A 113,532-nucleotide genomic window follows, 5' to 3' on the forward strand; every position below is an offset into this window, starting at 1 on the left:
CCGGGAGCCTCAGCCGCGATCTCCGTAACCTCGAACGTCTTCTCGCCACGATAATAGGCCGCCAAAATCGACATCGTTCTTTCCTTTCAGGCCGCAGGGTGCAGTTCTGCCCCTGCCATCTCTCATGCTCCGATTCACCGACGCCGACCACGATCCTCAGTGACGCAGTGGCTCGGAGCACCACACACTGCATCGATATCCAGTCTCCCGTGCGACCGTGTCGATCGCTCCGGGAATGACTACTCCGCCGACGGTTCGTGGAATTGGACCAGCAGGGAAGACAGCGACACTTCGGCCGCGCGGAGGTGTCTGGCCCTCACATCCAATGGTCCAACAGCCGCTTGCGGAAGTTTCGCTACAACACCTGCTCCTCGTCCGATCATCGTCTTTCGAGCACAGCAGAACTCATACCAAAAATTCATTTTTGGTCAAGTCAACTCGTATATGAAATGATTGCAACCCACGCTGTCTTGACTTGGCGGCTTGCGATCCACCGCAAACAGCTATTGCCCAAGATCGGCACAGCCTTGCGGGGAACCGCCGCCCAAAGAGAGGCGGCGATTTCCGTCATTCACGACCGGGTTCAGTTCACGGTCACCCAGCGCAGGATGAAGAAGTTGTCCGGCCGCTGGGTAAGCTCGATATTCGAGCGTACGCCCCAGACGAGAGGCTGGACGTAGAGCGGCACATAGGCGACCTCCTCTTGCAGGATCGTCGCGGCCTCATCCAGCATTGCCTGTCGCTTGGTGTCGTCGATCTCTGACTGGATCATCGGCAGCAACTCATCGATGCGGGCATTGGAATAGCCACCGAAGTTCCAGCTTCCGAGCTTCTTGTCGGGGTTCGGCGTCGAGGCGAGAAACCGCAGCGGATGCTCGGCATCGAACGTGCCTGGCGACCAGCCAAGCAAGTACATGTCGAAGTTGTCCGCGCGCAGTTCCGGCCAGTAGTTCTGCACCGGCATGGCATCGAGTTCGGCGGTGATGCCGACTTGTGCCAACAAGCTGACCACGGCCTGACAGACAGCCTCATCGTTGAGGTAGCGATTGTTGGGGCACTTCAGGCCAAAGGAGAACCCATCCGGGTAACCGGCCTCCGCCAGCAGGGCTTTCGCGGCGTCGACATCGAATGCCGGACGCTCCGAATGTGCCTCCGAGTACCCGCGCATTGCCGGGCTGACCAGTTGGCTGGCGGGTTCGGCATTGCCCCGCATGATGGTTTGAAGGATCGCCGGGACATTCACGGCCTGCGCAACCGCCTGCCGGACCTTGACGTCCTTGAACGGATTTGGCTTGCCGGCATCGGCGGTGAACTTCAGTTCATCGGCCTCGTGTCCGAAGCCAAGCATGATGACACGGGCTTCGATACCCTGAATGATCTTCACATCCGGATTCTCGGACAGTCGCGCGGCATCCTGGATCGGCACCGGGTTGATAAGATCGACCGCGCCGGAGAGCAGAGCGGCAACCGCGGTGGCCGGGTTCTGGATCGGTGTGAATTCGGCGCGAGTGATATTGTGTTCGACCTCGCCCCACCAATCGGCATGCGGTTCGAGGATCGTCTTCAACCCGGTCTCCCGCGAGGTCACCTTGAACGCGCCGGTTCCATTGGCGTTCAGCGTCGCGAAGTTGCCGTTTTCCTTGTCGGGTGCTGCGGACCCGTTCGCCTCGGCCCAACCCTTGTCCATGATCATCCAGTTGGCGATGGAGTCGGGAAAGATCGGGTTGGGCGCGGTGGTCAGGATGTCGATAGTGTAGGGGTCGACGACCTCGACGGATGAGACGGGGGCAAACCAGCTACGGGTATCGGCGGACTCGCCCGAGGCGCGCTCGTAGGAGAAGAGCACGTCTTCGGCATCAAAGGTGGCGCCATCGTGGAATGTGACCCCCTCGCGCAGCGTGAAGCGCCAACCTTCGCCGTCGCCGATCGGCTCCCAGCTTGTTGCGAGCGCTGGCTCGATCTTCATGTCCTTTCCACGACGGACAAGGCCTTCGTAGACGTTGTTGAGAAAGCCGAGAACCGGTGTCGAATTGACCGCGTGGGGATCCAACGTCTGGGGGTCGGTCGTCCCGGCCCACTTGAAGTCCTCGGCGACGGATTGCGTTCCGACCAGCGCAAGAAGCGCTGTCGCCAGGCCAAGATGTTTCATGGCGTTCCTTTCTGTCCTGTGCCGCGACATGGAGACCTGACACGCCAGAAATGGCAAGGTTCGCTGGAGCGATATCGCTCACGTCGCCGTGATCTGCCGACGACGCGAAGAGGTGTGCACGGTGCATTCGACCGCGGGCATGGCCACAGGTGCGCATGGAAAACCGGCGGGAGGTCGGCTTTGGCGACGGGCAGCCGGTGGCGAAGGGACACGCAGTTGGGGCCTTTGCATTCGCTTGGGTCGAACCTGTGCATGGCCGCAATCCGGCAATGGCAATCCCATGCGCGCCAGTATCGGGCGCCCGCAGGCTTTTGGGCACTGTCGGGCATCGCCCGGACATGGCGATGTGCCCTTGGCGTGGTCTTTTGGAGTTCCGTGATCGCTACGGTATGTGGGGCGTGAAACGGCCAGACATCGTGTCGGGTCACCGAGGGCGGCGCGGACCTTTTGCAAGCCTGTTCAACAGGTCAGAAAAAGGACGCTGGCCTGCGCCGTTCGCAGGCAATCCGGGCATCATCGGGCATTCCGGCATCCCGTAGGGCGTCCGATATCCTTGTTGACAGATCGAAGGCGATAATTGTCTGCTTCAATCTTGGTGTTTCCCATTCACTCGTGATGGCAGGCATGACACGTCGCCCGGAGCCCAGATGGCACAGACAGCAGACAACGCGCACAGCCGGGTCGGACCAATCGGACTGGTTCTGAGCGGCACACTTGTGGGGCTGACCTCGGTTGTCTTCGCGATCTCGTTTGCCGCGATTATTTACAACGACAGGCTGGCGCCGTTCCTTGAGCGCGGTATTGCGCACACCCTGTTGGGCGCATCGATCATGGCCGCCATCGGCGCCTTTCTGTTTTCCTATCGCGGGACCATCGGGCAACCGCAGGATATCACTGCAATCCTGTTGGCCGGCGCTGCGGCGACGATTGCGGCGGGGCCGGTATCGGCTGATCCCGAGGTGCTCTACACGACCGTTTTCATGATGGTTGCCATTGCCGCGGTCGCAGCGGGTGCCGTGTGTGTCATCCTCGGGACGATCAAGGTCAGCTTCCTCGCTCGATTTACACCCTACCCGGTGCTGGGCGCCTTCCTTGCCTCAACCGGCTATTTCCTCACCATGGGAGCGATCGGCCTTGTCCTCGGCCGGAACGTGACAATCTGGGATATGGGCTTCATCCTTGCGCCACAGAACCTCGCAGCCTGGGCGCCGTGGGTGATCCTTGGTGGCGCCATGGATGTCGCAATACGAAAGGTACCGGGAAACCACACTTTGCCTGTCTGCATCCTCGGTGCCGCCGCGGCGTTCTTCGTTTATATATATGCAGCCGGAATTGGCCTGGAGGGCGCCGAGGCACGGGGCTGGCTACTGGGACCGTTTCCCGAAGCAGGGTTCCTGGGCGAGATCGGCAGGGTCAGCCCGTCCCTGACGGATTGGCCGGCAATTGCAACGCAGGTGCCGGTGTTGCTCGCGGTCATCGGGATGACGCTCCTTGGTGGCATGCTCAACCTGACGGGATTGGAGCTGACCATTGGGGAAGATCTCGAAATCGACCGGGACCTCCGCACCATCGGGGTCACCAATATCGCGACAGGTGGTGTCGGTGGGTTGGTGGGCTATCCCCTGCTCGGAGAGACCATCTTTGCCTGGCGCATCGGGTTGAAGGGAACGGCCGCAGGCGTCAGCGCCGCGCTGACCTGTCTTGTCACCTTTCTGTTTGGTGCCGACGTGCTTGCGCTGATGCCCAAGGGGTTGCTCGCCGCCGTCGTCGCCTTCCTTGGCCTCGATCTGCTGCGCACCTGGCTCTGGCATGAACGCCAGAAATTGCCATGGCAGGATTTTCTCGTGATTCTGCTGACCCTCGCCGTTGCGGCGACGATCGGCTTTCTGGAAGCGCTTGCCTTTGGTCTGTGCGCCTCGGTCGTCGTTTTCATCGTCTCCTATGCCCGGTTGAATATCGTGCGGTCTGTGTCCGATCTTCGCGAACGCCGGTCGACCGTCGAGCGGAGCGCGCCGCAGGCGACATGTTTGAGCGGGGCCGGAGATCGGGTTCTGGTGGTTGAACTGGCCGGGCATCTGTTCTTCGGGTCGGGTGCCGGGCTGCGAAAGGCCATCTGGCAGCGCATCAATACGCCGGTCGCTCTGGATATGCTCATTCTTGACTTCAACCATGTCTCGGGAATCGATTCTTCGACGATTCTGAACCTGAACCGGATGCGCTCGGATTGCGATGCACGTGGAATTGAACTCGCGCTTTCCGGGTGTTCGGCCTTTGTTGCCGACAGGATCGCGCGCTTCAATATCCACCACAGCGAAAGACGGCTGGTCCACTACCCGACCTTGAATGATGCCTTGGAGGTTGCCGAGGAACGCATTCTTGCCCAGACCCCACCAGCCGCCGATGTCGACGGGCTGCCCTTTCTGGACGAGCTGGCACGGCGCCACCCGGCGCTCGACCTCGCATCGATGTTCAAGACTCTGGACTGCTCCGATGGAGATATCGTGCTCCGGCAGAACGACTGCACCAACGGCATATTCGTCCTGTTGCAGGGGCAAGTGAGGGCGACGATCAGCATGAGCGGGCCCAATGACCTGGAAGTCGCCCGCTTTCTTCCGGGATCTCTGATCGGAGAGATCGCGTCCTATGGAGAGGTCGAGCGCACCGCGACGGTCTCCTCGATCGGATCGTCGCGGCTCATGCGCATTGATCTGGCCCATATCGACGAGGCTGATGCGCTGAGCCCGGGGTTCGCCGCGGATTTTCACCGGCTGGTGGCCCGGCGCCTCGCCCGTCGCCTGCGGCGAACAACCTTGGAGGTCAAACAGACCCTGGATCGCCAATCACCTGTTGGCCAATAGGTTGGCCACACATGCGGGGCATTCCCGGCGAACCCGTCCCTGCTGGCCGCTTTCGGGCCGCGAAGCTTGAAGCGACGTTTCTCAAGAGGGTTTCCCTTCGGCCCCCGATCCGGCTATTGCGCTCCCTGACCGTACCGCCGCCGAGGATCCAATGGCCCAGATAGAATCCCTCTTCGTCACCCGTCTCTACCGCGCCGAGTTGAAGGAACTCGGCAAGCCAATCGACCCGGTAGAGATGGAAAACTCCTGCCTTGTCGTCGCCGAGGACGACGAGGCCGGGCAGGAATGGTGTGAGCAGAACGGCTATCCGGGCTACACCAGCTATGCCTCGCTGACCGATCTGCCGTGGCGGTTCCCGATCTTTGCCGACCTGGTCGAAGTGCTCGACCAGCATGTGGCGAAGTTCGCCGAAGATCTTGAGTTCGACCTCGATGGGCGGACGTTGAAGCTGGAGGATCTCTGGATCAACATCCTGCCGGAGGGCGGCACACATTCGTCCCACCTCCACCCGCATTCCGTCATCAGCGGCACGACCTATGTTTCGATGCCCGAAGGCGCCAGCGCGCTGAAGCTGGAAGACCCGCGGTCGGGGCGGATGATGGCAGCGCCAGCACGGCTCAAAACCGCACGGCGCGAGCTACAGACTTTCATTTATGCGAAACCGAAGGTCGGTGACGTGCTGCTCTGGGAGAGCTGGCTGCGCCACGAGGTGCCGATGAACATGGCCGAGGAAGAGCGTATCAGTGTCAGCTTCAACTACGCCTGGGCCTAGACGCCGAGGTCGCGGTGCCTAGGCCGGTGGCAGCCGTCTTCGCGTTGCGGGATGACCGCGTTCGCACGGACCGGAGGCCAGTCCAGCACGCCTGCCGGCCACGTCGAAGGTGCAGTGTTGGGCGGCGTGGCAGCATTTCTTGCGCAGGCCCCCCTTTTTTGTTGCCCTCACCGATACTCACCCTTATAGAGCGGCATCCTGCGGATTCCCGATGACGGGATTCGTGCGACCAAGTCTAATCATCCGTCAGGTCCCGAGTGACCCTGTATCAATTCCAGGGGCTCACTGACGTTTTGAGAAAGGAAATGGCGATGAACGCCACCGAACTTCGTGATCAGACTCCGGACCAGCTCCGCGAGAAACTGACCGATCTGAAGAAAGAAGCCTTCAACCTGCGGTTTCAGCAGGCAACGGGCGCCATGGAAAACACCGCGCGCACCCGTCAGGTTCGTCGTGACATCGCGCGTGTGATGACTGTTCTGAACGAAAAGGCGGCGTCGGCCGCAGCGGAGGCTTAATCAATGCCCAAGCGTATCCTTACCGGCACCGTCACCAGCGACAAGAACGAGCAGACCGTAACCGTCCTTGTCGAGCGTCGCTACAAGCACCCGCTTCTGCACAAGACGATCCGTTCGTCGAAGAAGTATCGCGCCCATGACGCGAAAAACGAATTCAAGACCGGCGATCAAGTCCGCATCCAGGAATGCGCGCCGATCTCGAAGACCAAGCGCTGGGAGGTGATTTCGGCGTAAGCCGGTCTCACGCTCAGTTTGATCGAAACCCTGGGGGGAAGAGCAAGAACATCCCCCAAAGGTCGGGAGAAACCTAATGATCCAGATGCAGACCAATCTGGATGTCGCTGACAACTCCGGTGCTCGCCGGGTTCAGTGCATCAAGGTCCTCGGCGGCTCCAAGCGGAAATACGCATCCGTGGGCGACATCATCGTGGTGTCGGTCAAGGAAGCCATCCCGCGTGGCCGTGTGAAGAAGGGTGACGTGCGCAAAGCCGTCGTCGTCCGGACCGCAAAGGAAGTGCGTCGCGAAGACGGCACCGCCATCCGCTTCGACCGTAACGCTGCCGTCATCCTCGGCAACAACGGCGAGCCGATCGGTACCCGTATCTTCGGACCGGTCGTGCGCGAGCTGCGTGCGAAGAACTTCATGAAGATCATCTCGCTCGCCCCGGAGGTGCTGTAAGATGGCTGCCAAACTGAAAAAGGGCGACAAGGTCGTCGTGCTCGCTGGCAAGGACAAGGGCAAGACTGGTGAGATCCAGGCCGTGTCCCCGAAGACCGGCAAGGCTGTTGTCGAAGGCATCAACATTGCCGTTCGTCACACGCGCCAGACGCAGACGAGCCAGGGTGGCCGCGTGGCCAAGGCCGTGCCGATCGATCTGAGCAATCTTGCTCTGGTCGATGCCAACGGCAAGGCGACCCGCGTCGGTTTCCGTGAGGAAGACGGCAAGAAGGTCCGCTTCGCCAAGACCACGGGGGACGTGATCTGATGCTCGATACTGCCAACTACACCCCGCGTCTCAAGGCGTTCTACGCCGAAACGATCCGTGCCGCGATGAAGGAAGAATTCTCGTACAAGAACGAGATGATGATCCCGAAGCTGGAAAAGATCGTCCTGAACATCGGTGCGGGCACCGAGTCGGTGAAAGACTCCAAGAAAGCCAAGGGCGCTGCGGACGATCTGACCGCCATTGCGGGCCAGCAGGCCGTCGTGACCAAGGCCAAGAAGTCGATCGCGACCTTCCGCGTGCGTGAAGGCATGCCGCTCGGCGCCAAGGTGACCCTCCGCGGTGACCGGATGTACGAATTCCTCGATCGCCTGATCACCGTCGCGCTGCCGCGCGTCCGCGACTTCCGCGGCGTCTCCGGCAAGTCGTTCGACGGTCGTGGCAACTACGCCATGGGCCTCAAGGAACACATCGTCTTCCCCGAGATCGACTTCGACAAGGTCGACGAGGCCTGGGGTCTGGACATCGTTATCTGCACCTCCGCTCCGACGGATGCGGAAGCCAAGGCGCTGTTGAAGCATTTCAACATGCCGTTCAACAGCTGAGGGACCTGACCTATGGCTAAGAAAGCAATGCTCGAACGCGAGAAGAAGCGGCAGCAGCTGGTGGAGAAGTACGCCACCAAGCGCGCGGCGCTGAAAGAGATCGCGAATGACGAAGAGCGTCCGATGGAAGAGCGGTTCAAGGCCCGGCTGAAGCTGGCCAAACTGCCCCGCAATTCCTCGGCCACACGCCTGCACAACCGTTGCCAGGTCTCGGGCCGTCCGAAGGCTTACTACCGTAAGCTGAAGATGTCGCGGATCGCGCTGCGGGACCTCGCCTCCGAAGGCAAGATCCCCGGCATGGTCAAGTCCAGCTGGTAAGGAGGAGATAAAATGAACGATCCTCTTGGTGATATGCTGACCCGTATCCGCAACGCTCAGATGCGCGGCAAGTCCACGGTTCGCACCCCTGCGTCCAAGCTTCGTGCCTGGGTTCTGGATGTGCTGGCCGACGAGGGCTACATCCGTGGCTACGAGAAGGTTGAGGACTCTCAGCACCCCGAAATCGAAATCAGCCTCAAGTACTTCGACGGTACTCCGGTCATTCGCGAGCTCAAGCGCGTCTCGAAGCCCGGTCGTCGTGTGTACATGTCGGTTGGTGACATTCCCTCGGTCCGTCAGGGCCTGGGCGTCTCCATCGTCTCCACGTCCAAGGGCGTGATGTCGGATGCAGCGGCTCGCTCCAACAATGTTGGTGGCGAAGTTCTCTGCACCGTCTTCTAAGGAGGTCAGGAATGTCTCGTATTGGCAAGAAACCGGTCGAGCTGCCGTCGGGTGTCTCCGCGTCTCTCTCCGGTCAGACCATCGAGGTGAAGGGTCCGAAAGGCACCCTGAGCTTCAACGCCACCGATGATGTGACGCTCGCAGTCGAGGACAACCAGGTTGTCGTCGAGCCGCGTGGCAAGTCCAAGCGTGCCCGCCAGCAGTGGGGCATGTCCCGCACCATGGTCGGCAACCTCGTCACCGGCGTTACCGAAGGCTTCAAGAAAGAGCTCGAGATTCAGGGTGTCGGTTACCGTGCCCAGATGCAGGGCAACACGCTGAAGCTGAACCTCGGTCTGTCGCATGACGTTGAGTTCCCGGTTCCGACCGGCATCACCGTCACCTGTCCAAAGCCGACGCAGATCGTAGTTGAGGGCATCGACCCCCAGCAGGTCGGCCAGGTCGCGGCGAACATTCGCGAGTGGCGCAAGCCGGAGCCCTACAAGGGCAAGGGCATTCGCTACGCTGGCGAGTTCATCTTCCGCAAGGAAGGCAAGAAGAAGTAAGGACGAGAGAAATGGCAAACAGCAAACGGACCCTGTTCCTGAAGCGCCGCCTGCGCGTCCGGAACAAACTTCGCAAATCGAACCCCGGCAAGCTGCGCCTTTCGGTGCACCGCTCGGGCAAGAACATCAGCGCTCAGCTGATCGACGATGTCCAGGGCAAGACCCTGGCGTCCGCCTCCTCGCTGGAGAAGGATCTCGGCATCGTTGGCAAGAACAACGTGGAAGCCGCCGGCAAGGTGGGCACCGCGATTGCAGAGCGCGCCAAGAAGGCCGGTGTCGAAGAGTGCTACTTCGACCGCGGAGGCTTCCTCTTCCACGGAAAAGTGAAGGCTCTGGCCGACGCTGCCCGTGAAGGCGGACTGAAGTTCTGAACCCTGCGGAGGGCCCCCGGGCCCTCCCGATGATCCGGGAGCCGCGTTCGCCTGCGGGGGTGGCTCACCTGGATTGAGACAATCGTGGCCGTGAGCGGCCCATGAGAAAAGGAATGCCGAATGGCAAGAGAACCCAACCAACGCCGGGGCAACCGTCGCGACCGTGACGAGACCCCGGAATTCGCCGATCGCCTGGTTGCGATCAACCGCGTCTCCAAGACCGTCAAGGGTGGTAAGCGTTTCGGCTTTGCCGCGCTCGTGGTTGTTGGCGACCAGAAGGGCCGCGTCGGCTTCGGCAAGGGCAAGGCGAAGGAGGTCCCCGAGGCCATCCGCAAAGCCACAGAGCAAGCCAAGCGCCAGATGATCCGCGTGCCGCTGCGTGAGGGCCGTACCCTTCACCACGACATCGAGGGTCGCCACGGTGCCGGGCGCGTCGTCATGCGCACCGCCCCGCAGGGTACCGGTATCATTGCCGGTGGTCCCATGCGTGCCGTGTTCGAGATGCTGGGTGTTCACGACGTCGTTGCCAAGTCGATTGGCACGCAGAACCCCTACAACATGATCCGTGCCACCATCGACGGTCTCAAGAAGGAATCCAGCCCCCGCATGGTCGCGCAGCGTCGCGGCAAGAAGGTGGCTGATATTCTGAAGAAGCCCGAAGATGCCGCTCCTGCTGCCGAGGCACCCGCCGACGCCGCCGAAGCGCCGGCTGAAGCGTAAGGAGTAGCGACACATGGCCAAGACCATCGTTGTGAAGCAGATCGGTTCCCCGATCCGCCGCCCCGCCGTCCAGCGCCAGACGCTGATCGGCCTGGGCCTGAACAAGATGCACAAGACCCGCGAACTGGAAGATACCCCTTCCATCCGCGGAATGGTTGCCAAGATCCCGCACCTCGTAGAGATCATCGAAGAGCGCGGCTGACAGGCCCAGCCATTGGTACTTGAGAGCGCCCCGCGGGAAACCGAGGGGCGCTTTCCTTTGTCTGGAGCGTAGTTGCCGCTGTTCGTATCGGCGCAGGCCTTTATCGGAGTTGCCACGGATCCGGTCCGTACGTGCATCCGCAATCCAGTCCGACGTCCTTGCGCAGGTGCCCGGACAGCGACAGGCCACGCATTTGCTGATCGCGGCAGAGCGAGGCGATCTCTTCATCGAGTGCCCGGCGAAGCGGGTCGCGGCGGTGGGTGAAAATGCGTTTCAGCATGGTGGTCTCCTCTGTCCAAGATTTGATTCGAAGCGATCGTAATTCCTCAAGTGAACTTTAGATCAAGGGGGAATGCCGGGCCTTTCCGGAGGGAGGCGTGGCTTTCCCTTGGCGCAGTGGCTCGGGCCTTGGCCAGGCGCAATTTCCTCCCGCGCTCCGATGGACTCCGATCCCACATTGGCGGCAAGCCGGTGAACCAACGCCGCGCCGGTGCGCTGAACCGGCCACTAACGCCGCGGTGCTTTTTGACCGGCGCTGTGGCGGTTCTGGCGAAAATGCTGGCGGGTCGGGCTCGGGACGCCCATGGCAGTGGCATTGCGTCCGCGCAAGCCGAAGCACGCGGCCGACAGGGCCGATCTCGCTTGAACTCCAAAGCGTTTTGGCGCTTTCCTTTCGGGAAGGCGAGGTCGGACGTGATGCAGAGAACCAGTACCAAATTCCAGGCCCGGCTGGGCGCTCTTCTGGAGCAGATTTATCCCGGGGAAGATCGTGAGCGGTTGGCAGGGGAGATCGTCGAAGCCTTCTGGCCGGACGGACGCAAGGCCCGTTCGCGGGCCCGCAAGCCCAGCAACAACCTGTGGGACGAATCCGATACGCTGGTCATCACCTACGGCAACTCGATCGTCGATGGCGCGCACAAGCCGCTCGACCTGTTGCGCCACTTCCTTGAGGAAAACGTATCGGGAGTGATCAGCGGGGTGCATATCCTGCCTTTTTTCCCGTTCACCTCGGATGACGGCTTCGCGGTCACGGATTATCGCGCCGTAAACTCGAACCTGGGAAGCTGGTCCGACATCAACCGCATTGCCGACGAGTTCAGGCTGATGTCGGATCTGGTGCTTAACCATGTCTCCAGTTTCTCGACCTGGTTCCAGGAGTACCGCCAGGGACATGCGCCGTTCGACAGGTTCTTCTTCGAGGCGTCGCCGGACGACGACCTGAGCGACGTTGTTCGGCCGCGCACCTCACCGCTGCTGCGGGAGGTCGATACGGCAATGGGCACTCGCTATGTCTGGTGCACCTTCAGTCACGACCAGGTGGACCTCGATTTCACCAATCCTGAAGTCCTTCTGGAGTTCATTCGGATCATGCGGCTGCATGTCGACAACGGTGTCCGCATCCTGCGCCTCGATGCCGTGGCATTCATCTGGAAGGAGCTGGGCACAAGTTGCGTCCACCTGCCCCAGACACATGCCATCGTCCGCCTCATGCGATTGCTCTTCGACTATGCCTCCGAGCCCGTGGTACTGCTGACGGAGACCAACGTGCCCAACGCGGAGAACCTCTCCTACTTCGGGGCGATGAACGAGGCGCACTCGATCTACAACTTCTCACTGCCGCCGTTGATCCTGCACGCGATGATGAACGGCACGGCCCGGGAGCTGAACCGCTGGCAGATGGCAATGCCGCCAGCACAGCTCGGCTGTGCCTACCTGAATTTCACGGCCAGTCACGATGGCATCGGGATGCGCCCGGTCGAGGGATTGCTCAGCCAGGAGGAGACCGACGCCCTCGTGGATGCCGTCCGCGATTTTGGCGGGCTGGTGTCCATGCGATCCCTGCCCGGCGGGGGTGAGAAGCCCTACGAGTTGAACATCACATGGTTTGACGCCATGGCCGGCACCGTCTCCGGCCCCGACCAATGGCAACTGGAGCGTTTTCTTTGCTCCCAGACGATCGTCATGGCGCTGGAAGGGCTTCCGGCCTTCTATATCCACTCGTTGATCGGAACGCCGAATGATCACGAGGGTGTCGAGAAGACCGGCATCAACCGTGCCATCAATCGCCACCGCTGGGACTACGACACGTTGCGGGGATATCTGGCCGATCCGGAGAGCATCCACGCCCGGGTGCTGGCGGAGATGAAGCGGCGGATCTCCATTCGGATCCGACAGAAGGGGTTCCATCCGAACGCGACGCAGTTCACTCTGCATCTTGGGGACCAGTATTTCGGGTTCTGGCGTCAGAGCCTCGACCGGGCGCAATCGATCTTTGCCATTCACAACGTGACCAACGAGGAGGTCGTGCTGCCGGTGGGGGCGATCAACCTGATCGGTGGCGAGACCTGGGTGGATCTGCTGTCAGACGAACCCATCGATGCGGGGCGCGGGAAGATCACCTTCGCGCCCTACCAGTGCCGCTGGATCACGAATGTGACCTGAGCGGGCGGCTGCGCGCCCTATCGATGGGTGCCGAAACGGGAGGAGGAGCGGTCATGCAAGACGGTCCAATGCGTACGCTGAGCGACAGTTTCCACGGGGCATGGGTGCTTCGGTGGCCATTCCTGCTGTCCCATCTTGTGTTCTCGGTACTGGTCTACGCGATCCTGACGCCATTGCTGGCGCTCGGTTTGCGGGCGGCGCTGTTTTTCTCCGGGCAACCTGCATTGTCGGATTTCGACATTGCCGCCTACCTGCTCTCTCCGGTCGGTTTCGTCTGCGGCTTGCTTGTCGCGAGCCTGTTTCTGAGTGCCGCCGTTCTCGACCTGGCCTTCATGATGGCGATCTCGCAGGATGTGCGACAGACCGGGCAGCGGCGTTTCGAAACTAGTGTTTTGAAGATCCTGGCGCGGTTGCCGAAGGTCATCGACTTTATCTGCCGGTTCCTGCTGCGGCTTTTGGTAATCATGGCGCCGTTCGTTGTCGCGGTGTTGCTGGTGGCGCAGCAATGGCTCACGGAATACGATATCAACTACTACCTGACGGAGAAGCCTCCCGAGTTCTATCGCGTCCTGGTGGTCGGCGCGATCCTCCTTGCGATCATGGCAATCGTGCTGCTTCGCAAGCTCTCGGACTGGGCCGTTGCCTTGCCGCTGGTGCTCTTCGATCAAAGCTCGCCGCGAGAGAGCTTTGCGCGAAGCTACGACCAGATGCAGGGACAGCGTGTGCCGTTCCTACTGGCTGTCTGTGGCTGGGCACTGGTGTCTTCTGTGCTGATTGCCATGACGCTGGCAGCCGCTCATGGGATTGCCGGCTGGATGGCGGGTCGGATCGGGGCGGATCTCGGACGTCTGGCTATCGCCTTTGGCGGATTGCTGGCACTCTGGTCCGTTCTCAATCTGCTGGTCACGGCGGTGACGTCCGGCGCCCTGGCTCAGCTCATCATGTACACGGCTGGCTGGCCGGGCGCCGCGGAGGAAGCCACCCCGGCTCACAAACCGGCCTTGAGGGTAGCCTTGCTTGGAGGTCTTGCGCTTGGGGTCGTATTGGCCATTGGCGGCGGGTCCGATCTTCTCGGGCATTCCGCGGAAGACGAGATACAGGTGATCGCTCATCGTGGTGCAGCCGGTGCGCGGCCGGAGAACACCATGGCCTCCTTCGCCCTTGCCATCGAGGACAAGGCCGATTGGATCGAACTGGATGTTCAGGAAAGCGCCGATGACGAGGTGATCGTCATGCACGACAGCGACTTCATGAAGATTGCCGGTGTGGACCTGAAGACCTGGGACGCAACGGCCGACGGGCTGGCCGATATCGACATCGGCAGTTGGTACGAGGAAGATTATTCCGGCGAACGGACACCCACGCTGCGCGAGGTTCTGGAACTGGCGAAGGACAGTGGCACCAGGGTTCTGATCGAACTGAAGTACTATGGCCATGACCGGATGCTGGAGCAGCGCGTGGCAGACGTGGTCGAGGAGACCGGCATGCAGGATCAGGTCCGGGCCATGTCCCTGAAATACGGTGCCGTTCAGAAAATGAAGGCACTGCGCCCGGAGTGGAAGGTTGGTTTGCTGGCGACGGCGACGGTTGGCAACGTCACCGCGTTGGAGGCAGATTTCCTGGCGGTGAACATGGCGGCGGCGTCTCTCCGGCTAACACGGGCTGCGCACGAGGCGGGCAAGGAGATCTATGTCTGGACCGTCAATGACCCGCTGGGCATGTCGCAGATGGCCAGCCTTGGCGTCGATGGCCTGATCACCGACGAACCGGCGCTCGCCCGTGAAGTTCTGTCGCAGCGTGCAGGGCTCAGTTCCGTCGAACGGCTGGTTCTCGGGCTTGGCAGCCAGCTTGGCCTGAAAGTCTCTGACAAGGTGTATCGTGATGCCTCGCCGTAGATTGCTTGCGGCGGCGGCCGCACTCGCAGCGCTTCCGATGTCGGGGCTCTCTGCCGATGGCCTCACAACCGGTGTTCTCTCCCGCGCGGTGGAACTGCCTGCACACGAGTGGCTTTCGGCCGTCCGAACCACGCCGGATGCGGAGCCTGATGTCTTCGTGACGGACGGTTGCTCGGGCGGAATGTCCAGCCTCTGGACCTATACCGCGGAGCGATACCCGGCATTTGCGGAGGCTCACAACGGTGTGCCGCCCTGGGAATCCTGCTGTGTGACCCATGACCGAGCCTATCACACCGGAGGCGACGACCCCGACCCGGAAGCAAGCTACGCGGCGCGGGTCTCGGCTGATGAGGCATTGCGGGCTTGCGTGGCGGCAACGGCGGATGACCGGGATGCCATCTTGCGCGACCTGTATGGAATGACCGAACCGCAGGTGAGGCTTGCCTATGAGGCTATCGCGACCGCGATGTTCCAGGCCGTCAGGTTGGGCGGCGGTCCCTGCACCGGCCTGCCGTGGCGGTGGGGCTTCGGCTATCCTCATTGCTGGTCCCGCGCCAAAGAGTAGCCGCGCAGTAGATTTGGATGGCGATCCGCTGCCTGCGCGCGCGCCAAGGTGCTTGCGGGGCAAGAATGACCGTAACAGGTGTCTGGTGTTCGCCGGGTGTTGATCCCGGGGCCGAGATTGCCTATACGCCCCCGGTGGTCCTCCGTGACCCGACTCAATCAAGAAGAAACGCCGTGGTCGTCCCTCCAGTCGCTATGGGGGCGTATCCGGCTTAGGAGAAGCGACATGAAACTGAATGAACTGAGCCCCGCTGCGGGCTCCACCCCCTCGAAGAAGCGCGTTGGCCGTGGTCCGGGTTCCGGCAAGGGCAAGACCGCCGGTCGTGGTATCAAGGGTCAGAAGTCCCGCTCGGGTGTGGCTCTGAACGGCTACGAGGGTGGCCAGATGCCGCTCTACATGCGTCTTCCGAAGCGCGGCTTCAACAAGCCGAACCGGAAGTCCTGGGCGGTCGTCAACCTCGGCATCCTCCAGAAATTCATCGACAACGGCAAGATCGACGCCGGCGCGCCGATCACCGAAGACGTGCTCGTTGCATCCGGTCTCGTCCGCCGCAAGCTGGACGGCGTTCGGGTGCTCGCCAAGGGCGAGTTTTCCGCCAAGGTGGACCTTCAGGTCTCCGGCGCATCCAAGTCTGCCGTCGAGGCAGTGGAGAAAGCCGGTGGCTCGCTGGCGGTCACTTCCGCGAAGTCGGCCGAATAAGAGGTTGTGGGGGGAGGCAATGCCCCTTACTTAAACTCAAGTTTTCCAGCGCCGCCGACCGGAAGACGGTTCGGCGGCGCACGTACAAGAGAGACCGCGAATGGCATCTGCAGCAGAGCAAATGGCGGCCAACATGAGTTGGGCTGCGCTGGGCAAGGCCACTGAGCTTCGCCAGCGTATCTTCTTCACCATCGGCCTTCTGATCGTTTACCGCCTCGGCACCTACATTCCCGTCCCGGGAATCGACGGTGGCGCGCTGAGAGACTTCATGGAGCAGGCGGCGTCCGGACTTGGCGGCATCCTGACCATGTTTACTGGCGGTGCGCTCGGGCGGATGGGTATCTTTGCCCTCGGCATCATGCCCTATATCTCGGCATCGATCATTATTCAGCTGTTGACGGCCATGGTGCCGCAACTCGAGCAGTTGAAGAAAGAAGGCGAGCAGGGTCGCAAGAAGATCAACCAGTACACACGCTATGGCACTGTGTTCCTGGCCACCTTCCAGGCTTATGGCCTCGCGGTGAGCCTCGAAGCGGGTGGCCTGGTGCATGATCCGGGCTGGTTCTTCCGTGCGGCCACGGTCGTCACGCTTGTCGGTGGTACCATGTTCCTGATGTGGCTCGGTGAGCAGATCACCGCGCGCGGCGTCGGCAACGGCATCTCGCTCATCATCTTCGTCGGCATCATCGCCGAGGTTCCCGCCGCCATGGCGCAGTTCCTGGCCTCCGGCCGCTCGGGCGCCATCAGCCCGGCAGTGATCATCGGCATCATCCTGATGATGATCGGGCTCGTGATGTTCGTGGTGTTCATGGAGCGGGCGCTTCGCAAGATCCATATTCAGTACCCCCGCCGTCAGGTCGGCATGAAGGTCTACGACGGCGGCTCAAGCCACCTGCCGATCAAGGTGAACCCGGCGGGCGTCATCCCGGCCATCTTCGCGTCCTCGCTGCTGTTGCTGCCGACGACGATCTCGACCTTCTCTGGCGGGAACACCGGGCCGGTCATGTCGACGATCCTCGCCTATTTCGGTCCCGGGCAGCCGCTCTACCTGTTGTTCTTCTCGGGCATGATCGTCTTCTTCACCTATTTCTACACGCTCAACGTGTCGTTCAAGGTGGATGATGTGGCCGACAACCTGAAGAACCAGAACGGCTTCGTGCCGGGCATTCGTCCGGGTCAGAAAACCGCCGAATACCTCGAGTATGTGGTGGTCCGTGTCCTGGTTCTCGGCTCCGGCTACCTCGCTCTCGTGGCGCTTCTGCCGGAAATCCTGCGCAGCCAGCTGGCGATTCCGTTCTACTTTGGCGGCACCTCGGTGCTCATCGTGGTCTCGGTCACAATGGACACGATCCAGCAGGTCCAATCGCATCTTCTGGCGCACCAGTATGAGGGGCTGATCGAGAAGTCGAACCTGCGTGGCAAGAAACGTGGCCGGAAGAGCCCGGTCCGTCGCTGAGGCCTTTTCGAGAAAACCGTGAATGGGGCGCCTTCGGGCGCCCTTTCTTGTTTCTGGCTGTCCCATGGCATCCTGTCGCCGGAGCGAATGGCGCGGACCGAGGCGCCGAAGTTGCTGTGCGCCGGGCACAGTCAATGGAGGTGGCGCGCGGCTGCGCGCTCGTGTCGATGGACAGCCGGTGGGGCATCCTTTAGCAAATGTCTGGCTGCCGTTTTGGCGGCCAGCGAAGGACCGGCCTCGCTCACGGCCGACCGACAGCCAGAAAAGGACTTGCTCGTCGATGACCAACATCATTCTGCTCGGCCCGCCGGGTGCCGGCAAAGGAACCCAGGCCCGCAAACTCGTCGAGGAACGGGACATGGTTCAGCTTTCCACCGGCGACATGTTGCGCGAGGCCAAGGCCAGCGGATCGGAGATGGGCAAACGTGTCGCCGAAGTGATGGAGCGCGGCGAACTGGTGACCGACGAGATCGTCATCGGCCTGATCGAGGAAAAACTGACCTCCGGTGGTGGCGGCGGCGGGTTCATCTTTGACGGTTTCCCCCGAACGCTTCCGCAAGCAGATGCACTGCGTGAACTGCTCGACCGAGTGGGCCTGTCGCTCGACGCGGTTATCGAGATGCGCTGCAATGACGAGGCACTCGTTTCGCGGATCACCGGCCGCTATACCTGCGGCGATTGCGGTGAGGGCTATCATGAGACTGCCAAGCCGACGACCAGGGACGGCGTTTGCGATGTCTGTGGTTCCACCAACATGAAACGCCGGGCGGACGACAACGAAGAGACGCTGCGCTCGCGGCTGATGGAGTACTACAAGAACACGTCGCCACTGATCGGCTACTACTATGCCAAGGGTCAGCTTAAATCGATTGACGGGCTGGCGGAGATCGACGAGGTCGCCGCATCGATTGCCGAGGCGATGGGCTGATATTGGACGACGGCTGGCGGCACCCCGGCGTTGCCCGCCGCGTCGCACAGGACGGCCGGGCTGTTTCAGAACAAGAGGCCCCGTCCCTGCATCGATCTTCGGAGCGACCTTTTTCCGGACGGCGCCCGCTCGAACACGCAGCACGCCGTGGGCGCCGCTTCGGCCCGCATGTTGTTCTGTCTTTGCGGTCCGGTTCTTTCCGGGGCGATGGTGGCAGCGAAGGGGGTGCCGCCGCCGCTTGACGCCGGTCGCGCTCTCTGAGACCCTCGTTGCGCGACGACAGGTCCGGAGGGGGATATTTCGAAATCCCTTGACAGTCGATGAATGGGGGCCTTGACGGCCGCCATGTTAGCATTTACTTGACAGCTTCTCATTCGAGAATCGCTGACCTCACCCACGCATCCAGTGCACAGGTCCGATCAGCGAAGAATCGGCCCGGTGGCGTGCGTGCTGTCGGGCTTCTGTTGTGAAAAAAGGTTCTGGAGCTACGGAACCGCAACCATGAAGGAACATTCCTCTTGGCACGTATTGCTGGGGTCAACATCCCGACCGCCAAGCGCGTCCCGATCGCGCTGACCTATATCACCGGTATTGGCAACACCTCCGCCGAAGCCATCTGCGAAGCCGTCGGTATTGACCGGACCCGCCGCGTCAACGAGTTGTCCGACGCCGAAGTCCTCGCCATCCGCGAGCACATCGACGCCAACTACACGGTGGAAGGCGACCTGCGCCGCGAAACGCAGATGAACATCAAGCGTCTGATGGACCTGGGCTGCTATCGCGGTCTGCGCCACCGCCGCAACCTGCCCGTGCGCGGCCAGCGTACCCACACCAACGCCCGCACCCGCAAGGGCCCGGCGAAGCCGATTGCCGGCAAGAAGAAGTAAGGGAGGGCAGCACAGATGGCACGCGATCGTCGCGCAACAAAGCGCAAGGTTTCCAAGAACATCGCCTCCGGCGTTGCTCACGTAAACTCCTCGTTCAACAACACCAAGATCCTGATCTCCGACGTGCAAGGCAATGCGATCGCATGGTCGTCCGCCGGTACGATGGGCTTCAAGGGTTCCCGGAAGTCGACCCCCTATGCCGCTCAGATGGCCGCCGAAGACGCCGGCCGTAAGGCACAGGAACACGGCGTGAAGACGCTGGAAGTCGAAGTCCAGGGCCCGGGTTCCGGCCGTGAGAGCGCCCTGCGCGCTCTGGCTGCGATCGGCTTCAACATCACGTCCATCCGCGACGTGTCGCCGATTGCCCACAACGGCTGCCGGCCTCCGAAGCGCCGTCGCGTCTGAGGCACAGGACTGAAAGATTCCGGATCGCGCCGCGACAGGCGCGGTCCGACTGCGCATTTTGATCCTCGGGCGTTCACCTTCTCGGACATGGAAGGCGAACAGGTATGGAGGCACATACATGATCCACAAGAACTGGCAGGAACTGATCAAGCCCACCCAGCTGGACGTCAAGCCCGGCGCCGACGCAAGCCGCAAGGCGACCGTCGTGGCCGAGCCGCTGGAGCGTGGCTTTGGTCTGACGCTGGGCAATGCCCTGCGCCGGGTTCTGTTGTCCTCGCTTCAGGGGGCCGCGATCACCAGCGTCCAGATCGACAACGTTCTGCACGAGTTCTCGAGCGTTGCCGGCGTCCGCGAGGACGTGACCGACATCGTCCTGAACCTGAAGGGTGTGGCGATCCGCATGGAAGTGGACGGGCCGAAGCGCCTGTCGATCTCCGCCAAGGGGCCTGGCGCCGTAACGGCTGCCAATATCTCCGAATCGGCCGGGATCGAGGTCCTGAACAAGGATCACGTGATCTGCCACCTCGACGATGGCGCTGACCTCTACGTGGAGCTGACGGTCAATACCGGCAAGGGCTACGTGGCGGCGGACAAGAACCGCCCCGAGGACGCCCCGATCGGTCTGATCCCGATCGATGCGATCTACTCGCCGGTCAAGAAGGTCTCATACGACGTGCAGCCCACCCGCGAGGGCCAGGTTCTGGACTATGACAAGCTGACCATGAAGATCGAGACAGACGGGTCCGTCACCCCGGATGACGCGCTGGCATTCGCTGCGCGGATCCTGCAGGACCAGCTGTCGATCTTCGTCAACTTCGAGGAGCCGGAATCGGCTGGTCGCCAGGAAGAGGACGATGGCCTCGAGTTCAACCCGCTTCTGCTGAAGAAAGTGGACGAGTTGGAACTGTCGGTGCGTTCGGCAAACTGCCTGAAGAACGACAACATCGTCTACATTGGCGACCTGATCCAGAAGACCGAAGCCGAGATGCTCCGCACCCCGAACTTCGGCCGCAAGTCGCTGAACGAGATCAAGGAAGTACTTTCGGGCATGGGCCTGCACCTCGGCATGGATGTCGAGGAATGGCCGCCGGAGAACATCGAGGATCTCGCCAAGAAGTTCGAAGATCAGTTCTGATCTTCGACCCGGTCGCGCCTCTTGGGGCGCGACCCGCACGACCCGGGCATGAAGCCCCAAGGAGAGCGGCCCGCACGCATGGGCTGCCGGACAAAGCAAAACGCTAAGCAAGGAAAAACGAAATGCGTCACGCCCGCGGATACCGCCGCCTGAACCGTACTCATGAGCACCGTAAGGCGCTCTTCTCCAACATGGCCGGCTCGCTGATCGAGCATGAGCAGATCAAGACGACGCTGCCCAAGGCCAAGGAACTGAAGCCGATCGTCGAGAAGCTGATCACGCTCGGCAAGCGTGGCGACCTGCACGCCCGCCGTCTGGCCGCGTCCAAGCTCAAGCAGGACCAGCATGTCGCGAAGCTTTTCGAAGTCCTCGGCCCGCGCTACGCCGAGCGTCAGGGCGGCTATGTCCGCGTGCTGAAGGCCGGCTTCCGCTATGGCGACATGGCGCCGATGGCGATCATCGAACTGGTTGACCGCGATGTCGACGCCAAGGGTGCTGCCGATCGCGCCCGCGAAGAGGCCGCCGAGGAGTAGCCTCCGGCGCTTTACAGCTAATCAATTCGCTGAGGCCCTCGCATTGCGGGGGCCTTTTGCGTTCCGGGTGCTGACATGGCGATGCCGCATAGCCCGTCGCATGGTCCGGGTGTCCCCCAGCGTCAATCCGGCGCTTTCGGGTTGACCAAACCGTCCTGTGCTGGTCGAAACGCGCCATGCAGGACCGTAGGAAGATCGACCGGGAGCTCAAGGCCTTGGGGCTTCTTTCCCCAAGAGGCTACTTTGTGGCGCTGCACATTCGGTTCGCGGCCCCGTTGATGACGTTCCATTCCTACGATCGGGAGTGGGTCGACCGCTACACTGCGCAGGCCTACGCGATGCGAGACCCGATGACGGCCTGGGCGTTCTCGACCACGGGTGTCACGCGGTGGAGCGAGGCCGGCGTTCCGGATCCATTCGGGATCATGGTGGAGGCCGCAGACTACGGATTGCGCTTCGGAATCCAGGTGGCCTGCGGTCCGATTTCCTCCCGTACCATTGCCGGCAGCGCCCGTCATGATCGCGAGTTCACGGCGCGCGAGATGGCCGATATCGAAGGGATCGTTCAGACCTTGCATGGCCTGACCGAGCCGCCGGAAAGCCTCACGCAGGCCCAGGTCGAGGCGCTGCGGCTCGTCGCAGCGGGAGAGCGCCACGCGGCAGCCGCCGCGCGGCTCGGGATCTCGGAAAGTGCCCTGAAGGCTCGCCTGAGTTCCGCCCGTCGGCGGCTGATGGCGCGTACGACTGCCGAAGCGATCCAGCGTGCGCGGGATGCGCGCCTGCTCTGAAAGGGGCGGCTTTTCCTTTCGCGACGGCAGGCTTAGGGTGCGGCCATGGCCGATCTCTTTGACACTCCATCCGACCGCGAATCCGGTGCATCGGCGCCGCGCCCGCTTGCGGACAGGCTTCGACCAGCAGCATTGTCCGAAGTCATCGGTCAGGACCATCTGCTTGGCCCCGAGGCGCCGCTTGGTGCCATGCTAGCGTCAGGATCGCTATCCTCGCTGATCCTCTGGGGCCCTCCCGGTGTCGGCAAGACCACGATTGCGCGCCTGCTGGCGGACGAAACCGACCTCCACTTCGTACAGATCAGTGCGATATTCACCGGGGTGCCGGAGCTTCGGAAGGTCTTCGAGGCTGCGCGGATCCGGCGTCAGAACGGTCAGGGAACGTTGCTTTTCGTCGATGAGATCCATCGGTTCAACAAGGCCCAACAGGACGGTTTCCTGCCCCACATGGAAGACGGGACGATCGTGCTTGTCGGCGCGACAACCGAAAACCCGTCCTTTGAACTCAATGCCGCCGTCTTGAGCCGGTCGCAGGTATTGGTGTTGAACCGGCTCGACGAGGACGCGCTGGAGCGGATGCTGATCCGCGCGGAGGCGGAGATTGGCGCGAAACTGCCGTTGTCCCGGGGCGCCCGGGAGGCGCTTGTTTCCATGGCAGACGGCGATGGCCGGGCATTGCTGAACCTGGTGGAGCAGGTATCGGGTTGGCAGGTCTCAGAACCTTTGGATGCCGATGGTCTCACGCGGCGCCTGACCCGTCGTGCGGCACAATACGATAAATCTGGCGATGCGCATTACAACCTGATTTCAGCGCTGCACAAATCGGTGCGCGGGTCGGATCCGGATGCGGCCCTCTACTGGCTGGCGCGGATGCTGAAGGGCGGCGAAGACCCCCGCTACCTTGCGCGGCGAATCACGCGCATGGCGGTCGAGGATATCGGGCTCGCCGATCCGCAGGCGCAGGGCGTCTGCCTGCAATCCTGGGAAACCTACGAGCGTCTGGGCAGCCCGGAGGGGGAGCTGGCCCTAGCGCAGGCCGTGGTCTACCTGGCTCTGGCGCCAAAGTCGAATGCGGCCTACGCGGGGTACAAGGCGGCGATTTCGGCCGCGACCCGCACTGGGTCCGAGCCGCCACCCAAGCATATCCTGAATGCGCCGACCTCGCTTATGAAGGATCAGGGCTATGGCGATGGCTATCAGTACGATCACGATGCAGAGGACGGGTTTTCCGGTCAGAACTACTTTCCTGAAACGATGAAACGCGGGATCTACTACCTGCCGGTCGAGCGTGGCTTTGAACGGGAACTCAAGCGGCGCCTCGACTTCTTTGCGAAGCTGCGATCCCAGCGGGGGGGCGAAGAGCGCTGACAGGACGAGATCACGCGATTGTTTGATTCGGGGCCAAAAGCGTTTCTTCAAAAAATCACGGCAGCTGTGCAAAAATCACCGACAGCAATTCCGCCGCGCTTCGTATAACGAGGTAGCATCCCCAGCTTGCAAGCAAGGAGATTTCTATGCGCAAGTACGTTTTCGTCGCCATCGCCCTTTCCCTACCGAGCCTCGCCATTGCCGACGCGTTGACCGATGCGGTCAAGACCCGGCAGGAACATATGAAGACCTACGGCAAGAACATCGGCATGCTGGCCAAGATGGCCAAGGGCGAGTTGGACTACGACGCCGATGCTGCGCAGGCTGCGGCCGATACCATCGTCGAATACTCCACGAAGGATCAGTCCGGATACTGGCTGCCCGGAACCTCGTCCGAAGACATGCCCGGTGTCTCCTATGCGTTGCCGGCGCTTTGGACCGACGGTGCCAAGGCAGGTGAAATCGCAAAGGAATTTGTTGCCAACGCCGCTGCGTTGCAGGCAGTTGCCGGCGCGGGTCAGGGCGAGATGGCAAAAGCTCTCGGTGCTGCCGGCAAAAACTGCAACGATTGCCACAAGTCCTTCCAGGCCAAGAAAGACTGACGCCAATGACCGACAGGCCGCCGAAAACCGAGACTCTTCACCGGGTTCGCCTTTGGGACCCATTCGTGAGGATCTTTCACTGGTTGCTGGCGGTCTGCGTGATCGTGACGTGGTTGTGGGGACAGATCAATCCGACCGGTTTTCTGACCCTGCACTTCTATCTTGGCTACACCATCATCGGCCTGCTGGCGTTCCGCCTGATCTGGGGCCTGTTCGGTCCATGGCCGGCCCGGTTCCGGGATTTTGTCTATGCGCCGGGCACGGTGGTCGCCTATCTGCGCACCGCCAGTCTCCGGAGGCCAAGCCATTGGCCGGGCCACAACCCGGTTGGCGCATTCTCGGTGTTCCTGCTTCTGGGTGCGCTCGCGTTTCAGGCCTACACCGGGCTCTACACGGATCCCGATGATTTCATCAATGCGGGTCCGCTCGTGGCAGGGGCGGAGGGCGCGAGGGTCAGTTGGGCCACGTTCTGGCATCAGACCATGGCTCCCGTCATCCTGCTTCTGGTTGTGCTGCACCTGAGCGCCATTGCGTTCTACAGGTTTTGGAAGCGGGAAAACCTCGTTCCGTCGATGATCAACGGTGAAAAGGTCGTGAAGGGCTATGTGCCTGCCGACCGGATCATCGAAGACCTTGAAGAGGAAGCGGCAGCAACCGGAGATCGTCGCACGGCTTGACAACCGCGTCCGGGCGCAGGACAGAGCGCCCATGATCTGGTCCCTTCTCCACGTGGCCCTCGGTGGCGCAATCGGAGCATCGCTTCGCTACCTTACGGGTATCGGCACCCTGCGCCTGTTCGGGCCGGGTTTCCCGTATGGCACCCTGACGGTCAATATCGTCGGTTCCTTCATCATGGGATTCATCGTCGTTCTGCTGGAGCGAAAGGGTGGCAACCACCTCGCACCCTTTCTCATGACCGGCATCCTCGGCGGCTTCACGACTTTCTCGGCCTTCTCCCTCGACACGATCTTCCTGATCGAGAAGGGGCAGGCCGGAACGGCGCTGGTCTATGCCGGGGCGTCCTTTGCGTTGTCGTTGACGGCACTGGTCGCCGGGCTCTGGCTCGCCAGAACCATGGTGGTGTTGCCATGAGTGGTGTTCAGCAGATCGAGATTGCCGGCGATGAGGGCGACCAGCGCCTGGATCGCTGGTTCCGTCGCCGCTTTCCGCATATTGGCCAGGGCCGGATCGAGAAGATGTGCCGCAAGGGCGAAATCCGCGTAGACGGTGGGCGGGTGAAACCGGCGACCCGCGTCGAGGCAGGGCAGGTCGTGCGCGTGCCGCCGTTGCCCGAGCCCGGTGACGTGGCCGCACAGCCAGCACGCCCACAGGTTTCCGAGGCCGATGCAAAGGCGATCCGCGCGGCGGTCATCTATCGCGACGACCACATCATCGCGTTGAACAAGCCCCCCGGACTCGCGACCCAGGGGGGGAGCAAACAGACCCGCCACGTGGACGGATTGTCCGAAGCGCTTCGGTTCGGGTTGGACGAGAAACCGCGATTGGTGCACCGGCTCGACAAGGACACATCCGGTGTCCTGCTGCTGGCCCGCACCCGTGCGATGGCAGGTGCGCTGACAGAGGCCTTCCGTGCCCGTGATACGCGCAAGATCTACTGGGCGGCAGTGGCCGGAGCGCCAACGCCGACGATGGGAACGATCCGCTTCGGACTGGTAAAGGCGCCGGGACGCGGCGCTGGCGGCGAGGGCGAGAAGATGCGGTGCATCCACCCCCGCGATGTGGACAGCACACCGGGGGCCAAGCGCGCCACGACAGACTATGCCGTTCTGTCCGATCTCGGGGGCCGGGTGAGCTGGGCGGCACTGGTGCCGGTCACAGGCCGGACCCATCAGCTTCGCGCCCATATGGCCGAGATCGGACATCCGATCATCGGAGATGGCAAGTACGGTGGGTCCGGGCAGGAGAACCTCGGCGATGGCTGGGGGGCCGGGTTGGGCGGCGCGCTCTCAAGCAAGCTGCACCTGCACGCGCGCTCCCTGAGCCTGACGCACCCTGTAAACGGCGGTCGGCTGGTTCTGACTGCGCCCCTGCCTGAGCATATGGAGCGCACCTGGAAGATGCTGGACTGGCATGCCGGTGACGTACCGCTCGACCCCTTCGAGGAGTTGGAATGATCGCTGCCGATCCCCTCCGGCTCATCGTGTTTGACGTCGATGGCACCCTTGTGGACAGCCAGGCGCATATTCTCGCCTCCATGGCGCATGCCTATGCCTGCCTGGAGGTGGAGCCGCCTACCCGGGAGGATATTCTTGGTATCGTCGGGCTGTCGCTGCCGGTTGCCATGGCGCGCTTGTCCCCTGAGTTGACCGCAGAGCAACATGGCAAGCTCGTAGAGGGGTACAAGAACAGCTTTGCCGATATCCGGAAATCCGGTGCCCCCCTCGAGATGTCGCCACTCTATCCCGGTGCGCGGGACGTGCTTGACCACCTTCTGGGCCAAGACGAACCGCTTGTGGGGATCGCGACGGGCAAGTCGCGGCGCGGCCTGACGCATCTGCTCGATGCGCACGGGTTGACCGGGGTCTTTGCCACCGAACAGGTGGCCGACAATCACCCCTCCAAGCCGCACCCCTCGATGCTGCTGACGGCGTTGGAGGAAACCGGGGTCGAGGCCGCCAATGCCGTGATGATTGGCGACACCACGTTCGATATCGAGATGGGACGTGCGGCCGGTATGGCCACGATCGGCGTGAGTTGGGGATATCACCCGACCGAAGCGCTTGCGGCGGCGGGAGCCGAACGGGTCGTGGACCGATACGAAGATCTACCCGGCGCTATCGAACGAGTCTGGGAGGGCTGAATGGCCGAGTGGAAGGTAAAGCGGTTCTGGAAGCAGGCCTCGGCGGTCAAGGCCGAGGACGGCTGGGCGATCGCGTTGGACGGACGGCAGGTCCGGACGCCGGCAAAGGCGCTTCTCGTGGTTCCAAGTCTGCCACTGGCCGAAGCCATTGCCGCGGAATGGGATGCGCAGGAAGAGCAGATCGACCCGCTGTCGATGCCGCTGACCCGGTCGGCCAATGCCGCCATCGACAAGGTGGGCCCACAGTTCTCCGAGGTTGCGGAACTGATTGCAGCCTACGGGGATACCGACCTCTGTTGTTACCGTGCCGAGGGACCGGAGCGGCTGTGCGCCCGGCAGGCAGAAGCGTGGAATCCTTTGCTGGACTGGGCGCGAGTTGCGATCGGGGTGGAGCTGGTGGCAACGGTAGGGGTCATTCCCACGGCGCAGGCGACAGAGAGCCTGGAGCGACTGCGCAAGGAAGTGGCGGCGCAGGATGCCTTCACCGTCACCGCGCTGCACGATCTGGTGAGTCTGTCGGGCTCGCTCCTGATCGGGCTTGCTGCGCTGCAAGGGGCCTTCCCGGTCGAAGACCTGTGGTTCCGCTCAAGAATTGATGAAACCTTCCAGGAAGGCGAGTGGGGCGTGGACGACGAAGCTGCCGCGGATGCCACCCGCAAGCGGGACGCATTCCTGCATGCCGCAAGATTCCTTGAACTTTCCCGCGCGACTGCCTGAATCCCGCAATCGCCAGCAGATCCCTGCACAGGAATTCATCACAATGGTCGTGTGGCCTGATTTGCAAGGGAGTCGGTGAACCTCATCCCAGAGTGGCCTTGACGTTTTCCCGGGAATTTGCCCAAAGTTGATGCGTTGAGAGAGGGAGACCTCTCTTGCGTAGCAAATCTGGGCGAAAACGCTCGAAAAAACCACTCACCCACTCGCGGGTGTGGACCATCAGGAAGAGGTACACATGAAGAAGACCGTATTCGTAGGGGCCCTGGCTGTAGCCGGCCTGTCTGCCGGTATTGCGGCTGCCGATACGTTGGCCGACGTACAAGCACGGGGCAAGCTGAACTGCGGCGTGGCCACCGGCGTTCCCGGCTTCGCTTACACCGACGCCAATGGCGACTGGCAGGGCTTTGATGTCGCCGTCTGCCGCGCCGTTGCGGCCGCCGTGCTCAGCGACCCGACTGCTGTGGAGTTCGTGCCGACCACCGGCAAGACCCGCTTCACCGCCCTCGCTTCCGGCGAAATCGACATGCTGGCGCGGAACACCACCTGGACCTTCTCCCGTGACGTCGACCTCAAGTTCGATTTCATCGGCATCAACTACTATGACGGCCAAGGTTTCATGGTTTCCAAGGAACTGGGTGTTTCCTCTGCGAAGGAACTCGACGGCGCAACCGTCTGCATCCAGACCGGCACCACGACCGAACTCAACCTTGCGGACTTCTTCCGCATCAACAACCTGAGCTACGAGCCGGTCCCGATCGAGACCAACGCCGAGGCCCAGCAGCAGTACCTGGCCGGTGCTTGTGACGTCTACACGACCGACGCCTCCGGCCTTGCCGCCACGCGTGCGTCCTTCGAGGATGCTGCCAACCACGTGATCCTGCCGGAGATCATCTCCAAGGAGCCGCTCGGTCCGCTCGTGCGCCATGGCGACAATGAGTGGGGCGACGTGGTCCGCTGGACCCTGAACGCGCTGATCGCCGCCGAAGAGCTCGGTGTGACCTCCGCCAACGTTGCCGAACTGGCTTCCGCCGCCGGCAACAACCCGGAGATCAACCGTCTGCTTGGCACCGAGGGCACCCTCGGCGAGATGCTCGGCCTCGACGCCGACTGGGCCGTCAAGGCGCTGTCCGTCTCCGGCAACTACGGTGAGGTGTTCGAAAAGAACATCGGCGAGACCACCCCGATCGGTCTGGCCCGCGGCCTGAACGCTCAGTGGACTTCCGGCGGGCTTCTCTACTCCCCGCCGTTCCGCTAATCTGACTGGGGAAGGCGCGGCCATGGCCGCGCCTTTCTTCTTTGTTCCCCAGACAACGATAAACTCCGGATCGCGGAGCGTGGGGCAAACCCCGCCCGAGGAGAATCCGGAAAGCCGCAGGGATACACATGACCTCACTGACCGACCCGCCGAAGGAGTCGTTCAGGCTCGGCATGCTGATCTACGATACCCGGTATCGCTCGCTTACAATTCAGGTTGTTGCGCTCATCGGGTTCATGATCTTCGCCGCCTGGCTGATCAACAACACGCTCGTCAACCTCGCCGTACAGGGCAAATCCATTGGATTCGGGTTCCTGAGCGATCCCGCCGGATATGATATCAACCAGCGGTTGCTTGACTACAATTCGCAATCCACCCATTGGCGCGCTGCCTTCGTCGGCCTGTTGAATACGCTGCTTGTGGCCTTTCTCGGCTGCATCACGGCAACCGTCATCGGCGTTCTGGTAGGCATATTGCGGCTTTCCAACAACTGGCTCGTCGCCCGCCTGATGACGATCTACGTCGAGATGTTCCGCAATGTGCCGGTGCTGCTCTGGATCGTTTTCACGATGGCGATCCTGATCGAGACGCTGCCGGCACCGCGTGCTTTCCGCGGCGAGAATCCCGAGGCATCGATGGTGCTGTTCGATTCCGTCGCCTTCACCAACCGCGGTGTCTACCTTCCCGAGGCTCTGTTCAGCCGTGGGCTTGGCGATATGCCGATCTTCCCGGATCGCGACAGCCCGGCCTGCCAGCCGACCGAGGACGGCTCCGTCGAGGATGGATGCGGTGTCTTCCAGATCAGCCTGGACCTGATCCTGATCCTGGCGGTCTTCGGCGCTGGCCTCTATGGCTCCAGCGTCATCCGCAAGCGCGCCGACCGCATCCAGAACCAGACAGGCGACCGGCCCACGACGTGGTACCTCCGCCTCGGCGTGGTGTCCATTCCCACGCTTATCGTTCTGGCAGCACTTGGGTTCCACCTGGGCTATCCGGCCCTGAAGGGGTTCAATTTCCAAGGTGGCACCTATCTTCGAAACTCGCTGATCGCACTGTGGCTGGCGCTGTCGCTCTATACAGCCGCCTTCATCGCCGAGATCGTGCGCGCCGGTATCCTGGCCATCTCCAAGGGTCAGACAGAGGCCGCCTCGGCTCTTGGCCTGCGGTCAAACCGGATCATGAGCCTCGTCATCCTGCCACAGGCGTTGCGGGTCATCATCCCGCCGCTGATCTCCAACTATCTCAACCTGACCAAGAACTCGTCGCTGGCGATTGCGGTGGGATACATGGATATCACCGGAACGCTGGGCGGCATCACCATGAACCAGACGGGCCGTGAGCTCGAATGTGTTCTGCTGCTGATGCTCGTCTACCTCGCCATCTCGCTGACCATTTCGGCGGTGATGAACTGGTACAACGAAAGCGTAAAGCTGGTGGAGCGTTGACATGACAGATATCAAGTTCGTTCGCGACGCCATGGTCGAAGAGCAGGAACCGCCTGCCGCAACCGCCGGATTTGTCGGCTGGATCCGGGGGAACCTCTTCTCATCGACCTTGAACGCGATCCTCACGATCCTGTCGGGCGGGTTCATCCTCTTCGTCATCTCGGCGCTTCTGCCCTGGATCATCTCGCCCACCTGGAACGCAGGTTCTCTGCGGGAATGCCATGAGATCCTCGCTGGACACGAAGGTGCATGCTGGGGCGTCATCCGAGAGCGCTGGTTGCAGCTGCTGTTCGGGTTCTACCCGTCGGAGCTCTACTGGCGCGTGGTGCTCGACTTCGTTCTGCTGATTGTTGCCGTTGCGCCGGTGCTCTTTACCGGCCTCCCGCGCAAGATGCTGGCCTTCTCGGCGATCTACCCGTTCCTGATGCCCTGGCTGCTTTGGGGCGGGACGGTCTGGCTGCCGATTGCCGTCGCGTTTGGCTTCGTGCTTGGGTTCCTGGCGCACCGTTTCGCCAAGCCGATCATCGGTGGTCTGGGCGGCGCGATCCTCGCGTTTCTCGTGCCGGTCGTCTGGTGGCTGTTCCTTGCCGGACCCGTTTCCGGGGGATTGGCGTCGGTCCTGCCGCTGGCACTCGAAACGGTGGAGAGCCGGAACTTCGGTGGCTTCATGCTCTCGATCACAATCGGCGTCGTCGCCATTGCCATCTCGCTGCCCATCGGCATCGTGCTGGCGCTTGGACGGCAGTCGGACCTGTTGATCGTGCGATCGCTCTCGGTGGGCTTCATCGAGTTCATCCGGGGGGTTCCGCTGATCACCCTGCTCTTCGTGGCATCGACATTGTTGAATATCTTCATGCCGCCGGGCACTGATTTCGACATCATCATGCGCGTTATCATCATGGTGACGCTCTTCGCCTCAGCCTACATGGCCGAGGTGATACGGGGCGGCCTTGCGGCGCTTCCCAAGGGCCAGTACGAGGCGGCGGATGCGTTGGGGCTCAACTTCTGGATGTCTCAGCGGCTGATCATCATGCCGCAGGCGCTTAAGATCTCCATCCCCGGCATTGTCTCGACCTTCATCGGTGTCTTCAAGGACACCACGCTGGTGTCGATCATCGGCCTGCTGGACCCGATCGGGCTCTCGACGACGATCCGTGCCGACCAGAACTGGAACGGTATCGTCTGGGAGCTTTATGGCTTCATCGGCCTGTTGTTCTTCATCTTCTGCTTCTCCATGTCCCGCTACTCGATGTTCCTGGAGCGCAAGCTTCAGACGGGCCACCGCTAAGGAAACACCAATGTCAGAAATTGCTCTTGAACGCGAAGTCGATCGTTCGCACATGCAGGTCTCCGACAAGGTGGCCATCCAGATCTCCCACATGAACAAGTGGTACGGGACCTTCCACGTGCTGCGGGACATCAATCTCAGCGTCAATGAAGGCGAGCGGATCGTTATTGCCGGCCCCTCGGGCTCCGGCAAGTCGACGCTGATCCGCTGCATCAACCGCCTGGAAGAACATCAGGCGGGCGATATCGTCGTCGATGGAACCGAACTCAGCTCGGATCTGAAGAACATCGACAAGATCCGCTCCGAGGTCGGGATGGTGTTCCAGCACTTCAACCTGTTCCCGCACCTGACGATCCTGGAGAACTGTACGCTGGCGCCGATCTGGGTCCGCAAGATCCCCCGCAAGGAAGCGGAGGAGACGGCGATGCACTTCCTGGAAAAGGTCAAGATCCCGGAACAGGCCCACAAGTACCCGGGCCAGCTTTCGGGCGGACAGCAGCAACGCGTGGCCATCGCGCGCTCGCTGTGCATGATGCCGCGGATCATGCTCTTCGACGAGCCGACGTCGGCGCTCGACCCGGAAATGATCAAGGAAGTGCTGGAAACGATGATCCAGCTCGCCGAGGAAGGAATGACCATGCTATGCGTGACCCACGAGATGGGCTTCGCCAAGCAGGTCGCCAACCGGGTGATCTTCATGGACCAGGGCCAGATCGTTGAGCAGAACGAACCCAACGAGTTCTTCAACAATCCGCAGCACGAGCGGACGAAGCTGTTCCTGAGCCAGATCCTCGGGCACTGATTTCGCAGGATATGCCAATGGAAGCCGCGGTCCGGAGACGGGCCGCGGCTTTGCCTTTACGGGGCGAGGGCGACGTGCTCGGCGTCAGGCACCATCGCACGCAACCAGGCACCTATATCGGTTGCATCCGTGCCTTCCAGCGAGCCGCGCCATGTTGGGGTATAGCTGCCGTGCCGGTCGGGTTGGCGGGGGATGACGTCCCCACAGATCGCGCGGTCGGGCGTGCCCGAGCCCCACAGGACGCCAACCATGATCTCGCGCCCGGCCTGTTCCAGCAGCAGTGGGCTGCCGGAATCGCCCGGCAGGATGCGCCGGCCGTCACTACGATTCGGGGGCAGGCCGACGACATGGCAGTCATTGCGCCCCCAGTACGCCACCTGGCCGGTCTGTCGAACCGGGGCGGGCGCCAATTCAATGCGGGGCATCCCGAACCCTGCATATCGCAGGCGGTTGGCTGCAAGGATGCGGTCCGGGTTGAGCGGGGGGATGCTTGCCACGGGAAATGGTCGCGCAAGGTAGAGCGGCAGCGTGGTCCGGATGCGCAGGAGGGCCATGTCGGCGCAACGGGGTAAGGCATAGGCCGTGACCTTCCGCACAAGTCGGTTCTTCTTTCGGCGGTCACCAAAGGTCAGTCGGAGTGTCGGTGTCTGGCCACTGCCGGACGGGTACCATGTGAACGGATCCTCCCAACTGCCCTTCTGCAATCCGCTTTGCTGGGTCAGCCCCTTGCAGGCGGCGAGTTCGGCGTCGGGAGGTTTTTCGGCGCGGAACACTGGCGGCAGGCAATGGGCGGCCGTCAGGACAACGGTGTTGGAGATCAGTGTGCCCGTGCACCCACCCACCGTCGCCACGGCATTGCGCAGAGGATCGTGGCGGTCGTCGCGCACCTGTATGTCGACGCTGGTTTCTTGCGCGACGGCTGGAAGGGTGAGGAGCAACAGGGCAAAGAGAACACGCATGGGCTGCACGCTAGGCCGCAACCCACGCACTGTCGAGAACCGGCCCCGGATACAGCCGGCTCGTGCCGCCGCCCCGCCCTATGCGGCAACACGCGGTGACTGGCGCACCGGCATCGCGCAGCACGGTCGTTCGGGGGGGCGAATGTGGAGCCGCCCACCCGCAGAAGGCGCTGGACCGGTGCAGGCGAAGATTGACAGAGACGGCCAAGAGAAACATTACGGCGAGGATCCGGGGCACACCGCGAGGAAAGAGGCCGACGTGAGACACAATCTGCCCTATGCGGCACCGGACCAGGTGATCGGCCTGCTCGGTGGGTCCTTCGACCCGCCGCATGCCGGACATCAGCATATCTCGAGGGAGGCGTTGCGCCGTTTCGGGCTGGACCGGGTCTGGTGGCTGGTGTCACCGGGCAATCCCCTGAAGGCGCGCGGCCCCGCGCCGCTGGAGCGTCGGGTGGCGGCAGCGCGGGCTCTCGTTCGACACCCAAGGATCCAGATCACCGATATCGAGGCGCGAATTGGCACGCGCTACACTGCGGAGACACTTCAGGCGATGATGCGTCTGTATCCGCGTGTGCGGTTCGTCTGGCTCATGGGGGCGGACAACCTCGCGCAGTTCCATCGCTGGGATCAGTGGGAGTGGATCATGGACAATGTGCCGGTCGGCGTATTGGCCCGACCCGGCGACCGGCTTTCGGCGCGTCGGTCCCGTGCGGCCGCGCATTACGCCCGGTGGCGTATCCCGGGACGCTGGAGCCAGATGCTGGGCCATGCATCAACGCCTGCCTGGTGTTTCGTGAACGTGCCGATGCTGGATATTTCTTCAACCGAGATCCGCGCATCCGGCCGCTGGGGTTGACCGCTCATTTACGGAGCCGGAAGGAGGCGATGCCGGACAGGAAGATGATGGCAATGCCCGCCATTGCAATGCCGTCGGGCAGATCGCCGAAGAAGACGAGACCGAAGAAGGTCGCCGCGATCAGTTGGAAGTAGACGAACGGCGCGAGGCGGGATGCTGGCGTGTGGGCATAGGCCATGATCAGGAGCAGGTTTCCGAACATGGAGGCGAATGCGGACACCAGAGTCTGTCCGGCAAGAGGCCAGGTCGGCGTGGGCAGCAACGGGAGTGCGATCGGAGCGAGAACAAGCGACCCGATGACCATCTGGCTCAGCAGCAACTCGACCGGTGAGCCCAGCCCCGCGAGCCAGCGGCTTGAGGTCAGGTAGGAGCCGTAGCAGACCCCTGCGAACGCCGCGATGCCGATACCGGAACTCATGCCGAATCCCGGGCGCACGACCAGCAGAACCCCTGCGAAACCAACCAGCAGAATCACCGTGCGCGCCAGAGAGACCCGTTCACGCAGCAGCATGGCCGAAAGCGCATAGCTCAGGATCGGACCAATGAAGAAGGCACCGAAGACATCGGCAATGGGTTCGGTTCGCAAGGCCGTAGCCATGGAACTGATCGCGCCGACGATCAGCAATCCGCGCACCCAGATCCGCCAGTTCGCATAGAGTCGCAGGTGCGGGGTCTGCCCGTTGGCCGCCAAGATAGCAAGGGACGCCACCGCGCCGACAACGAAGCGCGTCCACGCGACGTAGAAGGGCGAGGTTCCATGCGCGGAGACAAGGACCTTGGCCGCGCTGTCCGCGAGTGGGATCAGCGCCATGGCAAAGAGCATGATGGCGACGGAACGCGAGGTGAGGCCGGTCATGCTGCCCTGCCTAGCGGTGCCCATTTCAAAGGGAAAGCCGTGAGCCGGGCAGGTGGAGTGGCTGTCGGGCATTGGCAACACTCCATCGCGGCGGTGAGCGTGACAGTGACCGGTGCTGGACAGGAGATTCCCGCAAGTCAGATAACGCTGGGCAGTGGGGCCCGTGTTGGTGACAATGCGGTGAATTGCCGGTGCGGGCGCTTGTGGCTTGCTCGGGGCTTTGATTGAGTTGTCTGCATGTCTCAACGACCGACCTCGTTTAATCGCCGATGGATTTTGGCCGGGCTCCTTGCCGGGGCGGCGGACGCAGCCCTTGCGGCCCCGCCTACACGGTCCCTGCGGCCGGCGCCGCGCCCCGGGGGGGCCGGTGCGCGCCTCTACCCTTCGGCGGAGTTGCTGGTGGAGCGGTCTCGGCTTGGTGACGCCAAGGTGGCTTTTGCGGTGGCGGATGCCGAAACCGGCGAATTCCTGGAGACGATGAACCCTTTCCTGCCTCAACCGCCGGCAAGCACGGCAAAGGCGATCACGGCGCTCTACGCGCTGGACAGCCTTGGTGCGGACCATCGGTTCAGCACTCGGGTCGTCGGCACCGGCCCCGTGGAAGACGGCCTGCTCAAGGGAGACCTCGTGCTGGTTGGTTCGGGTGATCCGACCCTCGACACCAACCGCCTTGCAACGCTGGCCGCAAACCTCAAGGCCGCGGGCGTCCACTCGGTCGAGGGGAAATTCCTGACCTGGGATGGTGCGTTGCCGATTGTCCATGCGATCGATGCCGATCAGCCGGTTCAGGTGGGCTACAACCCGGCGATCTCGGGACTGAACTTGAACTTTAATCGGGTGCATTTCGAATGGCGAAGGGCTGGATCCGGCTGGAACACGACGATGGACGCGCGGTCCGACAAGTATCGGCCCGATGTCACGGTTTCTCGCATGTCCATCGTGAAGCGCCGCTACCCGATCTACACCTATGAGGATGGCGGCGAGGTGGATCGCTGGACAGTCGCCAGCGGTGCCCTCGGCGGTGATGGTGCCCGGTGGCTGCCCGTGCGCAAACCCACCGCCTATACCGCGGAGGTGTTCCAGATCCTTGCGCGGTCGCATGGAATCGACCTCGATGCCGCGGGCTCCGCGCCGGAAAAACCGGATGGAACGGTTCTCGCCGAGGTTGAAAGCACGGAGTTGCGCAGCATGGTGAAAGCCATGTTGAAGTACTCCACGAATATCACTGCGGAGGCTGTTGGGCTTGCCAGTTCCGCCGCGCGCGCCGGGGGTGTGCCGGAACCGTTGCCAATCTCCGCGGGGAGGATGTCAGCATGGCTCGGTGCGCGCGTGGACAGCTCACGTGTTGCCTTGCTGGATCACTCCGGTCTGGGGGGCGCCAGCAGGATTACCGCTCCGGACATGACCCGCGCGATGGTCCGCCTCGGCCCGGCGGCCGGGTTGGAGCCGCTGCTGAAACCCTTCTACATCCGGGATTCGCAGGGACGGTCTGACAGGAACCACCCGGTCAAGGTAAACGCCAAGACCGGGACACTGAACTTCGTCAACGCGCTGACTGGCTATATCAACCCGCCGGGCGGCCGAAAGCTGGCCTTCGCGATCTTCATCTCCGATGTGCCGCGCCGCGATGCACTGACTGTGGCGCAGCGGGAACGGCCAGAGGGCGGGCGCACATTCGCCAATCGTGCGCGGCGGCTGCAATCCCGCCTGATCGAGCGCTGGAGCGAGGTGCACGCTGCCTGAGCCGCGCGCATTCGCATCCTCAGACGATCATGTGACGTGCCCGCGCACCGCGTTCAATCGCGGCGGCGTTCAGACGCGGGATGTTGAACTGGTGGCGGACCTCTTCGAGCATCCGAAGCTCCTCTTCCGACAACCGGCCGTCGGCGGCGGCCACGTCGCAGCACAATGCGTAGGAGGTCTCGAAAAGATGCTCGGGCAATGCCTTGCGCGCCAGTCCAAGCAACGCATCGACGCCGTCTTCGTCCTCAAAAAGATCGAAGACCAGATTGGCCATGGTGCGGATATGGTCCACGTCGTAGTTGGCAAAGACGGGCAGATGGTTCACCACCCGCTCGATCGTGACAAGTTCGGACGTGCGAATGTTCTCGTCGGACACAGAGGTGGCGATCATCACCGCGACGAGCGCGTCCTGCGGGGATAGGGGGTTCGGGTCCTGGGGCATCTTGGGCTCCTTCGCGGCTATGCTATGCCCTGATTTATTGACGCTGGCGCTGCCCCGCAATAGGGAGAGGGCCGTTCGGGCTCAGGGTCCGAACATTTTCGCGTGGCATGGGGCCACGCCATGACAGGAAAGACGTTTCAATGTCCGAGATGCGCGAAGCAGCGATGACCTCCAAGGCCTGGCCCTTCGAAGAGGCGCGGCGGGTGCTGAAACGCTACCAGAAGGCACCGCCCGAGAAGGGATACGTGCTGTTCCAGACGGGATATGGACCCAGCGGTCTGCCGCATATCGGTACTTTCGGAGAGGTGGCCCGCACCACGATGGTGCGCCGCGCCTTCGAGATGATGTCCGACATTCCGACCCGGCTGATCGCCTTTTCCGACGACATGGACGGGTTCCGGAAGGTGCCGGGCAACCTGCCCAATCAGGAAATGCTGGCGGAACACCTCGGCCTGCCGTTGACGGACGTGCCCGATCCCTTTGGCACCCACGAGGGCTTTGCCCAGCACAACAACGCACGGCTTTGTGCATTTCTCGACAGCTTTGGCTTCGAGTACGAGTTCGCCTCGGCGACCGAGTACTACCGCTCCGGGCGGTTCGACGAGATGCTGCTCGTGGCGCTTGAGCGATTCGACAAGATCATGGAGATCATGCTGCCGACGCTGGGTGAGGAGCGGCGGGCGACCTATTCGCCCTTCCTGCCTGTCAGTCCGAAGACGGGTCACGTTCTCCAGGTCCCGACGCTGGAACGCAATGTCGAAAAAGGCACGATCGTCTACGAGGAACCGGATGGCGAGCGTGTCGAGGTGCTGGTGACTGGTGGCCATGTAAAGATGCAGTGGAAGCCCGACTGGGCGCTGCGCTGGGCCGCGCTCGGCGTCGACTATGAGATGTCGGGAAAGGACCTGATCGATTCGGTCACCCAGTCGACAAAGATCTGTCGCGCGTTGGGCCAGAAGCCGCCGGAGACACTCTCCTACGAGCTGTTCAACGACGAGAATGGGCAGAAGATCTCCAAGTCGAAGGGCAATGGCCTGTCGATGGAGGAGTGGCTGACCTATGCGGCGCCGGAATCGCTGAGCTATTTCATGTACCTGAAGCCGAAGACGGCAAAGCGGCTGTATTTCGACGTCATCCCGAAGGCCGTGGACGAGTACCACCAGCAGCTCAATGCCTATCCCGGGCAAGATCTGAAGGCGCGGCTGAACAACCCCGTGTTCCATATCCACGGGCACAACGTTCCGTCCTCCGACATGGTGGTGAATTTCGCCATGCTGCTGAACCTTGCCTCCGTTGCGGGGGCCGAGGACAAGGATGCGTTGTGGGGCTTCATCAAGCGCTATGCGCCCGAGGCCAGCGCGGAGACCCATCCGCATCTCGACGAGGCGGCCGGGTTTGCCGTGCGGTTCTACAATGACTTCGTGAAGCCGGCGAAGACCTTCCGCGCGCCAGACGACAAGGAACGCGCCGCGCTTGAGGATCTCGCCGGGCGCCTGCGGGCGTGGGACGGCGGGCTCGACGCGGAGGAACTGCAGAGCGTCGTCTTCGCCGTCGGCAAGGCGCATGAGTTCGAGCCGCTGCGAGATTGGTTCAAGGCGATCTACGAGGTGCTGATGGGTGCCAGCCAGGGCCCGCGTTTCGGCGGCTTCATCGCACTCTACGGTGTGGAAGAGACCGTGGGGTTGATCGAGAAAGGTCTGGCCGGCGAGCTGCTTTCCGCCTGACCCGGCGTGGCGTGAAGTCAACGGCGGTGCCCACCCGGGTGCCGCCGTTTCCTGTTGAGCCTTTTGAGGGATTCGACGCCGGGTCGCCTTTGACCTTCCCCGGCGTCACGCTAGGTCCTCTCGCAACGGAGGATCAGCGATGTTCTACAGAGAAGCTCTTGGCGTGGTGATGTTGGCGGTTCTGGCGCAGATGGCCCCCGCGCAGCAAGCTTCCTCGGGCAGTGTCGAAGACGTGATCCGCGACCAGATGGCGGCCTTCCAGTCTGACGACTGGGAGCGCGCATTCGGGCACGCCTCCCCTTCGATACAGGGAATCTTCAGAACGCCGGAGACTTTCGGAGAAATGGTTCGGCGTGGCTATCCGATGGTCTGGCGCCCCGGCGAGATTCGCTTCGGGGCAATGTCGGAGAAATCGGATCGTCGTGTCCAGGTTGTGATCGTGACCGATGAGCGAGGCGTGCCGCACGCGCTGGAATACGAAATGGTCCCGGCGCCCGAAGGGTGGAAGATCAACGGTGTGCGCCTTCTGCAATCGGACGTCGGCGCCTGACAAGGGTCAGTAGTGCGGCGGACGCTCGTCCGAGAACACGGCTCCGCCGCCGCCCTCCGATTCCTGCTCTGCGGCACGCTTGAGCAGCATTTGCACCCGTCGATTAAGGACCTCGATTTCCTTGCCCTGGCGCGCGACAATATCGGAGAGATCCTCCGTCGCGGCGCGTAGGAAAGCCAGTTCTTCCTCGATTTTCTGGTCGCTCATGACTGCATGCTCCAATGCGACCTTTTCCCGGGCCGCCTTGCGGGGTTGGCTGCCTTGGGCTAGACGCTGCCGCGACAAGAGAACCCGAGGACCTTCCGATGGCTAAGGACAAGAAGCCCCGCCGCCCCAAGGCAGAGACGCCCAAGGGCTTCCGCGACTATTTTGGCGCGGAAGTGGCTGAGCGCAACCATATGCTTGGGCAGATTGCGGAGGTCTACCATCTTTACGGGTATGACCCGCTGGAAACTTCTGCCGTGGAGACCGTCGAAGCATTGGGCAAGTTCCTGCCCGATGTCGACCGCCCGAACGAAGGTGTCTTCGCGTGGGAAGAGGATGGCGACTGGCTGGCACTGCGATATGACCTGACGGCGCCGCTCGCGCGGGTGGCGGCCCAGTTTCGCAACGATCTGCCGAACCCCTACCGGCGCTACGCGATGGGGCCAGTCTGGCGCAACGAGAAACCGGGGCCCGGGCGCTACCGCCAGTTCTACCAATGCGATGCGGATACCGTCGGCGCGCCGAGCGTGGCCGCGGATGCGGAGATTTGCTCCATGCTCAGCGATACGCTGGAGCGTGTGGGCATTCCGCGCGGCGACTACCTGGTGCGGATCAACAATCGCAAGGTGCTGAATGGTGTGCTGGAGGCCGTGGGGCTTAACCCGGCCGAGGATCAGGCAACCGCCGACGCGGTTCTGCGCACCATCGACAAGTTCGACAAGGTTGGCGCGGACGGCGTGCGGCAACTGCTGACCACGGGACGCAAGGACCAGTCGGGTGCCTTCATCGACGGCGTCGGTCTCGGGGATGCGGTCGCGGACACCGTTCTGGCGTTCATGCAGGCCAAGGGTGCGGATGCCGCTGCAACGATTGCGTCCTTGCGTGAAGTGGTTGCCGGCTCGCCAACAGGGGCGACCGGTGTCGACGAACTGGAACAGATCGGCGCGTTGCTCGCCGCACAGGGATACGGACCCGACCGGACGGAGATAGACCCGTCGGTTGTGCGGGGCCTGGGCTACTACACCGGTCCGGTGTTCGAAGCCGAGCTGACCTTCGAAATCATGGACGCCAAGGGCAGGCCGCAGCAATTCGGCTCGGTCGCTGGTGGCGGCCGCTATGACGACCTCGTCAAACGCTTCACCGGGCAGGCGGTGCCCGCGACCGGGGTGTCCATTGGCGTCGACCGGCTGCTCGCCGCGTTGCGGGCAAAAGGGCGCATGGATGGCATAGCCCAGGGTCCGGTGATCGTTACCGTTATGGATCGCAACCGCATGGCCGATTACCAGGCGATGGTTGGCGAGCTGCGCAATGCCGGCATCCGGGCGGAGGTCTATCTCGGAAACCCGAAGAACTTCGGCAACCAGCTCAAATATGCAGACAAACGTCTGTCGCCCGTTGCGGTGATCGAGGGCGAGGATGAGGCGGCGCGGGGCGTCGTGCAGGTCAAGGACCTCGTGCTTGGCGCGAAGATCGCGGAAAGCGCGAGCCTCGAAGAGTGGAAGAGCCAGCCGGCGCAGCGCGAAATCCCGCGCGGCGATCTCGTTGCCGAAATCCGCAAGATGCTTCGGCAGGAAGGCTGAGATATGCCCAGCAAGGACCAGATCCGGGCAGAGGCTGCCCGGCTTCAGGCGGTATTCCAGGAGGCCGGGGCGACCCCTGTCGATCCCGATATCCTGCAACCCGCAACCGCGCTGCTGGACCTGTACGGAGAGGACATTCGCGCCCGCGCCTATGTCACGGCGGATCCGCTCAAGGGGGAGCAGATGCTTCGCCCGGATTTCACCGTTCCGGTCGTGCAGATGCACGTGGCCAACGGCCATTCCGGCGAGGCGCGCTACACCTATGCCGGTGAGGTCTTTCGCCGTCAGGAGATGATCGAGCCCGGCCGGGATAACGAGTATTTCCAGGCGGGTATGGAGATCATCGATGCAGCCGATCCGGCAGCGGCCGAGGCGGAGTTGTTCGTTCAGTTCTCCGCGCTGCTCTCGCCGCTGAAACTGCGAGCGGAGATGGGGGATATCGGCTTGCTGGCCGCGGCAGTCGAGGGGCTTGACGCCTCGGATGCGCGCAAGGCGGCCCTGCTGCGCCACATCTGGCGCCCGCGCCGGTTCCGGGCGCTGCTGGACCGCTTCGCCGGTCGCGCGAAGGTTCCCGCGAGCCGGACGGCACTGCTCAGGCGGCTGGAGTCCGAGGCACCGGAGGAGATCATCGCCGCAGAGGGGCTGTTCATCGGTCTCCGCGAGCCGGCTGAAGTCGTCCAGCGCATGCGGACATTGCAGGAAGATGCGGAAACCCCACCATTGTCGGCCAACCAGGTGGCACTGATCGACGACCTGCTGGAGATCCGCGAGACGCCGTGGAATGCGCTGGCGCGGCTTCGGGACATTGCCGTGGACCTGCCCGTGCTGGATGCCTCTCTGGACCGGCTGGAACGCCGCCTGGACGTGATGTGCGAACGCGGGGTGGACCTCGCGCGGCTGGAGTTCGACACCAGCCACGGCCGCTCGACAATGGAGTATTATGACGGTTTCGTCTTCAGTTTCTCGGTTCCCGGCCGTCCAGACCTGCCGCCGGTGGCGCTTGGTGGGCGCTATGACGCGCTCACGCGCGTGCTGGGGCAGGGGCGGGAGATCCCGGCGGTCGGCGGCATGGTCCGGCCCGGCCTGTTGCTGGAACTGGCCACGGAGGGCGCGAAATGAGCCTGAAACTCGGGGTGCCCTCCAAGGGCAGGCTGATGGAGAAGACCTTCGACTGGTTCGGTGCGCGCGGTCTGGATATCCGGCGCACGGGATCGGACCGCGAGTATGCGGGCGCCGTCGGCGGCATCGACGGTGTGGATCTGGTTTTGCTGTCAGCTGGCGAAATCCCGCGCGAGTTGAACGCGGGGCGCATTCACCTCGGCGTCACGGGCAGCGACCTCGTGCGAGAACGGATCCCGGGCTGGGAAAGCCGTGTTGAAGAGCTTTCGCGGATGGGCTTTGGGCAGGCCGATCTCATCATCGCGGTGCCGAAGTGTTGGGCCGATGTGGACACGGTGGAGGATCTGGATGCGGCAGCGTCCGCATTCCGCAAAGTGCACGGCCACAGGCTTCGGATTGCCACCAAGTATCACCGGCTGGTGCGTGAGTACCTTCGGGAAATGGGTGTCGCGGACTACAAGCTGGTCGACAGTCAGGGTGCAACCGAAGGCACGGTGAAGAACCTGACGGCGGAGGCCGTGGCGGACATCACCTCCACCGGGGAGACATTGCGGGCGAACCACCTGAAGATCCTCGCGGACGGGATGATCCATCGCAGCCAGGCGACCTTGTTCCGTTCCAAGACAGCTAGCTGGAGCATGGCCCAGAAGGCGGCTCTGAATGAACTGGCGGAGATGATCTCCGCCTGACGGCGTGCTATTCGGTGATCATGCCCTGGATGTGCTGGATATAGGCTTCGCGCAGGGGAGCCATCTGCGACAGCTGCTCATCGGTGAAGGTGCAGGGCCTGGCGAACCAGTTGTCGCTGAGTTCCTGCCGTTCGATCGCGCGCGCGACTTGCTTCCCCATTGACCCGTTCAACATGCCGGCCATGTCTGAACCAAGCATCTCGTCCAGTTCCGGTTTGAGGACGTCTGCGGGCCGAGACGCCCATTCAAGGATCTGGTCGCAATCCTTCCCGTCCAGAAACAGCTCGGGCGCCATGTTCTGGGACTGTGCGGGCAGGCTGGCGGCAGCGATCGACAGGAAGATCGATGGAAACAGGACGCGAAGGGACATGGGACAATTCCGTTGCTCAAAAAAACCGTCCCCGAAGGTGGGCACATCCCTGCCATCGGTCAAGGGGTCAGCGCACGCCGATTTCCGCCAGTGCGGCGGACAAGGCCGGGGGCAGGGGGTCCTCATGTTGCCGGGCCTTAGCAAGGTCGGCGGGGGCATCCTCGGGTTTGAGGTAGCGCCAGCCCTGGAACGGACGCTTGGGCACGGCTTCCGTCCGGTGCACGGTCGTGTCGAGCACAAGCGCACAGCGGGTGATCCCGTCGCCGCCCAGAACCTCATCCAGCCGGACAATGCGCTGTCGAGCGAGAATCAGTCCCTTGAATACCCAGTAGAGCGATCCGCCATTGAGGATCTCGGCCTCGCGCTTCGGCCACATGCGGGTGATGTGACGCGGTGCGCCGTCAGGGCCCCAGGCGCGTGGCGAGCCCTGCCACTCCAGCAGATCCTCCACGTTTTCGGCACCGACACAGAGTTTTACGAGGTTGACGACGTTATCCACAGATTCCCCCACAGGCGAGGCATATAATGTACCCCTTGCGTCGCGAAGATCAAACTGTGGTGGATTTCAGCGTCGCTTCATTCTAGTGTGGTTCTCCTTCCGCGAGCTTTCAGGAAACGCCCATGACCCGCTTTGCCGCCCCGATCGCCGAATCCATCTGGGATATGAAATACCGCCTGAAACAGGCGGATGGCGCGCCGCTGGACCTGTCCGTGGAGGACACCTGGCGCCGCATTGCGCGCGCACTTTCCGAGCAGGAAAGCGATCCGGGACACTGGGAGAACAAATTCTACGCCGCGCTGGAGGACTTCCAGTTTCTCCCGGCCGGTCGGATCACCGCGGGGGCCGGCACGGGCCGAGTCGTGACGCTGTTCAACTGTTTCGTCATGGGGACGATTCCCGATGACATGGGCGGGATCTTCGACATGTTGAAAGAGGCTGCGCTGACGATGCAGCAGGGAGGGGGAATCGGCTACGATTTCTCCACGATCCGCCCGCGCGGTGCGGATGTGAAGGGCGTTGCCGCCGACGCCTCCGGGCCTCTGTCCTTCATGGATGTGTGGGATGCGATGTGCCGGACAATCATGTCGGCGGGGTCGCGCCGCGGCGCGATGATGGCAACGATGCGCTGTGACCATCCCGATATCGAGGATTTCATCACGGCCAAATCCGATCCTGCACGGTTGCGGATGTTCAACATGTCGGTGCTGGTTACCGATGCCTTCATGGAGGCCGTGAAGGCCGACGGACCGTGGGAGCTGCAGTTCGACGGCAAGGTCTACCACACGGTCCAAGCGCGCGACCTCTGGAACCGGATCATGCAGTCGACCTACGACTATGCGGAGCCGGGCGTGATCTTCATCGACCGGATCAACGCAATGAACAACCTCGCCTATTGCGAGACGATTGCAGCCACCAATCCTTGCGGAGAACAGCCGCTGCCACCCTATGGCGCCTGCTTGCTGGGGTCGATCAACCTCGCGAGGCTGGTGTCCGCCCCGTTCGAGGACGCTGCGGAGATCGACGAAGGCGCGCTGGACGAGCTGGTCACCACCGCGGTGCGGATGATGGACAACGTCGTCGATGCGTCCCGCTTCCCGCTGGAGCAACAGGCACAGGAGGCGCAGGCAAAGCGACGGATCGGGCTCGGCGTGACCGGTCTCGCCGATGCGCTGCTCATGGTTGGGCTGCGCTACGGATCGGAGGAAGCGGCGCGTCAAACCTCTCGCTGGCTGCACCGTATCGCTCGCGCCGCGTATCTGGCGTCGGTGGATCTGGCACGGGAGAAGGGGGCCTTCCCGCTCTTCGATGCCGAGAAGTACCTTGAAAGCGGCGCGCTCCAAAACATGGATGAGGATGTCCGTGAGGCGGTCCGAACCCACGGCGTTCGCAACGCGCTGCTGACATCGATCGCGCCGACCGGAACGATCAGCCTCTATGCCGGCAATGTCTCTTCCGGGATCGAACCGGTCTTTGCCTATTCCTACACGCGGAAGGTCCTTCAGAAGGACGGGTCCCGAACCGAGGAAGAGGTGGTGGACTACGCCGTGCAGATGTGGCGGGACAAGTACGGCGACCGGGATCTGCCGTCGCACTTTGTCGACGCCCAGACGCTTGCGCCCAGCGATCACGTGCGGATGCAGGCGGCGGCGCAGAAATGGGTGGATTCGTCCATTTCAAAGACCATCAACTGCCCCGAAGACATCGACTTCGACGCCTTCAAGGACGTTTACATGCAAGCGTGGGATTCGGGTTGCAAGGGATGCACGACCTATCGACCCAACGATGTTACCGGTTCGGTCCTGTCGGTCAGCGAAACCACCGATGCGACGCCAGAGGCCGATCAGGGTGCGGATGTGATCTACCTCTCCGAGCCGCTGGACCGTCCGCAGGCACTTGAAGGCAACACCTACAAGGTCAAGTGGCCCGACAGCGAGCATGCGATCTACATCACGATCAACGACATCGTTCTGAACGGCACGCGACGACCTTTCGAGGTCTTCATCAACTCCAAGAACATGGAGCATTTCGCCTGGACGGTTGCGCTGACTCGGATGATCTCGGCGGTGTTCCGGCGTGGCGGTGACGTCTCGTTCGTCGTGGAGGAACTGAAGGCGGTGTTCGACCCGCGCGGCGGTGCCTGGATGCAGGGGAAATACGTGCCCTCCATTCTGGCTGCAATCGGCGGTGTCATCGAGCGACACCTGATCTCGATCGATTTTATCGAGGGAGAAGGACTTGGACTCAAGTCGGATCCAGAGGCAGAGCGCGTCGCCGTCGGGGATCGACCGAAGGGCCCGGCCTGTCCGTCCTGTGGCCAATATGACCTGAGAATGGTCGAGGGATGCATGACCTGCATGAACTGCGGGCATTCCAAGTGTAACTAGTGTTCGGGTACATCGACAGATCCTGCGCATGGACGGAATGCAATCCCGCCGATACGTTTCCATCCCGCACGGCTTTTTCCTTCACTTATGGCCTTGGTGCCGCTTGGCCATGGCCGACTGGGCACGATAACGCTGCGAGTGTCGGTGTGTCGGTCCGATGAGGGGCCGGGGCGGCTGCAACCGGCAAAAGTGAGGGCCCACCTGGATTCAGGTGGTTACAACCGTTCCTTTCATGCGCTCGAAAAAAGCGTCTTCACCCAACGGGTGGCGTCAAGGCATTGCTGCCTTTCGTGCGGGCGGGCGATGGTGCGCTCCCTTGAGCATATCCGCGATACCGGTTTCCAGCGGCATCGAGGCACGAAATCCAATATGCTCTTCCGCGAGGGTCGGGCAGCCCGACGAGTGGCGAATGTCGCCGAGACGGTCGGGGCCGAAAGAGATCGGTGTCTGCGACCCTGCCAGTCGGTTGACCATTCGCGCCAGTTCCAACACCGAGATCGTCTGCCCGGAGCAGATGTTCAGCGACAGGAACAGTCCGGGTTCCGCAGACACTGCGAGTTTCATGGCAGCGGCCAGTGCCGTGGCGACCTCATCGACGTGGATGAAATCCCGTGTCTGGCCCCCATCCCCGTTCACATGCAAGGCTGCGCCGTTTCTTGCACCCTCGACGAAGCGGGTCAGGACGCCGGAATAGGGCGAGTTAGGCGCTTGTCCGGGGCCGAAGATGTTGAACGGGCGAAGCGCAACACCACGTGCTCCGCGCAGTTCTGCGGCCGACTTCAAATGGCGTTCACCGCCAAGTTTGTCGATCGCGTAGGGCGACTTGGGTGCCGGAACCGCCTCCTCGCGAACGGGAAGCTCCTCCTGCTCGCCGTAGATGGCCGCCGATGAGGTGAAGACGACAGGCAATTCGCCGGTGGCCTCCAGCAGCGTCACCGTGCCTTGCAGGTTGGTACGGCTGGCCTCGGCGCGATGGCTGGAACACAATTCCACCGAGGAAATCGCGGCCAGGTGAAACACTCCATCCACATCGCGGAGTGCCGTGTCGATGGCGCGGCGGTCACAGATATCGCCTGTCACCAGTTCGATGTGCGGATCAAGGCGGGCAGGATCACCCGAGGACAGGTTGTCGAGCACGACGATCTCGTGCCCCGCGTTCAACAGTGTCTCGCAGAGAACTGACCCGACGAAACCGCAGCCGCCGGTGACCAGGTAACGTTCGGTCAAGTGCGGCTCCTCATTCGTCGTCCTCATCGGCTCGTGAGCTGTTCATGTTGTACTGGTGATGCGCGATCGCATCTTCGACGTTTTCGTAGTACACGAGCTGCCCGTTATCCAACACAGCTCCTGATGTGCAAATTTGGCGCACGAGCCGCAAACCGTGACTGACCACGATTGCACTGCCATTTGCAAGACGGTTCAGGAAATAATCCCGGCTCTTGGACTTGAAAGACGCATCTCCCGTGGCTGTGCTCTCGTCCACGAGGTAGGTGTCGAACTGGATACCCATGGACAGGCCGAAGGACAGACGACCGCGCATTCCCGAGGAATACGTGCGAACTGGCAGATGATAGTGCACCCCAAGCTCGGCGAACTCCTCGACGAATCGTACCAGCTCGTCAGTGTCCACGCCGTAGACACGGGCGATGAACCGCACATTCTGCGCGCCGGTCAATTCCTTGTGAAAGCTCCCGGCGAAGCCAACGGGCCAGGAAATCGTGCCGTCCGACGTGATGAATCCGCTGTCAGGTTCGAGAGTCCCGGCAATCATTTTCAGCAGGCTGGACTTCCCCGCACCGTTGCGTCCCAACAGCCCGACGCTTTCGCCGGTTGGAAAGACAGCATTTACCCCGTTCAGAATCGTCTTGGACTCCCCTGACAGGTGAAATGTCTTTCTGAGGTCATGCAGCTGGATCACGGGGTGTCTCGCCTACCTGCGATCCCGGATCGAATAGTAGATCAGCACACAAACCGACCATGCACCGAGTGCGAACAGGCCGATGAGGGCCAGTATGACTTCCCGTTGGGGATACTCTGCTTCCTCGGCAAGTGTAGGTTTCTCATGTGCGGCGAGATAGCGGGTCTGCCGTTGTGCTTCCGCCTGCGCCGCGTCGTAGTTGGCGAGTGCGGCGAGGTAGGTCTGCTCGGCAAACTCGCGGTCCACCGTCAGGATCTCATATTCGCCGACAAGAGAGGCGAAAGCCCTTGCCCCGGGACCGGTCTCTCCGATGCCGAACTTCTTGCGCTCCTCTGCGATGCGGTTCTCGATTACATCGATCCTCTGCTCGCCCTGTCGAATTCGGGGATCACCGGAGCGGGTGTTGTCGCGCAGCATGTCGAGCTCGATCAGGGCGTCCGCAAGCTGCGCCTGCAAGTTGTTGAGCAGGCCCATTTGCCCTTGGATGTCGGCGTTCGGATCCACGATCTGCGTCCGCGCCCGGAAGTCGGTCAACGCCTTTCGGGCTTCCTTCAAGCGTTGCTCGGCAAGCTTCAACTCATTGCGGGCGTACTGCGTGGAGTCTTCGCGTGCGACACGGCTTAACTCGTTGATGATGCGGGAGCTTTCTTCCAGGATTGCCTGCGAGATGGCCTGTGCGTCCTCCGGCCGGAAGGCCAGCACGCGCGTCTCCAGCAAACCGGAACCGCCGTCGTAATAGATGGTGACCATCCGTTTCCAGTAGCTCAGGAGATCCTCGATCGAGGCGTCTTTCTCGATGGTGAAAATGGGGTCGTTCTCGGGGACGGAGTAGATCTTTCGCAGGTCGAGCTGGTCGTCGATGAGTTTCACCAGACCGTGGCTTTGAATATACGCATAGAGGATGTCGGTATCGGAGGTGTCGCCCGAGCCGAAGTCAATCACGCCACCGATCACTTCGGCCGCGTTGGCCCCCTCCTCCCTGCGGACGGAGAAGCCCATGGTGGAGGCGTACTGGTCCGCAGCGTGGGTAAACAGATACCAGCTGGCTACCACCAACGGGGCCAAGACCATAAGCAGAAAGCTGATCAGGACGCCGTAGTGACGCTTCTTTCTTTGGGCAGGTGGCGCCGGGGGCATTACTGGAATGGTTGGGAGATCGAGCTTGGAAGCGATTGGCGACACGCCGGCTTCTTTCGCGGCCTCCCGGTCCAATGGAGTCATAGGCAAACCGACTCCCTTGCCTTTGCCCTTTCCTCCCTTCTTTCCGAGTTTTCCGCGCCGTCCGACGGGTTTGTTGCGGCCCTGTTGCTGGGCACGCATGCCGGCACGCAGCCTGGCGTTTGGGCCCTTGCCGCGTTTTCCGTTGCCGCGACCTGCACCCGCGCCGGCGGGCGCTGTGTCCACAGCGTCCTCGGCAGGTGGTTCTGGCGTGGCGTCTGCGCCTGCCGTCATGCCGGGCTCGGCATTGGCCGCTCGCCATGATTTGAAACCTGCCTGCTCGTTGTCCTGGGTCGTATCGGCCGGAGTGGTGTCACTCGGACCGCTTTTTTCGATTTTTCCCACGGTTCGTTCCTGCAAACCACAATAAAGCCATGGAAGACTTTTGCTCCTTCCTACATAGTCCCGCCTGCTTTATCCAGTGTGGCAGAAAGCACAGCATGGACGAACTACTCAAACCGGTCTCCCGCCCGCGGAGTTTCAAGACCAGCCGAACCATTGTCGCGTTGATCCTGCGTGAGATGCAGACGACCTACGGAAGGAACGCCGGTGGCTACCTCTGGGCGATCCTGAACCCGGTTGGTGCGCTGGCGATGTTCGTGCTCGTCATCGCCGTCGGTCTGCGCATCCGAACGCCCGGCTTGGGCACCAACTTCCCGTTGTTCTACGCGACCGGCTATCTGCCACTGCAGCTGACGCTGACAACGATCTCCAAGGTCGCTGGCTCGTTGAACTACTCCAAGCCACTGCTCAACTACCCTGGCGTGCAATACACGGACGCGATCATTGCGCGGTTCGTGCTGAACTTTATCACGCAATGTGTGGTCGGCGTAATCATCTTTGTGGGTATCCATGTTCTGTGGGACCTCAACACGATCCGGAACCTTCCGGCGATCGTCGCCTCTTTCGTACTGGCTGCATTTGTGGGGTTGGGGATCGGAGTGCTGAACTGCTTCCTGTTCTCCGTCTCGTCGATGTGGCAGTCGACCTGGGGCATCCTGACCCGACCGCTGTTTCTGCTGTCCTGCATCTTCTTCATCTTCGAGGACGTCCCGTCCCAATATCAGGACGGTTTGTGGTGGAACCCCCTGATCCACGTGGTCGGACTGATGCGACGCGGGTTCTATGCCACCTACGAGGCGCCCTACGTGTCAATCGTCTACCTTGTGTCGGTTTCCCTGATCTGCATGACGCTTGGGCTTCTGTTCCTCAACCGCTTCCACCTGAGCATCCTGAATCGCTAGCTGGCTCCCCACCCGAACGCACATGTCATGAGAATCCTCTTCTACAACTGGGTCGACTACTTCGATCACCAGAAGCGCGGCGGCGGGGTGACCCAGTACCAGCGCAATGTGCTCGATCACCTTGATCAGTGTTCGGGTGTGAGCTGTTTTTTCCTGTCGAGTGGCACTTCCTACGATCTGGGCGGCAAGGCTCCGCGATGGGCGAAGGTCGTGCACGGGCCGAAAGACGGGCGCGACCGCCGGTTCGAGATTGTGAACTCGGAGTGCCAGGCGCCGTCTCACATGTCCTTTGGCGACCCCGCGCAGGTGGAGGGAGCAGCCACGGTCGAGGTTTTCGCGGATTTCATTGCGCGACACGGACCCTTCGACGTCATCCACTTCAACAATCTCGAAGGCATACCGGTGGACGTCCTCGCGCTGAAGGCCAGGTTGCCGCAAACCCGGTTCGTGTTCGCGCTGCACAACTACTATCCCTTCTGTCCGCAGGTGAACTTCTGGCACCAGGAGCGTCAGCATTGCTCGGACTTCGAGGGCGGTGCCCGCTGTGCAAAGTGCCTTCCGTTCAAGCTGAACCCACGAATGGGCCGATTGGCCAACGCGGTGAATTTCACCCTGCACAAGGGTGGGTTGGGTCCCGGCACCACGTTTCACACCCATGCCGCCGGGCCGGCCATGGGCTACGGGATCAAGGCGGTTCGCAAGTTCGCAGCTGCCCGTCGCGCCGCCGCGACACGACAGGGGGAGAAGTTTGCTCGTTCCGCCGCACCACAACCTGCGGTGGACCCCTTGGTCGCGGGCGCATTTCGGCAGCGCCGAAGTGAATTCGTCGCGGCGATCAATGCGCACTGTGACGACGTGCTCTGCGTTTCCGATCGCGTCCGACTGATCGCCGAGACACACGGGATCTCCCCGTCGCTCCTGCACACCAGCTATATCGGTAGTGACCACGCCGATCGCTTCGCCGAAACCAATCCGCGCGCCAGGATCCTGCACGAGGATGGCACGGCAAAGATGGCGTTTCTCGGCTACATGCGCCGGGACAAGGGGTTCTTCTTCCTGCTTGACGCGCTGGAGGCCATGCCCGCCCACCTTCTGGAACGGTTGCATGTGCTTTTTGCGGCCGCAGGTCGGGACGACGATATCGCGAGGAGGTTCGCGGCGCTTGAACGGAGACTTGCCTCACTCACTTGGGTCAACGGCTATTCCAGGGACAGCATGGACGAGATGTTGAGCGATGTGGATTTCGGGATTATCCCGGTTCTGTGGGAAGACAACTTGCCCCAGGTCGCCATCGAAATGCACGCTCGCCACATCCCGCTGCTGACCAGCGACAGGGGCGGCGCGCAAGAGCTTGGCCGCTTTCCAAACATGGTGTTCCGCTCCGAGGATGCTCAGAGCCTTCACGAAAGGATCGAGGCGATTCTTGGTGGTGAGATCGACCTCAACGCCTATTGGGCCGGGGCGATGCGCCCCGTGTCGATGGAGCAGCACGTGGCAGAGCTTCTGGCGATATACGGCCGAAAGACTCTCCCCGCGACTTGACCTCGTACCCGCGACCAAGCATGTCGCATTGCAGTGCAGCACCGAGCCCGTACACCAGTGAATAGCCTTGCGGACCAACGCGACAGCAGGAACGAGCGCTGATTGATGAAAATTCTCTATTACAACTGGGTCGACTACCTCGACGCTGAAAAGCGCGGCGGGGGCGTCACTGTCTACCAGAAGAACCTGATCACACATCTTGGTCAGAAGTCGGATGTGGATGTGTATTCTATATCCTCGGGCATTTCATACGACATGTTCTCCAACGCGCCCCGCTGGGAGCCGGTCCGGCACGGGTCAAAGGAGAATCGCGCCCGACGGTTCGAGATCATCAACTCGGCGGTGATGTCTCCCGGGCACCACGCATTCGGCCACCGGAGCCAATTGAACGATGAAGCGACGGTTCAGGTGTTCTTTGACTTCATCGAAACGCATGGTCCGTTCGATGTTGTGCATTTCAACAACCTCGAAGGGATACCGGCGGCCGCGATGACGCTCAAGGAGCGGTTTCCGGACACCAAGGTCATATTCAGCCTCCACAACTATTTCCCGGTCTGCCCGCAGGTGAACCTGTGGCAGAGAGAGCGGCGCAACTGCCTCGATTTTGAGGGAGGGCGGAAATGCACCGATTGCTTGCTGGAGATGCCCAAGGCCAACCAGATTCGGCAGGCCAACGCGCTCGCCTATGTTCTGAAGAAGAACGGGATTGCTCCGGGAACCGGACTGTTTCGGACCTTGTTCGGCCCGGCCTACAGGTTGGCCAACAAGGCGCTGCGCGTCTCCCGAAAATGGTCGAGCGGCAGCAGGGAGGTGCTCGACTTCGCGAATGCGGTCGGCCCCGATGCCGACGTCGGCGAGTTCGCCGGCAAGCCGCTGTACCAAAGGATCAGCCTGGCCGACTACTACAGCGCAAGGCGGGAGAAGATCGTCGCGATCATGAACGAGAACTGCGACCGGATCCTGTGCGTGTCCAACCGCGTAGGCGAGGTGGCGGCGAAGTTCGGACTCGACCCGGCGTTGCTGGAGACCAGCTACATCGGCACGCAACAGGCAGACCTTTTCGAGAAAACCGAGGCGAAACCTTCACTGGTGAAGGAGGACGGGACGGTCACACTGGGCTTCCTGGGCTACATGCGGCGCGACAAGGGGTTCTATTTCCTGATGCGGGCACTGAAATCGCTGCCCGAAGACCTCGCCAACCGCATCAATCTCGTTGTATGCGCCAAGACCGGTGAAGAGGACGCTATGGCGCGGTTGAACCAGGTGGGCAATCATCTGAATGATGTGCTTCATGCGGACGGCTATTCCCACAACCAACTCGACGCCTTGCTGGAGCGGGTAGACGTCGGCGTCGTGCCGGTCCAATGGGAAGACAACCTCCCGCAGGTCGCCATCGAGATGCACGCCCGTCACATACCGTTGCTGACAAGCGATCTGGGCGGGGCGCAGGAGCTGGGCAATACCCCGTCGATGGTCTTTGAGGCCAACAGTATCAAGAGTTTCGAGAGTCGGATTCGCGATATTCTCGATGGAAAGGTCGACCTTGAGGCGTATTGGGCCAATGCGATGCCGCCCGTGTCGATGCAGGATCACGAGGCGCAGCTGCTCGACCTGTATCGCAGGCTTGTATCCGGGGTCGCGGCTGCGGCATAGCAGGCTGAGCGCCCCGTGCGGGCGGGACTGAAGACAGGACAGGATGGATTCCATGAAACTTCTGATGGTCGGAGCCGGCCTTTCCGGCGCGGTGATCGGGCGCATGTTGGCGAAGGCTGGTCATACCGTGACCGTGGTCGACACACGCGACCATGTTGCCGGCAACTGCCATACGGAACGCGATGCCGAGACCGGCGTGAACCTCCATGTCTATGGTCCGCATATTTTTCACACCGATGACGAGGAAGTGTGGAACTACGTCAACGATTTCATGACGTTTCTGCCATTCAAGAACCGCGTAAAGACGACGAGCCAGGGCCAGGTGTTCTCGCTTCCGATCAATCTGCACACGATCAACCAGTACTACGGCAAGACGATGCGGCCCGAGGAAGCTCGCGCCTTCATCGAGCAGATTGCCGACAGGTCGATCGAGGATCCGCAGACCTTCGAGGAACAGGCCCTGCGTTTCGTGGGCCCCGACCTCTACGAGGCCTTTTTCAAGGGGTACACCATCAAGCAATGGGGTTGTTCGCCCACGGAGCTGCCGGCCTCCATCCTCAAGCGCCTTCCGGTGCGCTTCAACTACGATGACAACTACTTCTTCCACAAGTTCCAGGGCATGCCGGAGAATGGCTACACCGAAATGGTGGCGAAGATCCTCGATCACGAGAACATCACTGTCCACTTGAACACCAGCTTCAGCCGGGAGCAGGCGGCCGACTTTGACCATGTTTTCTATTCCGGACCGCTCGACGGCTATTTCGGCTACGATTTGGGTCGGCTGGGCTACCGCACGCTGGACTTCGAGAAATTCACCGCCGAAGGAGATTATCAGGGCACGGCCGTGATGAACTATGGCGATGTCGACGTGCCGTATACGCGCATCACCGAACACAAGCATTTCTCCCCCTGGGAAAGCCACGAGAACACGGTGTGTTACAAGGAATTCTCCCGCGCCTGTGAGCCGGAGGACATCCCGTATTACCCGATCCGTATGGTCGACGAGAAGAAGATGCTGGCCGACTATGTCGCCCTTGCCGAAAAGACTGAAAGCGTCACATTCGTCGGCCGTCTCGGCACCTATCGCTATCTCGATATGGATGTGACTATCCGCGAGGCGCTCGACACCGGACGCGCTTTCCTTGAGCATGCGGCAGCCGGCACAAGCATGCCAGCCTTTGTGAAATCGCCGCTCTAGAGCGGTCGGACGGGATTGGAAGAGCAGGTGCCGCCGCAAGGTGTTTCGACAGAAACAAACGGAGACCCGCGGATCTCGGTGATCCTTCCGGTCTACAATGTCGCCCCGTATGTCGGTGCCTGTATCGAAAGCCTGAAGGCGCAGACCTTCACCGATTTCGAAGTTATCATCGTTGACGATGGCTCCACAGACGGTAGCGATGCGGTTGCCTGGAGCGCAGTCGCCAACGACCTCCGGTTTCGTCTGCTGTCGCGACCGAACGGCGGTTTGTCAGCGGCCCGGAACCACGCGCTACCCCATGCACGCGGCACGTTCATCAGCTTCGTCGACAGCGACGACCGGCTGTCGCCGCACTACCTTGCAACGTTATACGATGCGTTGGTGAGCACCGGGGCGGACTGGTGCGCCTGCGCGGTTCGGTTTTGCGATGCCGATGGCACACATGTGGACCACTCGGCGATCCACGGCGTGCCGTTTCCGGCCGCTGAGGGGGCTGGACCGGTTGTGTACCAGTTTGACGATTGGCGGGATGTCATCCGGCATTTCCCGTCGGCCTGGAACAAGCTCTACCGGCGTGAGTTTATCGGCGATATCCGCTATATCGAGGGCACCTACTACGAGGACCACCCATTCTTCAACGCCTTGGCCACGCAGACCGATCGCATGGCCTATGTCCCACAGCCGCTTTACTGGCAAACCCAGGGCCGGCCTGGGCAGATCACCCGTGTCGGCTCCACTCGGGTTTTTGAACAGTTCCGCATCCTCGACGAGATGAAGGCTATCATGGAGGCAACATCGCGGCCGGGTAAGGCGGAAGCCTTTGAGCAAATCACCACCCGCCTGCTGTTCGAACGCAGCACGGCCGTGGGAGATACGGACTTGCGGACGGATCTGGCGCTGCGTGGGCAACGATACCTTGCCGAGAACGGGATTGCCTATCGGCCGGAGTGGGATCCCTTCATCGGTCGCGCCTGGGGGCACATGGTGAATGGACACCTGCCGCTGTCGGTGGTTCTGCCGGTGGAGGAGGTCGATGACGCCCTGGCCGCGACGCTGTCATGCCTGAAACTTCAGTGGGGCTCAGATTTCGAGACCGTCCTGGTTCGAACCCGCTCTAGCGAAGCGTCCAGGGTTAAGCTACTTGAGATTGCGGCCAAGCTGCCAAGGTGCACTGTCCTCGCGGCCGGGCTGGAGTCGCGCGAAGGCGCAATCGCACACGGGATCAACTGCGCGCGCGGCGCCTACGTCATGTTGCTGAATCCGGGTGATGTCGTGCCGCACTATTCCCTCGGCAACCGCTCCGAGCGGGTGGTGCGCGCTGGTGCGGGGATTGGCCTGCCCATAGCGGCGGCGGGGCTTCCCGATCAGCACGGCCCGCGAAACCCGTACGACCCGCTGGGAAAGCTGGAGAGCCCTGACGAGCGTATTCGCCATCTTTGTTCCGGGGAGGTGTCGACAGAATGGCCTCTTGCAGACACGCTGTTCCAAAAACAGCTGTTCGACCCGCGTGCCCTTGCCACCTTGCCGGCACTGCTTACAGCAACGAGACTCTGGGAAGCAGTCGGTGACTCGTCCCATGTGATCGTGGGATTCGATAGCGCCGATGTCAGTATGGAGTCTGCCGCAAAACCTTCGGTTTTTTTGCCGCAGGAGCCGAAGCCATGGTGATCGGTACAGCCAGATTGCGAAGCCAGACCCTTTGTGGTCAACAGGACCCAAGATTGCCGACGAGGAATTTATCATGCTGTTGAGCTGTCAGATTGCCGGAGAAACGACTTGGGAATGCCTTCTGCGGAAGGATCGGTTCGATCATGCGAATGTCTCTTTCTTCGATGCCGAGGGGGAGGATATCCTCTTCCATCTCTCCTTTCGGTTTCCGGTCGGGGCGATGGTTTTCAACTCGCGGTTCGACGGCACCTGGGGTGGCGAGGTCGTCAAGAAATGCCCGGTCGTAGCCGACGAGACCCCGCTCCGCATTTCCTTCACAAGCTCCCATATCAGGGTCGAGGTCGCCGGTCGGGAGATTCTCCGTCATCGCCGACGCTCCGGTGCCGCCCCGATCCACTGGTTTGACCTCCATGGCGGGTTTTCCGATCTGCGAATCGATGGGGCTGATGGGGGCCCTGCCACTGTCATGGGAGAGCTCGCCTTCACAGAGCCTTTTGCCCTTGAAGGGTGGGCAATCGACGTCGGTGCAGAGAAACAGGACATTCGGATCAAGTGTTCCGGTGGGGTTGGCGACTTGCCGCTGGCACGGCTGACGCGTCCGGGACTTGCCGAGGCCGCGGCCTGTTCGCAGATCAAGCTCGGCGTGAGTGCAATCCTCCCGGGCCGGTTCTGGCACAATGTACCCGAGGGCGAGGACCTTACCCTCCAGCTCGTGTGCAATGGCAAGCCCTGCGCAGCGCCGCTCCGGATCAGCCGACGGGAAATCGTCGAGATCGTTGAAGCCGCACTCGACGTGGGTTCCGACAAGAAGAAGATCGTCGATATCGGGAAGGCCGCCGCCAGTTCGAAGCCGGACAAGAGCAAGGATGCCTTTCTTCTGGTTTCGGCGGTCGAACACGCAGCCTTCGCCGATATCATTGACGACTTGAGCGCGGGCGCCCGGAAGAACCTCCTAGACACGGTCACAGCATACAAGCTGCAGGATCTACTTCCGTCCAGCCGCCTGATTGGTGATGTCGAAACAGAAGAGTTCGCCGAGATTGACAGGGAAACGGCCTTCACCGCGCCCGTGAATGCCGTCCAGAAGGATCTCGCCCGCTTTTTGGCGAAGCAGGAGACCCCGGACCCGGCGGCCTTTCTTGCGTCCGAAGGCGATCGATTGATCGAGACGATGGAGCCGGAGCAGGCCCGGCTACTGGCGCTACGCCTGACGGAAGTGTTCTGCACTCACGGCGCGATTGACGCGCTGAATGGGTTTGCGATGGCCGCGCGGCTTGGTCGCGCAGATCCGAAGCCGCCATCCTGGCAACGATCGCTGAGGCTGCCTCTCGATGTGCACAATGGGGAACGCGAGCCGGTCGTGGGCTTCTTTCAGTGGCTGGCAGAACGACCGAAGGCCTGGATATCCACGGCGAACCTCGGCTGGAGCATGCGCCAGATCGTGGAGAACTGCCCACCATTTCTTACCGACACCGACCGCGAAACTGCGGCGCGTGCATTCGTGGACTACGTCGGAACGCAAGCAGACGATTATTGGGGAACAAGCCCGTGCCGCCATCTGGTCGACACGATGGTATCCCTGCTTGAGAACCGGCACCTGTTCTCTTCCCATTTCAATGACTGGTTGGTTTATCGTGCCATTCGAATCTACTGGATGTCTCCCGGTTTCTGGACAGCATTGCAGGCCCGCCCCACGGCGGAAGCCGTGTTGGCCGAGCCGGCATTGGGGCGGGCCTATGCAGCTTGGGAACGGCTCGAAAGCGCGGTTCTGGAGCCCGATCAACCGGTCCAACGGGGTGCACCGCTACCGCCATATTCCGAGGCAACGTCCCAGGCTGTTCGAGAACTGGCGCTTGCGGGACGGCAGGTCCAAAACCTTGCCGCGATAGATCCCTTTCTCGAGCGGGATCTTGCACTTCGTCGTCTGGCCATGCCCAATGGCCGACATCTGGATGGGGCGACGCCCGATTTCATCGCGCAGTCCGTCCGTGAGTTCTCCAAGGAAGTGCCGGCGAATGAGTACGTTGCGCTTCAGGAACGTGCGAGCCGGCATGCCGTGGAGTGGATCGCCGACCTGGGCACGGATCCCGAAGCCAGCGAGGCGCAGTTGCAGGGTATCGCGCCGCTTCTGCGCGTGATCAGTGGGCGCCGTGCGGGTTTCGTCGGCATCGCGACCGCTATTTCAATGGTCAGCGCCGCCCTGCGGGAAGGCGCGGATCGGGAAGCAGAAGCCGCGGCACGCCTTGTTCGGGCGCTTCTCACGTCCGTTGCGGCCTGGGACCAGAAGGATATTCAGGTTTCGCCAGCGGTCCGTATGTCGGCATTCGGTTTGCGGCAGACAGCGCTGGTCACGGGGAATCCACAGGCCCATGTTCTGTTGGACCACTTCACCGACGCACTTGCCAACGTTCCCGAACCCGCCAGTTCCGAGATGGAACGGATGATTCCGCGCGGTGGCATGGCAGCCTTTTTCGACACGCTTGTGGTGATCTTCTCTTGCCGTCCGTTGTTGGAGACGCGGGTCAAGGCGCAGCGGGAAACCTGGATCAGGGACCTGCAGGACCGGGGTATTCCGTATGTGATTGTCGTTGGCGATGGGGATGATCGGCTGGAGGGAGACGTGCTCCACCTGAACACGCCCGATGGCTACGAAGGATTGCCGCGGAAGGTTCTTGACGCTGTTCGCTGGGTACAGGCAAACACCGCGTTCAGCCATATGTTGAAAATCGACGACGATTGCTTCCTGAGTGTCGACCGGTATTTCCACAGCCAGAGCTATCGAAAGTTTGCATACTACGGCCGCAAGCTCACCCGGGATGTCGGTCAGACCGATCGTACCTGGCATCTGTCGCGGGCGAAGGGTGGTCTGCATGAGCTCGACATCGACCGGTCTCCAGAACCCTCGGACTATGCCGAGGGCGGTACAGGATACGCTCTCAACCGAACCATCATGGAGATCCTGATCCGGACAGCGGACACCCCGAAAGGCGCACAGCTGACGCTGAGTTCCATCATGGAAGACAAGCAGACTGGTGATCTTCTGGGAATGTGCGGAATCCTTCCCGACAGCGAGGATTTCGATGCCTGCGTGATGCGCCGGTCGCACTCGAAGGCCCATCCCGTCAGCCGTTGGGTCAATACTTTCCTGCCCTCGGCGTCGAGCCCGGCAAAGGTAGCCCATCTCGATTCTGCTGACCTGCAGCCGCTCGCGGCAAGAACCCACGCCAGCGACGGTCTGTATCCGAAGAAGGTCTGGCCATCGTTCAAAGCGCCCATAATGGGCCACAATTCCAACATCGTGGAACTGGTCTGTTCCGAGGAGCAGTTCACCCGGGTCAATACCGAGGACCTCGTGGTCGTCTGCTGCGCACGCAACGAAAAGGTCATGCTGCCGCATTTTCTGGATCACTACCGGCGAATGGGCGTCAACGGGTTCCTCATGATCGACAATTTCTCCGATGATGGATCTCTGGAGTACCTCCTGGAGCAACCGGATGTGGCGACGTTCTCGGCTGAAACCGACTACTCGGAGTCGCAATATGGTGTTGCCTGGCAGCAGGCGGTCCTTTCAGCATTTCGGCAAAACCGTTGGTCGCTGGTTGCGGATGCCGACGAACTGCTCGTTCTGCGAAGCGACGAACCCTCGCTGCCCGACGTGGTCAAAGGTGACGACCTGCAAGGCTTTGATGCTGCGCGAGTATTCATGCTGGATCTATATCCGGGCGGCGATCTGTCTGATGCGCGCCTCGGCGATGACGGGCCGTTCGACGTTGCGGGGTTTGTGGATCGCGAGCCGTTCCTGTCAAACTCTTCGTCAGGGGGGCCGTTCTCCAATGCCGAGACCTACACCAGCAGCCTTCGCCATCGACTCCTGCCCGGGTCGCGGCCGGAACTCTTCGTGGCCCAAAAGATTGCGCTGTTGAAGTACAAGCCCTGGATGCGGCTCTCAGCCGGGCTTCACTATGTCGCCAACGCGCAAGTTGCGCCGCGTGACATGATTTTCGCCCATTTCAAGTATCACGCGGACTTCCATCGCAAGGTACGGGAAGAGACGGAGCGTGGCGAACACTTCAACAATGCAGAGGAGTATCGTCGATACAAGGCGTTGCTCTCCGAAGGTCGGGACAGCCTTTTCGATCCGGAGGTGTCTGTGCCTTGGAGGGACTGCGATTGGGTCAAGGCGCGGCTGTAGTCGCGCCACTTGGCCGGCGGCGGATCCCGGAGGCTGGGAGCCGCTCGGTCACATCCAGAAAAAGGGCGTTATTCGGCAGGTTGACCGAAGGCAGGGCTGGAAGCACGGTCCTGGGCCAACATCGTAACCTCGGCATGGGGGCGGCTACGTTTACCGATGATGCCGTCACGAACACCGTGCCAGAGCATCTTGTAGTACGCGCGGCGGGCGTCCCCGTAGTGACGCCCGGCCGATAGCCACTTGGTCAGGATCAGCAACAAGACCGGCCAGAACAGCATGCCCGCTGCAAAACGATACACCAGCAACCCGTTCCGCGCCGTGTAGTAGGCTTTCCAGATCGGGTTGTAGATACTGGCCTTGCCGTCGTTCGGTGTGTTGAATTCATGCTCGAACTCGAGTTCGGGCACGAAGCCGATCTTCAGGCCGGCTTTCCGCAGACCGAGTGTATAGAGAACGTCGTCGCCGTAGATGAACAGGCTGCCGTCGGGATATCCCACCTGGCGGATCGTGTTTCGCGGGATGAAAAGACCCACGAAGGACGTTGCATCGATCTCGCAAGGATCGGAGGAATAGGCACTGTCACCAATGTGAAACCCACCGCGGGACCTTCCGACAAGTGTTCCGCCCATGGTGCGGAAGAAGGTGGGCAAGTGCCAGAAGGGATTGATCGTCGGGCGGTTCATCTCGCAGATCCGGCCGTCTTTCAGGTAGACGGCGGCCGAGACCGCTCCCCATCCATTCATTTCCCCTTTTCGAAATCTCTCGAAGCAGCCGGGCTTGGGGCGAGCGTCGTCGTCCATGATGACGATCCAGTCGGGGTCGTCTTCCTCCACGGCCTTCCGCAAGCCAAGTTCGAAACCGCCGGCACCGCCGAGGTTGCCGGGCGCAAAGATGACCCGTACCCGGGAATCGTCCAGTGTCGAAAGCCAATCCTTTGTGCCGTCGGTGGACCCGTTGTCGATCACGAATACCCGATCACACGGCTCATTCAGTAGGCGATGCAATGTACGTTTTATTTGCTCGAGGCGATTGTACGTGACCACGACGGCGGCCAATGTCATCGGCGAATTCGGTTCGCGCTCGTTTTCGACGCCCCTGATTGGAGCGAAAGGGCTATTTGCGGCACCCACACGACCGGACGCCTCATCGGCGCTTGGGAAATTGTGGACCACGCGTCCCCCGCCTACTGTCCAATTCAAGAAAACAACACCCAACCTAGTATTCCCGGTTTCGGCCCTCCGCAGAAAATGCCATGCGATGAGGCGGTTCCGAGATATTCCCGTTCCCGCGAGTCGTCGCAGGAACGGCGCTGTTTGTCAAAAGACGATATCAGGAATGTCGGCAATAAACCGCCTGATTCCCATTTGCCGCCCGGGGTTTATCACCGCAGTTGGTTGTTGTAGCCGATCAGGGTGCCAAGAATTCCGAACACAGTGGAGGCGGCATTCACCGGCGATTCCGTTACAAGAACGGTGTCTCCAGAGTAGATCGGGAATTTCCCGGCGCTGAACAGCCCATCTGCGGTGGTCATGTCGATTGCAAAAACCGTGCGGGCGTTCCGCGGGCCGGTGCTGTCGCTGCGGACAGCCGATGACGGGTATTGTCGCAAAATGAGCACACCTTGCGGATTTGCTCGACGATCGTCGATGCCGGCCATGAGCGACAGGGCGTCCAGAGCGGAGATTTTGTCCTCGGAGAAGTAGACTGCCTCCTCCGTTCCAGTTGCCCCGAGCGCACGGAAAAACCGGTCATCGTCCACCAGCGCAACCTTATCGCCGCCCTTCAGAATCGTGTCGGCATTTCCGTTTTCATAGAGCCGCTCAAGCGAGGTTCCATAGGTCTTTCCGGCGCGAATCAGGCGTACCTGGGGATTGCGCAATTGATCGGGCCCGCCGCCTTGGCTGATCAGGTTGAGCACCGTGAAGTGGCCTTCGGGCAGGGGCACGGTACCAGGGCTTCGAACGCCTCCAACAAGGCTCACCGAGCCTCTCGTGCCGGGCGAAACCGACAGTTGGACCTGCGCTGATGGAACGATCGCCGTCATTTCCTGTTCAATCACGCGCCGTGCGGCGTCCGGCGTCCTGTTGGCCACGTCGACATATCCGATGTAGGGCACGAAAACCTGCCCCCTCTCTGTCACGCGGAGGTTGGTGACCTCGGTAAGTTTCGAGGTCGGCGAGGTCAGCAGCGAGTTTTCCTCGCTGTCCCAGATCGTCAGGTCGATCCGGTCGAACGGCTGAATGCGAATGTCGCCGCTCGCTGCGGTGTGGTTGATCCAGCTGAATCGGCGGACGTTGTCCGTCGCGGGCCAGGTTGCGAGCGCAGGGACTGTGTCCCGGGTCACCGAGTAGAGAGAGAGGTTCGGAAACTCCGAGTTTACCTCTGCAAGTACCTCTCGTTCGATCGGCGCGCCACGAGGAAGGGCGCAGGCCCCCAACAGTATGAAGACCATCAACGGCCGAAGCATGCTCAGCACAGTATCCCCCAGGTTTTTGTTTGGCGGCGCCAGATTGGCAGCGGCTCCGCCTGCGAAGAGATACCGTCAGCGGCTCGGGACGGTCAACCACTTGGAGCCCGAGTCAGTGCGACGCAGGGCCGGAAGTGATCCGGGCGGTTCGTCCTCGGCGGGGGTGTCCGGACCACTTGCGAAGGCCAGAGAACTCAAAGAATGACGTCGCCACGGTCGAACTCCGCGAGCGAGAAGTCGGCGATGATCAGCGTATCACCGCTCTTGAAGTCGATGGTCAGGGCGCGGCTCCCGGATACAAGCCCCTTCAGCGTCCCGAAATTGGGAAGGCTGAAGCCGGTCAGATCCAACTGGTCCAAACCGTCCTGCCAATCCGTGATCCTGTCCCGTCCACCGTTGCGGGTGAACTCGAAAATGTCGGTCCCGCGGCCACCCGTCAGCGAATCGTTCCCCGGGCCGCCATGCAGGCGGTCGGTACCATCGCCTGCCAGCAAGATATCGGCCTGTTTCCCGCCGATCAGGGTGTCGTTTCCGTCGCCGCCGTCCAGTGAATCCCGGCCATCGCCCCCGATGAGAGTGTCTGCGCCGTCGCCACCAAGCAGCGTGTCATTCCCCTGCTCGCCCTTAAGGGTATCATTGCCGGCGCCGCCCAGAAGTGTGTCATACCCGCCACCGCCGAGGAGTTCGTCGGCCAGGGCGTTTCCTCGCAGGGTGTCGCCACCAGCGCCGCCAAGGAGCGTGTCCCGGCCATCCTCGCCTTTCAGGGTGTCGTTGCCATCCCGCCCCATGAGCGTATCGTTCCCACCACCTCCGCTCAGCGTGTCCTGGCCTTTGCCGCCATCGAGGTGGTCGTTTCCGGCTCCGCCAAGCACGGTGTCCCGACCGTCGCCGCCGATCAGTTCATCGGCGCCGTCACCACCGAGCAACCTGTCGTTTCCGGCCAGACCTTCCAGCACATCGCGCCCCGCCCGTCCCTCCAGGCGATTGCTTGCGGAGTTGCCGGTCAGGGTGTCGTTTCCGGACCCGGAGATCGCGCTTTCGATCACCGTGCCAGGCATGATGACCATGTTGCCGTCCTTGTACCCGACGTCGGACACCTTGCCGGGGCGCAGGTCGATCCTTTGGTTTTGCGATGTCTTCGAGAAGTTGAGCGTATCGATCCCGCCGGAATCGACGATCGTATAGGCCATGTTTGCCCAAACGTCTTCAAGGTTGCCGTAGTAATCTCTCAGGTTCGTGTTCACGCCATAGGTGGAATCGCCCTTCCGCAAATCGTCCGGTTTCCCGTACAGGCTCCAGACGCCAAGAATATCCGCGACCATCGGCGTGAAATTATACGCCTTCGTGGCAGAGATGGCCGTGTTTTCGGTCTGGGAGAAATAGGACATGACCGAGGTTGCCCAGCTGTCATTCGCATAGACGGCGTCGGTTGCGAAATTGTCGCCTCCACCCGACGTCTTGCCATAGTCCAGGGGGTGTCCGAGGCCCAGCGAATGCCCAACCTCGTGAATGAAGGTCCGGTTGGCGTAGCTGTTGGTCGTGTACTCGGACCCGGCGATCCTCTCCAGTGATATGTTTATGCTGGCCTTCTGGATTTCCCCGTTGCTCCAGGCCGACGTGCGGGTCGTAGCGCCACTTCGCGTGTCGTCGAAAGCGATCTGCACCCTTTTGCCCGACGGTGGCGAAGCTGTTGAAAAATCTATACCTGTGGTGGCGGTCCAGGCAGAGAGGGCGCGTTTGGCGAACCACTTCCCCTCGGTTGTCAGGCTGGAGTAATCGACGTAGAGCGGATTTCCCTTGCCCGAGTCCACGTCCAGATTGTGGGTCCAGGGTGAGCCCCTGTGGCCGTTCCAGGTGCCATGGGTCAACCGAGCCGCAATCTGTGAATTGCTGAGGGAGGGCAGATCCAGGGCCGCCGCGGACGCAGAATCGATGTCGCCATTTGCCGACTGATCGGTCGTGAGCAGCCTTGCGGTCGCTTCACCCGCGCGCCGGCCGCGGTCTTCTGCGGCATGGAGCCAATCTCCGCCAAACGGATTGAATTTGCCGCAAATCTCACACACTGCTTCTTCCTCTTCCGTCCGGTGCATTCGAGTGCGTCCGGCGCGATTCTTGGTCCAAACCGTCTCCTACGGGGGCGGCTCTGTAAATACCTTGAAGCGGTTAAGGGATTGTTGGCAGGCGGGCGTGACGGCTTTCAGACACGCTTTGCTTTTGCCTTAAGGCGTTTGAGTCGCTTGCCAGGCAGGGGAAGCAGTTTCCCTGCCGTCAGGTAGATCAGGTAGATGTCCAGCCCGAGACTCCAATTGTCCCGATACATCAGGTCCAGCCGCGCCTTTCGGGGTACACACCGGCGCATGTAGATCCGCTCTGTCTGTCGGGCGGTTTTCGTGTCCCGCAACAGCCATTCCTCATGGGCGTGAAAGATCACGGTGGCCAGCCCGGTGATGCCAGTCCGACACTGCAGCACTTCGGAATAGGTTTCGGGAAACTTGCGGACATACCGGGGTGCTGGCGGTCGCGGTCCTACAAAGGACATGTCGCCGCGCAGCACGTTGAAGAGTTGCGGGAGCTCGTCCAGCCGGGACTTCCGCAGGAAGCGGCCGAGTTTGGTTATGCGGTGGCGCTTGTCGCCGCCGGAGACGCCGATTTCGGGGCCCGACCGGTCGATGTCCATGGTGCGGAACTTGAAGAGCTGGAACGATCCCGCTGGGCTGTTCACACGGGGTGATGAGTAGATGACGGGGCGCCCGTCACGAACGAGCACTACGACGGAGATAATCGCCATGAGCGGAATCCCGGGGATCAGGAGCAACACGGCAAAGCTGATGTCAAAAAGCCTCTTGAGCGGCGGCACCCGGCTGTAGCGAGACTCCGGTTCGTCGTTCGGCGCGGCTCCGATCTCAGGGATATCCATACTAACTTCCCGTCCGTTTCCGTCAGCCGTTATCGGCCGACGGCAACGTATTCTTCGAACCCGGCGCTCCTGACGTCCTCCCGGGAGTAGATATTGCGCAGGTCGGCCATTCGGGCCGACCGCATACCGGCTGCCATGCGGGACAGATCAAGCGCTCGGAACTCGTTCCACTCCGTCAGGATAACCACGGCATCGGCATCCTCGGAAGCAGTATAGGGATCTTCGGCCCATTCGACACCCGGCAACAGAGTCTCACCTTCGCGGCGTCCCTGGGGATCCACGACACGCACATTTGCGCCGGCGCCGATCATGGCAGGAACGATGGTGAGGGACGGGGCGTCGCGCATGTCGTCCGTGTTGGGTTTAAAGGTGACACCCAGTACCGCGATCGTCTTGCCATTGAAACCGCCGCCGCACATGTCGGCAATCTTGGTAATCATGCGGCGCTTCACTTCGTCGTTCACCTTGATAACGGCTTCGGTGAGTTGAAGCGGAGAAGAGTGATCCTGTCCGATCCGCGCCAGCGCGCTGGTGTCCTTCGGGAAGCAGGAGCCACCATAGCCGGGGCCTGCATGCAGGAACTTGTTCCCGATCCGATTGTCCAAACCCATCCCCTTCGACACTGATTTGATATCGGCGCCCACGCGTTCGCAAAGTGCGGCGATCTCGTTGATGAAGGTGATCTTGGTGGCCAGGAAGGCGTTCGCGGCGTACTTGATCATCTCGGCCGACTCGAGGTCGGTGTAGACGATCGGAAAATCCCTCAGGAAGAGCGGGCGATAGATATCGCCCATGACGTCCCGGGCCCGGTCAGAGCTGACGCCGACAACGACACGATCCGGCCGCATGAAGTCGTCGATCGCCGCACCCTCGCGCAGAAATTCCGGGTTGGAGGCCACGTCGAATTCCAGCTCGGGTTTCGCCTCGCGAACGATCCGTTCCACTTCGCGATTGGTGCCAACGGGAACGGTCGACTTGGTGACGATTACGGTGCCATTTGCAACGCAACCAGCGATTTCTTCTGCGGCGGCATAAACGAACGACAGATCGGCATGACCGTCTCCGCGACGGGTCGGTGTTCCGACGGCGATAAAAACCGCTTCGGCGCCATCGACAGCTTCGGCGAGGTTTTCTGTGAAGGTCAGGCGCCCGGCGGCAACGTTCTTCTCCATCAGGGAATCCAGGCCGGGTTCGTAGATCGGCACCTCGCCGCGTTCCAGCATCTCGATCTTGGCGGGATTCTTGTCCACGCAAACAACTTCATGGCCAAAATCCGAAAAACAGACGCCGGACACCAATCCGACGTACCCGGTTCCAATCATCGCGATCTTCATGTTCGCGTCCCCGTTACCAAAAAAATGTCCCCAACGCGCATGATCTATCCAGCGCGTGCTGTCAACGCGACGAGGGGTACAGAATGCAGTCGGTACCGGATTCCATCGAAAGAAGATGCCGGGGTGGCGGGGAATCGCGCACGACCTTGATTCGGGGTCATTTTGTCGGCGGTTTTGTGAGCGTTACCAGCCTCCCGAAACTCGGCATCACGGTCTTGCATTTTTGCAACGACCCAGTTTGGAAGCCTAAAACGGGTTCTGGCGCTGGGAAACACTGTGTTCGGAGGCCATTTTCTGCCGTTTTGAGTGTGGGTGCCCGCTGACGGAGGGACCGGACAGCGTTAGCGCCCCACAAAATTGCTGCAGCTGAAACTGGACACTTGCCTTTGTGTGCGATTGTGCGATGTTACCTGAGAACACCGAGCATGACGCTCGGTCTGCGCTACAGGAGTCATTGATATGCAGAAGTTTCTGATCTCGTCCGCGATGATCGTGGCCATGGCCGCCCCGTCCTTCGCCGGTGGCCTGGACGCCGTCGTCGAAGAGCCGGCGATCATCATCGAAGAAGAAGTGGGTAGCCTGGGTGGCTACGGTGCCGCTGCGACCCTTCTGGGTGGCGCTGCTCTGATCGCCCTGCTCGCCAACGACGACGACGACGACGACGACGACGACGGCCACTAAGCCTCGCCGCGTCGATATAGTCGACATCGGAAGAATTTGAGAGCGGCCCCCTTGCGGGGCCGTTTTCGCTTTTTGGGGGGAGAGTGTCGCGACGCACGGGGCCGGCCGCGACGCTGCGACGCCCGGGCGTCGCGTCGTCTTGTGCGGTGTCAGGCCTTGGCGTTGCTTTCGGTGTACCACTTCACGAAGGCAGCCACGCCTTCGTCCAGCGGTGTCGCTGGCAAGTCGCCAACAAGCTCTGTCAACAAGCCGGTATCCGCCCAGGTAGCCGGCACGTCGCCAGGTTGCATGTCGAGAAAGTTCTTCTTTGCCGTCCGCCCCAGGGCGACTTCAATCGCCGAAACGAATTTCATCAGTTCGGCAGGCTGGGAAAGGCCGATGTTCACCACGCGCCATGGCGCGACCGGCGACAGCGAGTCCTTCTCGGACGCGGTGGAACGAGCGTCCGGTTTCGGCGGCACGGCTGTCGTCAATCGCACGATCGCCTCGATCAGATCGTCGACATAGGTGAAGTCGCGCTTCATCCGGCCATGGTTGTAGATGTCGATCGGCTGGTCTTCGAGGATCGCCTTGACGAACTTGAACAGCGCCATGTCGGGCCGCCCCCAAGGGCCATAGACGGTGAAGAAACGGAACATCGTGGTCGGAATGTCGTAGAGATGGCTGTAGGAATGCGCCATCGCCTCGTTTGCCTTCTTGGTCGCAGCATAGAAAGACATCTGCGTGTCGGCCTTGTCCGTCTCGGCATAGGGCATTTGCTCGTTGGCGCCGTAGACGGAGGATGTGGAGGCCAGCAGCAGGTGCTTCGGCGTGGTCTTGCGCGCGGCCTCAAGCAATTCGAATGTGCCAAGGAGATTTGAATCGACATAGGAACGTGGGGCGTCGATAGAGTACCGCACCCCCGCCTGCGCGGCCAGGTGCACGACGATCTCCGGGGTTTCAGTCTCAAGAACGCGGGTCAGGAGCCCCGGCTCCTCAAGTCGACCGCGCATGTCGACGAACGCATCCGAGCTGTTGAGGACATCCAACCGCCGATGCTTGAGCGAGACGTCATAGTAGTCGGTTACCGCGTCGAAGCCGACGACCCGAAAGCCTTCGGCCAGAAGTCGACGGCTCAAGTGAAAGCCGATGAAACCGGCCGAACCGGTTACAAGTGCCGTTCTTGTCATCTTGGTCTCCAAAATCGCCTTACTCAAATACCAACGGCATCCCGCGAACCCACTCGGGGTGCCGGAGCGGTCATTCCTTCAGTGTCTGAAGGGCGACCTTGCCGACCTCGGGGCTGATCCACTGAATCGACTGCGGAATGGCTCCGCCGCTGGTCACCCAATAGGTGTTGCGAATCTTGAGACCGTCATCGTTTTCGCACCGCTCGGACATTTTCGTCGCCGAATAGCTTCGCCCGGTCGGCAGTTGGACGGTGTCCGAACCCGACGGCGAATAGCTGCACCGCATCAGCATCGGGACTTCGTGGTTCTCGCCGCTCAGGTGTCGGTAGACGCGGTTTGCCTGCCCGGATCGGCGGCCAGTGATCATCGAACTGGCTGTCCCGAGATCCGAAGACATGAGGTCGTAGCCCAGACCCCGCGTTCCGGTCACAATGCCGTTTCGGGTAGTGACCGTCTGGCGGCTGCTGGTCCGCCATGTCGTGTAGGGTCCGTTCTGTGCAAACCGGATCAGGACAGCGGTCCGCTGGGTCTCTTCCAGAACCGCGAGTTTGAGCGGAACCTTGGAGGAGGCGATCGCCTTCTGGATGGATTGCGCCTGTTTCTGCGCCGCCTCACCACCCGCCGAGCCGCCTTTCGACTTCCGGGAAGCCTGCTGGTCCTGGTACGCCTCGTAGAGTGTCTCCCACCCTTTCGCCTTGTCCGGTGTGTTGCCGCAACCCGCCGCCACGGCGACGAATGTCAGCGCCGCGACGATCCGCACGTGGCGCGACTGAATAATCCTGCAGACGTTCATCGCCAGAATCTCCCGCCGCTGCCCTCGATGTCAGGTTGCTGAATTCGCCGTATCCGCTCGTAGAGACGGTCGTCGACGCGCACCTTCTGGCCGCCGTCCGACGTGAACGGGCTGATCGACATCCGGTGCACGGATTTCGACGGCTGACCGGTGGCCCAGCGGAGCGGAAGCTGCATGTAGATGCCCTTGTCGAAGGAGCCGTCGCCGAAATCCTCTGCGGCAACGTCGGTCATCGTCGCGTAGGCGCCGAACTTCCATCCGTTGTCGAAGCGGCGTTCGAGGCGGAGCGTTCCGCCGTAGTCACCCGCCAGGTAGCGGCCGCCATCGACCTGAACGTTATAGCCCTTCGGCATTTCGTAGTAGACAGTGCCGTGACCGGTCAGGACATTGTAGTCTTGCAGGCCGAATCCGCCATCATACGCGCGCTTGTACACGTAGTTGACCTCGCCGCCGATCGCGAGATTGCTGTCGAACGGCTTCCAAAGCAATTCGCCCGAAACACCGGAATACATCCTTTCGAGGATGCCGGCGGTTAGGCGGCTGTGCAGTTCGGGGGCCGGGCGACCGAAGTGCGCCAGTGTCATCGTGTCGATGAACGTGTCGGTTGCGCGGGAGTACTCGCGGAAGTCGGTGCGGACGACCGGGACCTTGTCCGAGCGCTCCTTGGCGGTGGCTTCTTCAGTGTTGCCCAGAAGGCGGTGTTTGATCGAGCCCGAGGCCACGAAACCGGGCGCAAGGGTCAGCGAGCCGCCGAGCCGCAGGCCAAAGTCGGCGCGCACCGGCTCATCGGGGTCGAAAAGGCCGAAGCCGAGATAGGTCCCAAGGAACCAGTTGGCCCTTGGATACGCGTCGTCCACGAACTCCATGCCTTGCGGACGCCGGGTCTGCCCCTCGGTGAACACCGCGCGTGAGAGGATCTCTTTGGAAGCAGAGTTCTCCAGCCGCTCCAGATCGGTGCGGCGGAAGGTTACCCGATTTGCCGGAACGCCATCTGTCACAGGCGTGATCGTGACCGACTCAACCGTGGCGGGCAATCCGAGCGCCAACACGCGGGCAGTTCGCCCGATTGCCTGGGCTTCCGAATAGTAGCGGTTGTTCTGAACCCGGACCTCGGCACGGTTGGCATCCATCTGGATCGCCTCCAGCCGAATGCCTTCGTCCGCGAGCGCCTTGGAGATGCTGGACTCGACGGAGGCCCGTTCGGAGGTGCTTGTCACCCAATCCGTTGACCACTCCAGCGGCTCGGCGCTCCGGGATGGGCGCGGAATGATCGGAAGCGGGCCCGGTTCGTTGCCGGGTCCGAGCAGCGGGCGTTTCGGGTTCAACGTGAAGTTCAGCTGCGCGCCGAAAGCCTCGCCATAGAGAGAGGCGGCAGACAGGCTGACACCGTCGTTGAACCGGTATTCTGCGGCGAGGTTCCATGGTGACTGGTAGTCGACAAGGCCGCGGCGCGTTTCCTCTTCGTAGGCGTCAGAAGAGTATTCCGCTTTCAGTGTCAGCTTGTCCGTCGCCCGCCAGGAGACGCCGCCGAAGATGGCCATCGGCCCCTGGAACCAGTTGGAGGCGTTGAATTCACCGCCCTCTTCCCGGACGACGAAGTCACGGCTGCCAAACTCGGCAACAGGGTTGCGGGACCCCAGCCGACCCCAGCCGAGGCCGGCGGTCACGCGCACGTCGTCGAAGAAGGTCTTCGTCGCAACCAGGTATTCGGCGCTGAACAGCGAAGTCCCGACGATATCCTGGAAACCGACCGCGACGGCTGGAATGTACTGCGACTCTTCGAGGATCTGGAAGCGAAGGTCGAAGTTCCGGTCGTAGTAGTTCTCGCCGGGATCCCCGAAATCCGGGATCTTGGTGTAGCGGAAGGTTCCCGAAAGACGGGGGGCGAACTGGAAGGTCAAACCGACCCGAAGCTGTTCATCGGATTGGGAGAAGCTGCCGGAAAACTCCGCATCCGGGGCCATCTCCGCCGTTGGCATCTCCACCAGGCCAGGGACGCCGTAAAGGTTGTAACTGCTGGACACCAGCGGCTCGGCGACGCCACCCAACGGGCCGGCGGCGCCGTAGACAATGACAGCCGCCGCAACTGTCCGCCCGGCTGCTTTTCGTTTCTGCTCAGGCATCAATGCCCCCGCCCAAGATATTCATTGGCCCCACTATAGCGAACCGATTGGGCAGAGGAACGGGCTGCCGTCGGAGGGCGACAAAATCTGCGGGTTGTCGCGCAGATGACGCACCTTTTCACGTTCGACATGGCGGCGATTCCTACTGTTGAAGAGACAGGCAACCGGCGTCGATGACATAGAGCCCCTGAGGCCGTTTCCGGTAGGCGCCAAGAGTGGGTGCAATCCGCCGGATTTGGGTCGCTTCACAGGGCAGGCGAGGGGTTTGCCGCTTGCTGACAAAAAGGACCGGACCGTCCACGCCCTTTGGCAAGCTGTATTTCAGCACATAGTGGTTCGGCGCGCGGCCGGCCATCGGACGGGCATAGACGGCGATGTCGCTTTCCCGCCCGATGTGGAACAGGTCGGCAAGGATGTCACGGTCGTCAGCGACGATAGCCACGACCTGCTGCTCCGCAGCCTCGGCGAGGATCTGAGCGCTCATGTCCGTGCGTCCGACGTAGCGCTCCAGCAGCAAGGGGCCATCAGGGGCGGCGCGCCACCCCGTGCCCACGACCGTTGCCACGGGTAGCAGGATCGCGAGAAACAGGTGGATTGCAATGCTGGCCCGGATCCAGATCAGGCGTTTGCCCAGTAGCCATGGCACCACTAGGAGCGTCCCTGCCACATAGGCGGTCGCGGCCCAGTTGGGATAGGCTTCGCTCAGTAATGCCTGGGCGCTGACAATCAGCAGTATCGGCAGAGAAAACAGCAACAGGATGCCCTGATCGGGTGTCCTCCGCCGGACGCTGCCCGCAAGCCAGAGCAGGGCCACGAAGAGCACCGGTCCGAAGACGAACAACTGGCTGGCCAGGAACTCGGCGAGGCCGGCGAAGTTGAGGCTGGCACGGTCGCCCGGGTCGCGCACCCAATCGGCGTTGTCCAGTGTGTGCTCGACCGTGCTCATCCCGTTGACAAGGTTCCACCAGATATTCGGGGAAATGGCGATCAGGAAGGTGGCCAATCCGGCGAGCGCCGGGCGCCATCCCGGGCGAGCTTGCCACATCAGGGCGGCAGCCAACGTCGCGCAGATAACATAGTAGACGGCGGCATACTTGCCGAGGAAGGCAATTCCAAGCATGGCGCCCGCCAGCATCGCCATCGGGACGGTGCCACCGCGCTCCAGCCCGCGCAGCCAGGCCCAGAGCGCCGCCGCAAGGAACGGCACCATGATCGTGTCGGTGGACATCAGCAGGCTGCCTGCAGTTACCATCGGCAATGTCACATAGGTCGCCGCGACCCAGATCGCGACGCGGTCGCCCGTGCGCGGTGCCGCGATCGCACCAAGGATCATGGCCGTGATCGCATGCAGCAAGGGCGCGGGCAGTCGGACCCAGAAGGCGGAATCGGAGCCGCCCAACTCGGTCGACAACCGGATCACCCAGCCGATCATTGGCGGTTTGGAGTAGTAGCCGAGAGCCATTTCCCGGCCCCAGAGCCAATACTGCGCTTCGTCGACAAAGAGATCGGTCCGATTGGCCGCAAGAAGCACCACACGGAATGCGGTGACGGCGAGGACGATCAGCGCAGCCGGAGCGATCCAGCCGCGGTTGTCACTCCGGCTGGCGACGGCGTTCTGCATGGATGAGCCAGAGGTTGCGGCAGTAGATGAAGAGGCCCATCGACTGACCGAGGATGAAGACCGGGTCCTTGCGGAATATGGCATAGGCGAACAGGATCATGCCGCCCCCGATTGACAGATACCAGAAGGCAAGCGGCACCACGGAGCGCCCGACTTTTTCGGACGCGATCCATTGTACCAGGAAGCGCGCCGTGAACAGGAGCTGTCCGCACAGGCCGACAACGACCCACCAGAACTCGAACCAGTTCTCGACAGCCAGGAAGCGGAAAACGGTTTCAGTCATGGCTGGCACCCGAGGATGCTGTCACTTCCACTGCCCGGGCTTTCTTGCGTCGCCGGATCAACCAGGCGACGGCCAGAAGATCCGGAACGCCAACGATTGCGCGGCGGAAGTTCGTGTAGTTCGATGTTCCGGCTTGCCGTTCCTTGTGGCTCACATCCACCAGCAACACCTCCCAGCCGTCTCGTTTGAACAGGGCAGGCAGGTAGCGATGCATGTGGTCGAAATACGGCAGATCCAGAAAGGCATCGCGGCGAAACCCCTTGAGCCCGCACCCCGTGTCCCGCGTCCCATCCTTCAGAACCCGGCTCCGAAGTTTGTTGGCGAACTTGGACGCCCACTTCTTGGACGCCGTGTCCTGTCGCGCCACACGTTGACCAGCGACCAAGCCAAGGCGGCCGGTGTCATCCGCGAGCAGCGGCTGGAACAGCTTCGGAAGCTCCTCGGGCGGGTTCTGGCCGTCGCCGTCCAACGTGCAACACACTCGACCGCGGGCGGCAAGAACGCCGGAGTGCACCGCCGCACTTTGCCCGGCGGACGCCGGGTGGCTCAGCAGGCGGATGCGTGCGTCGGTCTCGCCAAGCCCACGAGCTACGTCCGCTGTTGCGTCGTCGGAGCCGTCGTCAACGACAATGACCTCGAAATCGGTTCCGGAGCACGCCTCGACGATCCCGGCGACCAGGGGACCGACGTTGTCCTCCTCGTTCTTCATCGGGATGACGATGGATAGATCGGTCATGGGGCCTTCGCACCTCTCTGCGCGGTGGAACCGGATGGTGTGGCGTTTAAAGGCATCGAACCCGGTATGTCCATGCGTTCACACTTAGTGTTTGCGGAGGGTGTCGCCCGGTTCAAGCTTTGGCAACAGCACAACCTGCTGGCCCGCAGCAGTGGGGTCGCCACTGGCGCATTCGGCGATGATCCTGGCTGCCGCCTCACCGATTTCACGCCGGCAGGAATCGATTGTTGCCAGTTTGCGCGGAAGACCGTCGAGCATTTCGATCCCGTTAAAGCCGGCAAGGCCAAGTTTCCCGGGGATGTCGTAGCCCATTTCCTGGCAATAGAGCAGCCCGCCCGCCCCGATCATGTCGTTGGAGTAATACAGAAAGTCGAGATCCGGGTTTCGGGTGAGCATGGCCTCGGTCATTTCGCGACCTTTCCCCAAACCGGAAGTGCCATCGTAGAATTCCTGGTCGACAATCTCGAGCCCGACCTCCCGGATTGTCTCCTCGAATCCGGCGAGCCTTTTGCGGGCACGGTGGTCTTGTGGCATCTTGGTGCCGAGCACCCCGATCCGCTTGTATCCGGCCTCGATGATCGCCTTTGCCATGTCGCGTCCGGCGCGGCGGTGGGAGATGCCGACGCAGGAATCGATGGCCTCACCGTCCACGTCCATGATCTCGACAACAGGAATGCCTGCGTTTCGCAGCATCGCCTGCGCCGAGTCCGTGCGCTCCAGTCCGGCGATGATGACCCCGGACGGGCGCCAGCTGAGCATCTCGTAGAGGACCTTTTCCTCCTGCTCCGGCGTGTAGTGCGTGACGCCAAGAACAGGTTGAAGCTCGGTCTCCTCCAGCACATGGGAGATCCCGTTTACGACCTCGGGAAAGACCATGTTGGACAGCGACGGCACGATGACAGCCACCAGGTTCACGCGACTGGATGCAAGCGCGCCCGCGATCTTGTTGGGGACGTAGCCAAGCCGTTTCGCCGCTGCCAGGACCCGCTCCCGTGTTGCCGCGCTCACGTCGCCCCGGTTCCGAAGCACACGGCTGACCGTCATTTCGCTGACGCCGGAAGCTTCCGAAACATCGCGGAGGGTCAAGGGGCGGCGGGGGTCGCCATGATGGCCATGACCCGAAGCCCGGCGGTAAGTGTCGTTGCTCATAGGAAAGTGTTAGCGCCAATTCCGAAGGTGGGAAAGGGATTGAAGCGGATTTGCAGCCGAGCCCGACCGGTATCGCGGGCGCAGGTTGTCGCACCGGCCCGACAGACCTGGAAACCGGGTTCGGGTAACGGGTTGTCAACCAGCTTGGCGCTAAGCATCGGGGCACGGAGCAGCCAGAAGGTCGCCAGGATGAGATTCCCCCCCCCACGTGGGATGAGCCATGTGTCGCGTTTGCCGGGTTGGCCCGGTGCCTTGGTCCTGTGCGTCTTGCTCGCCTGTGGAGCCCTCTCGGGGAGCGCTCGGGCGTTGACAGCGGATATCTGCGGCAGCAACGCAACCGGTGCCGCAGGCCTGACCGGGGTGCCGAGCGGGCTCCTGACGGCCATGGCGCTCACGGAATCGGGGACGACACGCTACGGATCTTTCAAGGCCTGGCCCTGGACCATCAACGAGGGCGGCAAGGGAAGCTGGTTTGCCACCAAAGCGGAGGCCGTTGCCCACGCCAGGCAACTTGTTGCCTCCGGCGTTCGGAACTTCGACGTCGGGTGTTTCCAGCTGAACTACCACTGGCACGGATCGGCTTTCAGCGACGTGAGCGCAATGTTCGACCCGGGCGCCAATGCACATTATGCCGCCCGCTTCCTTGCTGCACTCCATGCGGAGTTCGGCGATTGGAAGGAGGCGTCCAAAGCCTACCATTCGCGCACGCCGGAGCTTGCCGGGATCTACTGGACCAAGGTTGCAGCGAACCTCAGGAAACTCGGTTCGTCCCTTCCTGACAGCCTTCTGGCAGAGGCACCCGCCAGCTCGCAGAACCGCGCGCCTTCCGGTTCGGCATCTCGGCCCAACGCATATCCTTTCCTGGTTGCAGAGGTCCGCAGTGCTCGGCTTGGATCGCTGGTCCCGATCCACGGTGGGACGGCACGGCCTTCGCTGTTTCAGCCGGTGGGCAAATAGATCATGACAAAGCCCGTCCGCGATATCCTCAACCCGACGGTCCTTCTGGCGCTGGCCCTGATGGCGGTGATCGTGATGATGATCCTGCCGATGCCAGCCTGGGTGCTCGACATGGGGCTGGCGACCTCCTTCGGGTTGGCGATCCTCATCTTCACGGTGACGTTGTTCATCGAACGGCCGCTGGATTTCTCGGCCTTCCCGACAGTATTGCTCGCTTCGCTGATGTTGCGACTGTCGCTCAATGTTTCTTCGACGAAACTCATCATCGGCCAGGGGCACACCGGGACGGCCGCGGCCGGGGACGTGATCCAGGGTTTCGCCAACTTCGTTATGGGCGGAAGCGTCTTCCTCGGGTTCGTGGTTTTCTGTGTCCTGATGATTGTGAACTTTATCGTCATCACAAAGGGCGCGGCCCGGATGGCCGAAGTTGGCGCCCGATTTGCACTCGACGGCATGCCGGGAAAGCAGCTGGCCATCGACAGCGACATGTCCGCCGGGGCAATAGACCATGCCGAAGCCAAGCGTCGCCGGGAGACGGAACAGGCAGAGACTACGTTCTTCGGGTCGCTGGATGGGGCCTCGAAATTCGTCAAGGGGGACGCGGTTGCCGGCCTCCTGATAACACTGCTGAACCTGATCGTGGGCTTGATCATGGGCCTTGCGGTCCACGGGATGGATTTCTCCCGGGCGTTGGAGACCTATGCAATCCTGACTGTCGGGGACGGGTTGGTCTCGCAGATCCCCGCCGTGATCATATCTGTCGCTTCCGCTCTGCTCCTCGCGCGCGGTGGTACGAAGGGTGCAACGGATCTCGCCATTGCGTCGCAGTTGGGGCGTCACCCTGGTGCCCTCATGACGGTCGGTGCCCTGATGCTGGTCTTTGCGGCGGTACCCGGGTTTCCTGTCCTCCCGTTCCTGCTTGGTGCCGCAATCCTGTTCGCTGCTGGCTGGATCGGACTGAAAAAGGCAGCGGAGGCGGAGGCCCGCGACGCGCAGGCCGGGATGGAAGTGACCGCCGCGCCCGCCAAACAGCCGATTGGCGATGTTCTGGATCTCGACGATATCCACGTGGAGTTCGCCCCGGACCTTGTGAAAATGGTGCTGGATCCGGCCACGGGTCTCGACACGCGCATCGCGAACATGCGCAATCACGTGGCATCCACCTACGGGTTGATCCTTCCCGAGATCCGCTTGACCGACAATCCGGCGTTGCCCGCCGGACACTATGCAATCAGGATCCACGGGGTGGAGCAGGCGCATGACCAGCTTGAGCCCGATGGTCTCCTCGCTCTCGCGTCTGACACCGAAATGCCACCGGGGCGCGATGTTTCTGAGCCGGTCTACGGGGCGCCCGCGCGGTGGATCGCGGCGGGCGATCGGGAGGCCGCCGCCCTCGGCGGGACGACAGTCGTGTCTCCCACCGAAGTTCTGGCCACCCACCTTCTGGAAGTCGTGAAGAAGAACTTCTCCCGCCTGCTGACGCACAAGTCCCTGAGGCGGCTGTTGAAGGAGCTGACAAACCTTTCCGACGCAGCCCGCTCCGAGGCAAACCGGTCGCTGATCGACGAGTTGGTGCCGGACAAGGTCCCTCAGGACCTTCTGCTTGCCGTCCTGCGGCTGATGCTGGAGGAAAGGGTTTCAATCCGGAACATCCCGCTGATCCTGGAAACCATTGCCGAGGCGCGCGGCAGCTTCGTTTCGCCGGAGCCGATTTGCGAATACGTGCGGCAACGTCTCGGCTTTCAGATCATCGCGGAGCTCAAGCGCGTGGACGGAACACTGCCGCTGGTGCAGTTGGCACCCGAGTGGGAAGACCGTTTCCTGTCCCACCAGATCGACAACTCGCAAGGTGGAGAGGATGTCGCGCTTCCGCCTGACCAGTTCGGCCGCCTTGCCTCGGGCATTGCCGAGAAGCTGTCAACGGCTGCCGAAAGAGGAATCTTTCCGGCGGTCATCACATCGTCCCGGCGAAGAAGGTTCCTGGCCAATGTTCTGACTGCAAAGGGCGTCTCGACGCCGGTACTGTCGTTCGAGGAGCTTGGCCTGGACGCGAAACCCTCCGTCGTTGGCGTGGTGCCGGTATGACGCCAGCCGTGCAGGACCTCGCCACAATCGGGGCTGAGAGTTTGGCAGTGTCGACGCTGGTATTCCTGAGGATCGGGGCCGCGATGGCAGTGTTGCCGGCCTTCGGGGAGCGGTTCGTGTCGCAGAGGGTGCGCTTGGCGGCGGCGTTGGGATTTACGGCGATCGTCGCGCCGGTCATCGTGGACACGATCCCGGTTGAGTTGCCGGCGTTTCCCCGGCTGCTCGTCACGGAGACGTTGATCGGCCTCGCCTTCGGAATCAGCCTGCGCCTTATGATCATGGGCCTTCAGATCGCGGGGTCGATCGCTGCCCAGTCCATGTCCCTGTCGCAGATCTTCGGAAATTCCGCCACGGATCCCCTGCCGGCTTTCGGTCATCTACTTACGATTTCCGCCCTTGCCTTCGCGGCAATGGCCGGCCTTCATGTCAGGGTCGCAGAGGCGCTCGTCGAAGGGTTCCACCTGTTCCCCATCGGGACCGTCCTGGAACCGGGGCCGCTTGCCGAGGTGATCGTATCACGGGCATCGCAAGCATTTGCGCTGGGGTTCTCGCTGTCCGCACCCTTCGTGATCGCGGGGTTTGTCTACAATCTTGCGCTTGGCGCGATCAATCGGGCGATGCCGCAACTTATGGTAGTTCTGGTCGGTGCCCCGGCGGTCACGGGGGCCGGGTTGGCGCTACTGGCGATTGCCTCACCGTTTCTCATCAAGGTCTGGTTCGACGCGTTTGATCACGTGCTCGCGTCCCCGTTCTGGGTGAATTGATGGCGGAAGAAGAGGACGACGACAAGCAACATGAGCCGAGTCAGAAGAAACTCGACGATGCTCGCAAACGGGGAGAGGTACCGCGCTCAAATGACCTGACGGGGGCCGTCGTGTACCTCGGGTTTCTGGTATCTGCCCTTGTGCTGGGGTCGTGGGCCATGACCCGGATCGGAGAGATTGGCGTCCAGATCCTGGAGGCGCCTGAATGGATGCAGAGCGCAAGCTTCGCAGCCAGTTCCTCAAGTGCGACCGGATGGGTGCTTGCTTCCGTGGGGACGGCCATTGTGCCGGTACTGGCAATTCCGATGCTGTTCGGCCTTGCCGCTGTCATCGCGCAGCGCGCCTTTGTAGTGGCGCCCACCAGGATTGAACCGAAGCTCTCGAAGATATCGCCCCTATCCAATGCCAAACAGAAATTCGGACGTTCCGGATTGTTCGAGTTCGCCAAGAGCTTCGTGAAATTGCTGCTGGTGGCCACCGCCCTCTCGGTTTTCCTCCTGAAACGGATGGATACGATCGTCCCCGCGTTGACATTGTCGACCGGAGAGATCTCCAGGTTGCTTGGTCGCCTGTCGCTTGAGTTTCTGGCGATTCTCATCGGGATGTACGGAGCAATCGGGCTCATCGATTTCCTCTGGCAAAGCAGTGAGCATCGCCGGAAGAACAGGATGTCGCAGAAGGAGTTGCGGGACGAAGCCAAGGAGTCGGAAGGCGATCCCTTCATGAAGCAAGCCCGGCGCCAGAAGGGGCAGGCAATCGCGCTGAACTCCATGCTGGCCGACGTGGCGGAGGCCAACGTGGTGATCGTCAATCCGGAACATTATGCCGTGGCGCTCAGCTGGACGGCTGCCAAGGCGGGCGCCCCGGTATGCGTGGCGAAGGGTGTTGACGAAATCGCCGCACGAATTCGCGAGGCTGCGACCGAAGCCGGCGTTCCGATCCGGCGGGATCCACCCACCGCGCGCGCGCTCTTCGCATCCGTGGAAATCGGCGAGGAGATATCGGCCGACCACTACCGTGCGGTCGCCGCGGCAATCCGTTTCGCGGACCGGATCAGGGAGTTGGCCCGGCGGGGTGTGCTGGAGTGACCTGTTGAAACTGGATGCCAGGAAACTTGCCGCACTGCAAAATGTGACGCGCGCGAAATGGGATGCATGCAGTCAGGACCTGCGGCAGGCCGTGCGGGAGGAGCAGCAGATCCAGCGTCAACTGGATCGCTTGGCGGATCGCAAACGCCAGTACCTCGAGGTGCTTGCCTCCGACGATCCCGCGACCTGGGGCGAGAAGGAAGCAGTGCTCAAGTGGATACGCTGGTTCGAGCGGGAGCGGCGAAATCTGATTTGCGCGCTCGCCAAGGCCCGGGTCAATCAAGAGGTGGAGCGCAATCGGACACGGGAGTCCTTCGGGCGCAATCAGGCTGTCAATTCCCTGTTGGAGCGTGCAGGCAAACTCAAGCGGCAAACAGAGGCACGCAACGTTTGAATTCATCCGCACGAAGGTGTTCATGGCGACTTTGCTGTGGCGTGGTATCCACAGCGTGCCAGTCGATGGGATCCGGAGGGCGCTACTGCGTTAGCCGGTCAGGGTTGGCTTGGGCTAGCCGCCCATGATGAGTGTCCACCAGATCTTTCCGCCACGCTCCTGATACCAGGAGAAACCGAGGTCGCGGGCGGCCGGATCCATGATGACACCGCGGGTGTCGGGTTGGTCCATCCAGGCGCCGAGTGTGACAAGCTCACTCTCATAGGACTCCGAGATGTTCTCGCCAAGGAAGCGCCCGGTGTACCCGGTCCTGACGGTACGGTCGATCGGAGAGGACCCGTCGGATCCAAAGTGCCATGGCCGATTCTGCACGGACATGTCCCGCGAATGCGTCGCTGCCGCCGCGTTCAACTGGGAGTTGAGCTGTACACTGCCCAGCCCGGACGTCGTTCGCAGGCTGTTGACCGAATCCAGCATTCGAAACTGGATCTCGGCCGCGTCGCCGCTCGAGATCTTGTAGACCCGGGTGCCGTCTCCGGCGGTGCCCGACGGGTTGGGGCCGCACGCCGTCAACAGAAGTGTCAACACGGAGAAAAAAGCTATCACGCGAGTCATGGGCTGGGTCACCGTCGTCAGGATTTCCCCCATCCTCTAGCGACAAGCCTCGGGGCTTTCAAACCATTCCGCCCATTTTGGCGGCTGGCGCGTGTTTGATTTGCGACAGGGAGGCTTGCGCAATACACTCTCGCCGCACCCTGTGACCAGGAAAACCGGTGAGGATAGTATGACCGATTCGTTTGATCCAAACTTCACCCGCAGGCGGTTTATCGGAACCGTGGCCGGCGCCGCGGCGACCGTGATTGCGGCGCCCGCGATTGCCCAGACATCGAACCGGGTCGCGGATCCGAACATTGCGCGCAACATTTCCAGCTTCCGGGCGCAGAGCTGGCAACCCTACTTCTCAACCACGCGTGGTGGAGCAGTGCTTGTCGACACGTCCTCGCGGGCGCTGCACTACTGGTCGTCCGACCAGTCGATCTATCGCCTCTACCCGACGAGTGTTCCGATATCGGAGGAACTGACGCGGCGCGGGCGAACAAGTGTCGTCCGCAAAGTCGAAGGGCCGGGGTGGGCACCGACTCCCTCCATGAAGAAGCGCAATCCGGAATGGCCCGACTATGTTCCGCCGGGGCCGGGAAACCCGCTGGGGACACACGCACTCTATCTTGGCTGGAAATATTACCGCATTCACGGGACGCATGACACGCGCAAGATCGGGCGAAAATCGTCGAATGGCTGCATCGGCCTCTACAACGAGCATATCGCCGAGCTTTACAGCCTTGTCTCCCCCGGTGCGCAGGTGTTGCTAATTTGACGACATCGGCGCGGTGGGCTGACCTAAAAGGTCTGAACAATTGCCAATTTCTGAAACCTCTGTAAGTCTCTGACCACGAGGTACTACATGGATGCTCAGGTGTCCTCACTAACTACGCCTGTGCGATAACTGGAGGTTGAACATGAAGAAGTTTGCTCTCGCTGCTGCTCTTTCGCTCGCCGCTACCGCCAGCTTTGCTGGTGGCTACGAAGAGCCTGTCATTGAGCCGGTGATCATCGAAGAAGAAACCGGCACGTCCGGTGGTGGCATTTGGCTGCCGCTCGCGATTTTCGTCGTGATCGCTGCTGCTGCTGCCAGCTCGAACTAATTCGAGTTTGGAGTTCAGGAAAAAGGCGGACATCATGTCCGCCTTTTTTCATTTCTACCCTGTTGCCGAAGGGCCGGATCAGTCGACCCACCCCATCAGGTTGGTCCCGATGACGTCGGCAAGAAGCGCGATATGTGCGGGATCATCATTGAGGCACGGCACGTAGGTGAAGGTTTCTCCTCCGGCCTCCTCGAAGCTCTCCCGAATCTCCTCGTTGATTTCCTCGAGTGTCTCGATGCAATCCGCAGAAAAAGCGGGCGAGATCACGGCGATCTTTTTCTTGCCCTGGCGGGCAAGCTCGGCCACGTGCTCCACCGTGTAGGGGCGCAGCCATTCTTCGGGGCCGAATTGCGATTGGAAGGTGGTGACCACCTTGTCCTCGCCCCATCCCAGGTGTTCCCGCAGCAGCCGCGTCGTTTTCTGGCACTGGCAATGATAGGGGTCGCCCTCATGCAGGTAGCGTTCGGGAAGGCCGTGATAGGAGCAGACCAGCACGTCTGGCTGCTCTTCCATCTCGGACAAGCGCTTCGTCACTGATTCGGCGAGTGCCGAGATATAGCCGGGCTCGTCGAAATAGGGCGCTGCGATCCGGGCGGTCGGCTGCCACTTTTCCTTCATCAGTGCACGGAAGAACTGGTCGTTCGCAGTGGCGACCGTGGCGCCTGCATATTGCGGATAAAGCGGCAGAAAGAGGATTCGGTTACACCCTTGGGCGACCATTTCCCGCACCTTAGACTCGGTCGAGGGGTTTCCGTATCGCATGCAGAAATCGACCATCACGGCCTCGCCATGGCGCTCCTGGACAGCGTTGCGGATGGCGGCGGTCTGCGCCTTGGTGATCGTCATCAACGGGCTTTCCCCGGCCTCCTCGTTCCAGATCGACTTGTAGGCCGCGCCAGATGAAAAGGGTCGCTTGCTGAGAATGATCAATTGCAGAAGCGGCTGCCACTTCCACGAAGGGTAGTCGATCACCCGCTTGTCAGAGAGAAACTCGCCCAGGTAGCGCCGCATTGGCCAGTAGTCATAGCTGTCCGGCGTGCCGAGGTTGGCCAGCAACACTCCGATCTTCCCCATGGTGACCTTGGGGTGATTTGCGGGCATGTGTTCGGTGGTCATGAAGTGTCCTGCCTCTGGCGTGTGGGTCGGATTGGAAATAGCGGGGCCGGTGAGGGCGTCAATCGGGGATGTCGTCCGGGTCCTTGGGAAGCTTGAACTCCTGCGTGCCGAGGGCATCGGCAAGGCGGGTGGTAGCAGAACCCGGGCGAAGCGGTTTCGGTTGCGAGGCGGCGGGCGCCCAGCCTGTGAGCAGCAGGATCTCGAAGGTCGCGGGGATGCGGCCGTCGCTGCCGGCATGCGATTCGGTATAGCTTTCTGCGGCCCGTTGGAACAGGCGACGGGGCGCCGGAGACCGGTGGCGGTCGGCCAGGACATTGGATTCGCCCATGGCGCGGAGGTCCCGCATAAGGTGGAAGGGGGTCTCGTAGGATACCGTCAGCGGCAGGCTGTCCGCGACTGGCAGTGCAAAACCCGCGCGTTGCATCAGCGAACCGATAGCCCGGATATCTGCCATTGGCGCGATGCGAGGGGAGAGACCGCCGAGTTCCGCAACTTCGGCCGCCGCCATGGCGTAGCGGAGTTCGCACAGGGTTTCGCCGCCGAACAAGGCGGCCAGGAAAAGCCCGTCCGGCTTCAGTGCATGCCGCGCCTGGACCAGTTGGCCAACGGGGTCATCAGCCCAGTGAAGCGCCAGCGCGTGGATCAGAAGGTCGTGGGCCCCGGGGACCAAATCAAGGATTTCCGTATCCGCGACCTGCTTTGCCCCCGGCACCAGCTCGGTCCACAGGCGAGGGTATCCGGACACCACGGCAGGCGCGGTAAAGGACCTGTTAACCAGTTCCAGTCTTTCTTCCAGTTCAGTGGCAATGGCGCGATGGAGAAAATCGGCCATACCGTCACTGCGGCGCTCGGCGCGCAGTCTCGCGCGGTCGAGGGCAGGTCTGTCGGTAAGCCGGGGCTGGGTCATGATCGGAATCTTGGACGTTGGGGCAGGAATACGGGCGGTGCTGGGCGCCATTTACCCGCCTCACTGCCTGAGCTGCAATGCAATCGTTGGCACTGACGGCGGTTTGTGCGGCAGTTGCTGGCGGGATACGCCCTTTGTCACGGGACTGGTCTGCGACTGTTGCGGTGCGCCACTGCCCGGAGACGATCCCGGAGGAGTGGTCATGTGCGACGACTGCCTGAATGTGGAACGGCCTTGGACCCGGGGGCGCGCAGCTATGGCGTATCGCGACAATGCCCGCCGTCTCGTGCTTCGTTTCAAACATGGTGACCGGACAGAGATGGCGCCTGCGCTGGCCGAGTGGCTTGCCGGTGCCGGACAGGAGATCATCGAACCCGGGATGCTGGTGGCGCCGGTTCCACTGCATTGGCGCCGGTTGTTCTCGCGGCGATACAACCAGGCGGCGCTTCTGTCCGAGGCGCTGGCGCGTCGAATGGCCCTGCCATCCTGTCCGGACCTGCTGTTGCGTCGGCGGTTCACCGGATCGCAGGGTGGCAAGAGCCACGATCAGCGGTTTGCCAACATCGCCAGCGCTATCGTCGTGAACCCCCGTCGGATGTCGCTGTTGTCCGATGCGCGGGTGTTGTTGGTTGACGATGTCATGACCTCTGGCGCGACATTTGCCGCCTGCGCCGAGGCCATTGTTTCTGCGGGCGCAAAAGAAGTGAGGGTGCTGGCACTGGCGCGTGTCGCCAAGGATGACTAAGTTGCTTTCCGGACCGAGTTTCGGAGACTTTTATGCAATCAGTCGAGATCTATACCTCGCCGACCTGTGGTTTCTGCCACGCTGCAAAACGCCTGTTGGCCAACAAGGGCGTGTCCTTCGCAGAGATCGACGTCGCCCGCCAGCCTGACCGGCGACAGGAGATGATGGGCCGCTCCAACGGTGGCTATACCGTGCCGCAGATCTTTATCGGCGCGACCCACGTTGGTGGCTGTGACGACCTCTACGCGTTGGAACGCTCGGGCAAGCTCGATCCGCTTCTCGCGGGAGAATGATCGATGCGGGCTGGTCTCCTTCAGTTGAATGTGAGCGATGATCCGGAAGCGAACCTTCCAGTCACGCTCTCGATGGTCGCGGAGGCGGCCAGTGAAGGGGCGACGCTCGTTCTGACGCCGGAAGTCACGAATTGCCTGTCCTCCAGCCGAAGTCGCCAGCAGGAGGTCCTGCGGTACGAGGATCAGGACGAGACATTGTCCGCATTGCGGGATGCTGCCGCACGTCACGGGATCTGGCTGCTGATTGGATCGCTGGCGCTGAAGACCGGCGACGCGGACGGACGGTTTGCGAATCGCTCCTTCCTGATAGATCCGGCCGGGGATATCCGGGCCCGTTACGACAAGATCCACATGTTCGACGTCCAGGTCAGTGCCGAGGAAACCTACCGCGAATCGGACGGTTTTCGCCCTGGCGAAGAGGCTGTTGTCGGCGACACGCCCTTCGGAAAGCTCGGGCTGACGATCTGTTATGACATCCGGTTCCCGCACCTGTACCGTCGGCTCGCCCGGGCGGGAGCCGATATTCTGACGGTTCCGGCGGCGTTCTCGCCCGTTACGGGCGCGGCGCATTGGGAGCCGCTTTTGCGGGCGCGCGCCATCGAGAGCGGAGCCTTCGTTCTCGCACCCGCGCAATGCGGCAGCCACGCGACCAGCCGGGGCAGGCCGCGCGCCACCTATGGTCACAGCATGGCCGTGGCCCCATGGGGTGATGTGCTGGTGGATGCCGGCGATGCGCCCTGCGTGACATGCATGGACCTCAACATGACCGATGTCGCCACCGCCCGGCGCCGGGTGCCGTCCCTGCTGCACGACCGCAGCATCGCAGGCCCGCCATGAGCCAGCAGACCGACAGCCTTGCCGTTGCCCTGTTCAGCGAGATTTTCACGATCGATCAGCTGGCCCACAACCGTCTGTCAAAGGCGTTGCCCAAGGGCATGGAGATGAGCCAGTTCTCGGTGCTGAACCATCTCGCGCGGCTGAACGAGGAACGGACCCCGGCCCAACTGGCGCAGGCATTCCACCTGACCCGCGGGGCCATGTCGAACACGTTGAGCAAGCTGGAATGGGCCGGCCACGTGCATATTCGCCCGGACTGGGACGATGCGCGGCGCAAGTTCGTGTCGATCAGCCCGTCGGGGCGTGCGGCCCGGGAAGCCGCCATCGCGGCGGTCTCGCCGATTATCGCCGATGTCGTCGCCGAGATTGGCCCGGAGCGAGTGCGCGCGGCCCTGCCGGTGCTGCGCGAGCTTCGGGAGCGGCTGGGCGCAGAGTAGATGCGTTGTTTCGTGGCAATTCGCCCCACGGAGGACGCGCTCGACCGCCTGCAGGCGCTGCAACGGGAGATTCCGGCGGCACGACTCCCTCCGCGTGAGAACCTACACCTGACGCTGAGCTTTCTGGACGATCTGGACGATGCCCTGTTGGCCGCCCTCCACGAAAGGCTGGAGGCGATCCGTCAGCCGGCGTTCGATGTGACCTTCCGGGGGGTCGACCTCTTCCCAGGCAAGGCGCCAAAGATCCTGTATGCGGCCATCCGCCCCGACCCCGCACTCCTTGCCCTGCATGGTGCGGTGCGTCGTGCCGCAGAAACCGTCGGGATCGGGCTGAAGCGCGAACGGTATCGCCCCCACGTCACCCTGGGGCGGTTCAACCGGCCACCGGGTGGCTTGGACGCCGATCGGCTGGGGGCCTTTCTCGCGGTCAACGCGATGCTTGGCGGCGGCTTCGCTGTCTCCGGTTTCAGCCTGTTCCGCTCCGAGTTGGGCGGAGGCCCGGCGCGGCATACGGAGCTGGCATGCTATCCACTGGGGTCGGTCAGCGAGGTTTGACCGAGGATGTGACGTAGTTGACCGAAAGGTCGCGCGGCGAAAGCGACCAGGTCCAGAGGATGGGGTTGAAGACGAAACCCGTCGCGTCGACATGGGTCAACCCGGCGTTGGTGATCAACTCCTTAAGCTCTTCCGGCGTGATGAACTTGTTCCATTCATGGGTGCCCTTGGGCAGCCAGCGCATCACCCATTCCGCGCCGACAATGGCGACGGCGAAGCTCTTTGGATTACGATTGATCGTGGAACAGATCATCAGCCCGCCGGGTTTCAGCAACTGCTGACAGGCGGTCAGATAGGCGAGCGGGTCCGATACATGCTCGACCACTTCCATGTTCAGAACGACGTCGAATTGCTCTCCGTCCTCGGCCATCGCCTCTGCCGTCACATGCCGGTAGTCGATATCGAGTCCGGATTGCTCGGCATGAATGCGCGCCACCGGGATGTTCCGCTCCGCCGCGTCCGCGCCCACGACGGTCGCGCCCAGACGTGCCATGGGTTCCGACAGCAACCCGCCGCCACAGCCGATGTCGAGCAGCCGCAACCCTTCGAATGGCGACGGCGCGTTCAGGTCGCGGTCGAATTCCGCCGCGATCTGACGGGTGATGTAGTCGAGCCGGGTCGGGTTGAGCATGTGCAGCGGTTTGAACTTTCCGGTCGGATCCCACCAGTCGGCTGCCATCGCCTCGAACTTGGCAACTTCAGCCGGATCGACGGTGGTCTCGGTCGTGCTCATTGCATGGCTCCTTCTGTCAGGCGACTCAAAGGGCGTGGCATCGCCCGTTTGCTCGCTATATAGCTCTGTCATGGACAGGGTCGCAGGTCATAACAGCGCATTCCACTATCTCTACGCCGCGATCGCCCCATTCGATCAGCGAATGATCGAAGTTGGCGACGGCCACAAGATTTATGTGGAGCAATGTGGCAATCCCACGGGCATTCCGGCCGTGGTTTTGCATGGTGGCCCCGGCGGCGGGTGCAGCCCGGCGATGCGCCGGTACTTTGACCCGAAGAAGTATCGCATCATCCTGTTCGATCAGCGTGGGTGCGGCCGCTCCCGTCCGCACGCCAGCGTCGTGGCGAACACGACCTGGCATCTTGTCCGGGATATCGAGATCATCCGGAAACAACTGGGCATCGACCGCTGGGTCGTATTCGGTGGCTCGTGGGGTGCCACGCTGGCGCTGGTCTATGCGCAGGAGCATCCCGATCACGCGGCCTATCTGGTGCTGCGCGGCGTGTTCCTGATGATGCGGCGGGAACTCGACTGGTTTTATGGCGGTGGCGCGGGTCAGTTTTTCCCCGAGCAATGGCAGAGGTTTACGGAGATCATCCCCCCGCAGGAGCGTGGGAACCTGATCGAGGCCTATGCAGGGAGGCTCTTCAGCGACGATATCGGCGAACAGACGCGATACGCCCGTGCCTGGGCCGCCTGGGAGAACGCGCTGGCGACGATCCACCACGATGGCCCAGGGGGCACTAGTCCGGCCAACCATGCACGGGCCTTCGCCAGGTTGGAGAACCACTATTTCCGCAATCACGGATGGCTTGAGGAGGATGGGCAGATCCTGCGGGACGTTCCGTTGATTTCCCATATTCCCGGCACCATCATCCAGGGCCGGTATGACATGATCTGTCCACCGGAATCGGCGTGGCAACTGGCGCAGCGCTGGTCCCGCGGGGAGCTTCGGATGGTCGGGCTCGCGGGGCATGCGATCAGCGAGCCGGGCATCACCGCGGAACTCGTGCAGACCACGGATGCAATTGTGCGTCAGCGCGCAACTCTGGGACTCTGATCGCGGTAGGACTTCGCGCTATGCTCCATTGGCATCGTGAATCCGGGGAGGCCTGCCATGAGCGACACGCGCGCAAGTATCGAGGAACGTGAAAACGGCCCGCTGGTGGTCAAGGGTGTGACCTCCATAGAGCGCACAGACGGGCAGCCGGTCGAGGCGCGCCCGGCGATGGCGCTCTGTCGGTGCGGGGCGAGCGGCAACAAGCCTTTCTGCGACGGCAGCCACGCGAAGGTCGGTTTCGAGAGCCGTGGCGGAAAGCCAGCCGGCCGCGACCGTCTCCTCAGCTATGAGGGGGAGGCCGTCACCGTACACTTCAACCCGCTCCTGTGCGCCCACGCCGCGGAATGCGGCAGGATCGCCAGTCACATCTTCAATGATCAGCAACGCCCCTGGATCCAGCCCGACAAGGGAAGTGTCGATGAAGTCCTTGCCGTGGTCAGGTCCTGCCCGTCCGGGGCTTTGACGGTTACCGGCAAGGATGGCGCGCCGCAGCATATCCTGAGCGAAAGAACCCAGATCACGGTGCAGAAGGACGGGCCATACTGGGTGCAGGACGTTGCCCCGCCGGTGCCCACGCAAGCTGCTGGCGCGACACCCCGGAAATACGTGCTGTGCCGTTGTGGGAAATCCGGGAACAAGCCCTTCTGTGATGGCACCCACCGGGATGCTGGTTGGTCGGATGGGGCGCCGGAAGCGTAGGGTGGGCTATGGCGCATTGCCGTGTGATGGGCGCCACGCTGGCTGGCGGTGTGGGCAAGTGAGCCTGCTGCCATCCGGTATTTCAAAGTTGGCGCTGTCGTGAATCGAATCGCAAAGTGTGCGGTAGTGGTGCAGAACGGGCAGCACTCCCGCGCCCGACACCACTGCCAACCGAACCGTTGCTGAACCTGCGTCTTCCTGCATGATGTTGCCCGTCCGGTGGCGCCGGCGCCACTTGACGACTGCCGTTGAACGCCCCCGCCGGGGCCATCGTCTGCTTCGTGACCTGAACGTCAGACCACGGGTCGTGCAAACTGCGCTCTTGCGGAATCCCGGACGACTGCGTATATGCCCCTCAACAGCGGCGCTGTCGGGGCTACCCCGAAGGCTCCACCGGGAAAGATCGACGGGCCGCGCGCCCGTTTTTTTGTGCTTGGAAACACCGTGACCGACCTGATCGCAAAGACCAATATCGACAAACGGCTTGCCGAGATCGTCACCCCCGTCATTGAAGGGATGGGGTTCGAGCTGGTGCGCATTCGGCTGATGTCCGGAAGCACGCCAATCCTCCAGATCATGGCAGAAAAACCGGATGGTGGCATCGAGGTTGACGACTGCGCGGAGATATCGACGGCCGTCAGCGCGGTGATGGATGTCGAGGATCCGATCGAGGACAACTATACCCTGGAGGTCTCCTCCCCCGGGATCGATCGGCCGCTGACCCGGTTGAAGGATTTCGAAACCTGGGCCGACTACGTCGCCAAGCTGGAGACCGAGGAGCTGATCGACGGTCGCCGGCGGTTCAAGGGAATGCTCAAGGGGATCGACGGCAACGAGGTGCTGATCGAGATTGACCACGAGGGCGGCCCGGTGATCATCGGGCTGCAATTCGATTGGCTGTCGGATGCCAAGCTTGTCCTGACCGATGAGTTGATCCGCGAAATGCTGAACCAGCGCAAGCACGCGGGCGAGATTGACGAAGCCCAATTCGACGAAGTGCAGACATTCATGGCGTCCGAGGGTGACGCCACCGAAAACTCGTAAAAGAGGAACGAAGAAGAGATGGCCATCACATCCGCCAACCAGCTTGAACTGCTGCAGACCGCCGAGGCGGTTGCGCGCGAGAAGATGATCGACCCGGAGCTGGTGATCGAGGCGATGGAAGAGTCCCTCGCCCGGGCCGCCAAGTCCCGCTACGGCTCGGAAATGGACATCCGCGTGTCCATCGACCGCAAGACCGGCCGCGCGACCTTTACCCGGATCCGCACCGTGGTCGAGGACGAGTTGCTGGAGAACTACCAGGCGGAGCTGACGGTCGAACAGGCCAAGCAATACATGGAGAACCCCCAGATCGGCGACGAACTGCGCGACGAGGTGCCGCCGGTGGAGATGGGCCGGATCGCAGCCCAAAGCGCCAAGCAGGTGATTCTGCAGAAGGTGCGGGAAGCCGAGCGTGACCGTCAGTTCGAGGAGTTCAAGGACCGTGCCGGCACCATTATCAACGGTGTCGTGAAGCGCGAGGAATACGGCAACGTGATCGTCGACATCGGTCGTGGCGAAGGTATTCTGCGCCGCAACGAGAAGATCGGCCGTGAAAGCTACCGTCCGAACGATCGCATCCGCTGTTACATCAAGGATGTCCGGCGCGAGGTTCGCGGCCCGCAGATCTTCCTGAGCCGCACATCGCCGGAATTCATGGCCGAGCTCTTCAAGATGGAGGTGCCGGAGATCTATGACGGCATCATCGAGATCAAGGCGGTTGCCCGCGACCCGGGAAGCCGCGCCAAGATCGCTGTGATCTCCTATGACGGCTCCATCGACCCTGTCGGTGCCTGTGTCGGTATGCGGGGATCGCGCGTGCAGGCCGTCGTGAACGAGTTGCAGGGTGAGAAGATCGATATCATCCCCTGGAACGAGGACATGCCGACCTTCCTCGTGAACGCGCTGCAGCCGGCCGAGGTGTCGAAGGTTGTGCTCGACGAGGAAGCCGAGCGGATCGAGGTCGTGGTGCCGGACGAGCAGCTGTCGCTTGCCATCGGTCGACGCGGCCAGAACGTGCGCCTCGCCAGCCAGTTGACCGGGCTCGACATCGACATCATGACCGAAGAGGACGAATCGGCTCGGCGTCAGAAGGAGTTCGAAGAGCGTACCAAGCTCTTCATGGAGACCCTGGACCTGGACGAATTCTTTGCCCAGCTTCTGGTGTCCGAGGGCTTCACCAACCTTGAAGAAGTCGCCTATGTCGAAGTGGATGAGCTTCTTGTCATCGACGGTGTGGACGAGTCCACGGCGGCGGAACTGCAGGCCCGGGCCCGCGACTACATTGACGAGATGAACCGCAAGGCGCTGGATCGCGCGCGCGAGTTGGGCGTCGAGCAGGGCCTGATCGATTTCGAGGGTCTGACCCCGCAGATGATCGAGGCGTTGGCAGACGACGGCGTGAAGACGCTGGAAGATTTTGCCACCTGCGCGGACTGGGAGCTTGCCGGCGGCTGGACGACGGTCGAGGGCGAGCGGATCAAGGACGACGGCATTCTGGAGAAATTCGACGTGTCGCTGGCCGAGGCTCAGGACATGGTGATGACCGCGCGGGTCATGCTCGGGTGGGTGGATCCCGCCGACCTGGTGTCCGAAGGCGCCGAGATCGACGCCGAAGGCGAAGAAAGTGAAGCCATCGAGGAGGCGGGCGCCTGATTCCAGGCGCCGGCGGAGTACCTGGATTGGGTCGCGGTGGAAAGAAAGACAGCCGGGAGGTGACGGAGCGCAAGTGCATCACCTCCGGCGAGATCCGGCCGCAGGCGGAGCTGATCCGTTTTGTGGTTGGTCCCGAAGCAGAGGTCGTGCCCGACCTTGCCGGCAAGCTGCCGGGACGCGGGATGTGGGTTTCGGCCAGCCGGGATGCGCTGGAACAGGTGGTGAAAAAGCGGGCCTTTGCGCGCGCCGCCCGTCAGCAAGTTCGGGTGCCCGATGGGCTGGCCGAGGCCGTCGAGACCGCGCTGGCACGGCGGGTGACGGATCTGTTGTCGCTGGCACGGAAAGCCGGGCTGGCGATCGCGGGATACGAGAAAGTTCGCGGCTGGGTCCAGACGGGCGAGGCCACGGTGTTGCTCCAGGCCGCTGACGGCTCGGAGCGCGGAAAGAGCAAGCTACGCCTTCCAGATGAGGAAGGTGACTATTTTGACTGTCTGACAGCCGACGAATTGGGTTTGTCCTTCGGTCGAGACCATGTAATACACGCGGCGCTGTGTGCTGGAGGACTCACGACGCGTGTTGTAGAGGACGCCACACGGCTTTCCGGCCTGCGCGGCAAGATCGGGGCAACCGGCCCCGGAAAGGACGATGGGATCGCATGAGCGAGAATGACGGCAAGAAGACCTTGGGCCTGAAGGGCGGTGCACGCTCGGGCTCCGTGAAGCAGAGTTTCAGCCACGGGCGGACGAAGAACGTCGTGGTCGAGACGAAGCGCAAGCGGGTCGTGGTGCCGAAGCCGGGTTCGGCTAAGGGCGGCGGCGGATCGGCTGCTGCTGGCGGGGATCCCTCGCGCCGGCCGGCCGGCATTTCCGATGCGGAGATGGAGCGCCGCCTGAAGGCGCTGCAGCTCGCAAAGGCCCGCGAAGCCGAGGACGCGCAGCGTCGCGAGGAAGAAGGCAAGCGTCGCGAGGAAGATCGCCGCCGCCGCCGTGAAGAGGCGGAGGCCAAGGAGCGCGAAGAGCGCGAGCGCGAAGAGGCTCTCAAGGCCAAGGCCGAGGAAGAAGAGCGCAAGAAGCGCGAAGCTGCCGAAGCCGTCAGGCGCGAGAAGGAAGAGCGTGAGGCGGCCCGAAAGGCCGTGCTGTCCACGCCCTCCCGGTCGGCCAGCAAGCCGGCCAAGAAGCCCGATCCGGCGTCTGCGCCGTCTGCTCCGGCAGGCCGGGACGCGAAGGACGCACCTCAACAGCAGCGGACCTTCACGAAGCCCGACGCGACGCCGCGCCGGAACGATCGTGATGACCGCCAGCGGGAGAATCGCAACAAGGGTCGCGATGATGGCCGCCGCTCCGGCAAGCTGACGCTGAACCAGGCGATGTCTGGTGGCGAAGGTGGCCGTCAGCGGTCCATGGCTGCAATGAAGCGCAAGCAGGAGCGTGCGCGTCAGAAAGCCATGGGCGGGGTCGAGAATCGCGAGAAGGTCGTACGCGACGTGCAGGTTCCCGAGACGATCGTTGTCTCCGAGCTTGCCAACCGTATGGCCGAACGCGTCGCCGACGTGGTCAAGGCGCTCATGCAGAACGGCATGATGGTGAACCAGAACCAGGCGATCGATGCCGATACGGCCGAGCTGATCGTCGAGGAGTTCGGGCACAAGATCGTTCGTGTCTCGGATTCCGATGTGGAAGACGTGATCGATTCCGTCGAGGACAAGGACGAGGACCTGAAACCGCGTCCGCCGGTTGTGACGGTGATGGGCCATGTCGACCACGGCAAGACCTCGCTGCTCGATGCTATCCGCCATGCCAAGGTGGTGTCCGGCGAGGCCGGCGGTATCACCCAGCACATTGGTGCCTATCAGGTGACCACGGACAGCGGGCAGGTGTTGTCGTTCCTCGACACGCCGGGCCACGCGGCCTTCACCTCGATGCGTGCCCGCGGTGCGCAGGTGACGGATATCGTGATCCTCGTTGTGGCTGCCGATGACGCGGTCATGCCGCAGACTGTCGAAGCGATCAATCACGCCAAGGCTGCCGAAGTTCCGATGATCGTGGCGATCAACAAGATCGACCGCCCGGAAGCCAATCCCGACAAGGTTCGAACCGACCTTCTGCAACATGAAGTGATCGTGGAAGCCATGTCCGGTGAGGTGCAGGATGTCGAGGTCTCGGCCATTACCGGTCAGGGTCTGGATGAACTGCTGGAGGCCATCGCGCTCCAGTCGGAGATCCTCGAACTCAAGGCCAACCCGAATCGCGCCGCCTCCGGTGCCGTGATCGAAGCCCAGCTTGATGTCGGGCGGGGTCCTGTCGCCACCGTTCTGGTTCAGAACGGTACGCTCAAGCAGGGTGACATCTTTGTCGTCGGCGAGCAGTGGGGCAAAGTGCGGGCGCTGGTCGATGACAAGGGCAACCGCGTCACGGAAGCCGGCCCGTCGGTGCCTGTCGAGGTGCTCGGCCTGAACGGCACACCTGAAGCCGGCGACGTTCTCAACGTGGTCGACACCGAAGCGCAGGCTCGCGAGATCGCGGAATACCGCGAACAGGCGGCGAAGGACAAACGTGCCGCTGCCGGCGCGGCCGCGACGCTCGATCAGTTGATGGCCAAGGCCAAGGCGGACGAGAACGTTCGAGAGCTGCCGATCCTGGTCAAGGCCGACGTGCAGGGCTCTGCCGAGGCCATTGCCCAGGCGATGGAGAAGATCGGTAACGACGAAGTGCGTGTCCGCCTTCTGCACTCCGGTGTGGGCGCCATCACAGAGAGCGATATCGGTCTTGCCGAAGCTTCTGGCGCGCCGGTCATCGGCTTCAACGTTCGTGCCAATGCCCCGGCCCGGGCCGCGGCGAACCAGAAGGGTGTGGAGATCCGGTACTATTCGGTGATCTACGACCTCGTGGACGACGTGAAAGCCGCGGCCTCCGGCCTGCTTTCGGCGGAGGTTCGGGAGAACTTCATCGGCTACGCGGAGATCAAGGAGGTCTTCAAGGTCTCCAACGTCGGCAAGGTCGCCGGGTGTCTCGTCACCGAGGGCGTGGCCCGTCGTTCCGCCGGCGTGCGCCTGCTGCGCGACAACGTCGTGATCCACGAAGGCACGCTCAAGACGCTCAAGCGGTTCAAGGACGAGGTTGCCGAAGTGCAGTCCGGCCAGGAATGCGGCATGGCCTTCGAGAACTACGACGATATCCGTCAGGGCGATGTCATCGAGATCTTCGAGCGCGAGGAGGTCGAGCGCAAGCTAGACTGATCCTCGACTATCCGAACAAAGGAAAAGGGCGGCCCGAGTGAAGGTCGCCCTTTCTTGTTTCAACGAAATTCAGGCAGCAAGTGACGTGTTCGGACGTCTCAGGCGGCCTTGGAGATCGGCGTTCCCTTGAAAAGGCGCTCGCCGACGCGGACGATGATTCGGCCATTTTTCGCGTCCCGGACAAAGATGCCCTGGACCGATACGTGGCTGCCCACCGCAATCGTACGCAGCATGGTCGGTCTCCTTGCTTATCGCGTGTCCTATAAAAATAGAGGCGATCGGTTCAAAAAACACCAACAAAAAGATCACATCGCTGAAATCCACGCACAAATAACCGGCATTTAGACGATTTGACCGACAAAATGTCAGAGCCAATCGCGCAGATGCGGGATCAACGGAATGTCGGCGGCCGGCATCGGGTAGTCGCGGAGGGCATCCGGACGGACCCATTTGAGGGCCTGTCCTTCCCTGGAGCTGGGGGTGCCGTTCCACTTTCGGCAGGCGAAAAGTGGCATCAACAAGTGGAAGGTATCGTAGGAGTGACTGGCAAAGGTCAGGGGGGCCAGACATGAGGCCCAGGTGTCGATCCCGAGTTCTTCCTGCAACTCGCGGATAAGGGCGGTTTCGGGTGTCTCCCCCGTTTCGACCTTTCCGCCCGGAAACTCCCAGAGCCCGGCCATGGACTTGCCTTCGGGCCGCTGCGCCAGCAGCACACGACCGTCGATGTCCACCAGAGCTACCGCCGAAACCAGAACCGTCTTCACGACCGGTAGTCCGCGTTGATAGTGATATAGCCGTGGGTCAGATCGCAGGTCCACGCGGTGAAACTGCCGGATCCGAGGCCGAGATCCACCGTCATCTCCAACTCTGGTGCTTTCATGTAGGCAGCACCGGCGTCCTCGGTATAGCTTTCCGCGATCCAGCCCTTCTCGGCCACCAGAATGTCGCCGAAATGAATGCTGAGCCGGTCCCGATCCGCGTGGGCACCGGATTTTCCGACGGCCATGACGATGCGGCCCCAGTTCGGATCCTCCCCGGCCAGCGCGGTCTTTACCAGCGGCGAGTTGGCGATGGACATGGCAACCTTGCGGGCATCGGACTCATCGCGGGCACCAGTTACACGGATCTCGAGAAACTTGCTCGCCCCTTCACCGTCGCGCACCACCTGATGGGCGAGGTCGCGCATCACATCGTGCAGGGCAGCGACAAAGGCCGTGCCTTCGGCGCTTTGGAGATCCGTGATCCCCGTTCCCGTCCCGGTGGCGCAGAGCAGGAGCGTATCCGAGGTGGATGTGTCGCCATCGACCGTGATGGCGTTGAACGTGACCTTGTTGAGAGACGACAAGGCCTGTTGCAGCACCGGCTGTGCAATGGCCGCATCGGTGAAGATGTAGACCAGCATCGTTGCCATGTCGGGGGCGATCATTCCCGACCCCTTGGCAATCCCTGCGATCCGGACCTTCCCGGCGGGCGTGTCGACGACCTTGCCGGCGCCCTTGGGGAAGGTGTCGGTGGTCATGATCGCCTCGGCGGCGGCCTCGATCGCACCGGGCGCGAGCTTGCCGGCCAGATCGCCGAGCGCCGAGGTGATCCGGTCATGCGGCAATCGTTCGCCGATGACGCCGGTCGAGGCGGTGAAAACGCGCGACACCGGCACCCGGGTTGCCAAGGCGACGGCTGCACAGATCTCTCGCACCGAGGCCTCCCCTGCGGAGCCGGTGAAGGCATTGGAATTGCCGGAGTTTACAAGGATTGCGGCGCCCGCGTCGGGGTCGCCTCCGGCGGCCAGTTTCGTCTCGCAATCCAGAACCGGCGCCGAACGAGTGGCTGACCGGGTGAAAACACCCGCAATCCTGGTCCCCGGTGCCAATCGTGCCAGCATTACATCCGTGCGTCCGGAATACCGGACACCCGCCGCGACGGCAGCGAAGTCCACGCCGTCAATCTCCGGAAGGTCGGGGAAAGCGGCGGGGGCGAGCGGCGAAATGGGCAGCGAACCGGCCATGGCGGGCGTCTCCGTGTCTTCGGCTTACTCTGCGATCAGGCTGTTGTCGGACAGCACGGAGGGGTCGATCTCAGCCTCGGATTTCACGATCTCGATCCCGTCCATGACCTCCTTGACCACGTTGGCGACGACTTCATTCTCCAGCTCGGAAACCAGATCATCGCGTACCTCGTCGAGCGGTGGGGCATCGGCCATCCGGGTTTCATTGAGAACCACGACATGCCAGCCAAATTGCGTCTTGACCGGTTCGGAGACCTGTCCGGGTTCCAGGGCAAGGACAGCTTCCTCGAACTCCGGAACCATCATGCCCTTGCTGAACCAGCCCAGAGCGCCGCCATTGGGTCCGGACGGGCCGGTAGACTTCTCCCGGGCAAGCGCGCCGAACTCGGCGCCGGCATCCAGCTCGGACTTGACGGCCTTTGCGTCTTCCTCGGTCTCCAGGAGGATGTGGGCGGCATTGAACTCCTTCGACGGTTCGGCATCGGCGAAACGTTCTTCGTAGGCTTGCTGTATCACGTCATCGGTGATGGCCGCCTGAATCCGCTTGCCAAGCGCTTCTCCGGCCAGCAGGCCGGAGACCTGGTTGTCGATGGTAAGCTGCGTGGCCTCGGTCACGCCGTCACCCAGCGACTGCGCCAGGGCGTTCTGCTGGACCAACTGGTCGTAGATCCCCTGCCACAGCACGTCGTCCTCCAGCGCCTGGTACTGGGCGGGCAGGGTGGACTTCGCCACGATCATGTGGCCGACGGTAATCTCGACCCCGCCGACGGTCGCCACGACGGTCTTGGCGGTCACTTCCTCGGCGCTGACGGGGGCGGCAAGGGCGAGTCCGAGGGAAATCAGCCCGGCGCACCAGGTTTTGTTGGTCACAAGCATCGTATGTGGCTCCTGTTCGGCCGCGCGGTCGCGCGGCGTTGACACTGCAAAGGTGCGCCCTTACATCGCGTTTGGCACGGGTGTGCCGGGCGGCTCTTCGTTGAATGCTTGGTAACGCTGCAAGAAGGGGCCGACAAGGCATCCTCTCACACGAATGCGTCAAGGCGGAGCACATATGCTGGGATTTGGATCTATTGCACGAAAGGTCTTCGGAACGCCGAACGACCGCAAGATCAAGGCAACCCGCCCCGTCATCGACAAGATCAACGCGCTAGAGGCGGAGTTCGAGACACTCTCCGACGAGCAGCTTATCGAGAAAACGCACAATCTGCAGGAACGGGCGAAGGCGGGCGAGGATCTGGACAAGCTTCTGCCCGAGGCCTTTGCCAACGTTCGCGAGGGCGCCAAGCGCGCGCTCGGTCTGCGGGCGTTTGACGTGCAGCTCATGGGCGGGATCTTCCTGCACGAGGGAAACATCTCCGAGATGAAGACCGGCGAGGGTAAGACGCTTGTCGCCACATTCCCGGCCTACCTGAACGCGCTTTCGGGCAAGGGCGTGCATATCGTGACCGTCAATGACTACCTCGCCCGCCGTGACGCAGAGTGGATGGGCAAGGTCTACGCCCAGCTTGGCATGACCACCGGCGTCGTCTACCCGCAACAGCCGGAGGACGAGAAGCTAGAGGCCTATGCCTGTGACGTGACTTACGCGACCAACAACGAACTCGGCTTCGACTACCTGCGCGACAACATGAAGGCGGAGCTGAAGGACGTTGCGCAGAAGCATCACAACTTCGCCATCGTGGACGAGGTCGACTCGATCCTGATCGACGAGGCACGGACGCCGCTGATCATTTCCGGTCCCTCACAGGACCGCTCGGACCTCTACCGGACCATCGACAAGATCATCCCGGAAGTGAAGGATGAGCACTTCACGATGGACGAGAAAACCCGAAACGTGACCTACACCGACGAGGGTAACGAGTTCCTGGAAGAGCGTCTGACCCGCTACGGTATCCTCCCGGAGGGACAACCGCTCTACGCGCCGGAGAGCACGACCATCGTGCACCACATCAACCAGGGCTTGAAGGCGCACAAGATCTTCCACAAGGACAAGGATTATATCGTCCGCGACGGCGACGTCGTCCTTATCGACGAATTTACCGGCCGGATGATGGCTGGACGCCGGTTGTCCGATGGCCTGCACCAGGCGATCGAGGCCAAGGAAGGTTGCGAGATCCAGCCGGAGAACGTGACCCTCGCCTCCGTGACGTTCCAGAACTACTTCCGCCTCTACGACAAGCTCTCCGGAATGACCGGAACGGCGCTGACCGAGGCCGAGGAATTCATGGATATCTACGGTCTCGGCGTGGTCGAGGTCCCGACGAACCTGCCAGTGGCCCGGATCGACGAGCATGACGCTGTCTATCGCACAGCGCAGGAGAAATACGACGCCATCGTGGAGGCCATCAAGGAGGCCAACGCCAAGGGCCAGCCGGTCCTCGTCGGCACCACTTCTATCGAGAAATCCGAACTGCTGAGCCAGATGCTCGACAAGGCGAAGATGAAACACAACGTGTTGAATGCTCGCCAGCATGAGAAGGAAGCGCAGATCGTTGCGGACGCCGGCAAGCTGGGCGCCATTACGATTGCAACCAACATGGCCGGTCGAGGCACCGACATCAAACTGGGCGGCAATGTCGAGTTCAAGGTGATGGAAGCTATCGCCGCGAATCCCGAGCGTGACCCGGAGGAGATCCGCGCCGAGATCGAGGAACGCCACAAGGCCGATGAAGAAGCCGTGAAGCAGGCCGGCGGCTTGTTCGTTCTGGCCACCGAGCGGCACGAGAGCCGTCGGATCGACAACCAGCTGCGCGGCCGTTCGGGACGTCAGGGCGACCCGGGCAGGTCGAGCTTCTTCCTCAGCCTCGAAGACGACCTGATGCGCATCTTCGGATCCGAGCGTCTCGATGCGATGCTGAGCCGGCTTGGCATGAAGGAAGGCGAAGCGATCGTGCACCCCTGGGTGAACAAGTCGCTGGAGCGTGCGCAGGCGAAGGTCGAGGGCCGCAACTTCGACATCCGCAAGCAATTGCTGAAGTTCGACGATGTGATGAACGACCAGCGGAAGGTGATCTTTGGCCAGCGCCGTGAGATCATGGAAACCGAGGACCTTTCCGACGTCGTGCAGGACATGCGGCATCAGGTCATCGACGACCTGGTCGACGAGTACATGCCCAAGAAGAGCTATGCCGACCAGTGGGACACGGAAAAACTCTATGCTGCCGTCCTGGAGCAGGTGGGTGTCGACGCGCCGGTCATCGACTGGGCCAATGAAGAGGGTGTGGACGACGCCGAGATCCGCGAGCGGCTCTACAAGGCGTCCGACGAGTTCATGGCGCAGAAGGCCGTGGAGTTCGGGCCGGAAAACATGCGCTCCATCGAGAAACAGATTCTCTTGCAGACCATCGATGGAAAGTGGCGGGACCACCTGCTGACGCTGGAGCACCTGCGGTCGGTGGTTGGCTTCCGCGGCTATGCGCAGCGCGACCCGCTCAACGAGTACAAGAACGAGGCCTTCCAGCTTTTCGAAGGGCTTCTGGACGGGCTGCGCGAAGATGTGTGCAAGAAGCTCAGCCAGATCCGCCCGATGACCGAAGAAGAGCAGCAGGCGATGATGCAGCAGATGCTGGCCCAGCAGGCTGCGCAGCAACAGGCGGCCGCAATGCAGCAGGCGCAGGCGGAATCGGGTGAACCCGCAGGCGAGGCGCAAGAAGGCTTCGACGAGAGCGATCCTGCGACCTGGGGCGATCCGGGGCGCAATGATCCCTGCCCCTGTGGCTCGGGCAAGAAGTTCAAGCACTGCCACGGCAAGTTCTGACCATTTGATGGCGGCCCCGCGCCGCCAATCTCCATATTGTGCGTGTTTGCGAACAATCCTCCAAATATGGTGCGGATTGCAGGTGAACTGTGGCCCAATATGGCCCTTGCGCGGTCACGCCGCTGCCAACTTCGCTGCCTAATGTGTCTCCTGACCGATAGGAAGGGAGGTCGTCATGCAAGTGAAACGACTGACAATGGCCGGTTCCGTTTTTCTGGTGGCCTTGTCCACGGGCTACGTCATGCAGCATCAGGACGCCCTGGCCTCCCGCTTCGGAAGTGGGGAGAAGCGAACGGCAATGGCCAGCGTCTCCGGACTGCCGCTCCCGATGCGCAAGACGCAAACCGAGACGGCGCCGGTCTCGCCCCCTTCACCGGGCAACAGTGCGCATGTCGTGGACCTCCCAACGGAGCCGGCGGTGGTGAGCCTTGCAGCCCCCGCGCGGCATGGGCAGGCCAATCGCACACAGGAAGCCCCGTTTGCCGGGGCGACCATCGCCCAGGCAACCTGCCTTGCCGTTGCCAGCGCGGAGCCGGGGCCCGATGCATCGATCCTGCTTACTCTCAGCGCGCCTTGTCAGCCCCATGCGCGGGTCGAGATCACCCACGGGCCTCTGGCGTTCACCGAACAGACAGATGAAGACGGCGACCTGTCCATCCACATGCCCGCCCTTTCCGAACGGGCGACATTCTCGGTGCAGTTCGAAAACGGAACGGTGGTCGAGGCCGACACAACCGTGCCCGCAGCGCGATCCACACAGACAGTGGCCCTGCAATGGCGGGGCGACACCGGGTTGGAGTTACATGCCTTCGAGTTCGGCGCGACCTATAGCCAGTCTGGTCATGTGCATGCGCGGGCGACCCTGTCGCCAACCGTCGCGGGATTGCGCAAGGGGGGTTACATGACCCGCCTCGGGCGAGAGGACCTGCCCGGTGCCGCAATCGCCGATGTATACAGCTATCCCCTCGATCTTGCCCAGGGCGGTGCGGTCCGGATCTCTGTCGAAGCCGAAGTGACCGCCGCCAATTGCGGTCAGGAGGTTTCGGCAGAGACCCTGCAACCGCTGCTCGGCTCCGGACACGAGGTTGTCGAGGTGGTGCTTGCGATTCCGACCTGCGACGCCATCGGTGACTTTCTGGTGTTGAACAACGTGCTGAGAGACATGAAGATGGCCGCCAACTGAGGCAGGCCACCCGAGGCAGCATGATATCCCGGTCCAAACGCGCGGCGGTTTTCGCCGCGCTGCTCCTGTTTACTGGGTCCAGTGTGGCCGCGCAGGACATCGTCCTCGAATCTCGCGATGGTGCGTTGGCGCTGGAAGGCATGCTGCTCGGGTACGATGGCGAGTTTTACAGGATTTCAACCGAATACGGCGTGCTGACGGTGGACGGTCAGGGGGTGACCTGTGACGGACCGGGATGCCCGGACCTCACCACCTACGTCGCCGACATTCGCATTTCCGGTGCGAGGGCGATGGGAGAGGTGCTCCTGCCTTCGCTGATCGAGGGCTACGGTCTTCAGGAGGGCCTTCGTCCCCGGCGTGTCATTGCAGACAATGATACCTTTCGTATCGACCTGACGGATCCCGGCGCGGGACGGGTGCTGGCTCGGTTTCACTTCGCCCTGTCCACGACATCCGATGGGTTTGCGGATCTGGCGTCCGATTCCGCCGACCTTGTCATGGCGGTCCGGGAGGTGCGGCCGGAAGAAGTCGCCCGTGCCCGGGATGCTGGTGTTGGCGATCTGTCGGCTCCCCGGCGCACCCGGACAGTGGCGCTGGATGCGCTGGTCCCTGTGGTCGCTGCGGCCAGCCCGCTGACCTCCCTTGCGCCCGATGTGCTGGCGGCCATCTGGTCGGGAGAAATCGACGACTGGGCTGCGCTCGAACTGGAGGCGGGTCCGATCGAGTTGCACGAGATCGACAGCGACACCGGTTTTGCAGAGGGATTCGCAGATCGGCTTCTGGAGCAGGCTGGCCAAACCGGTACAGTGTCAGTGCGCCACCACGGGACGGCAGCGACACTTGTAGATACCGTGGCGCCGGATCCCTGGGCATTGGGCCTGACACGGTTCTCGGAGATCGGCAATGCGCGTCCGCTGGCATTGACCGCGCCGTGTGGGCGGATACTGCGCGCCACAACCGCCAGCCTGAAGTCGGAAGACTACCCTCTGGCGACCCCGCTTCTCCTCTATACACCTGAGCGACGTCTGCCCTTGCCGGCCCGGGAGTTCCTGTCCTGGCTTACAACGCCCGCGGCAGAGCGCGTAGTCCGGCGGGCGGGCTTTGTCGATCAGGTTCCGGACAGCACAACCCTGTCCGGTCAGGGCGACCGGCTCGCAAATGCTGTGCTTGCAGCCGGAGAGGAAGTCTCGTTGGCGGATTTGCAGGAAATGGTTCGGCAGATGACCGGCACCCGGCGCCTGAGCACGACCTTCAGGTTCCGAAATGGCACGGCGCAGCTGGATCCCCAGTCGGAGAGCAACGTGGATCGGCTGGCGCGCGACCTGGAGGCCGGGGTTCACGACGGGCGCGAGTTGGTGTTGGCCGGTTTCTCGGATGGAGAAGGGCCGGCGCCAGCGAACCTGCGCCTCGCTGCGGATCGCGCGGAGGCGGTGGCGCGTGCCTTGCGCGAGGCTGCGCCGGTGACGGATTGGTCGCGGGTGACCCTGATGACAGCGGCGTTTGGCGAAGCGATGCCGCTCGCCTGTGACGACACCGAATGGGGCCGGCGCACCAATCGCCGGGTCGAGGTCTGGATGCGCTGAATGGGTGCCGGACCCAAGGGCGTTGCTTGCGCGGGTTGCCAGGCGATATTCTGCCGTTTGACGGGTCCGCGATCCCGAATGAAAGGCAAAGAAAAGGGCCGCAACGCTGGTGCGCTGCAGCCCCCGATGCCCTTTTTTTGCGGGCTGCTAGCCCTTCATCTCGTCCCAGAAGGTTTTCACCTTGGAGAAGAAGTTGTGCGTCCGCGGGTTGTTCTCCGCACTCAACTCGTCGAACTCGCGCAGAAGCTCTTTCTGGCGCGAGGTCAGGTTCACCGGCGTTTCAACGACAAGTTCGATAAACATGTCGCCGATGCCGCCGCCGCGCAGGGCCGGCATGCCCTTGCCCCGCAGGCGCATCTGCTTGCCCGTCTGCGACCCTGCCGGCACTTTCACCCGGCTGCGGCCACCATCGATCGTCGGCACCTCGATCTCACCACCAAGAGCGGCGGAAGCCACGCTCACTGGAACCTGGCAGAACAGGTTCTGCGAGTCCCGCTTGAAGATACTGTGCTCGGCCACTTCGATGAAGATATAGAGGTCGCCCGAGGGTCCGCCGCGCGTGCCGGCATCACCTTCGCCTGCGAGGCGAATCCGTGTGCCTGTCTCTACCCCTGCCGGGATGTTGACAGAGAGCGAGCGCTCTTTTTCCACACGGCCCTGACCATGGCAGGACTGACACGGGTTCTTGATGATCTGGCCGAGGCCATTGCAGGTCGGACAGGTGCGCTCGACCGTGAAGAAACCCTGCTGCGCCCGCACCTTGCCCATGCCGGAACACGTGGGGCAGGAGACTGGCTCGGCGCCGCCTTCGGCCCCACTGCCGGAGCAGGATGCGCAGGCGACGGATGTCGGCACATCGATCGTCTTCTGCGAACCGGTAAAGGCTTCTTCGAGGGTGACGCGCATGTTGTAGCGCAAATCGGACCCGCGCGAGGCGCGCTGTCGACCGCCACCGGCGCGTTGCCCGCCCATGAAGTCACCGAAGAGATCGTCGAAGACATCGGAAAAGGCTGAAGCGAAATCGCCCTGCTGGTGGAACCCGCCACCGCGGGGGCCGCCGCCACCGCCCATTCCGCCTTCGAAGGCCGCGTGGCCGAAGCGGTCGTAGGCTGCTTTTTTCTCGGCGTCCTTCAGGACGTCATAGGCCTCGTTCGCTTCCTTGAACTGCGCCTCTGCGTCGGGATTGTCGGAGTTGCTGTCGGGGTGAAGCTCCCGCGCCTTCCGGCGGAAAGCTTTCTTGATTTCCTGCTCCGAAGCTCCACGCGCGACGCCCAGGACCTCGTAATAGTCACGTTTTGCCATCGGTTATCCTCTTGCCTCCAACAACGGAACCGGCCCGGTTTCCCGGGCCGGCCGCTTGAAGGATGCGGCGCGATCAGCGCTGCTTGTCGTCGCCAAGGTCTTCGAAGTCGGCATCGACGATGTCATCATCGACACCGCGCGGCTCGTCCTCGCCCTCGGGCGCGGCTTCGCCAGCCTTCTCCTGCTCGGCCTTGTAGATGGCCTCGCCGAGCTTCATGGCGGCCTCGGTCAGGTTCTGGATGCCGGACTTGATCTTGCCGACGTCCTCGCCTTCCAGCGCTTCTTCGAGCGGACCCATAGCCAGCTCGATGGCCTCGACGGTCGACGGGTCGACCTTGTCGGAGTGGTCGGAGAGCGACTTCTTGGTCGAGTGGATCAGGCTTTCACCCTGGTTCCGGGCCTCGACAAGTTCCTTCTTCTCCTTGTCCGCTTCGGCGTTGGCCTCTGCGTCCTTGACCATCTGTTCGATCTCGTCGTCGTTGAGACCTCCGGAGGCCTGGATGGTGATGTTCTGCTCCTTGCCGGTGCCCTTGTCCTTGGCAGAGACCGACACGATGCCGTTGGCGTCGATATCGAACGTCACCTCGATCTGCGGCATGCCGCGCGGCGCTGGCGGGATGTCCTCAAGGTTGAACTGGCCGAGCATCTTGTTGTCCATCGCCATCTCGCGCTCGCCCTGGAACACACGGATCGTCACGGCGTTCTGGTTGTCCTCGGCGGTGGAGAAGATCTGGCTCTTCTTGGTCGGGATGGTCGTGTTGCGGTCGATCAGGCGTGTGAAGACACCACCGAGCGTCTCGATGCCGAGCGACAGCGGGGTCACGTCGAGAAGGACCACGTCCTTCACGTCGCCCTGCAGGACGCCGGCCTGAATCGCCGCACCGGAGGCGACCACCTCGTCGGGGTTGACGCCCTTGTTGGGCTCCCGGCCGAAGAACTTTGTGACTTCCTCGACGACCTTCGGCATGCGGGTCATGCCGCCGACCAGAACGACCTCGTCAATCTCGTCAACCGAGACACCGGCGTCCTTGAGGGCCGCTTGGCATGGTTTGATCGACTTCTTGATCAGGTCGCCAACGAGGCTTTCAAGCTTGGCGCGGGTCAGCTTCATCACCAGGTGCAGCGGGGTGCCGCCATTGGGGTCCATGGAGATGAACGGCTGGTTGATTTCCGTCTGCTGGGAGCTCGACAGCTCGATCTTGGCTTTTTCAGCGGCTTCCTTCAGACGCTGAAGCGCCATCTTGTCCTTGCTGAGATCGATGCCGTGCTCTTTCTTGAACTCGTCGGCAAGGTACTGGACGATCCGCATGTCGAAGTCTTCGCCACCCAGGAAGGTGTCACCGTTGGTAGACTTCACCTCGAAGAGACCTTCGTCGATCTCCAGGATGGTCACGTCGAAGGTGCCGCCACCGAGGTCGTAGACCACGATCGTCTTGGTCTCTTCCTTGTCGAGGCCATAGGCCAACGCGGCCGCGGTCGGCTCGTTGATGATACGCAGCACTTCGAGACCGGCGATCTTGCCGGCGTCCTTGGTGGCCTGACGTTGGGCGTCGTTGAAATAGGCAGGAACCGTGATGACGGCCTGGGTGACGTCCTCGCCGAGGTAGCTCTCGGCGGTTTCCTTCATCTTTTGCAGGATAAAGGCCGAGATCTGCGACGGGGAGTATGTCTCACCGCGGGCTTCCACCCAGGCGTCGCCGTTGCCACCGTCCACAATGTTGTAGGGGACGATCTTGCGGTCCTTGGCGACCGCGGGATCATCCTCGCGGCGACCGATCAGACGCTTGACGGCGAAGATGGTGTTTTCGGGGTTTGTGACGGCCTGCCGCTTGGCGGGCTGACCCACGAGACGTTCGTTTTCGGTGAAGGCGACGATGGACGGGGTTGTCCGGGCGCCTTCGGCGTTCTCGATGACGCGGGGCTGGGAACCATCCATGATGGCGACGCAGCTGTTCGTCGTACCGAGGTCGATACCGATGACTTTGGCCATATGCTTACTACCTCTCTTGGCGATGTTGCGGGGCTCGGGCCCTGTCAGGCTCCCGCGCCCCAATCCCATTAATTCGACCGGATGGCTGCCCGGCCGAGCATCCCGGCGTATATAGGAGTGGACCTTTGGCCCTGCAAGTCGCCATCCGGCGCTGTTTTGGGGAGAAATGCGTGACGAAAGTGATAACGGACCCGGATTTGACACCTGACCTCACGATTCGCGGCGTTCCGATCTACCGTGGGCTGCTTGATGCGACAGCACAGGCCGCGATGTTGGAAAAACTGCGCGAGATTGTGGCACTTGCGCCACTCTTCCGGCCGGTAACCTCACGCGGGAAGGAGATGTCCGTGCGGATGACGTCTGCAGGCTGCTGCGGCTGGGTCTCCGACCAGCGCGGGTATCGCTACGAGGACCGGCACCCTGGCGGCATGGATTGGCCACCTATACCCGACTCTGTTCTTGAGGTCTGGCGTGCGGTTTCGGGAACGGATCGCCTGCCGGATTCCTGCCTGATCAATTTCTACGAGGACTCCGCGCGCATGGGGATGCACCAGGATCGCGACGAGGTCGATCTGGAACAGCCGGTGGTCTCCATTTCGCTGGGCGATGATGCTCTGTTTCGGGTCGGCAACCTCACCCGGGGGGGCAAGACGGAATCGGTCTGGCTGTCGTCCGGCGATGTGCTTGTCCTCTCGGGCGAGGCTCGGCTGCTCTTTCACGGGGTGGACAGGTTGCGCCCGGGAAGCTCGCAGCTCTTGCCGAAGGGTGGCCGGATCAACCTGACGATGCGGGTGGCGCGGTAGGCGTCACCGTTGATCGAGAGTGCAGCACCCACGTTCAAGGCTGGCGCCGTCGGCGTCCCGACGCAGCAGGATGACACGCCAGCCGAACTCCCGGTCGGACATGCCGTCGCTGCAGCGTGTCGCGTCGATCGAGCCGGAGATGCGCCCGGTGGGCGTTGCCGCCTCGAAGCCGAACTGGGCCGGATCGGAGCGGATGGCGCTGCGGGCTGTCGTCACGGACAGGCTTGGGAAGCTCTCCACCGGATCAGAGTAGTCAGCCGTGGCGCCGTGGAACGTGATCCCCCAGAAGGGTTCGGTGCCGCCGCAGGACATACCGGGCGGAATACCGGGTGCCGTGTCTGGCATCGCAGTCAGGTAGGCCATAGACACCCAACCGTTCGTCTCGGGGCTGCCGATCTGGCCCCAGGTTGCTTCCTCGTTCAATGCGATGACCTCGATGCCGGTGGCGTCATGGGCAAGCTCGTCGAGTTTGTCTGCGCCAGAGAAGGGGCCGGCGCGCACGTTCAGCGTGTCGTCGGACGCAACCCCAGTGACCTTGTAGAGCGCGGGCATGTGAAACAACTCTGCTGCCGTTGCGACGGTGGCCAGCAGGCAAACCAGGAAAGTGGCGATCAATATTTTGAGGTTCATCGTTTGGCCTGCCAACTGAGGGATGCATTTTTGCGCGTGTAGAACTCGCCCAGAAGCCCGATGAACAACAATGCGATGCTGAACCAGAACGGGTAGGCGATGTTGGAATAATGCGGGTTGTAATTGATAAAGACGAAACCCCGGCACTGATCGATGGTGTGAAAGATCGGGTTCCACGTGAAGAAGGCGAGGATGTATCCGGGCATCTGGTTGGCGACGAACATCTTGCCGGAGGCAATCATGTTGGCGCGGGAGTAGACGTTGGAGGCGACCTGGACGAAGCCCGGGAACCAGGGTTTGACCGCGAGCAACACCATCCCCACCGCAACGCCGGAGAACCACGAGAGCAGCACCATGCCCATCGCTCCGATCGGCTGATGGATTTGCACAGGCGTGATTCCGACATGGTAGACGCCGAGCACCACCAGCATGGACAGGATCTGGATGTAGAGAGAACTGAGTGCCGCTGCCGAGATCGCGATGATCGTGTTCATCGGCGCGTGTTTCATCATCGGGGAGGCGGGCCCTTCCGAGCCGACCACGGCGCTCATGGCCTTGGTGTGGGTCATGTAGAGGAAGATCCCCGACATGATGTAGAGCAGGAAGTCGCCGCGGATACCCGATCCGCGCAGGCCGAGCATCGAGAACATGAGAAAAAAGGCCAGCACGAAGACGACGGTCTGCATCATGTTCATCAGCAGGCCGATGAGGGCGTTGCCATGGTTCTTGCGCAGCGCCCGAACCGTGGCGTGATAGATCAGCTCTGCCAGGCGGAAGGCCGAGCGGAGGTTGGACGTCTGGTGGGTGGCTCCGAACATGGGATCTATTGCCGCTGTCTTGCCATGGCGCACGACTTTCTCTCAGGGAAATCTTGCCGATCCCTTGACGCACGACGATAAGGGGCGGGACTTGATAATTCAACGAATACACCCATCCCGAGGAGAGTGAGCATGGATTATGACCGCCTGAGCACAGTGATCCGGCGCCTTGCGCTGGAAGCCGGCGACAAGATCATGGAGATCTACAATTCCGATGATTTCGAGGTCCGTGCCAAGTCCGACGACAGTCCTGTTACCGATGCCGACGAGGCAGCCGATGCGCTCATCGCGGCAGGGCTCGCGGATGCCTTCCCCGGTGTTCTGGTGGTGACCGAAGAGCAGGCCTCGACCCATTCGGAGCGTGCCGACAGCTTCCTGATCGTCGATCCGCTCGACGGGACCAAGGAGTTCACCAAGCGTCGGGGCGAGTTCACCGTGAACATCGCGTATGTCGAGGGCGGCGTTCCGGTTCGTGGGGTGGTCTATGCACCTGCAAAGCAGCGACTTTTCTACACCGACGCTACCGGTCGGTCGGTCGAGGAAACCGGCGATTTCGCCAAGGAGGCGGCGGGCCAGGTCGAACCGATTTCCGTCACCTCTCCGGACAACTCCGCGCTGATGGTCGTGGCCTCCAAGTCGCACCGCGATCAGGCCACCGATGACTACATCGCGAAGTACACCACCAAGGACATGACGTCGGCGGGCTCCTCGCTGAAGTTCTGTCTCGTGGCGTGCGGGGAGGCAGATCTCTATCCCCGCCTCGGTCGCACGATGGAATGGGACACTGCCGCCGCCGATGCCGTGTTGCGCGGAGCCGGGGGCAAGATGGTCCGCTTCGACGATCATTCGGAATTCACCTATGGAAAGCCCGGCTATGAAAACCCGTTCTTCATTGCCTATGCGCCGGGTGTGGAGCTGAAGCCGGCAGGATGAGTGTCCTGATCGCCATCCCCGCCCGCTTTGCGTCGACGCGCTACCCTGGCAAGCCGTTGGTGCCGCTCAAGGGGGCTGGCGGGGTGGCGCGCACCCTGATCCAGCGCAGTTGGGAAGCGGCCATGGCCGTTCCCGGCATCGACCGGGTCGTGGTGGCGACCGACGACGAGCGCATTCGCGCCGCGTCCGAGGCGTTTGGTGCGGAGGTTGTGATGACCTCTTCGGAATGTGCCAACGGAACCGAGCGCTGTGCAGAGGCGCATGCCAAACTCGGTGGCGGCTACGAGGTTGTCGTGAACCTGCAAGGCGACGCTCCGCTCACTCCTGCATGGTTCATCAGTGATCTTGTAGAGGGCCTGCGGGCGGCGCCCGAGGCGGAAATCGCCACGCCGGTGTTGCGGTGCGATGGTCGAACCCTCGCCGCACTCAAAGCCGACCGGGCTGCCGGGCGCGTGGGCGGGACGACAGCTGTGTTCGGACGCGGTAACCGGGCGCTCTATTTCTCCAAGGAAGTCGTGCCATTCACGGCCGCTGGGTATGCCCCGGAGGATCCTACACCGGTCTATCACCATGTCGGGGTCTATGCCTATCGCGCGGCGCCTCTCGCAGCCTACACAGGGTGGCAACAGGGACCGCTGGAGGCGCTCGAAGGGCTCGAGCAATTGCGGTTCCTGGAAAACGGACGGCAGGTGCTCTGCGTCGAGGTCGAGGCGCGGGGCAGGCAGTTCTGGGAGTTGAACAATCCCGAAGATGTCCCCCGCCTTGAAGCGATGATGGCGGAAATGGGCATCGCATGACGCAGGCTGTCCCGGCGCCACCCACGACCTCGGTCGTGGTTGTCAGCCGGGGGCGGCCGAGCGGGGTGCGCCGGACGCTGCTGAGCCTGCGGCAGCAAGACCATCCGGCGCTGGAATGTGTTGTCGTGGCCGATGCATCCGGGCTCGCCGCGATCCGCGACCTTCCTTTTTTTTCCCGCCTCAAGACGGTGGAATTCGACGTGCCGAACATTTCGGCGGCACGCAACCGTGGTCTCGACCTTGCCGCGGGGGATGTCATTGCCTTCATCGACGACGATGCGGTTGCGGAGCCGACCTGGATCCGCCGGCTGGCGGCGCCCTTTGCTGACACGAAGGTACAGGCCGCCACGGGCTTTGTGCGGGGGCGCAACGGCATATCCTGGCAGTGGAAGGCGATGAAGGTGGATGGGCTGGGGCAGGATCACCCGATGGAGGTTCCTGCGCAAGCCAGCTTCCACCACCCGCAAGGGGGTCGCGCCACAAAGACCGTGGGCACCAACGCGGCCTTTCGCCGACAGGCGCTCGTGCAGCTCGGCGGATTCGATCCCGCCTTCCATTTCTTTCTCGATGAGACCGACCTGAACATGCGGCTTGCTGCTGCCGGCATGGTGACTGCCGTCGTCCCCGATGCGGTCGTTCACCACCAATATTCGGCCAGCCCTCGCCGGGCGCGGGACAGGACCCCCCGGGACCTGTCCCAAATCGGCGCCAGCCTCGCGTGCTTTCTGCGGTTGCATTGCGCGGAGACGGACCAGCAAGCCGCCCGGGACCGCGCACGGGCGGAACAGCGCCGACGCCTGTTGGCGCATGTGGTGGCCGGAGGGCTTGAGCCACGTGACGTTCATCGCCTGCTCGACGGATTCGACGCCGGATTTGTCCAGGGCAGCGAGCGGGCGTTGCGAAGCGACATGTGGGACGCGCCCGGTCCCCCGGCCTTCCGCGCGATGCCAGTTCCGACCGCCTTGCGTTGTTTCTGCGCTGGATATCCCTTTGAACGCAGCAAACTTCACAATCAGGCGCGTGCAGTCGCGGAGGCCGGTGGCGTGGCGACAGTGCTGCTCCTGAGCCCCTCTGTCCGCTACATGCAGGTGTCGTTTTCCGATGAAG

General features: G+C 62.2%; 110 protein-coding genes (1 of these 110 only partly in view). 75 read left to right on the top strand and 35 right to left on the bottom strand.

What is annotated here, in order from left to right:
- Nucleotides 1-583 precede the first annotated feature (583 nt).
- The gene (locus CLV78_RS13030; protein ID WP_106205271.1) at nt 584-2,149 is read right to left on the bottom strand and encodes an ABC transporter substrate-binding protein; all 1,566 of its coding nucleotides are present in this window, start codon (nt 2,147-2,149) and stop codon (nt 584-586) included.
- A 647-nt stretch (nt 2,150-2,796) separates the two neighbouring features.
- On the opposite strand from CLV78_RS13030, the gene CLV78_RS13035 reads away from it, so the two are divergent.
- From CLV78_RS13035 to rpmD, 13 genes are all read left to right on the top strand, one after another.
- Nucleotides 2,797-5,007: an SLC26A/SulP transporter family protein gene (locus CLV78_RS13035; RefSeq protein ID WP_106205272.1), complete on the top strand. Its 2,211-nt coding sequence runs from the start codon at nt 2,797-2,799 to the stop codon at nt 5,005-5,007.
- 151 nt (nt 5,008-5,158) lie between these two features.
- Complete coding sequence (locus CLV78_RS13040) at nt 5,159-5,779, top strand: 2OG-Fe(II) oxygenase family protein (RefSeq protein ID WP_106205273.1); 621 nt, start codon at nt 5,159-5,161, stop codon at nt 5,777-5,779.
- A 311-nt stretch (nt 5,780-6,090) separates the two neighbouring features.
- The gene (gene rpmC, locus CLV78_RS13045) at nt 6,091-6,297 is read left to right on the top strand and encodes a 50S ribosomal protein L29 (RefSeq protein WP_106205274.1); all 207 of its coding nucleotides are present in this window, start codon (nt 6,091-6,093) and stop codon (nt 6,295-6,297) included.
- A 3-nt stretch (nt 6,298-6,300) separates the two neighbouring features.
- Entirely contained in the window at nt 6,301-6,531 is a 231-nt protein-coding gene (gene rpsQ / locus CLV78_RS13050; protein WP_106205275.1) for a 30S ribosomal protein S17, read from the top strand.
- A gap of 76 nt (nt 6,532-6,607) precedes the next feature.
- The gene (rplN, locus tag CLV78_RS13055; RefSeq protein WP_068315491.1) at nt 6,608-6,976 is read left to right on the top strand and encodes a 50S ribosomal protein L14; all 369 of its coding nucleotides are present in this window, start codon (nt 6,608-6,610) and stop codon (nt 6,974-6,976) included.
- Between the two features lies 1 nt (nt 6,977).
- Nucleotides 6,978-7,283 carry a 50S ribosomal protein L24 gene (rplX, locus tag CLV78_RS13060; RefSeq protein WP_106205276.1) on the top strand — a complete coding sequence of 102 codons (306 nt, stop codon included), beginning with the start codon at nt 6,978-6,980 and terminating at the stop codon, nt 7,281-7,283.
- On the top strand, nt 7,283-7,846 hold the full coding sequence (gene rplE, locus CLV78_RS13065) for a 50S ribosomal protein L5 (RefSeq protein ID WP_106205277.1): 564 nt from the start codon (nt 7,283-7,285) through the stop codon (nt 7,844-7,846). The genes rplX and rplE overlap by 1 nt, the downstream gene beginning before the upstream one ends.
- A 12-nt stretch (nt 7,847-7,858) precedes the next feature.
- Nucleotides 7,859-8,164, top strand: a complete 306-nt coding sequence (rpsN, locus tag CLV78_RS13070; protein WP_106205278.1) for a 30S ribosomal protein S14 — start codon at nt 7,859-7,861, stop codon at nt 8,162-8,164.
- A 12-nt stretch (nt 8,165-8,176) separates the two neighbouring features.
- Nucleotides 8,177-8,566: a 30S ribosomal protein S8 gene (rpsH, locus tag CLV78_RS13075; RefSeq protein WP_106205279.1), complete on the top strand. Its 390-nt coding sequence runs from the start codon at nt 8,177-8,179 to the stop codon at nt 8,564-8,566.
- 11 nt (nt 8,567-8,577) lie between these two features.
- The gene (rplF, locus tag CLV78_RS13080; RefSeq protein WP_106205280.1) at nt 8,578-9,111 is read left to right on the top strand and encodes a 50S ribosomal protein L6; all 534 of its coding nucleotides are present in this window, start codon (nt 8,578-8,580) and stop codon (nt 9,109-9,111) included.
- Between the two features lie 11 nt (nt 9,112-9,122).
- The gene (rplR, locus tag CLV78_RS13085; RefSeq protein ID WP_106205281.1) at nt 9,123-9,482 is read left to right on the top strand and encodes a 50S ribosomal protein L18; all 360 of its coding nucleotides are present in this window, start codon (nt 9,123-9,125) and stop codon (nt 9,480-9,482) included.
- Nucleotides 9,483-9,602: 120 nt separating this feature from the next.
- On the top strand, nt 9,603-10,202 hold the full coding sequence (rpsE, locus tag CLV78_RS13090) for a 30S ribosomal protein S5 (RefSeq protein WP_106205282.1): 600 nt from the start codon (nt 9,603-9,605) through the stop codon (nt 10,200-10,202).
- Between the two features lie 13 nt (nt 10,203-10,215).
- Entirely contained in the window at nt 10,216-10,404 is a 189-nt protein-coding gene (rpmD, locus tag CLV78_RS13095; RefSeq protein WP_106205283.1) for a 50S ribosomal protein L30, read from the top strand.
- 100 nt (nt 10,405-10,504) lie between these two features.
- On the opposite strand, the gene CLV78_RS13100 is transcribed toward rpmD, so the two are convergent.
- On the bottom strand, nt 10,505-10,684 hold the full coding sequence (locus tag CLV78_RS13100) for a hypothetical protein (RefSeq protein ID WP_106205284.1): 180 nt from the start codon (nt 10,682-10,684) through the stop codon (nt 10,505-10,507).
- 416 nt (nt 10,685-11,100) lie between these two features.
- Between CLV78_RS13100 and CLV78_RS13105 the strand changes: the two genes are divergently transcribed.
- From CLV78_RS13105 to CLV78_RS13210, 22 genes are all read left to right on the top strand, one after another.
- On the top strand, nt 11,101-12,846 hold the full coding sequence (locus CLV78_RS13105) for an alpha-amylase family glycosyl hydrolase (RefSeq protein WP_106205285.1): 1,746 nt from the start codon (nt 11,101-11,103) through the stop codon (nt 12,844-12,846).
- A gap of 53 nt (nt 12,847-12,899) precedes the next feature.
- Nucleotides 12,900-14,741: a glycerophosphodiester phosphodiesterase family protein gene (locus CLV78_RS13110; RefSeq protein WP_158263518.1), complete on the top strand. Its 1,842-nt coding sequence runs from the start codon at nt 12,900-12,902 to the stop codon at nt 14,739-14,741.
- On the top strand, nt 14,728-15,306 hold the full coding sequence (locus tag CLV78_RS13115) for a hypothetical protein (protein ID WP_106205287.1): 579 nt from the start codon (nt 14,728-14,730) through the stop codon (nt 15,304-15,306). The genes CLV78_RS13110 and CLV78_RS13115 overlap by 14 nt, the downstream gene beginning before the upstream one ends.
- Before the next feature lie 225 nt (nt 15,307-15,531).
- Nucleotides 15,532-16,005 carry a 50S ribosomal protein L15 gene (gene rplO, locus CLV78_RS13120; RefSeq protein ID WP_106205288.1) on the top strand — a complete coding sequence of 158 codons (474 nt, stop codon included), beginning with the start codon at nt 15,532-15,534 and terminating at the stop codon, nt 16,003-16,005.
- Nucleotides 16,006-16,105: 100 nt separating this feature from the next.
- Nucleotides 16,106-17,461 carry a preprotein translocase subunit SecY gene (gene secY / locus CLV78_RS13125; protein WP_106205289.1) on the top strand — a complete coding sequence of 452 codons (1,356 nt, stop codon included), beginning with the start codon at nt 16,106-16,108 and terminating at the stop codon, nt 17,459-17,461.
- Nucleotides 17,462-17,741: 280 nt separating this feature from the next.
- On the top strand, nt 17,742-18,389 hold the full coding sequence (locus CLV78_RS13130) for an adenylate kinase (protein WP_106205290.1): 648 nt from the start codon (nt 17,742-17,744) through the stop codon (nt 18,387-18,389).
- 518 nt (nt 18,390-18,907) lie between these two features.
- Nucleotides 18,908-19,276 carry a 30S ribosomal protein S13 gene (rpsM, locus tag CLV78_RS13135; protein ID WP_106205291.1) on the top strand — a complete coding sequence of 123 codons (369 nt, stop codon included), beginning with the start codon at nt 18,908-18,910 and terminating at the stop codon, nt 19,274-19,276.
- A gap of 15 nt (nt 19,277-19,291) precedes the next feature.
- The gene (rpsK, locus tag CLV78_RS13140; RefSeq protein ID WP_106205292.1) at nt 19,292-19,681 is read left to right on the top strand and encodes a 30S ribosomal protein S11; all 390 of its coding nucleotides are present in this window, start codon (nt 19,292-19,294) and stop codon (nt 19,679-19,681) included.
- 118 nt (nt 19,682-19,799) lie between these two features.
- Entirely contained in the window at nt 19,800-20,816 is a 1,017-nt protein-coding gene (locus tag CLV78_RS13145; RefSeq protein WP_106205293.1) for a DNA-directed RNA polymerase subunit alpha, read from the top strand.
- Nucleotides 20,817-20,938: 122 nt separating this feature from the next.
- Nucleotides 20,939-21,349, top strand: a complete 411-nt coding sequence (rplQ, locus tag CLV78_RS13150; protein WP_106205294.1) for a 50S ribosomal protein L17 — start codon at nt 20,939-20,941, stop codon at nt 21,347-21,349.
- Between the two features lie 176 nt (nt 21,350-21,525).
- Nucleotides 21,526-22,137 carry an autoinducer binding domain-containing protein gene (locus CLV78_RS13155; RefSeq protein WP_106205295.1) on the top strand — a complete coding sequence of 204 codons (612 nt, stop codon included), beginning with the start codon at nt 21,526-21,528 and terminating at the stop codon, nt 22,135-22,137.
- Between the two features lie 45 nt (nt 22,138-22,182).
- A complete protein-coding gene (locus CLV78_RS13160) occupies nt 22,183-23,505 on the top strand; it encodes a replication-associated recombination protein A (protein ID WP_106205296.1) in 1,323 nt (440 codons plus the stop codon).
- A gap of 146 nt (nt 23,506-23,651) precedes the next feature.
- Complete coding sequence (locus CLV78_RS13165) at nt 23,652-24,107, top strand: c-type cytochrome (protein WP_106205297.1); 456 nt, start codon at nt 23,652-23,654, stop codon at nt 24,105-24,107.
- Nucleotides 24,108-24,172: 65 nt separating this feature from the next.
- Nucleotides 24,173-24,784, top strand: a complete 612-nt coding sequence (locus tag CLV78_RS13170; protein WP_342751832.1) for a cytochrome b/b6 domain-containing protein — start codon at nt 24,173-24,175, stop codon at nt 24,782-24,784.
- A gap of 31 nt (nt 24,785-24,815) precedes the next feature.
- The gene (gene crcB, locus CLV78_RS13175) at nt 24,816-25,199 is read left to right on the top strand and encodes a fluoride efflux transporter CrcB (protein ID WP_106205299.1); all 384 of its coding nucleotides are present in this window, start codon (nt 24,816-24,818) and stop codon (nt 25,197-25,199) included.
- Nucleotides 25,196-26,242 (top strand): RluA family pseudouridine synthase, encoded by a 1,047-nt coding sequence (locus CLV78_RS13180; RefSeq protein WP_106205300.1) that lies wholly within the window; start codon nt 25,196-25,198, stop codon nt 26,240-26,242. Before crcB ends, CLV78_RS13180 begins: the two co-directional genes overlap by 4 nt.
- A complete protein-coding gene (locus CLV78_RS13185; RefSeq protein ID WP_106205301.1) occupies nt 26,239-26,928 on the top strand; it encodes an HAD-IA family hydrolase in 690 nt (229 codons plus the stop codon). The genes CLV78_RS13180 and CLV78_RS13185 overlap by 4 nt, the downstream gene beginning before the upstream one ends.
- Entirely contained in the window at nt 26,929-27,645 is a 717-nt protein-coding gene (locus CLV78_RS13190) for an ATP12 family chaperone protein (RefSeq protein ID WP_106205302.1), read from the top strand. It begins immediately after the preceding gene.
- A 235-nt stretch (nt 27,646-27,880) separates the two neighbouring features.
- The gene (locus CLV78_RS13195) at nt 27,881-28,900 is read left to right on the top strand and encodes an amino acid ABC transporter substrate-binding protein (protein ID WP_106205303.1); all 1,020 of its coding nucleotides are present in this window, start codon (nt 27,881-27,883) and stop codon (nt 28,898-28,900) included.
- Nucleotides 28,901-29,028: 128 nt separating this feature from the next.
- Complete coding sequence (locus CLV78_RS13200; RefSeq protein WP_106205304.1) at nt 29,029-30,345, top strand: amino acid ABC transporter permease; 1,317 nt, start codon at nt 29,029-29,031, stop codon at nt 30,343-30,345.
- A gap of 1 nt (nt 30,346) precedes the next feature.
- Nucleotides 30,347-31,633, top strand: a complete 1,287-nt coding sequence (locus CLV78_RS13205) for an amino acid ABC transporter permease (RefSeq protein WP_106205305.1) — start codon at nt 30,347-30,349, stop codon at nt 31,631-31,633.
- A gap of 10 nt (nt 31,634-31,643) precedes the next feature.
- A complete protein-coding gene (locus tag CLV78_RS13210; protein ID WP_106205306.1) occupies nt 31,644-32,435 on the top strand; it encodes an amino acid ABC transporter ATP-binding protein in 792 nt (263 codons plus the stop codon).
- A 56-nt stretch (nt 32,436-32,491) separates the two neighbouring features.
- Here the strand turns inward: CLV78_RS13210 and CLV78_RS13215 are convergent, their stop codons facing one another.
- Entirely contained in the window at nt 32,492-33,394 is a 903-nt protein-coding gene (locus tag CLV78_RS13215; protein ID WP_106205307.1) for a trypsin-like serine peptidase, read from the bottom strand.
- A 259-nt stretch (nt 33,395-33,653) separates the two neighbouring features.
- On the opposite strand from CLV78_RS13215, the gene CLV78_RS13220 reads away from it, so the two are divergent.
- Complete coding sequence (locus CLV78_RS13220; RefSeq protein ID WP_245925047.1) at nt 33,654-34,253, top strand: nicotinate-nucleotide adenylyltransferase; 600 nt, start codon at nt 33,654-33,656, stop codon at nt 34,251-34,253.
- A 4-nt stretch (nt 34,254-34,257) separates the two neighbouring features.
- Here the strand turns inward: CLV78_RS13220 and CLV78_RS13225 are convergent, their stop codons facing one another.
- A complete protein-coding gene (locus tag CLV78_RS13225) occupies nt 34,258-35,109 on the bottom strand; it encodes a DMT family transporter (protein WP_106205308.1) in 852 nt (283 codons plus the stop codon).
- A gap of 399 nt (nt 35,110-35,508) precedes the next feature.
- Here CLV78_RS13225 and dacB point away from each other — a divergent pair, with 399 nt between their 5' ends.
- Complete coding sequence (gene dacB, locus CLV78_RS13230) at nt 35,509-36,852, top strand: D-alanyl-D-alanine carboxypeptidase/D-alanyl-D-alanine endopeptidase (protein WP_342751833.1); 1,344 nt, start codon at nt 35,509-35,511, stop codon at nt 36,850-36,852.
- 19 nt (nt 36,853-36,871) lie between these two features.
- Here dacB and CLV78_RS13235 read toward each other — a convergent pair whose 3' ends face one another.
- Nucleotides 36,872-37,294, bottom strand: coding sequence for a tellurite resistance TerB family protein (locus CLV78_RS13235; protein WP_106205310.1), 423 nt, complete (start codon nt 37,292-37,294; stop codon nt 36,872-36,874).
- Nucleotides 37,295-37,434: 140 nt separating this feature from the next.
- Between CLV78_RS13235 and CLV78_RS13240 the strand changes: the two genes are divergently transcribed.
- Both CLV78_RS13240 and CLV78_RS13245 read left to right on the top strand, forming a co-directional pair.
- Nucleotides 37,435-39,018, top strand: coding sequence for a lysine--tRNA ligase (locus tag CLV78_RS13240; RefSeq protein WP_106205311.1), 1,584 nt, complete (start codon nt 37,435-37,437; stop codon nt 39,016-39,018).
- Between the two features lie 139 nt (nt 39,019-39,157).
- Nucleotides 39,158-39,568 carry a DUF4864 domain-containing protein gene (locus tag CLV78_RS13245; protein ID WP_106205312.1) on the top strand — a complete coding sequence of 137 codons (411 nt, stop codon included), beginning with the start codon at nt 39,158-39,160 and terminating at the stop codon, nt 39,566-39,568.
- 6 nt (nt 39,569-39,574) lie between these two features.
- Here CLV78_RS13245 and CLV78_RS13250 read toward each other — a convergent pair whose 3' ends face one another.
- Entirely contained in the window at nt 39,575-39,775 is a 201-nt protein-coding gene (locus CLV78_RS13250) for a SlyX family protein (RefSeq protein WP_106205313.1), read from the bottom strand.
- Nucleotides 39,776-39,873: 98 nt separating this feature from the next.
- Here CLV78_RS13250 and hisS point away from each other — a divergent pair, with 98 nt between their 5' ends.
- From hisS to hisG, 3 genes are read left to right on the top strand one after another with little or no spacing between them, the layout of a single operon-like run.
- Entirely contained in the window at nt 39,874-41,352 is a 1,479-nt protein-coding gene (gene hisS, locus CLV78_RS13255) for a histidine--tRNA ligase (protein ID WP_106205314.1), read from the top strand.
- 3 nt (nt 41,353-41,355) lie between these two features.
- Nucleotides 41,356-42,471, top strand: coding sequence for an ATP phosphoribosyltransferase regulatory subunit (locus tag CLV78_RS13260; RefSeq protein WP_106205315.1), 1,116 nt, complete (start codon nt 41,356-41,358; stop codon nt 42,469-42,471).
- Nucleotides 42,468-43,160: an ATP phosphoribosyltransferase gene (hisG, locus tag CLV78_RS13265; RefSeq protein WP_106205316.1), complete on the top strand. Its 693-nt coding sequence runs from the start codon at nt 42,468-42,470 to the stop codon at nt 43,158-43,160. Before CLV78_RS13260 ends, hisG begins: the two co-directional genes overlap by 4 nt.
- A gap of 7 nt (nt 43,161-43,167) precedes the next feature.
- On the opposite strand, the gene CLV78_RS13270 is transcribed toward hisG, so the two are convergent.
- Both CLV78_RS13270 and CLV78_RS13275 read right to left on the bottom strand, forming a co-directional pair.
- Nucleotides 43,168-43,530, bottom strand: a complete 363-nt coding sequence (locus tag CLV78_RS13270) for a hypothetical protein (protein ID WP_106205317.1) — start codon at nt 43,528-43,530, stop codon at nt 43,168-43,170.
- 67 nt (nt 43,531-43,597) lie between these two features.
- Nucleotides 43,598-44,029, bottom strand: coding sequence for a DUF1489 family protein (locus CLV78_RS13275; RefSeq protein WP_106205318.1), 432 nt, complete (start codon nt 44,027-44,029; stop codon nt 43,598-43,600).
- 122 nt (nt 44,030-44,151) lie between these two features.
- On the opposite strand from CLV78_RS13275, the gene CLV78_RS13280 reads away from it, so the two are divergent.
- On the top strand, nt 44,152-46,416 hold the full coding sequence (locus tag CLV78_RS13280; RefSeq protein WP_106205319.1) for an adenosylcobalamin-dependent ribonucleoside-diphosphate reductase: 2,265 nt from the start codon (nt 44,152-44,154) through the stop codon (nt 46,414-46,416).
- A 270-nt stretch (nt 46,417-46,686) separates the two neighbouring features.
- Here the strand turns inward: CLV78_RS13280 and CLV78_RS13285 are convergent, their stop codons facing one another.
- Genes CLV78_RS13285 through CLV78_RS13295 form a run of 3 tightly spaced genes read right to left on the bottom strand, consistent with a single transcriptional unit; the run spans nt 46,687 to nt 49,555 of the window.
- A complete protein-coding gene (locus tag CLV78_RS13285) occupies nt 46,687-47,643 on the bottom strand; it encodes an NAD-dependent epimerase/dehydratase family protein (protein ID WP_158263519.1) in 957 nt (318 codons plus the stop codon).
- 10 nt (nt 47,644-47,653) lie between these two features.
- Nucleotides 47,654-48,334, bottom strand: coding sequence for an ABC transporter ATP-binding protein (locus tag CLV78_RS13290; protein ID WP_106205321.1), 681 nt, complete (start codon nt 48,332-48,334; stop codon nt 47,654-47,656).
- Nucleotides 48,335-48,346: 12 nt separating this feature from the next.
- Complete coding sequence (locus tag CLV78_RS13295) at nt 48,347-49,555, bottom strand: KpsE/RkpR family capsule polysaccharide export protein (protein ID WP_245925048.1); 1,209 nt, start codon at nt 49,553-49,555, stop codon at nt 48,347-48,349.
- A gap of 437 nt (nt 49,556-49,992) precedes the next feature.
- Between CLV78_RS13295 and CLV78_RS13300 the strand changes: the two genes are divergently transcribed.
- The 6 genes from CLV78_RS13300 to CLV78_RS13325 all read left to right on the top strand — a co-directional run bounded on the left by CLV78_RS13300 (nt 49,993) and on the right by CLV78_RS13325 (nt 61,049).
- Complete coding sequence (locus CLV78_RS13300) at nt 49,993-50,796, top strand: ABC transporter permease (protein ID WP_106205322.1); 804 nt, start codon at nt 49,993-49,995, stop codon at nt 50,794-50,796.
- A gap of 27 nt (nt 50,797-50,823) precedes the next feature.
- Complete coding sequence (locus tag CLV78_RS13305) at nt 50,824-52,338, top strand: glycosyltransferase (protein ID WP_106205323.1); 1,515 nt, start codon at nt 50,824-50,826, stop codon at nt 52,336-52,338.
- Between the two features lie 105 nt (nt 52,339-52,443).
- The gene (locus tag CLV78_RS13310) at nt 52,444-53,991 is read left to right on the top strand and encodes a glycosyltransferase (RefSeq protein ID WP_106205324.1); all 1,548 of its coding nucleotides are present in this window, start codon (nt 52,444-52,446) and stop codon (nt 53,989-53,991) included.
- A 52-nt stretch (nt 53,992-54,043) separates the two neighbouring features.
- Entirely contained in the window at nt 54,044-55,189 is a 1,146-nt protein-coding gene (glf, locus tag CLV78_RS13315) for a UDP-galactopyranose mutase (RefSeq protein ID WP_281261146.1), read from the top strand.
- A gap of 78 nt (nt 55,190-55,267) precedes the next feature.
- Entirely contained in the window at nt 55,268-56,857 is a 1,590-nt protein-coding gene (locus tag CLV78_RS13320; protein ID WP_158263520.1) for a glycosyltransferase family 2 protein, read from the top strand.
- Between the two features lie 73 nt (nt 56,858-56,930).
- The gene (locus tag CLV78_RS13325; RefSeq protein ID WP_158263521.1) at nt 56,931-61,049 is read left to right on the top strand and encodes a glycosyltransferase family 2 protein; all 4,119 of its coding nucleotides are present in this window, start codon (nt 56,931-56,933) and stop codon (nt 61,047-61,049) included.
- 68 nt (nt 61,050-61,117) lie between these two features.
- On the opposite strand, the gene CLV78_RS13330 is transcribed toward CLV78_RS13325, so the two are convergent.
- From CLV78_RS13330 to CLV78_RS13350, 5 genes are all read right to left on the bottom strand, one after another.
- The gene (locus CLV78_RS13330) at nt 61,118-62,110 is read right to left on the bottom strand and encodes a glycosyltransferase (RefSeq protein ID WP_106205328.1); all 993 of its coding nucleotides are present in this window, start codon (nt 62,108-62,110) and stop codon (nt 61,118-61,120) included.
- Nucleotides 62,111-62,430: 320 nt separating this feature from the next.
- A complete protein-coding gene (locus CLV78_RS13335; protein WP_106205329.1) occupies nt 62,431-63,516 on the bottom strand; it encodes a polysaccharide biosynthesis/export family protein in 1,086 nt (361 codons plus the stop codon).
- A 194-nt stretch (nt 63,517-63,710) separates the two neighbouring features.
- Nucleotides 63,711-65,606, bottom strand: a complete 1,896-nt coding sequence (locus CLV78_RS13340) for a M10 family metallopeptidase (protein ID WP_106205330.1) — start codon at nt 65,604-65,606, stop codon at nt 63,711-63,713.
- A 107-nt stretch (nt 65,607-65,713) separates the two neighbouring features.
- Entirely contained in the window at nt 65,714-66,433 is a 720-nt protein-coding gene (locus tag CLV78_RS13345; RefSeq protein ID WP_106205331.1) for a sugar transferase, read from the bottom strand.
- 29 nt (nt 66,434-66,462) lie between these two features.
- Nucleotides 66,463-67,767, bottom strand: coding sequence for a UDP-glucose dehydrogenase family protein (locus tag CLV78_RS13350; RefSeq protein WP_106205332.1), 1,305 nt, complete (start codon nt 67,765-67,767; stop codon nt 66,463-66,465).
- Between the two features lie 459 nt (nt 67,768-68,226).
- Here CLV78_RS13350 and CLV78_RS13355 point away from each other — a divergent pair, with 459 nt between their 5' ends.
- Nucleotides 68,227-68,448 carry a hypothetical protein gene (locus tag CLV78_RS13355; protein ID WP_106205333.1) on the top strand — a complete coding sequence of 74 codons (222 nt, stop codon included), beginning with the start codon at nt 68,227-68,229 and terminating at the stop codon, nt 68,446-68,448.
- A gap of 149 nt (nt 68,449-68,597) precedes the next feature.
- Here CLV78_RS13355 and CLV78_RS13360 read toward each other — a convergent pair whose 3' ends face one another.
- From CLV78_RS13360 to CLV78_RS13390, 7 genes are all read right to left on the bottom strand, one after another.
- Complete coding sequence (locus CLV78_RS13360) at nt 68,598-69,617, bottom strand: NAD-dependent epimerase/dehydratase family protein (RefSeq protein WP_106205334.1); 1,020 nt, start codon at nt 69,615-69,617, stop codon at nt 68,598-68,600.
- A 70-nt stretch (nt 69,618-69,687) separates the two neighbouring features.
- Nucleotides 69,688-70,410: a YjbF family lipoprotein gene (locus CLV78_RS13365; protein ID WP_106205335.1), complete on the bottom strand. Its 723-nt coding sequence runs from the start codon at nt 70,408-70,410 to the stop codon at nt 69,688-69,690.
- Nucleotides 70,407-72,533, bottom strand: coding sequence for a YjbH domain-containing protein (locus tag CLV78_RS13370; RefSeq protein WP_106205336.1), 2,127 nt, complete (start codon nt 72,531-72,533; stop codon nt 70,407-70,409). Before CLV78_RS13370 ends, CLV78_RS13365 begins: the two co-directional genes overlap by 4 nt.
- A 142-nt stretch (nt 72,534-72,675) precedes the next feature.
- Nucleotides 72,676-74,154 (bottom strand): ArnT family glycosyltransferase, encoded by a 1,479-nt coding sequence (locus tag CLV78_RS13375; protein WP_158263523.1) that lies wholly within the window; start codon nt 74,152-74,154, stop codon nt 72,676-72,678.
- The gene (locus CLV78_RS13380; protein WP_106205338.1) at nt 74,126-74,437 is read right to left on the bottom strand and encodes a lipid-A-disaccharide synthase N-terminal domain-containing protein; all 312 of its coding nucleotides are present in this window, start codon (nt 74,435-74,437) and stop codon (nt 74,126-74,128) included. Before CLV78_RS13380 ends, CLV78_RS13375 begins: the two co-directional genes overlap by 29 nt.
- Nucleotides 74,430-75,173 (bottom strand): glycosyltransferase family 2 protein, encoded by a 744-nt coding sequence (locus CLV78_RS13385; RefSeq protein ID WP_106205339.1) that lies wholly within the window; start codon nt 75,171-75,173, stop codon nt 74,430-74,432. The genes CLV78_RS13380 and CLV78_RS13385 overlap by 8 nt, the downstream gene beginning before the upstream one ends.
- 84 nt (nt 75,174-75,257) lie before the next feature.
- Entirely contained in the window at nt 75,258-76,322 is a 1,065-nt protein-coding gene (locus CLV78_RS13390; RefSeq protein WP_106205340.1) for a LacI family DNA-binding transcriptional regulator, read from the bottom strand.
- Nucleotides 76,323-76,628: 306 nt separating this feature from the next.
- Here CLV78_RS13390 and CLV78_RS23890 point away from each other — a divergent pair, with 306 nt between their 5' ends.
- From CLV78_RS23890 to CLV78_RS13415, 5 genes are read left to right on the top strand one after another with little or no spacing between them, the layout of a single operon-like run.
- Nucleotides 76,629-77,279 (top strand): transglycosylase SLT domain-containing protein, encoded by a 651-nt coding sequence (locus tag CLV78_RS23890; protein ID WP_106205341.1) that lies wholly within the window; start codon nt 76,629-76,631, stop codon nt 77,277-77,279.
- A gap of 3 nt (nt 77,280-77,282) precedes the next feature.
- Entirely contained in the window at nt 77,283-79,364 is a 2,082-nt protein-coding gene (gene flhA / locus CLV78_RS13400; protein WP_106205342.1) for a flagellar biosynthesis protein FlhA, read from the top strand.
- 47 nt (nt 79,365-79,411) lie between these two features.
- Nucleotides 79,412-80,128, top strand: a complete 717-nt coding sequence (locus CLV78_RS13405; protein WP_245925049.1) for a flagellar biosynthetic protein FliR — start codon at nt 79,412-79,414, stop codon at nt 80,126-80,128.
- Nucleotides 80,128-81,216 (top strand): EscU/YscU/HrcU family type III secretion system export apparatus switch protein, encoded by a 1,089-nt coding sequence (locus tag CLV78_RS13410; protein ID WP_106205344.1) that lies wholly within the window; start codon nt 80,128-80,130, stop codon nt 81,214-81,216. The genes CLV78_RS13405 and CLV78_RS13410 overlap by 1 nt, the downstream gene beginning before the upstream one ends.
- Before the next feature lie 4 nt (nt 81,217-81,220).
- Nucleotides 81,221-81,610 carry a hypothetical protein gene (locus CLV78_RS13415; RefSeq protein ID WP_106205345.1) on the top strand — a complete coding sequence of 130 codons (390 nt, stop codon included), beginning with the start codon at nt 81,221-81,223 and terminating at the stop codon, nt 81,608-81,610.
- A gap of 114 nt (nt 81,611-81,724) precedes the next feature.
- Here the strand turns inward: CLV78_RS13415 and dalA are convergent, their stop codons facing one another.
- Nucleotides 81,725-82,225: a divisome-associated lipoprotein DalA gene (gene dalA, locus CLV78_RS13420; protein ID WP_106205538.1), complete on the bottom strand. Its 501-nt coding sequence runs from the start codon at nt 82,223-82,225 to the stop codon at nt 81,725-81,727.
- Between the two features lie 169 nt (nt 82,226-82,394).
- Here dalA and CLV78_RS13425 point away from each other — a divergent pair, with 169 nt between their 5' ends.
- Both CLV78_RS13425 and CLV78_RS13430 read left to right on the top strand, forming a co-directional pair.
- Nucleotides 82,395-82,985 carry a L,D-transpeptidase gene (locus CLV78_RS13425; RefSeq protein ID WP_106205346.1) on the top strand — a complete coding sequence of 197 codons (591 nt, stop codon included), beginning with the start codon at nt 82,395-82,397 and terminating at the stop codon, nt 82,983-82,985.
- A gap of 142 nt (nt 82,986-83,127) precedes the next feature.
- Nucleotides 83,128-83,313 carry a hypothetical protein gene (locus CLV78_RS13430; protein ID WP_106205347.1) on the top strand — a complete coding sequence of 62 codons (186 nt, stop codon included), beginning with the start codon at nt 83,128-83,130 and terminating at the stop codon, nt 83,311-83,313.
- Between the two features lie 78 nt (nt 83,314-83,391).
- On the opposite strand, the gene hemH is transcribed toward CLV78_RS13430, so the two are convergent.
- Together hemH and CLV78_RS13440 are read right to left on the bottom strand one after the other, a co-directional pair.
- Nucleotides 83,392-84,429, bottom strand: coding sequence for a ferrochelatase (hemH, locus tag CLV78_RS13435; protein WP_245925050.1), 1,038 nt, complete (start codon nt 84,427-84,429; stop codon nt 83,392-83,394).
- 58 nt (nt 84,430-84,487) lie between these two features.
- Nucleotides 84,488-85,336, bottom strand: coding sequence for a methyltransferase domain-containing protein (locus CLV78_RS13440; RefSeq protein WP_106205348.1), 849 nt, complete (start codon nt 85,334-85,336; stop codon nt 84,488-84,490).
- Here CLV78_RS13440 and CLV78_RS13445 point away from each other — a divergent pair.
- Genes CLV78_RS13445 through thpR form a run of 5 tightly spaced genes read left to right on the top strand, consistent with a single transcriptional unit; the run spans nt 85,335 to nt 88,203 of the window.
- Nucleotides 85,335-86,081, top strand: a complete 747-nt coding sequence (locus CLV78_RS13445) for a ComF family protein (protein ID WP_106205349.1) — start codon at nt 85,335-85,337, stop codon at nt 86,079-86,081. The two genes, CLV78_RS13440 and CLV78_RS13445, sit on opposite strands and share 2 nt — an antisense overlap.
- Nucleotides 86,082-86,113: 32 nt before the next feature.
- Nucleotides 86,114-86,374: a glutaredoxin 3 gene (gene grxC, locus CLV78_RS13450; RefSeq protein WP_106205350.1), complete on the top strand. Its 261-nt coding sequence runs from the start codon at nt 86,114-86,116 to the stop codon at nt 86,372-86,374.
- A gap of 3 nt (nt 86,375-86,377) precedes the next feature.
- On the top strand, nt 86,378-87,211 hold the full coding sequence (locus CLV78_RS13455; protein WP_106205351.1) for a carbon-nitrogen hydrolase family protein: 834 nt from the start codon (nt 86,378-86,380) through the stop codon (nt 87,209-87,211).
- Nucleotides 87,208-87,648: a MarR family winged helix-turn-helix transcriptional regulator gene (locus tag CLV78_RS13460; RefSeq protein ID WP_106205352.1), complete on the top strand. Its 441-nt coding sequence runs from the start codon at nt 87,208-87,210 to the stop codon at nt 87,646-87,648. The genes CLV78_RS13455 and CLV78_RS13460 overlap by 4 nt, the downstream gene beginning before the upstream one ends.
- A gap of 12 nt (nt 87,649-87,660) precedes the next feature.
- A complete protein-coding gene (gene thpR / locus CLV78_RS13465; RefSeq protein WP_158263524.1) occupies nt 87,661-88,203 on the top strand; it encodes an RNA 2',3'-cyclic phosphodiesterase in 543 nt (180 codons plus the stop codon).
- On the opposite strand, the gene ubiG is transcribed toward thpR, so the two are convergent.
- Nucleotides 88,190-88,936 (bottom strand): bifunctional 2-polyprenyl-6-hydroxyphenol methylase/3-demethylubiquinol 3-O-methyltransferase UbiG, encoded by a 747-nt coding sequence (gene ubiG, locus CLV78_RS13470; RefSeq protein ID WP_106205354.1) that lies wholly within the window; start codon nt 88,934-88,936, stop codon nt 88,190-88,192. The genes thpR and ubiG overlap by 14 nt on opposite strands.
- 70 nt (nt 88,937-89,006) lie before the next feature.
- On the opposite strand from ubiG, the gene pip reads away from it, so the two are divergent.
- The 6 genes from pip to infB all read left to right on the top strand — a co-directional run bounded on the left by pip (nt 89,007) and on the right by infB (nt 96,624).
- Nucleotides 89,007-89,996, top strand: a complete 990-nt coding sequence (gene pip / locus CLV78_RS13475; protein WP_106205355.1) for a prolyl aminopeptidase — start codon at nt 89,007-89,009, stop codon at nt 89,994-89,996.
- Nucleotides 89,997-90,053: 57 nt separating this feature from the next.
- On the top strand, nt 90,054-90,695 hold the full coding sequence (locus CLV78_RS13480) for a CDGSH iron-sulfur domain-containing protein (protein WP_106205356.1): 642 nt from the start codon (nt 90,054-90,056) through the stop codon (nt 90,693-90,695).
- A gap of 444 nt (nt 90,696-91,139) precedes the next feature.
- Nucleotides 91,140-91,739 (top strand): ribosome maturation factor RimP, encoded by a 600-nt coding sequence (rimP, locus tag CLV78_RS13485; protein ID WP_211300988.1) that lies wholly within the window; start codon nt 91,140-91,142, stop codon nt 91,737-91,739.
- An 18-nt stretch (nt 91,740-91,757) separates the two neighbouring features.
- Entirely contained in the window at nt 91,758-93,389 is a 1,632-nt protein-coding gene (nusA, locus tag CLV78_RS13490; RefSeq protein WP_106205358.1) for a transcription termination factor NusA, read from the top strand.
- A 26-nt stretch (nt 93,390-93,415) separates the two neighbouring features.
- On the top strand, nt 93,416-94,048 hold the full coding sequence (locus CLV78_RS13495) for an RNA-binding protein (RefSeq protein WP_106205359.1): 633 nt from the start codon (nt 93,416-93,418) through the stop codon (nt 94,046-94,048).
- Nucleotides 94,045-96,624, top strand: coding sequence for a translation initiation factor IF-2 (infB, locus tag CLV78_RS13500; RefSeq protein WP_106205360.1), 2,580 nt, complete (start codon nt 94,045-94,047; stop codon nt 96,622-96,624). The genes CLV78_RS13495 and infB overlap by 4 nt, the downstream gene beginning before the upstream one ends.
- A 98-nt stretch (nt 96,625-96,722) precedes the next feature.
- Here infB and CLV78_RS24790 read toward each other — a convergent pair whose 3' ends face one another.
- The 4 genes from CLV78_RS24790 to CLV78_RS13515 form a co-directional block, all read right to left on the bottom strand.
- Nucleotides 96,723-96,857, bottom strand: coding sequence for a hypothetical protein (locus CLV78_RS24790; protein WP_281261147.1), 135 nt, complete (start codon nt 96,855-96,857; stop codon nt 96,723-96,725).
- Nucleotides 96,858-96,989: 132 nt separating this feature from the next.
- Complete coding sequence (locus CLV78_RS13505) at nt 96,990-97,388, bottom strand: (deoxy)nucleoside triphosphate pyrophosphohydrolase (protein WP_106205361.1); 399 nt, start codon at nt 97,386-97,388, stop codon at nt 96,990-96,992.
- A complete protein-coding gene (gene argJ, locus CLV78_RS13510; protein ID WP_106205362.1) occupies nt 97,385-98,629 on the bottom strand; it encodes a bifunctional glutamate N-acetyltransferase/amino-acid acetyltransferase ArgJ in 1,245 nt (414 codons plus the stop codon). The genes CLV78_RS13505 and argJ overlap by 4 nt, the downstream gene beginning before the upstream one ends.
- Nucleotides 98,630-98,653: 24 nt before the next feature.
- Nucleotides 98,654-99,505 (bottom strand): peptidylprolyl isomerase, encoded by an 852-nt coding sequence (locus CLV78_RS13515; RefSeq protein ID WP_106205363.1) that lies wholly within the window; start codon nt 99,503-99,505, stop codon nt 98,654-98,656.
- 175 nt (nt 99,506-99,680) lie between these two features.
- Between CLV78_RS13515 and secA the strand changes: the two genes are divergently transcribed.
- The 3 genes from secA to CLV78_RS13530 all read left to right on the top strand — a co-directional run bounded on the left by secA (nt 99,681) and on the right by CLV78_RS13530 (nt 105,152).
- On the top strand, nt 99,681-102,386 hold the full coding sequence (gene secA / locus CLV78_RS13520) for a preprotein translocase subunit SecA (RefSeq protein ID WP_106205364.1): 2,706 nt from the start codon (nt 99,681-99,683) through the stop codon (nt 102,384-102,386).
- A 175-nt stretch (nt 102,387-102,561) separates the two neighbouring features.
- The gene (locus CLV78_RS13525) at nt 102,562-103,569 is read left to right on the top strand and encodes a hypothetical protein (protein ID WP_106205365.1); all 1,008 of its coding nucleotides are present in this window, start codon (nt 102,562-102,564) and stop codon (nt 103,567-103,569) included.
- 290 nt (nt 103,570-103,859) lie between these two features.
- Entirely contained in the window at nt 103,860-105,152 is a 1,293-nt protein-coding gene (locus CLV78_RS13530; protein WP_425427950.1) for an OmpA family protein, read from the top strand.
- A gap of 147 nt (nt 105,153-105,299) precedes the next feature.
- Here CLV78_RS13530 and dnaJ read toward each other — a convergent pair whose 3' ends face one another.
- The gene (gene dnaJ / locus CLV78_RS13535; protein WP_106205367.1) at nt 105,300-106,454 is read right to left on the bottom strand and encodes a molecular chaperone DnaJ; all 1,155 of its coding nucleotides are present in this window, start codon (nt 106,452-106,454) and stop codon (nt 105,300-105,302) included.
- 73 nt (nt 106,455-106,527) lie between these two features.
- A complete protein-coding gene (gene dnaK, locus CLV78_RS13540) occupies nt 106,528-108,444 on the bottom strand; it encodes a molecular chaperone DnaK (protein ID WP_106205368.1) in 1,917 nt (638 codons plus the stop codon).
- Nucleotides 108,445-108,623: 179 nt separating this feature from the next.
- Here dnaK and CLV78_RS13545 point away from each other — a divergent pair, with 179 nt between their 5' ends.
- Entirely contained in the window at nt 108,624-109,247 is a 624-nt protein-coding gene (locus tag CLV78_RS13545; RefSeq protein ID WP_425427951.1) for an alpha-ketoglutarate-dependent dioxygenase AlkB family protein, read from the top strand.
- 3 nt (nt 109,248-109,250) lie between these two features.
- On the opposite strand, the gene CLV78_RS13550 is transcribed toward CLV78_RS13545, so the two are convergent.
- Nucleotides 109,251-109,877: a hypothetical protein gene (locus CLV78_RS13550; RefSeq protein WP_106205369.1), complete on the bottom strand. Its 627-nt coding sequence runs from the start codon at nt 109,875-109,877 to the stop codon at nt 109,251-109,253.
- Nucleotides 109,874-110,695 carry an ABC transporter permease gene (locus CLV78_RS13555; RefSeq protein ID WP_106205370.1) on the bottom strand — a complete coding sequence of 274 codons (822 nt, stop codon included), beginning with the start codon at nt 110,693-110,695 and terminating at the stop codon, nt 109,874-109,876. Before CLV78_RS13555 ends, CLV78_RS13550 begins: the two co-directional genes overlap by 4 nt.
- Nucleotides 110,696-110,827: 132 nt before the next feature.
- Here CLV78_RS13555 and cysQ point away from each other — a divergent pair, with 132 nt between their 5' ends.
- The 3 genes in view from cysQ to CLV78_RS13570 are tightly spaced (each overlapping or abutting the next) and all read left to right on the top strand, a layout consistent with a single transcriptional unit that may run on beyond the window.
- The gene (gene cysQ / locus CLV78_RS13560) at nt 110,828-111,628 is read left to right on the top strand and encodes a 3'(2'),5'-bisphosphate nucleotidase CysQ (RefSeq protein WP_106205371.1); all 801 of its coding nucleotides are present in this window, start codon (nt 110,828-110,830) and stop codon (nt 111,626-111,628) included.
- Nucleotides 111,625-112,425 (top strand): 3-deoxy-manno-octulosonate cytidylyltransferase, encoded by an 801-nt coding sequence (locus tag CLV78_RS13565; RefSeq protein ID WP_106205372.1) that lies wholly within the window; start codon nt 111,625-111,627, stop codon nt 112,423-112,425. Before cysQ ends, CLV78_RS13565 begins: the two co-directional genes overlap by 4 nt.
- Nucleotides 112,422-113,532: the 5' portion of a glycosyltransferase family 2 protein gene (locus CLV78_RS13570; protein WP_106205373.1), read on the top strand. Its footprint extends 125 nt past the window's final position; the window shows 1,111 of its 1,236 coding nt (coding positions 1-1,111); its start codon is at nt 112,422-112,424; its stop codon lies beyond the right edge, outside the window. Before CLV78_RS13565 ends, CLV78_RS13570 begins: the two co-directional genes overlap by 4 nt.

The sequence above is a fragment of the Aliiruegeria haliotis genome, assembly GCF_003003255.1.
In the GTDB taxonomy this organism is placed as follows: domain Bacteria; phylum Pseudomonadota; class Alphaproteobacteria; order Rhodobacterales; family Rhodobacteraceae; genus Tropicimonas; species Tropicimonas haliotis.

Coding starts and splice junctions, on each gene's coding strand:
- CLV78_RS13030 (WP_106205271.1), bottom strand. CDS start 2,149: ATGAAACATCTTGGCCTGGCGACAGCGCTTCTTGCGCTGGTCGGAACG.
- CLV78_RS13035 (WP_106205272.1), top strand. CDS start 2,797: ATGGCACAGACAGCAGACAACGCGCACAGCCGGGTCGGACCAATCGGA.
- CLV78_RS13040 (WP_106205273.1), top strand. CDS start 5,159: ATGGCCCAGATAGAATCCCTCTTCGTCACCCGTCTCTACCGCGCCGAG.
- rpmC (WP_106205274.1), top strand. CDS start 6,091: ATGAACGCCACCGAACTTCGTGATCAGACTCCGGACCAGCTCCGCGAG.
- rpsQ (WP_106205275.1), top strand. CDS start 6,301: ATGCCCAAGCGTATCCTTACCGGCACCGTCACCAGCGACAAGAACGAG.
- rplN (WP_068315491.1), top strand. CDS start 6,608: ATGATCCAGATGCAGACCAATCTGGATGTCGCTGACAACTCCGGTGCT.
- rplX (WP_106205276.1), top strand. CDS start 6,978: ATGGCTGCCAAACTGAAAAAGGGCGACAAGGTCGTCGTGCTCGCTGGC.
- rplE (WP_106205277.1), top strand. CDS start 7,283: ATGCTCGATACTGCCAACTACACCCCGCGTCTCAAGGCGTTCTACGCC.
- rpsN (WP_106205278.1), top strand. CDS start 7,859: ATGGCTAAGAAAGCAATGCTCGAACGCGAGAAGAAGCGGCAGCAGCTG.
- rpsH (WP_106205279.1), top strand. CDS start 8,177: ATGAACGATCCTCTTGGTGATATGCTGACCCGTATCCGCAACGCTCAG.
- rplF (WP_106205280.1), top strand. CDS start 8,578: ATGTCTCGTATTGGCAAGAAACCGGTCGAGCTGCCGTCGGGTGTCTCC.
- rplR (WP_106205281.1), top strand. CDS start 9,123: ATGGCAAACAGCAAACGGACCCTGTTCCTGAAGCGCCGCCTGCGCGTC.
- rpsE (WP_106205282.1), top strand. CDS start 9,603: ATGGCAAGAGAACCCAACCAACGCCGGGGCAACCGTCGCGACCGTGAC.
- rpmD (WP_106205283.1), top strand. CDS start 10,216: ATGGCCAAGACCATCGTTGTGAAGCAGATCGGTTCCCCGATCCGCCGC.
- CLV78_RS13100 (WP_106205284.1), bottom strand. CDS start 10,684: ATGCTGAAACGCATTTTCACCCACCGCCGCGACCCGCTTCGCCGGGCA.
- CLV78_RS13105 (WP_106205285.1), top strand. CDS start 11,101: ATGCAGAGAACCAGTACCAAATTCCAGGCCCGGCTGGGCGCTCTTCTG.
- CLV78_RS13110 (WP_158263518.1), top strand. CDS start 12,900: ATGCAAGACGGTCCAATGCGTACGCTGAGCGACAGTTTCCACGGGGCA.
- CLV78_RS13115 (WP_106205287.1), top strand. CDS start 14,728: ATGCCTCGCCGTAGATTGCTTGCGGCGGCGGCCGCACTCGCAGCGCTT.
- rplO (WP_106205288.1), top strand. CDS start 15,532: ATGAAACTGAATGAACTGAGCCCCGCTGCGGGCTCCACCCCCTCGAAG.
- secY (WP_106205289.1), top strand. CDS start 16,106: ATGGCATCTGCAGCAGAGCAAATGGCGGCCAACATGAGTTGGGCTGCG.
- CLV78_RS13130 (WP_106205290.1), top strand. CDS start 17,742: ATGACCAACATCATTCTGCTCGGCCCGCCGGGTGCCGGCAAAGGAACC.
- rpsK (WP_106205292.1), top strand. CDS start 19,292: ATGGCACGCGATCGTCGCGCAACAAAGCGCAAGGTTTCCAAGAACATC.
- CLV78_RS13145 (WP_106205293.1), top strand. CDS start 19,800: ATGATCCACAAGAACTGGCAGGAACTGATCAAGCCCACCCAGCTGGAC.
- rplQ (WP_106205294.1), top strand. CDS start 20,939: ATGCGTCACGCCCGCGGATACCGCCGCCTGAACCGTACTCATGAGCAC.
- CLV78_RS13155 (WP_106205295.1), top strand. CDS start 21,526: ATGCAGGACCGTAGGAAGATCGACCGGGAGCTCAAGGCCTTGGGGCTT.
- CLV78_RS13160 (WP_106205296.1), top strand. CDS start 22,183: ATGGCCGATCTCTTTGACACTCCATCCGACCGCGAATCCGGTGCATCG.
- CLV78_RS13165 (WP_106205297.1), top strand. CDS start 23,652: ATGCGCAAGTACGTTTTCGTCGCCATCGCCCTTTCCCTACCGAGCCTC.
- crcB (WP_106205299.1), top strand. CDS start 24,816: ATGATCTGGTCCCTTCTCCACGTGGCCCTCGGTGGCGCAATCGGAGCA.
- CLV78_RS13180 (WP_106205300.1), top strand. CDS start 25,196: ATGAGTGGTGTTCAGCAGATCGAGATTGCCGGCGATGAGGGCGACCAG.
- CLV78_RS13185 (WP_106205301.1), top strand. CDS start 26,239: ATGATCGCTGCCGATCCCCTCCGGCTCATCGTGTTTGACGTCGATGGC.
- CLV78_RS13190 (WP_106205302.1), top strand. CDS start 26,929: ATGGCCGAGTGGAAGGTAAAGCGGTTCTGGAAGCAGGCCTCGGCGGTC.
- CLV78_RS13195 (WP_106205303.1), top strand. CDS start 27,881: ATGAAGAAGACCGTATTCGTAGGGGCCCTGGCTGTAGCCGGCCTGTCT.
- CLV78_RS13200 (WP_106205304.1), top strand. CDS start 29,029: ATGACCTCACTGACCGACCCGCCGAAGGAGTCGTTCAGGCTCGGCATG.
- CLV78_RS13205 (WP_106205305.1), top strand. CDS start 30,347: ATGACAGATATCAAGTTCGTTCGCGACGCCATGGTCGAAGAGCAGGAA.
- CLV78_RS13210 (WP_106205306.1), top strand. CDS start 31,644: ATGTCAGAAATTGCTCTTGAACGCGAAGTCGATCGTTCGCACATGCAG.
- CLV78_RS13215 (WP_106205307.1), bottom strand. CDS start 33,394: ATGCGTGTTCTCTTTGCCCTGTTGCTCCTCACCCTTCCAGCCGTCGCG.
- CLV78_RS13225 (WP_106205308.1), bottom strand. CDS start 35,109: ATGACCGGCCTCACCTCGCGTTCCGTCGCCATCATGCTCTTTGCCATG.
- CLV78_RS13235 (WP_106205310.1), bottom strand. CDS start 37,294: ATGCCCCAGGACCCGAACCCCCTATCCCCGCAGGACGCGCTCGTCGCG.
- CLV78_RS13240 (WP_106205311.1), top strand. CDS start 37,435: ATGTCCGAGATGCGCGAAGCAGCGATGACCTCCAAGGCCTGGCCCTTC.
- CLV78_RS13245 (WP_106205312.1), top strand. CDS start 39,158: ATGTTCTACAGAGAAGCTCTTGGCGTGGTGATGTTGGCGGTTCTGGCG.
- CLV78_RS13250 (WP_106205313.1), bottom strand. CDS start 39,775: ATGAGCGACCAGAAAATCGAGGAAGAACTGGCTTTCCTACGCGCCGCG.
- hisS (WP_106205314.1), top strand. CDS start 39,874: ATGGCTAAGGACAAGAAGCCCCGCCGCCCCAAGGCAGAGACGCCCAAG.
- CLV78_RS13260 (WP_106205315.1), top strand. CDS start 41,356: ATGCCCAGCAAGGACCAGATCCGGGCAGAGGCTGCCCGGCTTCAGGCG.
- hisG (WP_106205316.1), top strand. CDS start 42,468: ATGAGCCTGAAACTCGGGGTGCCCTCCAAGGGCAGGCTGATGGAGAAG.
- CLV78_RS13270 (WP_106205317.1), bottom strand. CDS start 43,530: ATGTCCCTTCGCGTCCTGTTTCCATCGATCTTCCTGTCGATCGCTGCC.
- CLV78_RS13280 (WP_106205319.1), top strand. CDS start 44,152: ATGACCCGCTTTGCCGCCCCGATCGCCGAATCCATCTGGGATATGAAA.
- CLV78_RS13295 (WP_245925048.1), bottom strand. CDS start 49,555: ATGACTCCATTGGACCGGGAGGCCGCGAAAGAAGCCGGCGTGTCGCCA.
- CLV78_RS13300 (WP_106205322.1), top strand. CDS start 49,993: ATGGACGAACTACTCAAACCGGTCTCCCGCCCGCGGAGTTTCAAGACC.
- CLV78_RS13305 (WP_106205323.1), top strand. CDS start 50,824: ATGAGAATCCTCTTCTACAACTGGGTCGACTACTTCGATCACCAGAAG.
- CLV78_RS13310 (WP_106205324.1), top strand. CDS start 52,444: ATGAAAATTCTCTATTACAACTGGGTCGACTACCTCGACGCTGAAAAG.
- glf (WP_281261146.1), top strand. CDS start 54,044: ATGAAACTTCTGATGGTCGGAGCCGGCCTTTCCGGCGCGGTGATCGGG.
- CLV78_RS13325 (WP_158263521.1), top strand. CDS start 56,931: ATGCTGTTGAGCTGTCAGATTGCCGGAGAAACGACTTGGGAATGCCTT.
- CLV78_RS13330 (WP_106205328.1), bottom strand. CDS start 62,110: ATGACATTGGCCGCCGTCGTGGTCACGTACAATCGCCTCGAGCAAATA.
- CLV78_RS13335 (WP_106205329.1), bottom strand. CDS start 63,516: ATGCTTCGGCCGTTGATGGTCTTCATACTGTTGGGGGCCTGCGCCCTT.
- CLV78_RS13340 (WP_106205330.1), bottom strand. CDS start 65,606: ATGCACCGGACGGAAGAGGAAGAAGCAGTGTGTGAGATTTGCGGCAAA.
- CLV78_RS13345 (WP_106205331.1), bottom strand. CDS start 66,433: ATGGATATCCCTGAGATCGGAGCCGCGCCGAACGACGAACCGGAGTCT.
- CLV78_RS13350 (WP_106205332.1), bottom strand. CDS start 67,767: ATGAAGATCGCGATGATTGGAACCGGGTACGTCGGATTGGTGTCCGGC.
- CLV78_RS13355 (WP_106205333.1), top strand. CDS start 68,227: ATGCAGAAGTTTCTGATCTCGTCCGCGATGATCGTGGCCATGGCCGCC.
- CLV78_RS13360 (WP_106205334.1), bottom strand. CDS start 69,617: ATGACAAGAACGGCACTTGTAACCGGTTCGGCCGGTTTCATCGGCTTT.
- CLV78_RS13365 (WP_106205335.1), bottom strand. CDS start 70,410: ATGAACGTCTGCAGGATTATTCAGTCGCGCCACGTGCGGATCGTCGCG.
- CLV78_RS13370 (WP_106205336.1), bottom strand. CDS start 72,533: ATGCCTGAGCAGAAACGAAAAGCAGCCGGGCGGACAGTTGCGGCGGCT.
- CLV78_RS13375 (WP_158263523.1), bottom strand. CDS start 74,154: ATGCAGAACGCCGTCGCCAGCCGGAGTGACAACCGCGGCTGGATCGCT.
- CLV78_RS13380 (WP_106205338.1), bottom strand. CDS start 74,437: ATGACTGAAACCGTTTTCCGCTTCCTGGCTGTCGAGAACTGGTTCGAG.
- CLV78_RS13385 (WP_106205339.1), bottom strand. CDS start 75,173: ATGACCGATCTATCCATCGTCATCCCGATGAAGAACGAGGAGGACAAC.
- CLV78_RS13390 (WP_106205340.1), bottom strand. CDS start 76,322: ATGAGCAACGACACTTACCGCCGGGCTTCGGGTCATGGCCATCATGGC.
- flhA (WP_106205342.1), top strand. CDS start 77,283: ATGACAAAGCCCGTCCGCGATATCCTCAACCCGACGGTCCTTCTGGCG.
- CLV78_RS13410 (WP_106205344.1), top strand. CDS start 80,128: ATGGCGGAAGAAGAGGACGACGACAAGCAACATGAGCCGAGTCAGAAG.
- dalA (WP_106205538.1), bottom strand. CDS start 82,225: ATGACTCGCGTGATAGCTTTTTTCTCCGTGTTGACACTTCTGTTGACG.
- CLV78_RS13425 (WP_106205346.1), top strand. CDS start 82,395: ATGACCGATTCGTTTGATCCAAACTTCACCCGCAGGCGGTTTATCGGA.
- CLV78_RS13430 (WP_106205347.1), top strand. CDS start 83,128: ATGAAGAAGTTTGCTCTCGCTGCTGCTCTTTCGCTCGCCGCTACCGCC.
- hemH (WP_245925050.1), bottom strand. CDS start 84,429: ATGACCACCGAACACATGCCCGCAAATCACCCCAAGGTCACCATGGGG.
- CLV78_RS13445 (WP_106205349.1), top strand. CDS start 85,335: ATGATCGGAATCTTGGACGTTGGGGCAGGAATACGGGCGGTGCTGGGC.
- CLV78_RS13440 (WP_106205348.1), bottom strand. CDS start 85,336: ATGACCCAGCCCCGGCTTACCGACAGACCTGCCCTCGACCGCGCGAGA.
- grxC (WP_106205350.1), top strand. CDS start 86,114: ATGCAATCAGTCGAGATCTATACCTCGCCGACCTGTGGTTTCTGCCAC.
- CLV78_RS13455 (WP_106205351.1), top strand. CDS start 86,378: ATGCGGGCTGGTCTCCTTCAGTTGAATGTGAGCGATGATCCGGAAGCG.
- CLV78_RS13460 (WP_106205352.1), top strand. CDS start 87,208: ATGAGCCAGCAGACCGACAGCCTTGCCGTTGCCCTGTTCAGCGAGATT.
- ubiG (WP_106205354.1), bottom strand. CDS start 88,936: ATGAGCACGACCGAGACCACCGTCGATCCGGCTGAAGTTGCCAAGTTC.
- pip (WP_106205355.1), top strand. CDS start 89,007: ATGGACAGGGTCGCAGGTCATAACAGCGCATTCCACTATCTCTACGCC.
- CLV78_RS13480 (WP_106205356.1), top strand. CDS start 90,054: ATGAGCGACACGCGCGCAAGTATCGAGGAACGTGAAAACGGCCCGCTG.
- nusA (WP_106205358.1), top strand. CDS start 91,758: ATGGCCATCACATCCGCCAACCAGCTTGAACTGCTGCAGACCGCCGAG.
- infB (WP_106205360.1), top strand. CDS start 94,045: ATGAGCGAGAATGACGGCAAGAAGACCTTGGGCCTGAAGGGCGGTGCA.
- CLV78_RS24790 (WP_281261147.1), bottom strand. CDS start 96,857: ATGCTGCGTACGATTGCGGTGGGCAGCCACGTATCGGTCCAGGGCATC.
- argJ (WP_106205362.1), bottom strand. CDS start 98,629: ATGGCCGGTTCGCTGCCCATTTCGCCGCTCGCCCCCGCCGCTTTCCCC.
- CLV78_RS13515 (WP_106205363.1), bottom strand. CDS start 99,505: ATGCTTGTGACCAACAAAACCTGGTGCGCCGGGCTGATTTCCCTCGGA.
- secA (WP_106205364.1), top strand. CDS start 99,681: ATGCTGGGATTTGGATCTATTGCACGAAAGGTCTTCGGAACGCCGAAC.
- CLV78_RS13525 (WP_106205365.1), top strand. CDS start 102,562: ATGCAAGTGAAACGACTGACAATGGCCGGTTCCGTTTTTCTGGTGGCC.
- CLV78_RS13530 (WP_425427950.1), top strand. CDS start 103,860: ATGGGAGAGGTGCTCCTGCCTTCGCTGATCGAGGGCTACGGTCTTCAG.
- dnaJ (WP_106205367.1), bottom strand. CDS start 106,454: ATGGCAAAACGTGACTATTACGAGGTCCTGGGCGTCGCGCGTGGAGCT.
- dnaK (WP_106205368.1), bottom strand. CDS start 108,444: ATGGCCAAAGTCATCGGTATCGACCTCGGTACGACGAACAGCTGCGTC.
- CLV78_RS13550 (WP_106205369.1), bottom strand. CDS start 109,877: ATGAACCTCAAAATATTGATCGCCACTTTCCTGGTTTGCCTGCTGGCC.
- CLV78_RS13555 (WP_106205370.1), bottom strand. CDS start 110,695: ATGTTCGGAGCCACCCACCAGACGTCCAACCTCCGCTCGGCCTTCCGC.
- cysQ (WP_106205371.1), top strand. CDS start 110,828: ATGGATTATGACCGCCTGAGCACAGTGATCCGGCGCCTTGCGCTGGAA.
- CLV78_RS13565 (WP_106205372.1), top strand. CDS start 111,625: ATGAGTGTCCTGATCGCCATCCCCGCCCGCTTTGCGTCGACGCGCTAC.